Genomic DNA, 109750 nt, shown 5'->3' on the forward strand with positions numbered 1-109750 from the left:
GTCTTCGACTCTTTCCCCTGGCCGCAGCACCCTTCGCTTGCGCATGTGAAGGCTGTCGCTTCTGCCGGAGTGGCGCTTCGCGAAGTCCGGCGAAAGCTGATGAAGTCAGGCGGCTACGGGCTGCGCAGGCTGTACCAGCTTGCAGAGCAGCCTGGCAGGAATGACCTAAAAGACGCGCAAGAGCGTCTTGATGCCGCCGTGATGGGGGCCTACGGGTTCAGCACGAAGAAGCCAGTGCTTGGATCCCTGCTCGCACTGAACCACGAGCTTGCGAAGCGCGAGGCGCAAGGAAGAGCAATCGTCGGTCCCGGACTGCCGCCCGATGTGAAGGATCGCTCCGTCTTCGTGAGCGGCGACTGTCTCCGCGTGGACTGATTCGTCGCGAATCAGCCGTAGACCTTCTCGCGGCAGCGCCCGACGGCGTCCTCCGCGGCGATCACCTTCCCGAACTCGCGCGCGATGCGCCGCGCTTGCTCTTCGTCGTCGGTGGAGACCTCGACGCGCACCACGATGGCGTCCTCTCCGTCTTCCACGCGCGTGAGGCACGCGCGGCTCATCGTCGGCTTCGTCTTCTTCGCCCTCGGATCACCCCTTGCGCGTCGTAGTGCGCTTCGTGATCCGGCGCGTGACTCGGGGCTCCTCCTCGCCGTCGTTCTCGAACTCCTCTTCGAGAAGCTCCTCGTCGGCCTCTTCCTCCGGGCCGAGGTCGTTGTCCTCGAACGTCTCGGTGACTCTGCGGACCAGTCTGGGGGCCATTATTTCCTCCTTGTGCGGGCGGTGCGCCGCGAGTGTCGCGGCGGAGTGGGGGCTTCCTCGAACAGCGACCGCAGTTCGAGCGGGTCGAGCGGCTCCTCGGAAACGGGAACGCGGAGAGAACCGAGCGGTGAGGGGCTGCGTTCGTCCTCCCGCTCGTACTCCTCGACCGTCGTCGTGCGCCTCACCAGCCGAGACATGCGCCCTCCGTTCCGAGCAAGACGCTCGTGCCGATGGGCGCACTCAGGTAGTGCCGCGCCGCAGATCGGCGTGACCCGGTGTCCGCTCGATCCGCTTGCGCAGGCGCGCGGCGTACAGCCGCCGTCGCTCGACCGTCGGAGTGAGCCGGAGGGCCCTCGCGATCTTCGCGGCGATGGCCGTGAGCGTGACGCCGCGTTCCCGGATGCGGACAACGAGCGCCGTCGTGCGGGCGAGCGCCTTCCGGTGCTGTCGGCGCCCGACTCGGATGAAGGCGCGCCACCGGCGCTCGGCGCGCACTGCCTCCGTTAGAGCGACGAGAAGGTCGGGCGGTACGCTACTCAAGGACGGGCTCCCCTTGTTCGCTCCGAGCCTTCGCTGTTCCGGGAAACCGTGTTGCGCCGTGCGCGACCGCCGTTGCGCGGTGGGGGGCGATGCCGCCCGCGCGGCGAAAAGCGCCGCTAACGGTGAACATCGGCGAACACTGGCGAACAGCCGAACTCGGTGAGGCTGCGGGCGTCACTCGCGATCTCCTGACCGCGGTGCGTCGGGCAGGAGACCGAGGCCGCGGGCTGCCTGCTCGGCTCTGTCGAGCGCAGCACGGGCGGCGGCGAGCGCCCCGCGTAGAGCGATGCGCTCGGCCCTGCGCCGCTCCACGGTCGCGCGGCGGCGGCACTCGGCACCGCAGTACCGGGCGCCGCGCCTGATGCGACCCCGAGCGGTTCGAGGAACCGAACGGCCGCAGCGGGCGCACGCGCGCGCGCTCCGACTGGCCCCGCCTTCCGGTCGTGGTGGGGCGCAGATCGCGTGCGGCACGGCCGCGGAGGCGCTCGGAGCGGCACTCCGGGGCGGCATCACGACCGCACCCGCAGCAAGAATGCGTCGAAGTCGGTTTTCCGAACCCGGATGGAACCAGAGATGCGAACGAACGGCAGCTCGCCTTCGGCGGTAAGCCGGTACGCAGTAGCACGGCTGACCGCGAGCATGCCCGCGACCTCGCGCATCGTCAGGAGCGGCTCCACGACAGAGAGTGCGTTCAGGGCCGCACCCCATGCCGCACCCCGCTCCGTCGCCGTGGTGCTACGCGGTGCCGTCCCTTCCGCGTGCGCCGCAGGTGACCGCCGAGGAGTTACGCGAGCTTGCGAGACCGTGCTCTTCGGTGCGACCTGGTCCACCGTGGCGAACTCCGGTTCGGGACCAAGGGGTCGCAGGTTCAAATCCTGTCTCCCCGACATTCTAAGTACCTGACGGCTCAGGGGTTCTTCGTGGACCCCTGGGCCGTCTCCTTAATGTCTCCCAACACTTCCCGGTTCAGCAACTCGATCGCGGCGGACTTCGCCGCGGGCGAGAGGTGCATGTAGCGCATCGTCGTGGTCAGGCTGGTGTGCCCGGCCAGCTCCTTGATCGCGAGCGCCGCCGCGTTCTGCATCGCGAGCCGCGAGCAGAACGTGTGCCGCAGGACGTGTAGAGCGCCGGTCGGCTTGAGGCCCGCTCGCCGCTGCGCCCGCCGCATCCACTTCGCGAGGAGCACCGCCGTGACCTTCTCTCCGAGGAGCACGAGCAGCTCGATGCGGGGATCGATCTGGCGTGCGGCCTCGACGAGGCGTTCGTAGACGGGCGGCTCGTAGAACCCGACCGTCGGGACCGTCGTCTTGAGGAGCTTGAACGTACAGGGGACGGCGCTGAGGACGCCCCATTCCTTCGCCGCCTTGAGCATCGTGCTCAGCGTCACGAGCACGTTGTTCACGGTCTTGGGGCTCAGGTCCTTGAGCGCGGCCTTGAGCTTCGCGACTTCGGAGTCGCGGACCTGATCCAGCGTGCGGGGTCCGAGCCGCTCCTTCAGGTAGTAGTCGTAGACGACCTTCTTCTGCGCGATCGTCGAGGGCTTGAGGCGGTTCGCCTCGCAGTACTCCTCGACGTACCGCGGCCAGAACGCGTCGAGCGTCGGCACGCGGGCGCGCGTCTCCTCCTTCCCCTCGAGCGCGCCGAAGCGAGCGACGTGAGCCGCCCGGTCCTCGGCGAAGCGCTTCGAGTCCGCCTTGCCGGACAGCGGCGACTTCTTGCGCTCCTCGAAGCGCTCGCCGTTCGGCAGGACCGCTTGCGGGTATCCGAGACACTCGCAACGTAGACGTCTTTCCGCTCAACGACGAGATGCTCAAGCTCTCCGTTGAGCTTTCGTTTCGCGACCTGCGGGACCTCGGCATTAAGCCGTTCGATCAGGCTGTGCTCGCCGCGGTTCTGCGTCGAGCGGATGAACTGACCGGTGCCGAGCCGGATGCAACGTTCGCGTTCTGCGAGCGGGACGGAGATCTTCAGCCCTGAGACAAGAACGCGAACCCGCGCCAACCCCTCGCGGCGCTATACGATCGCCGTAGAATCTGGGTGTACCCTGATTTCGACATGTCAGGTAAGGAGCCGCCGCCGGGGTGGCCGCCAGCGTAAGCAACGCATTGCGACGGCGCTCTGTCGCGCGCCGTTGGGGTCGAGGCTCACCGCAATTCGAATCGAAGAGTTCCGGGCACCGGCGCGGTGACGCGCCAAGCAAGGTTACGGTTCTCGCCGTCGTCTTTCTGGAGCACGTCCTCGAAGAAATCCGTGGAGATGCTTCCATATGTCGTGGCGTCTCGACTTGCGAGGTACGCCTTCAGAACCGCAGTCGTGGTCGTTACCGGCATCTGCTTCTGCCCGACGAACTCTTCTACGAGGGTCCAGAATCCCTTCTCCATGTTTCGCCTCCTGAGGACGCATCACCGCTGTCGGTCAGTACAGTGTAATCACCCGGAGTCTGCGCTCTGCTGGAATGTATTCGAGCGCGCACACGGTCCTCGCTCCAGCGAACTCGGCAACGACGTTGAACTTAAGCGTGGTTCCGTCAGCGGACCTGGCGAGGCGGTATATGTAGTTCGCCTCGACTTTAGCGCGGATCTGCCGGGCGAATTCCTGCGGATCGAGTTCGTGTAGGCCTGCCGATTCAAGCGACCCGCGTTTGTGGGTACGTAAGTACTCGAGCTTCGACGGTTCAAGGACTACGTCGAAGCCTCGAAGCGCGAGCGGCGCCGGCGTGAGCGCATTCAGAGAGAAGTGGATATCGAGTTCGCCTTTGAGAACTGGGCGCTCGATCTTGTACGAAAGAAAGGGCCCATACAGCATCGCGGGCACACTTCTCACGGTGAAGCCCAGCGTAGCGAACTCGAACAGAGATAAGTCCACATCCTCGCTGTCATCTCGGTCATCCTCGTGGGCTCGAAGGATGATGCGTCGATGTTTGATGCACTCGCGAACGAGCGTTGTGGCGAGGCATGCCTTGAGCGGGCTCGCGAGCGTGAGGTCGAGGTACCCAAGGTAGAACGACGACTGCTGAAAAGTGGCATGCAGTCGGGCCGTGGTCGTGGGCGTCAGGTGGTTCAAATACACGAAGTACAGGGTGTCGCCGCGGCCGCCGAGGCAGCTAGGGAGCGAGGCCACGCACGAGCGTGACAGCTCCGCCCACTCTGCGAACGATCCGCGAGAGGGTAGCCAGTCGCCGCACAAAACGCTGTGCGTCGAGTCACGATCGAGAAGAGGCAGTATCGTGCGGATGGCCTCTCGGCCGTAGAGTGAAGAGTGGCATTCCGCCGAATCGAAGACGAAGGCGTGCTCGTCGCGATCGATGGACGGCGTGAGCGCGGGGCGAAGTCGCTCGTACTCGATGCCTTTGGATGACAGCGCGGCGCGAAGCCGTTTAAGTAGAAGGTGGATCAGAGCGAATACATGGTCATCGCTTAGTTCGAAGTGCTTCGCGGTGACTTCGAGAAAGACGTTGGACCGAGCTTCGAGCGTGTGAATCGTGTCGAATGCGAACGGCAGTAGCTGGGTCATCGCATTCGCTCCCCGAAGATCGGTCCATCCTCTTCTGACCTGCTGTGACCGCGACTCGCTACGGGCAGTTCTCGCGAGGGCTCTTCCGGGGACATGCGCTGACGCCGTTTCGCCCGGCTCTCACCCCGAGTCCCTCACCGCAGTTCGTAGCCGACAAGCAACTCGGACAGTCGGATGAACCCGCTGACCCAAGTCCAAATCGGGATCGTGCCGTTGGCAACCAGACTGTCAGAAGGCGGACCGTCAGGTAGCCGATACCTATCGCGCGTGTGTGCGTGATTGCGCACCAGGATCTCGCTCATCCCCTTGTACAGCTTCTCCTCGGAAGTCTGGGCCTTCAACAGTGACGAGATCAGGCCGGGGAGCATCGCGATAGCTCCAACGTCTGCTCCCGGAGGCGGATTCTTCGACAAGCTGTCCGACCATCGAGACAGCGTAAGGGCCATCTTCTTGCAGGCATCGCGAACGCGGATGTCGTGTCGATACCGTTCCGTTACGTGCGGCAGCGCGATAAGGTCTTTCAAGTGCTTCTCGAGCGCGGCCGCGCGCGCACGACATTCATCGTTGGCAGCTCCAGGAGCCCAGTCCTTGGCGTCGTGCTTGCGGAGCAGCCTGGTGGCGCCGACGACGGCGGGCGCTTCGGAGAAGAGCGAGATAAGTTCATCCCGCTCCATGGCTTCGAGCATCGCGAGCGCTGGCTGGTGCGACCAGGCGCGGAGCCTCAGGATGCTCCGCGCCAAAGTTAGTCCGATTGCGTACACTCCGCGTTTGTATTCATCGAGGCGCAGCTGCGCCTCAGGGACGCGTGCCCCGTGCGCGTGTGCGCTGCGTATCTCGTACGCGCGGCATGCCCATGCAGTGACCCCTGCCCAGAACTCAGGAGGGAATGCGTCTGCTCCGAGTTCCGACTTGAGGCACGCTACGAGGTGTTCGTTCCTGGGAATCACAAGGGTCTTCGCGAATCGTGGAGGCCGCGCGAGCTGATACAGGATCTCGCGTCTCGTATGGACGTCGAGGCCGTGAGCGCGCCTCCTTGCGCGTGCCCAGCGGATCGTGGTCGCCCAGTCCTGCGAAACAGTCTTCGTCGTGGTGCGTGGAAACGCGAACAGTGACTCGAACCCGGACCACAGCGCTTCGATGTCGTCCTCATCGGACGAGAAGTACGGCGTTTCGAATCGGGCTCGATGGAAGTATCCGAGCGCAGTCATGATCGACTCGCCGGAAGGCTTCGACAGTTCGGGAACTACGTAGTTCAGGAATTCCTCCATCTGGTGCTTCAAGAACCGAAGCGGACGGAGGTAAGGGGTCGGAAAAATGCGCTCCGTTTCGGGATCCGTGAGCGCGCGTGTGAACTTACTGGTTCGTACGAACGTGTAGTCGAAGCCGGTTGCAGCGGGGTCACGCGGCGCACTCCAAGCTTCGAACAGCCAGCGGTCGGCGCCCGGCTCTCCCCGTAGCCACGCTGCGCTTGAGAGGGCCACTACTGCGTCACGGAAATCCCCCAGCGGGGCCGCTGACTTGTCGCGCCGTGAGAGGAGCGAGGCTCGTTCGCCAACCGGACGCCCGCGCTCATCGACGTACATCTGAAGGAACTTGGTGTGGTCGTGGCCGAATATCGAGACCCAGTGTCTGGGTGTGTTCGGCCACAGCACGAACGGATCGAGATCGACCACCTCGTCTCGGTCAACGGAGATGTACGGGAAGACGGCGAAACTTGGATGAGTTCTAGGCGTCTTCACGGCGTCCTCTCATGGCACCAGGTGGCTAGCGCGCGGGAAGCGTAGAAGACGCCCAGCTTCTCCTCAATGTCTCTCAACTTCGGGGGCTACGGCGGGGAGAGCTGGGGCACGGTGGGGCACAGGATCGAACCCGGAACCGGCTGTCTGGACAGGGAAAACGACGAAAAGGCGTGGGTCGTCGCGTGGTTGTCCGAACGGCGCCGGTCGGGTTCAAATCCTGTCTCCCCGACTTTCGAAGCCCCCGGATCTGCAGCGTAACTGGGGGCCCGGGGGCTTCGTCGTTACGGTTCGTGATCGGACCGCGCCACGGGAGCGCCACGCCGCTGACCGCGGAGTCACGATCCGTGCAGCCTTGGACGTGCGTGCGAGGTGGGGCGCCGAGCATCAGCGGGCCGTGACGATGCTGGGCTCGCCGTCCGAGTTCCGCTCGCAAGACGCATCATCTCGGACGAGATGAGTGCGACGCGCGGTCCTCATGCGGATGCGAGCCGTGAACCATGGTTGACTCCAGTGTGAACCATGGTTAACGTGGTGAGGTGCCGGCGATCTTCACCACCCCCGTCTTCGACAGGTGGTTCGAGCGTCTCCGGGACCGGAAGGCGGCCGCACGCATCCAGGCACGCATCGACCGTGCAGAGTCCGGGAACCTGGGCGACTGCAAGCCGGTGGGCGAGGGCGTGTCGGAGATGCGGATCGACTACGGCCCCGGGTATCGCGTGTACTTCCTGCAGCGAGGAAGCGAGGTCGTGATCCTGCTGGTCGGTGGCGGAAAAGCGACGCAGGCGAAGGACATCGAGCGGGCGAAGGAGCTGGCGAAACAGGTGTAGGAGCAACCGATGGCAGGCAAGCTCAAGCTCAAGAAGTGGGACTCGGCAGCGCACCTCAGAACGGAGGCGGACATCGCCCGCTACTGGGATGCCTGCCTCGAGGAGGGCCGCGACGATCCCGGCTTCATCACGACGGCGCTCGGGAACATCGCCCGTGCGCGTGGGATGTCCCAGCTCGCACGGAAGACGGGCCTGTCCCGCGAAGGGCTCTACAAGGCGCTCTCGCCGGGCGGGAACCCCGAGTTCGGCACCGTGATGAAGGTCATCCGGGCGCTCGGCCTCGAGCTCCGGGGCGCGGCGGCGAAGGGGTGATCGAAGGGGCGTCGCCGCGTCAGCGCGAGCCCGGCGAGGTGCTCGTCGAGCGCGGACAGCGGAACCCTGATCTGCAGCCCGACGCGTCGTCACCGAAGCTGGCCGGTTTCACGACGGAAGCGAGCCATGGCGTCCTCCGTCGAGCGCTTCGACGGCGGGTCGGCGTCTCCAGGCTCGCCTCCGCGTGAGGTAACGCGGGCCACGGCCCCGCCTCGCGCGCCTGCCCGCCCTATCCGCCCGCGGGCGAGGGCAGCCTCCCGAGCGCGACGAGGCACGCGACGGCGTGGTAGGTGCTCGGCGGCGTCGTGCCGAGGCCCGGCCGCGGGCCGTAGCCGCCGTTCTCCGCGACGTACAGGCTGGAGACGAACCGCTCCACCTCTCCGCGATTGACGAGATCCAGGCGCCCGAGGTCCGCGAGGGCGGCCAGCACGTGCGCCTCCTCCTCCAGCTCGGGGGGCGAGGTGAACGTGCCCTCGCGGAGCCGCCCGGAGTACCGGGAGCCCTGGAGGTAGGCCGCGACGGCGGCGGACGTCGCTGCGTCGAGGGCGCCCGCGAGCTTCAGCGACCGCACGGCCATGAACGTCGCGACCGGGGACGAGGTCGCGCCGCGCCGGAGCGCGAAGCCGCCGTCGGCGGCCCGGTGCGAGGCCACGAAGGCGGCCGCGCCGGAGCGGTCCACGCGATCGAGCGCGCCGAGGAGCTCGAGCCCGGCGAGCGCGTGGTACGTGGTGCCGAGCGATGCGCCCGCCTCGCCCGCGCGGCCGCGGAAGCCCCCGTCCCGCGCCTTCAGCGACGCGAGGAACTCGACGGCGCGCGGGCGGTCGATCGCGTCGAGCGCGCCGAGGAGCGCGAGCGTGCGCAGCGCATAGAGCGTTGCGACGACGTGCGACTCGCCGGTCCCGGGCGTGGCGGTGAAGCCGCCGTCGCGCGCCTGGCAGGAGCGAAGGTACTCGACCACCTGCGCGCGGAGCTCCGGCGAGACCGCTCCGCCGAGCGCGCGCGTGGCGTACAGGTTGTAGAAGGCGAACGACGGCGACTCCGGGAACCGGTCCCATCGGTCGCGCCGCGCCCACTGCTCGAGGTACCCGAGCGTCTTCGCTCCGTCGGGCGCGCCGCCGGCGGCCGCGCCTCGCGCCGGGTTGCCCAGGCGCGGGGGACCGAGCCGCACCAGCACGCCAAGCAAGCCCGCCCACACCACCGCCACAGCCACCGAGACCATCACGACCCGTCGGGTCATCGGAACCGCCTCCGTGTTTCGAGAGAGACCGTGGAAAGGCGCGGTCGCGGGAGGCACGCGCCCCCCGCGACCGGCTCCCGTCACGCCGCTAGTGCGGCGGCACTCCCCAGGACGACGACTTGCCGGTGTGGCACGTGTTGCACACGCCGATCGCCCGCGCGTCGTTCTGCAGCGCGATGTTCTGCACGTTGTCCTTGGCGAGCGTCGACGGGTTCAGCCCGTGCGGCGAGCCGTGGCAGGACGAGCAGAGCACCTTGTCGAACTTGTGGCCGCTCGAGTTCAGGTACTTGCCGAAGATGCCGAGCTTGAGCGAGTTCGGGTCGGTCGAGGACAGCTCGCCGTACTTGGGTCCATGGCACTGCCCGCAGGTGGGCAGCGTCTGCTCCGACCACGGCTGCGCCATCTGGTTCTGCGCGATCCGCTGGTTCAGGTCCCCGTGGCAGTCCGTGCACCAGATCGGCTGACCGCTCGCGTTGGTCTTCTGCGTGTGCGTGTCGCGGTAGCAGTTCACGTTGTTGCCGGGGTGGCAGTCGTAGCAGTTCTTCGCGATGTTCGCGTCGTACGACGTGAGCACCGCGGAGCTCTGCGCGTGGAACCGGTGCAGCACGTCGGAGAACGAGTGCTGCGAGACGCGCACGTCGGCCTTCGTGAACGTGGCGCCCGCGAGGATCTGGTAGTTCGGGTAGACGCTCGCGAACCCAGGCGCCTGGCTCTCGCCCATCGCGGGATCCCAGTGGCACACCGAGCAGCGGATGGGGCCGCCCACGCCGTCGCCGTCGGGATCGAGCTTGGAGAAGTCGATCCCGGCGTCGCGCGCGTGCAGCATGCCCATGGTCTCGAACGACCCCGCCGGCGTCGCGGGCTTCCCGTACTCGCCCGCGAGCTTCACGTGGCAGTTGCAGCAGCCGCCGAAGGCGACCGGCACCGTCACGTCGTCGCTCGCCATCACGTTGCCGGTCGCGGTCTCCACGACCTTGATCCGTCCGGTGAGGTACGGCGTCCGCTGCGGCCCGCCGAGCGGGTCCGTCATGATGTCCGTCGACGTCCCCGTCACGACGGGATAGGCCGGGATGCCCGCCTTCTCGAAGTAGGTCGTCGCCGCCGTGGTCTTGAGGTCCATGTCGCCGCTCAAGGTCGCGCCCGTGAGCCCCTGGATGCGGCCGTCGGCACGCACCGGCTCGAAGCCCGGGAAGATCTTGGGGGCGTTCTGGATCCAGTTGGCGAAGTACGGGTCCGCCTTCAGGCCCGCGTCGGTGTTCTCGACGACGTCGTAGGTCACCTTGTACTGGCTGCTCGCGCCGAGCAGCACCGGGTCGAGGCTCCCGGTCTGGAAGACCTGGGCGCGGAGCGTGTTGTACGGCGGCAGCAGCATGAAGGTGCTGAAGCTCGGACACGCGCAGTGCATCCCGAGGTCGTTGCTCGCCAGGATCTTGAAGCCCGGCGTGCCGCCCGGGCTCCTCGCGGCCTGCGTCGTCTCGGCCATGCCGCCATCGGTCGCGCCGCCGCAGGCCAGCGCGGCGGCGGAGGCGATGAGGACGGCGAGGGTGCGTCTCGTCATGTGCATCCTCCCAACGTTCGTTCGTGATCGCTGGCGCCGGCGCACCGTGCGCAGACGCCGGCGAGCGCGCACACGTCCCCCGCTCGGTGCGAAGCCCGCGCGCACGACGCGCCCGGGCTCCGAACCGTGCCGCATCGCGGTCGCGTCGCCTGGGAGTCACATGAGCAAGGGGCACGCCATGGGGTGTATGCCCCGTCGTTTCGCGAGGTTCGGGCGCCGGCGCCGGCGACACGCCCGCGCTGTCGCGACAATGGGTCGCAACGCGACGTCGCTAGGAGGAGCGCGCGACGCGGCGCTCACGCATCCAGCGCCAGAGCGTGGACCGCGAGATCGACAGCGCCCGCGAGGTGTCGCCGATGTGCCAGCGGTTCTCCTGCAGCGCGGCGAGCAGCCGCTCGCGGCTGGGCGGATCCCGCCGCCTCGACGCGACGCGCGCCTCGTCCTCCTCCGGCGCGTCGGGCGACACGCGCGGCGCCTCTGCGGCGGGACCGGTGACCTCGGACGGGAGGTCCTCCGGCTGGAGCGTGTGTCCGGTCGCGACCGTGGCGGCGTACTCGAGCGCGTTCTCCAGCTCCCGGACGTTGCCGGGCCAGCGGTACGCCTCGAGCAGGCGCAGCGCCTCCGGCGACAGCCTCAGCTCGCGGCCGGTGCGGGCCGCGGAGCGCGCGAGCAGGTGACGCGCCAGCGGCGCCACGTCCTCGCGGCGCTCGCGGAGCGGTGGAATGTCGAGCGGGAAGACCCGCAGCCGGTAGAGCAGATCTTCGCGGAAGCGCCTCGCCTCGACCTCGCGCCGGAGGTCGCGGTGCGTCGCCGCGATGATCCGGACGTTCACGGTGATCGTGCGGCTGTCACCGACGCGCTCGAACGCCCGCTCCTGGATCACGCGGAGCAGCTTCGCCTGCACGTGCAGGGGGAGGTCGCCGATCTCGTCGAGGAACAGCGTGCCGCCGTCGGCGAGCTCGAAGCGGCCGGTCCGGTCCCTCAGCGCGCCCGTGAACGCGCCGCGCACGTGCCCGAACAGCTCGGACTCGAGGAGCGCGTCCGGGAGCGCGGCGCAGTTGACCGCCACGAACGGCCGCTCGCGCCGGTGCGAGCGGGCGTGGATCTCCTGGGCGACGACGCCCTTGCCCACGCCGCTCTCGCCGCCGACGAGCACGGAGACGTCGGAGTGATCGAGGCTCTCGACCAGGCGGCGCACGCGCTCCATGGCAGGGGACCGCGCGACGAAGCCCGTGGAGCGAGCCGGGCCGACGGGCTCGCCGATCTCCGGATCCGCCGGCCGGAGCACGATGAGGTAGCGGGCCTCTCGATCGCAGGCGCCGCCGAGGTGGCGCAGCGGCGCTGCGGTGACGGACGTCGGCCGCCGTCCACCCTCGCCGTCCGGGAGCCACGCGCGCCAGCCCTCGCGGCGCTCGCTCGCCGCGAGCGCCGCCCGGAACGGCCCCTCCACGCCGAAGAGCTCGCACCCGAGCAGCTCCGTGATGGGGCGGCCGCGGTAGCGGTCGGCAGCCCCCGGCCCGAGGAGCTCGTCGAGCAGCGGAGAGACGTGCCGCATCCGGTACTCGGCGTCGAGCGCCAGGCACACGCGCCCGAGCGACGCGAACGCCGCGGTCACTGCCTGGAAGGCCTCCTCGTGTGGCTGCGCCTGGGGTGCCATGTTCGGGGTACATGATGCCCCGCGCTGGCTAGAAGTGTCTGACCCATAAGGACTATGACACGGTAGTTCGCGCCGTCACGCCCGGCAGAACCCCGCCAGCGGCCGCTGCCCGAGAGCCACCTAGGTACCGGTCGCGTCCTGCCGCCGCGACCGGATGCTCCAGACCTGAAGCGCGAAGCCCACGATGAAGGTGACGAGCCACGCGAGCAGCGTGCGGAGCACCAGCGGAGACTGCGGGCCGTCGGCGAGTGGATGCGCCGCCGGCAGGCGCGTCAGGGTCTCGTTGATGCCCGGCACCAGCAGCAGGAAGAAGCTGAAGGAGAGCCCGAACGCCGCGAGGTACGGCCGCAGCCTTCCCAGGAAGGAGAAGCGCGGCACGAGCAGGCTGCCGAAGGCCGCAAGGAGGGCCAGGATGCCGAGGGCGTGTCCGGGATTGAAGCCGCCCGTGCTGGACAGACCGAACGCCGTGAACACCGAGAGCGCCAGTCCGGCGAGGTAGATCCTGCCGGAGCGCGTCGCCGGCTCGATCGTGCGATGGCGAGCGAAGGCGTAGAGGCCCGCGACGACGGGGGGCAGGCTGATGACGGTGTGGACGACGCCGAGATGCGAGAGGGGATGAGCCATGATAGAACTCCTATCTACTGGTTGGTAGAGCCATTAGGCAAAGAAGCACATGCACATCTAGTGAAATGCGGGGGCGGGGTTGTCTCCTTCCTTGTCGGCTAGCGGGAGGTCAGCCTGCGCATGAGCGGCTGAACGATCGTGACGAACAGCTCCGGGTCGCCGTGGGCGCGCGCCGACAGCATCGCTCCGTGCACCACCGCCATGAAGGTCATCGCCTCTGCCGCGGGGCTCGCCTGCAGGGAAATCACGCCCTCTGCCGCGCCCCTGGCCAGGACGGATGCGAGCCATCCGGCCAGATCCGAGAAGTGACCGCGGACCTCGGTCGCTACCTCGCTCGGGATCGCGGGCAGCTCGGCAGCCAGCATGGCGCAGATGCAGAAGGGGAGACTGCCGTCACGGATGCACGCTGCCCAGAAGCCCGTGTATGCCTGAAGCTGCGCCACCGGGTCGGGGGTCCGCTCTGCCATCATCGCCATGCCCGCGCGCGCGTCCTCGCGGTACTGCACCACGACCGTGTGCACGAGCTCGGCCTTGCTCGGGAAGTGGTGGTGAATGCTGGCCTTGCTGATGTGCACCGCCTCCGAGATGTCGGCGTAGCTGAAGCCGTTGTAGCCGCCGGAGGCGAGCAGCGACCGCGCGCACGCGACGATCTCGGAAGCCTTGGGGGAAAGCTCGGTGTCCATGACCGGGTAATCTACCAACTAGTAGGTTCGTGTCAAGGCCCCTCGCCGCGCTGAGCTCGATCCTTGGTCTTCCCGCGGCGCCCGCGGGTTCACCGCCTCACGAGCCCGCCGCCGCCTTCTCGAGCTCGAGGTTCCCCTCGACGTACTTCGCGTTGAAGCGGAAGGCGTGGATGCGCCAGCGCCCGGCCTCCGCTCGGAGGCCGAGGTCGTAGCTGCCCACGAAGACGCGCGTGTTCCGGCCCGTCGGGTTCGGCAGGTAATGCGAGGCGATCGCGTAACAGTGCACGTCGGCCTCGTCCCCCCGCAGCCGCACCTGGAAGTTGCCGGCCTGGTGATGCACGGCGGCGAGCGGTGCCAGCCCGCGCTCCCAGCCGGCCACGATCTCGGTCGCGGCGACCTCGGCGGGCGGCGCGCCGCCGAGGGAGCTCATGTCGAACTGGACCTTCGGCGTGAAGCAGCCGATCACCGCCGGCCAGTCACGGCGATCCGTCGAGACGAACAGTTCCGTGATCAGGTCCACGATCCGCTGGCGCTCGATCAGTGCTTGCAGCTCGTCCATGGTGGTCCTCCGAGCGATGGGGTGCGCGGCCGCTCCCCCATAGCTGCGCGTCGCACCCGACGCACGCGGAACGCGGACGCCCGCCGGGGCCGCCGTCCCCCGCCGCGAGCAGCGCCCGACCTTGCGCGGCCACGTCGAGCTGCTGCATGGTCTCGAGCGCCTCGAGCCAACCAGGCGAGGGATCACGGATGCCAGCGCAACGAGCCAAGGACCGCGCGAGCACGGACGAGAAGCCGCGCGTCTTCACGATGTCGTTCGGGAGCGTGTACCCGCTCTACGTGCAGAAGGCTGAGAAGAAGGGGCGGACGAAGGAGGAGGTGGACGAGATCATCGCGTGGCTCACCGGCTACAGCGGTGCGAAGCTCCGGCGCGCCATCGACTCCGGGGTGGACCTCGAGACCTTCTTCGCGAAGGCGCCTCGGCTGAACCCGAACGTCGGGCTCATCACGGGCGTCGTGTGCGGGGTTCGCGTCGAGGAGATCGCCGACCCGGTGATGCAGAAGATCCGCTACCTCGACAAGCTCATCGACGAGCTCGCGAGGGGGAAGAAGCTGGAGAGCATCCTCCGCACATGAGCCGCGGCCGGCGGACCCCCGTCATTCCGCCGGGGGGGCCGGTGACCGTCGACGCGCTCGACGCTCGAGGGCTACCGCGCGGCGCTCGACACGCCGCAGGGTCGGCGGACGATGGGCAGGATCCGGTTCGCCGACTGGCTGCGCGAGCGCGAGCCGGCCGGACGGTAGGGGCTCGGCGCCTACCCCCGGCGATAGTGCAGCGTCACGATCCCCGACTTCAGCCGCCGCGTCGCCACGAGCTTCAGGTGCACGGACGGCTGCAAGCCCGGGAACAGGTAGGGACCGTGCCCGGCCACCACCGGGTGCACGACGAAGCGATACTCGTCCACGAGGTCGAGCCGCTGGAGCGCGGCCGAGAGCTGGGGGCTGCCGACCAGGATCCCGCGCGGCGTGGCCTTCTTCAGCGCCTTCACGGCGCGCTTCAGATCGCCTTCGACGAGGTGCGTGTTGCTCCACGGGAAGTCGCGGCGGGTCGTCGAGACCACGTACTTGGGCTTGGCCTCGAGCTTCCTCGCCCAGCTCCGGTCGGCCGGCTTCGCCTTCGGGTCTCGCGCGACCTGCGGCCAGGCGTCCTCCATCAGCTCGTAGGTCACCCGCCCGAAGAGCATCGCGCCCGCTGCGTCCATCCGGCGGGTCCAGTAGCGGAGCATCTCGTCGTCGGGGATCCCCTCGCGGTGGTCGCAACACCCGTCCAGCGTGACGTTGAGCGCGAAGGTCAGGAGGCCCATGGCGTCCTCAGACGTTGCCCCAGCCCGGGATCGCAGCCGCCTGCTTCACCCACGCCGCCAGCTGCGCCTCGTCGAGATCGTCCTCGTGGACGTCGATCCAGCGCCCGTCCTTGCCCGTGCCGCCGGGGGGAACGGGCTGCAGCGACGTTCCCTTGAAGAAGGTCACCTTGATGGCCTTGCTGAACGCGTGGAGCCCGACGAACCAGCCCTGGCCCTCGACGCCGTAGAACGGGGAGTTCCACTTCACCGCCTTCCGCACCCCGGGCACGGTCCGGGTGATGAGCGCGTCGAGGCGCTGCCCGACCTCGCGCTTCCAGCCCGGCAGCGCCGCCAGGTACGCCTGCACGGGCGCGTCGCCGTCGGCCTTCGCGATCTGCGGGTTGCCGCCGGAGAGCAGGACCGGCTTCCGGGCCGCGGAGGCACCCGCTCTCTTGGTCGCGGCCGCTTTGTGCGCGGCCGCTCGTCGCTTGCGCGTGACGGCGGCCTTGCTGCCCGCCGCCCTCCGCTTCCTCGTGACTGCCGCCTTCCTTCCTGCGGCCTTCGCCTTCCGCGTCCTCGATGCCTTCCTCGCGACCGCGCTGCTGTCCATGCGCTCTCCTGGGAGGGTTTCGACGGCGAAGTATCTTCGTTCGAGGAGGCCGCGCGTAGGGGGACCCGCACTCGGGGCGTATCTACGCGCCCATCCGCCCGTACTCCGGCTTCCCGGCGCGCTCGAGGCGGAGGTACGTCGCGCCCTTCGCGGTCGTGACCGACTCGAGCGGCCGGAGCGCCAGCGGCACCGTGCCGCTGCCGAAGAGGCGCTTGCCGGTGCCGAGCACCAGCGGGAAGATGAACAGCCGGTACTCGTCCACGAGGTCGTGCTGCTGGAGCGTCTGGAGCAGCTCGGTGCTGCCCCAGGTGTGGACGGTCCGGCCCGGCTGCGCGCGCAGCTTCCGGAGCTCGGCGACCACGTCGCCCTCGATCAGGCGGGAGTTGTTCCAGGTGACGCGCTCGAGGGTGCGCGACACCACGTACTTCGGGCGCCCATTGAGCGGGGTCGCCACGGGGTTCGCGGGGTCGGTCACCTTCGGCCAGTAGCTCGCGAAGATGTCGTAGGTCTTGCGCCCGAGCAGGAACCCGTCGGCGTCGCCCATGCCCTCGGTGACCAGCCGCCCCCCGAGCTCGTCGTCGTAGGGCGCCTGCCAGCCTCCGTGCACGAAGCCACTCTCGCGGTCCTCGTCCGGACCGCCGGGCGCCTGCATGACGCCGTCCAGGGTCAGGAACGCGTTCACGACGATCCTGGGCATGGCTCGACCTCCATCACCACCACGAACGCTGGCCGGGACGACGTCACCCGCGCCGCGCGGCCTCGATCTTGGCCACGTCGATCTTCGACATCGGCATCATCGCCTCGAACGCGCGCCGCGCTTCCTCACCGCCGGCCTGGAGCGCCTCCATCAGCACCCGCGGCGTGATCTGCCACGACACGCCCCACCGGTCCTTGCACCAGCCGCACGCGCTCTCCTGGCCGCCGTTGCCGACGATCGCGTCCCAGTACCGATCGGTCTCCGCCTGATCCTCGGTCGAGATCTGGAACGAGAACGCCTCGCTCTGCTTGAACGCGGGACCGCCGTTCAGGCCGACGCAGTGCACCCCGGCGACCGTGAACTCGACCACCAGCACGTCGCCCTTCTTGCCGCTCGGAGAGTCGCTCGGCGCGCGGATGATCCGGCCGACCGCGCTGTCCGGGAAGGTCTTGGCGTAGAAGCGGGCCGCGGCCTCGGCGTCCTTGTCGTACCAGAGACAGATCGTGTTCTTCGTCATGTGCGCGTCCTCCGGTTTCGTGGTGTCTGCGGGGTGCCGCTCGATGGACCTGGCGGCGGGGGAGACCTCATCGATCGCGCCCCATGCGGGATGGTTCGGCGCGAGCAGCTTCAATCTGCGACGCGGACGACCACCTTGCCGAAGTTCCTGCCCTCGAGCAGGCCGATGAGCGCCGCCGGCGCGTTCTCCAGCCCGGCGACGAGGTCCTCCCGCAGCTTCACCTTGCCCTCGGCGACCCACGCGCTCATGTCGCGCAGGAACGGCGCGTAGCCGTCCGCGTAGTGGTCGAGGATGATGAAGCCCTGGAGGCGGACGCGCTTGCGCAGCACGAGCGCCATCAGCATCGGCAGGCGGTCCGGGCCGGGCGGCGGCGCCTCGTCGTTGTAGTGCGCGATCCCCCCGCAGACCGGGACGCGCGCGCCCTCGCGCAGGAGCGGCAGCACGGCGTCGAGCACCGCGCCCCCGACGTTCTCGAAGTAGACGTCGATGCCGTCGGGGCACGCCTCGGCGAGCTGCCGTGCCAGGTGCGGGTCGTGGCGGTCGAGGCAGAGGTCGAAGCCGAGCTCCTCGGTGACGTACCGGCGCTTCTCGTCGCCGCCCGCGATGCCGACCACGCGCGCGCCCCGGAGCCGGGCGATCTGGCCCACCACCGCGCCGACCGCGCCGCTGGCGGCGGCCACCACCACGGTCTCGCCGGGCCTCGGCGCGCCGATGTTCAGCAGGCCGTGGTACGCGGTGAAGCCGGGCATGCCGAGCACGCTCAAGGCGTACGAGGGATGGGCGCCGTCGCCGATCGGCGTCAGGCCCTGGCCGTCGGACAGCGCGTAGTCCTGCCAGCCGGCGGCGCCGGCCACCAGCTCGCCCTCGCGGACGCCCGGGTGCCTGGAGGCCACCACGCGGCTCACCGTGCCGCCCACCATCGTGTCCCCGAGCGCCAGCGGGGGGGCGTAGGAGGGGCCCTCGCTCATGCGGCCCCGCATGTAGGGATCGAGCGACAGGTAGACCGTGCGAAGCAGCACCTGCCCGTCGGCGGGCGCCGGCACGGGGACCTGCTCGAGGCGGAAGTCCTGCGCCGTCGGCGCGCCGCGCGGGCGGGCGGCGAGCACGATGCGGCGGTTGACGGCGGGGCTCTGCGGCATGGCGTGTCTCCCGGGGCGGCGTGATGCGAGGTCTGGATGGGGTGCGCTGGCGGTCGAGCCGCTTCGCGGGTACCGGAGGATTGGCCGGATATATGCGAGGAGATCCCCCGGCCCGCTCTACCGTTTCGGGCGGCGCGCACGGTCCTCCAGCTCAGCCCCCCACGCCGAGCTCGATCCCGTAGACGGGGCCGTTCGCCAGGTCGTACTTGCCGCCCGGCACCCGGTGGCGCCCCTCGGAGAACTCGAAGCGGCGGAAGAGCGTGTGCCCGCCGTGGACCGTCACGTGCAGCCACGGCAGGGCGAACCAGCGCACGCCGAGGTCGGCCACCGCGGCGGAGTAGTTCAGCTGCGGGTTGACGACGCCGTAGACGCGCTCGGCGCCGTGGTAGTTGCCGCCGTTGACCAGCAGGGCGCCGCGCACGCCGAGGGCGCGGTGCGGGAGCCAGGTCAGCTCGGCGCTGATCGGCAGGATGGACTTCAGCCAGAGCCGGTCGGTGATCGTCCAGTCGATCGAGGCGACCGGCAGCGGGAGCGGCTCGCCGAACGCGTTCTGGATCGCCACCCCGAGGCCGACCTCGAGCCGGTCGCCGAAGCGGTAGGTCCCGGCGCCGACGACGGTCATCGTGACCGCGTCGAGCGTGGCGGGCCCCTCGAAGTCGTCCGCGTACCCGGGCGACGCCACCAGCACGAGGCCCCAGCGATCGGTCAGCTTCTGCCGCAAGAACGCCGTCACGCCGATCGACTGCGCGCTGTCCAGCGGGTGGGTCAGGCCCCGGTAGTCGAACTGGAGGCGCTGGTACGCGACCGAGAGGTCGAGTCGGGTCCGGCCCTCGTTCGCGACGATCGGGTAGGTGGCGCTCACCTGCTGCGTGGTGACGCGAAGCTCGCCGAGGCGCTCGCCCGTTCCGGCGCGCTCGAGCGCCTGGTAGGGGAAGAACGTGTAGCCGGCCGACGCGGACGGCGCCGGCGGGGCGGAGACGTCCTTGCCCGTCACCTCGCCGAGGACCTCGGCGGCCACGATGGCGGCGGGGCCCGGGTTGGCGGCGTTGATCTGCACGGCCACGGCCGCGTGGCTCGCCGGGTCGTAGCCGATGAACGCGCCGTGCGCGCTGCCGGTCCCCATGTGCCCCAGGACCGTGAGGTGGTTCACCGTGTATCGCTCGAGCCCGAGCCCGTAGGCGTGCGCCACGAAGCCGTGGTCCTCGCCGCGGACGAAGGTCCGCATCTCGGCGGCGGACCTCGCGTCGAGCAGGTCGCCCTCGAACAGCGCCAGCGTGAACGCCAGGAGGTCGCTCGCCGTCGAGTACATGCCGCCGGCGGCGCCGCCGATCGACGGGTGCCACAGCGCCGTCGCCTCCACGGGCTCGCCGCTCGCGAGCACGTACCCGGCGCCGAGGCGCGGCGCCGAGGGCTCGCCGGCGTACCCGGTGTGCCTCAGCCCGAGCGGCTCGAGGATCCGGCTCCGCACCTCGGCATGCCACGGCCGCGCGGTCACCCGCTCGACGATCTCGCCGAGCATCAGGTAGTTCGTGTTGGCGTAGTGGAACCCGGCGCCGGGCTCGGCCACCGGTCCCCGGGCGGCGGCGACGGCGATCAGCTCGCGCGCGCTCCACTCCCGGCGCGCGTCGCGGTCCACCGGGTCGGTGTGGAGGTACTCGGCCATCCCGCTGGTGTGCTGCAGGAGCTGCCGGATGGTGATGCGCGACGCGCCCGGGAGGTCCGGGAAGAAGCGCTCGACCGTGGCATCGAGGGCGAGCTTCCCTTCGCGGGCGAGCTGCAGCACGACGACGGCGACGAAGGTCTTGGTGGTGCTGCCGATGATCCACGGCGCGCTCGGGTCGATCCGGGCGGCGCGCCGCGTGGGGTCGGCGGTGCCCGCGGTGACGAGGAGCGTCCCGCCAGCGCGGGGGCGCAGCGCCAGCACCGCGCCCGGGAACTCGCGGCGGGCGAGGTGTCGCTCGAGGACGCGCGTCGCGCGAGGCTCGAGGGAGCGGCTCGGGTCGGTCGAAGGGCCGCCGCTCGCGCGGGCGGGCCAGCCCAGCGCCGCGGCGGCCGCGAGCGTGAGCATCAGGAGCAGGCGGGCGACGAGGCGGCGGGTCGTTCCCTCCTTCGAGGTCGGTGAGGAGATGGCAGCGGCAGCGGTGGGGATGGGCATCGTGGTCCTCCGGTGGTGGCTTCGGAGGCACCGTACGGATCGGCGCGCGCCGCCTCGCCGCTCCCCATGAACCCGGACGGCGACCCGACCATCGGGACGTCCGACCTTCTTAGCCTGCCAATCTTCCGGGGGTTTTCGCCGCCGACCTCGACAGCCGGAACTCGGTGGGCGTGACGCCCGTATAGCGCTTGAAGAAGCTGTTGAGGGTCGATTTCGAGTTGAACCCCGCCTCGAGCGCGAGCTCGAGGACGCCGCGGTCGCGTCGCGCGGGGTCGTCGAGCGCCGCCATGAGCTCCTCCGCGCGATACGAATTCACGAAGAAGTAGAAGCTCTTGCGCAGGTGCACGTTCAGCACCTGGCTCAGCAGGTGGGGCGTCGCGCCGACGGCGTCGGCGAGCGCCTGGAGCGTGAGCGCGCCGTCGCGGTACGGCTTGCGCTCCGCCATGTGCGCGGTGAGCTTGCTCGCGAGCTCCGCGGCCTCCCGGTCGTCGACGCGGTTGCGCTGGTACTTCGGGAGCGGGCGCGGGCGCGGGGGCGGCTCGGCCGTCCGCGCCGCCTGCGCCTTCTCGAACAGCTCGGGCTGCCAGAGGCTCACGTACCCGGTCGCGAAGACGACCAGGGCGGTCCCGACCTGGACCGCGTGCGAGAGCGCGTCGAGCGACGCCGGCGCGACGCCCACGAGGTCGAGCACCCGGCCGGCGATCACGATGCTCCACACCGCCGCGTGGGCGAGCACCATGCCCATCAGCCAGCGCAGGTCGATCCGCGCGACGTCGCTGAAGTAGCCCTCGATCCTGCGGTCGTACCGGCGCAGCGCGAGCCAGCTCCAGAGGAGGTAGCCGACGGCCTGCACCGTCTGGAGGACCTCGAAGAAGCGCAGCGCGGGCGGACCGTGGCCGGCGAGGTACGCGTGCGCGAGGGCGAGCTTCTCCGGGCCGGGCTTCAGGTAGAAGCCCTGGAGCAGGAAGAGCAGGTTCGCCGCGGCCGGGAGGCCGTGGAAGAGCCAGCGGGCCTCGAACCGCGCGGCCGGCCGGGTCAGCGCGGCGACGTAGAGGTAGAGGAGCGGGCCGAACAGGAAGGGGAGGGGCGCCGTCAGGGCCAGCAGGTGCGGGTGGCTCGTCAGGCCCCAGCGCTGCTCCGGGACGCCGAGGAGCAGCATCAGCGACAGCGCGCCGACGAGCGCCGCGAGCAGCCGGTTGGCGACGCGATCCTCCCGGCGACGCGCGAGCACCGCCGCGAGCCCGACGCCCTGCAGGCCTCCCAGCAGGATGATGCTGTCCAGCAGCTCGCGCACGGCTGCCTCGCCCGGTTCCCGCGATCCGAGAGGCTAGCAGAGCCCGAGGGCGGCTGCCGGGCCTGCCCCAGCGAGGACGCGCTCGCCCGGTCGCGCCCGGCCGTCGAGCTCCATCCGGCGACTCCTCCCTGCCGGACCGCCCCGCGCCTGGCGCCCGCCGGCCCCGGCCTCCTCGCCGACCTCGAGGGTCCGCACTACTTCGCGGCGGCGATGCCCGGGATCGTCCTCCGCACCGAGCCGAAGCGCAGGTAGAGCGCCGGCACCACCAGCATGTTGAGCGCGGTCGAGGTGAACAGGCCGCAGAGGATCACGACCGCCATGGGCGTCTCGATCTCGCTCCCGGGCTGGCCGCCGGCCAGCGCGAGCGGCACGAGGCCGAGGCCGGTCGCGAGCGCGGTCATGAGGATGGGCGAGAGCCGCTCGACCGCGCCCCGGCGGACCGCGGTCTCCGGGTCCGTGACGCCCTCCTGCTCGACCAGGTGCTGCACGTGCGACACGAGCATGAGGCCGTTGCGCGTGGCGATGCCGAACAGCGTGATGAAGCCGATGATGGAGGCGATGGAGAGCACGCCGCCGGACAGCCACACCCCGGCGGCGCCGCCGGCGAGCGCGAGCGGCAGGTTCACCATGACGAGCGCCGCGTCGCGGCCGGACCGCAGGGCGAGGTAGAGCAGGAGGAAGATCCCCGCGATCACGGCGATCCCGAGGAGCACGAGGGTCCGGACCGCCTCCTCGGCGCTCTCGAACTGGCCGCCGTACTCGACGTGGTAGCCGCGGGGCAGCTCCACGCCCGCGTCGATCCCCGCGCGCACGTCGCGGATGACGCTCCCGAGGTCGCGCCCGGCGACGTTGCACATGACCACGACCTTCCGCTGCACGTTCTCGCGGGTCACCATGCTGGGACCGCGGTCCTTGCGGATGTCGGCGAGCGCGTGGAGCGGCACGCGCGCGCCCGCCGGGGTCGCCACCAGCGTCCCGCGGATGGCGTCCAGATCCGCGAGCGCCGACCGGTCGTAGCGCACGACCACGTCGAAGCTCGACTGACCCTCCAGCACCCGGGACACGGTCGTCCCCTGGAACGCGGTCTCGATCGCCTCGGCCACGTCCTGGACCCGGAGGCCGTACCGCGCGATGGCGGCGCGGTCGAACCGGACCGTGAGCAGCGGGATGTCCGGCTGCTGCTCCAGCGACAGGTCCACCACGCCGGGCACCGCCGCCATCACCTTGCGGACGTCCTCCCCGAGGCGGCGGAGCTCGGTCAGGTCGTCGCCGAAGACCTTGACCGCGACGTTGGCGCGGGTGCCCGAGAGCATGTGGTCGATGCGGTGCGAGATGGGCTGGCCGATCGTGACGTTCAGGCCGGGGATCCCGGCGAAGTCGCGGCGGAGCGCCGCGAGGAAGTCGGCCTTCGAGCGGTCCCTCATCCTCAGGCCGACGTCGATCTCGGCGGAGTTCACGTCCTGCGCGTGCTCGTCGAGCTCCGCGCGCCCGGTCCGCCGCGCGGTGGCGACGACCTCGGGGTGCTCCAGCAGCACCTGCTCCACCATCAGCCCGAGCCGGTTCGACTCCTCCAGCGAGGTGCCGGGGAGGGTGACCGCCGACAGCGTGAGTGTCCCCTCGTTGAACTCGGGGAGGAACGTGCGCCCGGCGAGGAGCAGCGCGAGCGCCGCGGCGGCGGCGAGGCCGAGCCCGGCGCCGCCGGCGAGCCTCCAGCGGGGCAGGACGCGCACGAGGAGCGGCTCGTACCGCGCCCTGAGCCAGTGGACGAGCCTCCCCTCGCGGTTCTCCCGGACCGCGCGCGCGGTGGGCAGCGCCGTCAGGCAGAGCGCGGGCGTCACCGTGAGCGCGACCAGCAGCGACGCGGCGAGCGAGACGACGTACGCGAACCCGAGCGGCTGCAGCAGCCGGCCCTCGACGCCGGAGAGGAAGAACAGCGGCAGGAACACCAGCACGATGATGAGCGTCGCGTAGACGATCGAGCCGCGGATCTCGCGGCTCGCCTCGAACACGATGCCCAGGTAGTGCAGGTGACCGCCCTGCTCCCGGCTCTCGCGGAGGCGGCGCACCACGTTCTCCACGTCGATGATGGCGTCGTCCACCAGGGCGCCCACCGCGATGGCCATCCCGCCCAGCGTCATGGTGTTGATGCTGGCGCCGAGCGCGCGCATCGCCAGGATCGCCGTGACCAGCGACAGCGGGATGGCGAGGACGGTGATGCCGGTGGCCCGGGCGCTCGCGAGGAAGAGGAAGACGATGGCGATGACGAGGATCGCCCCGTCGCGGAGCGCGCCGACCACGCTCCCGATGGCGATCTCGATGAAGTCGGCCTGCCGGAAGATGTTCCGGTCGAGCTGCATGCCCTCGGGGAGCGTCCTCTGGATGGCGTCCAGCTCCGCGTCGAGGCGCCGGGTCAGCTCGAGCGTGTTCGCGCCGGGCTGCTTCTGGATGCCGAGGATCACGGCGGGGCGGCCGTCGTGCGAGCCCTCCCCCAGCTTGAGCGCCGGGCCGACGCGGACCTCGCCGAGCTGCCGCACCAGGATCGGCTCGACGCCGCGCACCGCCACCACGGTCTCGCCGAGGTCGGCGGGCGTGCGGACGCGGCCCACGCCGTGGATGAGGAGCTGCTGGCCGCCCTCGAGGTAGAAGCCGGCCGAGGTGTTCTCGTTGGTGGCGCGGAGCGCCCGGACCACCTCGTCGGCCGTGACGCGGTAGGCGGAGAGCCGCTCCGGCCGGAGCACGACCTGGTACTGCTTCGTCTCGCCGCCGGTGGGCACGACCTGCGAGACGCCGGGCACCGCGAGCAGCCGGCGGCGGAGCGTCCAGTCCGCGGTGGTCTTCAGGTCGATGGGCGTGTGCCGGTCGGACGTGAGCGCGATGAAGAGGATCTCGCCCATGATCGACGAGACCGGCGCGAGCACGGGCGCGCCGGCGCCGGGCGGCAGCGCCGACTGCGCGAGCTGCAGCTTCTCGGCCACGACCTGCCGGGCCTGGTAGATGTCGGTGCCCCACTCGAACTCGGCCCACACGATGGCGATGCCGATGCCGGCGGTGGAGCGGACCCGCCGCACGCCGGGCGCGCCGTTCAGCGCGGTCTCGATGGGGAACGCGATCTGGCTCTCGGCCTCCTGCGGGGCCATGCCGTGCGCCTCGGCGATCACGGTCACCGTCGGCGCGGTGAGGTCCGGGAAGACGTCCACCGGCATCCGGACCGCGACGACGGTGCCCCAGGCGAGGAGGATCCCGGCCCCGAGGAGGACCACGAGCCGGTTCTCGAGCGACCAGCGGATGACGGCGTCGATCATCGCGGACCCTAGTGGACGTGGCCGTGCTGCGGGATCGCGCCGAACGCGGCGGCGAGGCGGACCTGGTAGGCGCCGCGCGAGACGACGCGCTCGCCGGGGGCGACGCCGGCGAGGATCTGGACGCGGTCGCGATCCCGGATGCCGGCGCGGACGGGGCGGCGCTCGAACCGCTCGCCCGAGACCTCGACGAAGACGACCTGCTCGCTGCCGTCGTCCACGATCGCGCTGGCGGGGACCGCGACCCCCTTCACCGGCTCGCCGGTGAGCACGTGCACGCGGGCGAACATCCCGACGCGGAGCTCGCGCCCGGGGTTGGGCACCTCGAGGACCAGCGGCGCGGTGCGGCTCTGGGGATCGATGACGCCGCCGAAGCCGACCACGCGGCCGCCGCGGTCCGGCGAGATCTCGAACGGACGGTCGTAGCCCTCCACCTCGAACCAGGCGCCGGAAGGCCTCCCGATGCGGCCGACGTCCGCCTCGGGCACCTGGACCTCGAGCCAGAGCCGGTCGAGGTCGACGACGTGGAACAGCTCGCGCCCCTCCTCGACGAAGGTGCCCGGCGACGCGCCGACCACCGCGAGCGTCCCGCTCACGGTGGAGCGGAGCGAGATGCGGGAGCCGGCGCCGCCCGCGGACGAGCCCTCGAAGCGCGCCTTGCGCGCGTCCGCGGCGGACGCCCGCGCCTCGGCCTCGGCGACGGCGCGGTGCGCCTCCAGGACGCGCCGCTCGGGGACGGCCTCCGCGCCCGCGAGCTCCTCGAGGCGCGCGAGATCCTTGCGGGCGAGCTCCAGGTCGAGGCGTGCCTGCGTGACCGCCAGCTGGAGCGACGCGGGATCGGCGTCGCCGCCGACCTTGGGCCCGAGCTCGGCCAGCACCTCGCCCGCCCGGACCTGCCGGCCGATGAAGGGGAACCCGCCACGCGCCGCGACGACGCGGCCCGAGACCGGCGCCGCGACGCGCGACTCGCCGTCGGGGCGCGCGCGGATCGACCCGTTCGCGAGCACCGAGGGCCGGAGCGCCGCCTCCTGCGCGGGCGCAGTGGCGAAGTCGGTCCGCCACTGCTGCTCCTTCAGGAACGGCACCAGCCCGGCGGGCTCGTCGGCCTCGCCGGCGGCGGCGGCCTCTGCCACCGAGCCGAACACCTGCACCTCGCCCAGGTCGTGCCGGTCCGACAGGGCGGCGGTCTGGATCGTGAGCACGAGGCGCCGCCTCGACGCGTGCGCGGGCTTCACGACCGGGCGGAAGATGCCCACCGGCGACGGGTCCGTCACCTCGAAGCGCTCGTCCGGCGCGCCACCGCCGGTGAGGAGCACCTCGACCCGGCCCGCCTCGAGCGGCTTGAACCGCTCGAGGTCGTTGAGGTGCGCGGCGAACCGGGACTCCTCGCCCCGCACGAGGGCGGGGAACTCGAGGAAGAGCTCGGTTCGCCCGGCGAAGTGGGTGATGGACGCGCCGGGGCGCTCGGCGGCGGCCCCGCGCGCCACGCCGCCGTGAGCGTGGCCGTGATCCTCGGGCGCCTCCGCGCCCTTGCAGGACGCGAGCGCGGCGGCGAGGGTGAGCGCGAGCAGGGAGCGGTTCATCGGGCGAGTCCTCCGGAGGCACGGTCGAGGTCGACGCGGGCGCGACGCGCGGCCGCTTGCAGGTCCACGAGCGCGAGGCTCGCCTCGAGGGTGGCGCGGTAGGCGTCCACGAGCTCGAGGACGCCGGCCTCTCCGCCGCGATAGGCGGCCTCCGCGGTGGCCGCGAGCGCGGACCCGTCCGCGTCGCCGCTCTGCGCGTAGCGGCCGGCCGCGGCCCCGAGCCGCGCCGCCTCGGCGTGGAGCCCGGACACCTCGGCGCGCGCGGCGTCGAGCGCGAGGGAGAGGCGGGACCGCGCGGACCGGGCGCGCGCGTGGCCGCGCAGGCGCGCGTCCTGGTCGCGGGAGAAAAGCGGCAGCGGGACGGTCAGCGCGGCGGCGAACCCCGTGTCGCGCCGGGCCCCGGCGCCGACCGTCTTGAGGCCGCCGCCCAGCTCGACCTCGGGCACGAGCCAGCGGCCGGCCGCGCGCGCCTCGAGCTCGCCCGCCTCCGCCTCCAGCGCGAGCGCCCGCAGGTCGGAGCGCTCCGCGACGCGCTCGAGCAGGGCGGGGAGCGCGGGCAGCTCCGAGGGGGCGAGCTCGCCGCGCAGCGCGAGCGACGCGGGAGCCGGCGCGCCGACCAGCGCGGCGAGCAGGGCTCGCGCCCGGGCGAGCGCGCCCTCCTCGACGTCGAGCCGGGCGAGCAGGGTGAGGCGCTCGCGCTCGACGCGCCGCCGGTCGTACACGGCGACGTCGCCGCTCGCCGCGCGCCGGCCCACCGCGGCCGCGACGGCCTCGAGCCGGGCGGCCGCCTCGCGAACGGCGGCGGCGCGCCTGCCCCGGGCGAGGACATCCACGAACGCCCGCCGGACGTCGGCCTCGACCGCGCTCCGGGTGAGCGCCGCGTCGGCGCGCGCGGCCTCGACGCGCTTCCCGGCCGCGTCGCCGCGGAGCCCTCGCCGGCCGGAGAGGTCGAAGCGCTGCGAGAGGATCGCCACGTCCTGCCGCTCGGTCTTCCCGTCGCCTCCGACCTGCTCGTGCGACCACGAGGCCTCGGGGTTCGGCCAGCGCCGCGCGGCGAGCTCGTCGGCGCGCGCGAGGTCCACCGTGGCGCGGAGCTGCTCGTCGAGCGCGGGGCGGGCGAGGGCCCTGCGCACGGCCTCGGCCTCGTCGAGGGACAGCGGCGCCGGCTCCTCCGCCGAGGCCCACGCCGGCGAGGCGAGCACCAGCAGCGCGGAGAGCCAACACCGAGCGACGGTCGGTCTTTCGTTCAAGCGAGCACCTCGCGGGCGAGCGGCGGTCCCGGGTCAGTGGGGAAGGTGGTCCAGGAGCGATTCCGTCCAGTGGTGGACGTGCGGGGCCAGCAGCCCGGCGGCGAGCAGGCCGGCGACGGCCGCCGCCCAGAGCGCGCGGCGGAGCCTCGGGGCGTCGGGGGGACGCTCGAGCAGCGACTCGACGCGCTCGGCGACGTCGCTGCCGCCGAACGCGAGCGCCGCCCCGGTCGCGGGCGACAGCGCCAGGGCGCGCTCCGCGGCGACGATGGTCTCGGCGACCAGCAGGCGATCACCGCAGGCGCGCGCGGCGACCTCGTCGCAGGCCTGCTCGCTCGCGAGCGCGAGGTCCGCCAGGAGCCGGCGCCGGACGCCCGGGAGGTGCGCGAGCGACACCAGGCGCGCGGCGGCCAGCCAGAGCGCGTCGCGGCGGTCGGCGTGGGCGCGCTCGTGCGCGACGACCACGCGGAGCTGCGGCGGCGTGAGGCGATCGAGGAGCGCGGTGGAGACGAGGACGCGAGGCCTGAACCAGCCGACCGTGAGGGCGAGCGGGGTCGAGGCGTCGATCGCGCCGACGCCGGGCGCGAGCTGGAACGAACGCAGGCGCGCGGCGCGCCGCGCGAGGAGCAGGGGGCGGGCCCCGCGCGCCAGCGCGGCCGCGACGGCGAGCCCGCCCAGCGCGAGGCCGATCGCCCCGGCGGCCGCCGGACCGCTCGCGGGCGGGTGGTGCACGCAGAGGTGGACGTGGCCGACGTGCGCCGGGCAGTGATCGACGGCGAGGCCGAGCGCCGCGCCCAGCGACGGCCAGAGGGTCAGGACGAGCAGCCCCGCGCCGGCCGCGGCGGGGAGCGCCGCCCAGGCGAGCAGCACGCGCGCGCGCACGGCCGGCGGTAGGAGGCGGGCACGGGCGGAGATTCCGGGGCTGAGCAGGGCGGCGGCCACCGCCGCGAGCAGCGCGAACCCCAGGACGACCACGCCCGCCAGGGCGGCCAGCCTGAGCAGGCCGGCGGTCATCGCGAGGCCTTCCTCTTGCGAGCGATGAGCTTCTCGAGCCGATCCAGGTTCGCCGTGTCGGTGCGCGCGGCGAGGTCCACGAACGCCTCGAGGAGGGGCGCGGCCTCGCCCTGGAGCAGCCGCCCGATGACGTCCTGGACGGCGCGTGCGCCGAGCTCTTCCCGGCTGTGGCGCGGCGAGTAGACGTACGCGTGGCTCACCTTCTCGCGCGCGAGCAGCCCCTTGCGGAAGAGGCGCTCCATCGTCGACTGGACGGTGTTCAGCGTGATGCCGCGGGCCGCCCCGATCGCGCGGTACACGGCCTTCACGTCGCATCGGCCGGCGGCCCAGAGGTGGTCCAGGACCGCCGTCTCGAGCTCGCCGAGTCTGGGGAGGGCGGGCACCGGGATCATCCAGGAGCGGACGTTCTCGCACGCCCGAAAACCGGTCGTCAATCGGTGTTCGGCCGACCACCTGCGAGGGGGCCCCGGCGTGGCGGGACCGGCACCGCGCCGGCCCCGCCAACCCGGCGCCGCGCTACGGGTTGCGGGCCGCGGCGCGCTCCACGGCCCCGATCTTGGTGACCGGGACGAAGCCCTGATCCGAGAGCGCCTTGGTCAGGTGCGCGGCGCAGCTCAGGACGGCGCCGCGGTTCCCGGCGGCGTCGCACCGCCCGAGGAGATCGGCGACGGTGCAGCCGTTCGTGAACAGCGTGTTCACGACGCCGGTGTCCTCCCCGCCGACGATCACCGTCGAGCGCAGGTCCGAGCCGAGGCACTGGTCCCCGGCGTCGTCGGCGACGCCGTCGAGGTCGCCGTCGGGGTACCAGCCGACGTCGCGCAGGAGCGGCCGGGTCATGTCGTACGGCAGGTCCACCGACAGCCGCAGGTCGGCGTTGATGGCGGGCTCCATGAGCTGGTTGGGCGAGGTGCTGGTGTCCCAGTGCGACACCGACGAGCCGGGCTGCACCGGGTTCGGCGTGTAGAGGAGCACCTGCCCGTCGCGATCGGCGCCGGCCATCACCGCGAGATCCAGGCCGAGCGTGACGTTGACGGTGCCCTGCGCCAGGGCGGCCTTGAGCGCGTTGCCGTCCGCCAGCGTGACGCGCACCGCCGGGATGACGATCGACGGGTCCGCCCCGCCGAGCCCGGCCGGCGGGCCGCCCGCGACGTTGTCGGCCACGATGACGGCGATCGCGCCGGCGTCCTGCGCGTTCTTCACCTTCACGGTGAAGCCGCAGGTGCCGCGATCGACGAGCGCGATCTTGCCCGTCACCCCCGCCGCGGCGTCGATGGCCGTGCACGCGTCGGTGGTGGAGGGGCCGGTCGCGTTCGAGGCGTCGGTCGCCAGGACCACGTCGCCGGTCGTCCCGGGGGAGCCGATGGGCGGGCCGAACGAGGCCGCGCCGACCTGGTAGTCCGCCGGAGCGGGGGCGTTCACGTGCAGCAGGGGCGTCCCCGCGCTCAGCACGGAGGGCGCGGCGAACGTGACGCGCGGGCCGTTCCAGACCACCTTCCGCGGGTTGACGGCGGACGCCTGCCGCTCGGCGTCGGTCATCTGGTCGCGGAACTTCCCGGTCGTGCCGTCGAAGTAGAACTTCGAGTACACGTCGCCGAAGCCCACGAGGTACGCGCCGGTGCTGACGTTCGCGAAGCTGGAGAAGCCGAGCCCGTGCGCGAACTCGTGCAGCAGCACGGTCACGAGGTTGATCTGGCTGGCGGTGTGCCCGGTGTCGAGGCCGTAGTACCAGCTCGTCCCGGTGAGGCACCCGACCTTGCCGATGTCGCTGTTGAAGCGGGCGCGGAGGTCGTCGGCGCTGGAGTTCGGGTCGCCCGGGGCGAGGTCGGCCGCCGCGAGCTTGTTGGCCAGGGCGACGTGGTACCAGGTGTTCTCGAACCCGGCGCCGGGGAAGTCGCGGAAGACCTGGATCGCGCCGGCCGAGCCGAGCGTGGCGGCGCTGGCGGTGCAGGCGAGCGGCACGAACGACGCCTGGATCCGGATCTCGACCGCGCTGTCGAGCGACGCCGCCCAGATCTCGGCGGCGCGCTGGAAGGCGATGAGGCGCTGCTGGCCCACCGTGGTGCCGGGGTTGCCGCCGACCGGGGTCGCCGGCGTCGGGTCGTTGAAGCCCACGCCGGGCGCGTTGACGTTCACGATCGTGATCTGGGCGGCGGGGAGGGCGGTGCCCGGGAGCGCGACCGCGAGCAGCGTGAGGAGGAGCGAGGATCGGCTGGCGCGCATGGTCACTTCTCCTCCAGCGGCGCGGCGGCCGGCGCTTCCGCCGGGGCGGCCTGGCCTTCCAGGAACGACCGGGCCTCGGCCGGCGTGCCCACGCACTCGGTGCGGACGCCCTCGGGCCCGACGCGGGCCAGCGACACGCTCTGGAAGCGGTCCTGCAGGTCCATGCCCACGGCGCCGTTCGGCAGGGCCACCTGGGTGAGGCCCTCGGACGACTGGCTCACGAGGGGCTCGAGGCCGCGGAGCAGCTCCTCCAGCTCGGCCTGGGTCGGCTGGCGGAGCGCGCGCGTCCGCGGATCGGTGGCGGCCTGGGCCGCCGCCGCGCCGGCTGCGTTCGGGTCCTGCGGTGCTTCCTTCGCGGCGTGCTGGGCCCGGGTCACCCCCGGCGCTCCGAGCAGCGCGGCCACGGCCATGACGAACGGTACGGTAGGGCGCATGTTTCCCCGCTGACTGGTGGTGAAGGTGAGGCGGTGTGGACGCTTCGTAAGAACGCGCGTCGCGCGACCGCAATGGGCAACGGCATCCCCGAAGGGTGGGGCGCGTGCACGCTCCGTGTTCATGCGCAGCGCGTCGTCGGGCGGGTGTCCCCTCCGCAGGGGACGCGCGTCCGTCCTGCTCGCAGCGCTCCGGTGCGGGGCAGGACCGGCGGCCGCATCGTTGCGGCATGGACAGTGCCCTCTGGCGCCCGGAGCTGCCGCCGTGGGAGGTCGTGTTCCGCGCGGCGTTCGTCTACCTGTTCGTCCAGCTCCTCTTCGCCTCGTCGGGCGGAAGGAGTTCGCGCGGTGGGGCGTCTCGGACATCGTGCTCCTGTTCCTCATCACCACCGCGGCGCGGAAGAGCATCGTCGCCGACGACGCGAGCCTCACCACCGCGGTCGTGGCGCTCACCACGCTCATCGGCCTCGACTGGCTGTTCTCGCTGCTCACCTCGCGCAGCCGGCGCGCGGCCGACCTGTTCGAGGGGCGGATCCGCCAGCTCGTCCGCGACGGTGCGCTCCAGCGCGACGTGATGCGGGCGACGCGGGTCTCCGAGGACGAGCTCCTCGCGCACGTGCGGCGGCTCGGGAAGGAGAGCCTCCGGGACGTGAAGGACGCCTTCCTGGAGCGATCGGGCAGCATCACGATCGTGCTCCGGGGAGGGGCGGGCCGCTGACGGGAGGTGCGCGGCCGCCCGGCCCGGCTCTCTCCCCTCGCGGGCAGCGCACTTGCCGGGCGGCCGCCCGGTCGCCAGCGTGCAGGCGCTCTCTCGAAGGAGACCGCATGCGCCGAGGACTGCTCGTCTCGCGAGGGTGGCCGCAGGCCGCGCTCCTCGTGATGGTGGTCGGCTTCGGGATCCTGGGCGTCCTCGCCTGGCGCACCTACACGGCCTCGCCCCCCATCCCCGGGAAGACCGTCGACCCGCGCGGCCGCGTGGTGTTCGACCGCGACGACATCCTCGCGGGCCAGGAGCTGTTCCTCACGCGCGGCCTGATGGACTACGGCTCGGTGCTCGGACACGGCGGCTACCTCGGTCCGGACTTCACCGCCGAGTACCTGCGGCGGTCGGCCCGCTTCGTGGCGGCGCGGAACGGCGAGTCGGAGCGGGAGGGCGGCCCGCGGACGTGGGCCGAGCTGCGCGAGAACCGCTACGACGCGTCCGCGGACGTGCTGGCGTTCACGGAGGGTCAGGCGGCGGCCTTCGAGCACGAGCGCGAGTCCCTGCGCGCGTTCTTCGCCCAGCCGAGCGCGAGGACCGGGCTCTCGCCGGGGCTCGTCTCGAGCCCCGAGGACCTCCGGCAGCTCACGGCGTTCTTCGCGTGGACCGCCTGGGCCGCCTCCACGCAGCGCCCCGGCGCCGACTACTCGTACACGAACAACTGGCCGCCCGAGCCGCTCGTCCTGAACCGCCCCACCGGCTCGATGGTGGTGTGGAGCGTGCTCTCGCTGGTGGCGCTGCTCGGCGGCACGGGGCTCCTCTTCGCCGCCTTCGGCCGCTGGCGGTTCCTCGGCTGGCAGGGGCGCGAGACCCGGACCCTCACGTTCCGCCGGCCCCAGGACGTGCCCCTCACGCCGGGCCAGCGCGTCACCGGGTGGTACTTCCTCGTGATGGCGCTGCTGTTCCTCGCCCAGACGCTGGTCGGCGGCGCGTCCCAGCACTACCGCGCGGAGCTGGAGGGCTTCTTCGGCATCGACCTGGCGGCGCTGCTCCCGTTCAACGTGGTCCGCACCTGGCACCTGCAGCTCGCCATCTTCTGGGTGGCGACGTCGTACCTCGCGGCCGGCATCTTCGTCGCGCCGATGATCGCCGGGCGCGAGCCGCGCGGGCAGCGGGCGCTCGCGTTCGCGCTGCTCGGGGCGCTCGCGGTGGTGGTGGTGGGCAGCCTGGTCGGCGAGCTGGCCGGGATCCACGGCTGGATCCGCGGCTACTGGCTCGGGAACCAGGGGTTCGAGTACCTGGAGCTCGGCCGGCTCTGGCAGGTGCTCCTCATCATCGGGCTGTTCGCCTGGGCGGCCATGCTCTACCGGACGCTGCGGCCGCGCCTCGTCCGCGAGCACCTCGGCAACATGCCGTGGCTCTTCTTCTTCGCCGCGCTGGCGATCCCGGCGTTCTACGCGGTGGGCCTGCTCGCCCACCCGCGCGCCCACTTCACCGTCACCGACTACTGGCGGTTCTGGGTCGTGCACCTGTGGGTCGAGGACTTCCTCGAGCTCTTCACCACCGCGATCGTCGCGTACCTGTTCGTCCTGCTCGGCGTGGTCGCGGAGCAGGCCGCGCTGCGGCTGGTCTACCTCGAGATCATCCTCTACTCGGTGGGCGGCGTGGTGGGGACGATGCACCACGTGTACTTCTCCGGCGAGCCGGCCGAGCACATGGCGCTCGGCGCGTTCTTCTCCGCCGCGGAGGTCATCCCGCTCACGTTCCTCACCGTCGAGGCCTGGAGCTTCCTGTCGCTCGCGAAGGCGCAGCAGCGCGAGGGCGCGGCGCCGTTCCCGCACCGGTGGGCGGTCATGTTCCTCGCGGCGGTGGGGTTCTGGAACTTCGTGGGCGCGGGGATCTTCGGCTTCCTCATCAACCTCCCGATCGTCTCCTACTACCAGGTCGGCACCGCGCTCACCGCGAACCACGGGCACGCCGCCATGATGGGCGTGTACGGCATGCTCGCGGTGGCGCTCGCGCTGTTCGCGATCCGGTACCTGGTCGCGCCGGAGCGCTGGTCCGACCGGCTCGCCAAGGTGAGCTTCTGGTCGCTCAACCTCGGGCTCGGCTGGATGGTGTTCGCGACGCTGTTCCCGGTCGGCGTGCTCCAGCTCTACCGGTCGGTGACGGTCGGGTACTTCGAGGCGCGGCAGCTCGAATACGTCACCGCCCGCCCGCTCACGCTGTTCGAGTGGTGGAGGCTCCCGGGCGACGCCCTCTTCATCGTGGGCGGCGTGCTGCCGCTCGTGGTGCTGTGCTGGAGAGGGATCCGCGCGGCGCCGCGGCCCGCCACCGCGCCCGGCGGGGAGAGCCCGCTGTTCAGCGACGTGGACGGACCCGGCGCGGCGGCCGAGGGCGCCTCCGGGGGCCACGCGGCGCCGCGCAGGCTGTGAGCGGGCCGGGCGCCCGTGCTGCGGGCGGGCGGCCGCAGCGGTCGAGGGCGGTCCACGTGCACACCTTTCGCCTGATGCCGGTCTGGGCGTGGGCGGGGACGTGGGGGCTGGTCGCCGGCTCCGCGCTCGTGGTCGGGGCGGTCGCCGGCTTCTACGCCCGCGTCCCGCAGCGCGTCATCGCGGTCGTCATGGCGTTCGGGGCGGGGGTGCTCATCTCGGCGCTGTCGTTCGACCTCATGGACGAGGCGTACCGCCGCGGCGGCTTCGACTCGACGGCGATCGGGTTCGTGGCCGGGGCGGTGGTGTACACGGCGCTCACGACGGTGCTCTCCCGCCGCGGGGCGAAGCACCGCAAGCGATCCGGACCCGGGAAGCAGCCGTCCGAGTCCGAGCGGTCCGGGAGCGGCCTCGCGATCGCGCTCGGCGCGCTGCTCGACGGGATCCCCGAGTCGATCGTCATCGGCCTCTCCCTGATCGGCGGCGGGGCGGTCAGCTGGGTGGCGGTCATCGCGATCTTCGTGTCGAACGTGCCCGAGGGGCTCTCGAGCGCCGCCGGGATGCGGCACGCCGGCCGGACGCCCGCCTACGTCTTCGGCGTGTGGACGGGGATCGCGGTCGCCTCCGCCATCGCCGCCCTGCTCGGCTTCACCGTGTTCCGGGCCTTCCCGCCGGACGTGATCGCCGCGACCACCGCGACGGCCGCCGGCGCGATCCTCGCGATGCTCGCCGACACCATGATCCCCGAGGCGTTCGAGAACGCGCACGACGTCGCCGGGCTCGTCACCGTGGTCGGGTTCCTGGGCGCGTTCGTGCTCACGAAGCTGGGAGGGTGACGCGACGGCGGCGGCCCCGGGCCCTCGTCACGTCGGGCTCCACCGCCGCGCAGCGTGGCCGCGCACATGCGGTCGATGCGATGGTGATGGGTCGTCAGCGACTTCTCGGCTCAGGGCGGACTGAATCGCTGCTTCTGGATCTGCAGGGCTCGGATCTTCGAGTCCAGCGTCTGTCGAGGAATGCCAAGCCTGGCCGCGGCTCCTGACGGACCTGCAACTCGCCCCCCGGAAGCGACCAGCGCGGACTCGATCATCTCTCGCTCGCGCTCGGCGAGCGTGCCGACGAGAGAGACCGTCGGCCCGCGGTGCGCAGTCGTCTGCCTCTTCAGCCACGACGCGTCCACGACGAACGTCTCCCCGTCACAGAGGATCACGGCCCGCTCGACGACGTTCTGAAGCTCCCGGACGTTGCCGGGCCACTCATAGGCGCGGAACAGCTCCAGCGTCTCCTTGCTGATCCTCGTGATCCTCTTGCCCGATCTCCTGGCGTAGCGCTCGATCAGATACTCGGCGAGCAGGGGGAGGTCGTCCTGGCGTTCGCGTAGCGGAGGCACCTGGAGCGGGAAGACGTTGATTCGATAGAACAGGTCCTGCCGGAACGATCCGGAAGCAACGGCTTCGTTCAGATCGCGATTCGTCGCGGCGAGTACCCTGACGTCCACGGGGACGGGCCGATTGCTGCCGATGCGCTCGATCTCCCGCTCCTGGAGCACTCGCAGCAGCGCGACCTGCGCCTCAACCGTGAGCTCGCCGATCTCGTCGAGGAAGAGGGTGCCACCGTTCGCGGCCTCGAAGCGTCCCAGCCGCCGCTGCACCGCGCCCGTGAAGGCACCCCGCTCGTGCCCGAACAGCTCCGAGGTGACCAGCGATGGTGGAATCGCTCCACAATTGACGCGGATGAAGGCTCGCGCGGCGCGGCGGGACTGCTTGTGAATCGCCCGAGCGATCAGCTCCTTGCCCGTTCCTGTCTCGCCCAGGATCAGCACCGTGGAGTCGGTTCGGGCCACGCGCGCCACCTGCGCCAGTACCCGCCGAAGCCCCTCGGAGCTGCCGACGACCTCCTCGAACATCGACGACCGGTCGATCTCCTCGCGGAGCGCGAAATTCTCGTTCCGCGCACGGTCTTCGGCCTGCTTGCGTTCCTCGATGTCCGTTCCGGTCGCATACCAGCGAAGCACGTGTCCAGCGACATCGCAGACCGGGCGGTAACGGATCAGGAACCAGCGGTATTGCCCGTCCCTCCGCCGGATGCGCTGCTCGTTCTCGAAGGGCACGTCGCCGGTGAGCGCCTTCTGGCGCTCCTCGCGGACGCTCGCGACGTCCTCCGGATGAAAGACCCTGGCGCGAAAGTGCGGCGCCATCACCTCCGCGCGGGTGAGGCCGGTGTAAGCGAGCAGCTCGTGATTCGCGTAGAGCGTGCTCCCCTCCGGATCCAGCACCGCGATGGTATGGGGAATGGCATCGACGATCTCACGCAGCTCCCTCTCGTCCTGCCTGAGCTTCTCGAAGGCCGTCGTGAGCGCCGCCTGCGCGCGTTCCCCCTCGATGGCGACGATGGCCACGTGCACGGCGCCCTCGATCAAGCGGAGATCGTTCTCCGTCGGCCGCCGCGGGGTCGAATAGTACATCGCGAAGGTGCCGAGGACCTCGTTCTCCCTCGAGAGGAGCGGCTCGGACCATGCAGCGCGCAGTCCCTGCTTCAGCGCGAGATCCCGATAGCCCGCCACCTCCCAGAGTGGGTCGCTGGCGATGTCCGGGACGATCACGCGCTGCTTCGTGAACGCGGCCGCACCGCACGACCCCATGCTGGGCCCAATCATCAGCGGGCTGATGGCCTGCGCCCAGCCGGTCGGCACCCTGGGCCCGGCGGCTGGCCACAGCCGGGTCCCGTCGGGATCCATCAGCAGAACGCTCGAGATCACGCCCGGAGCCTGGCCATCGATCGTGGCACACAGCTCCTCGAGAATGGCGGTCAGGCTGGCCCCGCTCGTGATCAGCTTCAGGGTCCGCCGCTCTGCCGCCAGCAGCGCCTCCGCCGCCTTCTCGCGCGCCACACCCGGGCCGCTCTCCATTCGCCCTCCTCGACGGGAGGGTGTCTCCGCTCCCGCACGCCGGTCCTACCCCCCGAAACGGCCCGCGCTGCGCTTGAACGGGTGCCGCAGGCTACCCGACTCTCCTGGGGGCTGCCCGGGGGCAGCGGAGACCACGCTGCCGTGCCGCCGCACGGCAGTGGGCGACCGGACGGCACGCGCACTCAGCGTCATGCGGGCGATCACCGTTCCGAGGCTTCAGAAGCGCCTGCTGATTCCTCGTCATCGATGCTCGTCCGTGCATCGCGTGCGGACTCCAGTCGACCGGCCGCGAATGACGACGGGGGGCCAGATTCGAATGCCTGATCGCCGATGGGCGTCGAATTGGCGCGTGACGTGCTAGCTCGATGCGCGGACGTGAACCCTTGGCGAATCGAGAGGAGCAATTCTATGAGCGACTTCGGCCTACGGAGCAGGACGGTTCTTGGAGGCGCAGGCGCGGCGAAGGTCTCGTGGAGGGCCGGCCTGCGCGGAGTGGTGCTCGCCGCATTCTCGCTCCTGGCCTGGATTGCCCTTCCAGAGGCCGCGCGGGCGAGCGAAGGCGCCCGGCCCACGACGAACGGCGCGGACACGAACAAGCCAGTCGTCGTATTGGTGCACGGCGCATGGGCGGATGGGGGCTCCTGGTCGAAGGTCATCAGCCGGCTCCAGGCGGACGGCTACACGGTGGTCGCGCCCGCCATCCGGATGGCGTCGCTGAGTGATGACATCGCCGCGACGCGAAAGTTCATCACCGATCTCCACGCGCCGGTGCTGCTGGTCGGCCATTCGTACGGCGGCGCGGTGATCACGGGTGCCGCGAGCGGTCTGACGTTCGTGAAGGGGCTGGTCTTCCTGGCAGCCTTCGCGCCTGACACGGGGGAGAGCGTGCTGGCGCTGATCGCGCAGTTCGACAGCCAGTTCGGCCCGTCCCGCGTCGGCCCCGTTCTGCGCCCAGACGGTCCGCTCGACAATCCCCAGACGCTGATCTATCTCGACCGCGCCCAGTTCGGCGACGTGTTCGCGCAGGACGTCGATCGCGAGCGCGCCGCGGTGCTCGCCGCGGCGCAGCGCCCGGCGTCGGCCGCCAGCTTCGGAGAGCCGCTGCAGGTGACACCCGCCTGGCGGCAGATTCGCTCCTGGTACCAGGTCTCGACGCAGGACCGCGTGATCCAGCCCGATGGCGAGCGCTCGCTGGCGCATCGCATCGGCGCCGAGACGATTGAGGTGGACTCCAGCCACGCCTCTCCCGTCGCCCACCCGGAGGTGATCGCCCGGATCATCGAGAAGGCCGCGCAGAACTCGAACTGACCGAGGCGAGGGAGCGCGGCCGGTGCCGGCGCGGACGATATCGAGCGGACGGAGCTGAAGGCGCGCGTGGAGGCGCTGCTCGGCGCGCCGGCGGCCGTGGCTCCGCTGGCGTGAGGCGGCGCGCCGGGCGAGTCCCGAACGGCGGTTGAACCTCGGGTGCGCCGCGCCTACTTGTCACGCGCAGAGCGCGAGGCATGACGAGGCGACGGCATGGCGACGACGGCGCGCCAGATCCTGCGGACCTACGTCGTCCTGACGCTGCTCTCGACGTTCGCGTCCTCCTTCATCTGGGGAATCAACACGCTCTTCCTGCTGGACGCGGGCCTCTCGGTGGCGCAGGCGTTCGCCGCGAACGCGTTCTTCACGGTGGGAGAGGTGCTCTTCGAGGTGCCGACCGGCGTGGTCGCCGACACGATGGGGCGGCGGGTGTCGTACCTGCTCGGCGCAGCCACGCTGTTCTTCGGGACGCTCCTCTACCTCGCGATGTGGCGCGTCCACGGTCCGTTCTGGGGCTGGGCGGGGGCGTCGATCCTGCTCGGGCTCGGGTTCACGTTCTTCTCCGGTGCGACCGAGGCGTGGCTGGTGGACGGCCTGAGCGCCACCCGCTACCAGGGCACGGTGGACGCGGCGCTGGCGCGGGGCAAGATGGCGGAGGGCGCCGGGATGCTCGTCGGCACCATCCTCGGCGGCGTCGTCGCGCAGGCGACGAACCTCGGCGTGCCCTACGCGCTGAGGGCCGCGGCGCTCGCCCTGACCTTCGCCATCGCGCTCGCGTCGATGCACGACGTCGGCTTCACGCCCCGGCGAGGCGCGTCGGTCGTCGCTGAGGTTCGCGGCGTGCTGCGCGCCTCGCTCCACCACGGCCTGGGACACCGGCCCGTGCGCTGGGTCATGCTGGGCGGGCTGCTGGGCGGTGGCGTCCCCATCTTCGGCTTCTACGCCATGCAGCCGTACCTGTTGCAGCTCCGCGGGGAGGGCGGGTCCTACGCCGTCGCGGGGCTCGCCGCCGCGCTGGTGGCGCTGGCGCAGATCTCGGGCGCCTACGTCGTGCCGTGGGCGTCGAGGCGCCTCCGCCGGCGCACGACGATCCTGCTCTTCACGACGGGGGCGAGCGCGGCCTGTCTCGCGGGCATCGGGCTCTTCCCGCGGTTCTGGGTGGTGCTGGCCCTGCTCGCGGGCTGGGCGATCGTCTTCGCGATGGCGATCCCCATCCGGCAAGCGTACCTGAACTCCCTCATCCCGTCCGCCGAGCGCGCGACGGTCCTGTCCTTCGACAACCTGCTGACCTCGGCGGGCGGCGCGATCGCCCAGCCGGCGCTCGGCAAGATCGCGGACGTGTGGAGCTATCCCATCTCCTACGTCGCCGGGGCCGCCGTCGAGCTCGCGGTCGTCCCGTTCCTGGTGCTCGCGCGGCGCGAGCGCGCGCCGTCGGACCGGATCGACGCCCGGGAGGTCACCCCCGCTCCGCGCGCAGGCCCGGCGGCACGAGGAGCTGCTCGGCCAGATCGAACAGCCCCTGCACGCCGAGCGCGAGGAGCGCCGCGGGGACCGCGCCCTCGAGGATGAGCGGCACCGACAGCAGCCGGATGCCGGTGAGGATGGGCTGGCCGTACCCGCCCGCCCCGACGAGCGCGCCGAGCGTCGCGGTGCCGACCGTGATGACCGCGGAGGTCTTCACGCCGGCCAGGATGGCGGGGGTGGCGAGGGGCAGCTCGACGAGCCGGAGGCGGGCGAGCGGGGGGAGCCCGAGGGCCTCGGCCGACTCCCGCAGCTCCGGGGCCAGCCCGGTGAGCCCGGCGTGCGTGTTCCGCACGATCGGCAGGAGCCCGTAGAGGAACAGCGCGGCGATGGCCGGGCGCGCCCCGATCCCGAGGAGCGGGATCATGAAGACGAGGAGCGCGAGCGACGGGACGGTCTGCACCACCCCCACGAGCGCGAGGACGAGCCGGCCGAGCCGCGGCCGGCGCGCGGCCAGGATCCCGAGGGGCACCGCGACCAGGATCGCGCCGGTGAGCGCGACGGCCACCAGCACGAGGTGCTCGAGCGTGCGATCGGCGACGCGGCGCGCGAGCCCGTCCCTGGCGGCGGGCGCCTGCGCGAGCCCGAGCCCTCGCGCCACGAACGCCGCCGCCACCTCGCCGGGGTCGGCGTGCTCCAGCTGCACGCGCGCGTTCATGGCGGTCATCTCTCCCGCGGTGATGGCGCCCGCGAGCCGGCGGATGGCCGCGACGGCCGCAGGGGCGCGCGCGTCGAGATCCAGCCGCTGGAGGATCACCGCGTCGTAGCGCGGGAACGCCCGCCGGTCGTCGTCCAGCACGACCAGGTCGAGCTGGGCGATCTGGGCATCCGTCGAGTACAGGTCCACCACGTCCAGCGCGCCCTCCGCCAGCGCGCGATAGGCGAGGTCGTGGTCGAGCCCGCGGACCGAGGACGCCGAGAGGGCGTAGCGCGACCGGAGCGCGGGCCAGCCGTCGGCCCGGTCCACGAACTCGTTCGTGAAGCCGAACCGGAGCCCGGGATGACGGAGCAGGTCCGAGATGGCCCGGATGCCGAGCCGCTCGGCGGCCGCGCGCCGCATCCCGAGCGCGTACGTGTTCTCGAAGCCGAGCACGGCCGCGACGCCGACCCCGCGCGCCGCCAGCGCGCGCCGGAGGGCGGCGTCGTCGTCGATCCGCTCACCGGCCAGGATCTCCCGGACGAGGGTGCCGGTGTACTCGGGGTAGACGTCGATCTCGCCCTGCGTCAGTGCCTCCCACACCACGCGCGTCCCGCCGAGCGCCCGGCGGTGGACGGCGGCCGTCCCCGAGGACGCGGCGACCCGCGCGACGATCTCGCCGAGGACGTCCGACTCGGTGAACGCCTTCGAGCCGACCTCGACCGCGGGCGCCGCCAGGGCGGCGAGCGCGAGGGCCGCCGCGAGCGTCACCGCGCCTCCGGGAGGACGAGGGTCCGGTGCGCGCCGACGAACCGGGCCACGAAGGGATCGGTGGGGTTGCGGGCGAGATCCTCGAGCGTCCCGGCCTGGACCACCTGGCCGTCCCGCAGCAGCACCAGCCGGTCCGCGAGGAAGGCCGCCTCGGCGAGATCGTGGGTGACCAGGACCACCGTCTTCGACACCGCGCGGAAGGCGGTCCGCAGGTCCTCCTGGAGGCCGGCCCGCGTGATGGGATCGAGCGCGCCGAGCGGCTCGTCGAGGACCAGGAGCTCGGGATCGAGCATCAGCGCCCGGATGAGGCTGACACGCTGCGCCTGCCCGCTCGAGAGGGCGCCCGGGTGGCGCTCCAGCGCGTCGGCCGGGAGGCGGGCCAGCGCAGCGAGCTCCGCGAGCCGCGCCCGCACGCGCTCCGCGGGCCAGCCCAGGTGGCGCGCGACGAGGGCAGTGTTCGCGGCGGCGGTCAGGTGCGGGAAGAGGCCGCCGCCCTGCACGACGTAGCCGATCCCCCTGCGCGCCGCGTGGTCCGCGGGCCCGATCGGCGCGCCGAGGAAGCGGACCTCGCCGTCGTCGGGGCGGAGGAGCCCGAGCGCCATGCGCAGGAGGGTGGACTTGCCGGCGCCGCTCGGTCCGAGGAGCGCCACGGCCTCTCCACGGCTCACGGTGAGCGACACCGGCCCGATGGCCGCCGGCCCGCGGAAGCGCTTCGTGACCTGGTGCAGCTCGAGGACGGGCTGGGCCATTCGCTCGCCCCTACGCGGACGCGGCGCGGGCCGTGCTCCGCAGGAGCCGCACCGTCGCGGCCGCCACCACCGCGACGCCGCCCAGGTGGAAGGCGGCGAGGTGGGCGAGCGCCAGGTTTGCGCCGCAGGTCACCTGCAGGGCCGCGTCCGCGACGAGCGCGCCGGCGAGCGCGCCGCCCGCGAGCGCGCGCCGGGCCGGAACGCCCGGGATGCGCCGGGCCAGGGCCCAGGCGAGGAGGCCCACCGCCGCGGCAGCGCCCAGCTCGATCGCGACGCAGAGCGCCCCTTCGCCCGCGTCGAGCCCGCCCCCCCCGCCAGCCGCGAGCGCGGCGAGCCCCGCCGCGGCCGTGCCGAGCGCCGCGTGGCGCGCGGCGAAGCGGTGGGCCGTCGCGGCCAGGGCGAGGGCGGCCGCAGCGAGCCCGGCCGAGACCACCAGGTCCGTCGGGGCAAGGGACGCGTGCCGCGCGGCGAGGACGAGGAGGCCGCCGACCATCGCGGCGCCCCCCGCGACCGTCCACGGCAGGAGCCGAACGGCGCCGCCGCCCCGGCTGGCCTCCACCCGTGCATGTGCCGGAGCGCCTCCGGCCAGCGCGTCGAACCGGGCGAGCAGGTCGTCGCGCATCCCCACCGGCACCTCGGGCGGAGGGAGCCGCCCGATCGCGAGCCGGGTGGCCTCGAGCTGATCCACGAACGCCCGGCAGCCGTTGCAGCCCGCGAGGTGGGCGTCGATCGCGCGACGCGTCCCGGCATCGAGCCGCCCATCCAGGAGCTCGGACGCCTGCTCGGCGATCTGGCGGCACGTCGGCGTCATGGCTCCCTTCCCAGCCGCGCTGCGAGCGCCTCCCGGATCCGGACCCGCGCCCGGTGCAGGAGCACCCGCTGGTTCGTCACCGTCACGCCGAGAAGATGACAGAATCTCCTCGGTCTCCAGCCCCTCCACGTCGCGGAGCGTCAGGACGGCGCGCTGCGCGTCCGGGAGCTCCCGGATGGCGGCCTCGATGGCCGCGCGGGTCTCGGCGCCCAGGGCCAGCTGCTCGGGGTCGGTCTCGGTCCAGCGGCCCGGCGCGATCGCCCAGCCGCCGCCGGAGGCGAAGCGCTCGGCATCGGCGGAAGGCGAGGCGCCGCCGTCCTCGTCGCCGAGCGCGGAGAACGGGACCGTGCGGCCGTCGCGGTGGAAGCGCGTCCGCGCCTTGTTCACGAGGACCCTGAACAGCCAGGTCCGCACCGACGCCCGGCCCTCGAAGCCGGCGAGGCCGGTCAGGAGAGCGATCCAGGTCTCCTGCACGACCTCCTCTGCCGCGGCCGCATCGCGAAGCAGCGAGCGGGCCACCCGGAGCAGCGAGCCGGCGTGGCGGTCGACGACGGCCGCGAACGCGGCGCGATCACCCTGCCGCATGCGCTCGAGGAGCGCGGCGTCGTCCGCCTCGGGGCGTGGTTGCAGCGGGGAGGGCTGGCCGGGCATCGGGGATCGCGAGGGGCCAGTGTGGTCCGGCGCGCGGCCGGCTGTCGGGCTCAGAAGGGGCGGGGGCGCGCGCGGGCGCGAGGCGGCGCGACGCCGCTCGGGGGGCGACGTCCGGGCGCGCGAGCGCGAAGCCGAAGCGTGGCCGCCCCCCGCCGGCCGTCGTCCCTCGACCCCGAGGAGGCTCACGCGCGCTCCCCAGGCGCCGCCGGAAGCCGGAAGGCCGCGACCCAGCCCTCGTCCAGCCAGGAGGCGAGCGCGGCGAACGCGGCGGCCGCCGGATCCTCTCGGTCGGCGAATGCGGCGCAGATCGCGGAGACCGGGCGGCCTGCGCGCGCGAGCCGGAGGGCCCGCGCCTCGTCGAGCTCCACCACCGCGTGGAACACGTCGAGCCCCGCGCGCCAGACCACCACCGCGGTCGGCGCCGCGACGGCCGCTCCCGCGGCCTCGCCCGCCTCGAGCCGGCGCCACAGCGCGGCCACGTCGTGATCGAGGGCGAGCACCCGGAGCGCCGGCACGAGCACGATGCTGGTGTCGGGGAACGCCGCCGGCCCGAGCGCGGCGAGCGACGCGTGCGCGGCGGCCGTCGCCGGCGCCTCGAAGAACACCTCGGCGCGCGCCCACTCCAGCGCGGCGAGGTCGCCGAGATCGGCGCGCTCCGGCGCAGGGAGCCGGCGCAGGAAGCGGGGGAGGTGGCGGCCGTGCTGACCGAGGTCCGGGCGGTCGGGGGGATGCGCGCGCGCGTACGCGCCGGCGAGCGCGAGGAACCGCGCGTCGCCGAGGAGCGACGCGAGCTTCGGGTAGTCCTCGCGAAGCGAATCCGCGAGGCGCCAGCCGTACATGTCGGCGTAGATGCCGGCGCGCTCGGCCGCGGAAAGCTCGCGCGAGCCCACGAGGAACGCCTCGGCGGCGAGCGGCGGGGAGGGGGCGCGCGTCGCGAGCGCGTGGAACGCCGCCTGGAGCTCGACGAGCCGCGTCACGCCACCCTCCGGCCCGGGGCGAGGAGCTCCTCCTCGACGGCGCGGGCGCGCCGGCTCTCCTCGACGAGCCGCTCGCGTGTTCGGCGTGTGGGCGGGGATCGCGATCGCGTCCGCCGTCGCGGCCCTGCTCGGCTTCACCGTGTTCCGGGCCTTCCCGCCGGGCGTGGTCGCGGGGACGACCGCGACGGCCGCCGGCGCGATCCTCGCGATGCTCGCGGACACCATGATCCCGGAGGCGTTCGAGAACGCGCACGACGTCGCCGGGCTCGTCACGGTGTTCGGCTTCTTGGGCGCGTTCGTGCTCACGAAGCTGGGAGGGTGACCATGCTCCCGACCAGGAGGCACACCGCCGCGCTTGAGTCGCCCGGGCGGGCCGCGATACACGCAAGGTGTGAACCCACCTCCCCTGCGCCCGATGACGGTCCGCCTGCTCGCGTCCGGCTGGGCGCTGGGCGTCCTCGGGATCCTCGCCCTCGCCGCCGGCCATCAGTCGCTCCCGGAGCACATCCCGCTGTACCGGGTGCCGTGGACGGGCGCGGCGCTCCTCGCCCCGAGGTCGATCGTGTCGGTCGGCCGCATCGCGGCCATGGGCCTCGCACAGCTCGGCGCCACGACGGCGACGGCCGCGTCGGCGCGCGGCGCGGAGGGCTGGGAGCGGTTCTGGGGCTGGGCCGCAGTGGCGGCCGGGGCCAAGACGCTGGCGGAGTGCCTCGGGCTGTTCGCTCCGCCGGCCACGGCCGCCGAGCGGGTGGCGTTCGTCGCCGCCGCCGCGCCGGTCGCGCTGTTCCTCCTGGCGGCGGTCCGCTGGTGGCGGCGCGAGGCCCTCCGCGCGCCGCCGCGCCTTCACGGGCGGCCGGCGCTGGGCCTGTCCGTGGCGCTGGTGCTCTGGGCCGCTTCCGCGGTGGCGCCGCGCTTCGTGGGCTGAGAGCACGTGGACCCATCCCCTCCCGGCCGGCGCGGCGGAACGGCCAGGACCCGACCACGCTCACCCGGATCCACCGCGCGCGAGGTGCGGGAGCTGAAGCGCCTCCTCCGCCTCGTCTTCGAGAACGTCGTTCAGCGAAGGACCGCAGCATCCAACCCCGCAGCCCACCCCAGGAGCTCGCCATGAAGGACAAGGTCGCCGTCGTCACCGGCTCGAGCCGCGGCATCGGAGCCGCCATCGCGAAGGCGCTCGCCCGCCAGGGCGCGAAGGTTGCGGTGAACTACGTGGCGAGCCGCGCGAAGGGGCAGAAGGTCGTGGACGAGATCGTCGCCACGGGGGGACGCGCCATCCTGGTTCGCGCCGACGCCACCGTCCGGGCGGAGGCCGAGGCGATGGTCCGCGGCGTGGAGGCGGAGCTCGGCCCCGTGGACATCCTCGTCAACAACGCGTCCATCGGGTTCCCGGTCGTCCCGTTCGCCGGGTACGCCTGGGAGGACTTCGAGCGCAAGGTCAACGGCGAGGCGAAGGCCAGCTTCTTCACCTGCCAGGCGGTGATCCCGGGGATGATCCAGCGGCGGGGCGGCTGCATCGTCAACGTGAGCAGCACGCTGTCGCGGTTCCCGGGGCCCGGCTTCGTCGCGCACTCCAGCGCCAAGTCCGGGCTCGACGGCTTCTCCAAGGCGCTCGCCCTGGAGCTGGGCCCGCACGGCATCCGCGTGAACGTCGTCGCGCCGGGCCTGACCCTCACCGACGCGACGCGCGACCAGCCGGCGCAGTTCCACGAGGCGGTCGCGGCGCACACGCCGCTGCGGCGGCTCGCGGAGCCGGAGGACATCGCCGGCGCCGTCGCCTTCCTCTGCTCCTCCGCAGCGCGCCACGTGACGGGCGTCTACCTGCCGGTGTGCGGCGGCGCGCACATGATCTAGCCGCGGCGACGGGCGCGCAGCGGGGGCCGCGCGGCTCGACCCGCACGGCACGGTGAACCCCCGGAGCGAGCGGCTAGGATCGCTGCGCGATGGGGACGTCCTACCGTCTCGCGTACTGGCTCGGGTTCACGCCTTGGGAACGGCAGCCGCTGCCGCCGGAGCTCGAGGCGCTCGTCGAGGGGCCGGGCGCGCTCCCGCCGGGCAAGGCGCTCGACCTCGGGTGCGGGAGGGGCGCGCACGCCGTCTACCTCGCGAGCCACGGGTGGAAGGTGACCGGGGTGGACCTGGTGACGGGCGCCCTCGAGAAGGCGCGCCGGCGGGCAGCGGAGGCGGGCGTGGACGTGCAGCTCCTCGAGGGCGACGTGACGCGGCTCGGCGCGCTCGGCCTCTCGCCGGGGTACCGCCTGGTGCTCGACGCCGGCTGCTTCCACGGCCTGAGCGACCCGGAGCGCGCGGCCTACGCGCGAGGCGTGACCGCGCTCCGCGCCCCGGACGCGGTGGCGCTGCTCTTCGCGTTCGCGCGGGGGTGGCGCGGGCCGGCGCCCCGGGGCGCGAGCGCCGAGGACGTCGCCTCGGCGTTCGGGCCGTCGTGGCGGCTGGTGCGGTCGGAGCCGGCGCGGGAGTCACGGCTCCCGCGCCCGCTGAAGAACGCGAGGCCGATGTGGCACCTGCTGCGGGCGTCGTGAGGTGAACGGCCTCACGCGGCCGCGCCGCCGTGCATGCGGCCGCAGCCGTGCCGGCGCGGAGCTTCGTGCAGCAGGATGGCGAGCCGCTCGCGCTGCGCGGGGTCGAGCACGCCGTGGACGCGGGCGATCGCCTCCGCGACGCGGGCCCGGAGCGCCGAGGCGCTCGCGAGCCGCGCGTCGATGGCCTCGCGGACGCGCGAGGCGTCGAGCGTGGGGGCGACGATGAGGTCGGCGAGATCTCCGCGGAGCGGGTGCGCGTCGGCGCGGAGCGCCCGGAACGCCTCCGAGAGCGCGTCGAGCTCGGCGCGGACGGCGCGCTCCTGCTCCGGCGTCGCGCCGATGCGGCGCAGGAGCCAGCCGGCGCGCGCGGGGCCCCGGTGACGCCACCGGCGGAAGGCCGCGGCGCGGACGAGGCCGGCGGCGAGGAGGACGGCGAGGGCGCCGAGGGCGCCGGACAGGAACGAGCTCATGGGCGAGGCCTCCGTGAACGTCACCGGCGCATGATCGCGCCCGCCCTTGTACGGCGCGCGTCGTGATCGTGAAGAAGCGTGAAGGTGGCGCTCGCTGCGTGCGCCGCCACGCCGGGACCGCCATCTTGCGGGGCGGGAGGTGTACCGATGCCGAAGCTTCGCTTGCTCATGTCCCTCGAGGCAGCAGCGTTCCTCGCCGCCGCGCTCGTCCACGCCGGCATCCTCGTCGGCGGGTACGAGCACCCGAAGGCCCGCGTCGCGGAGACCGTCATCGCGCTCGTGCTCCTCGCCGGCGTCGGCTGGAGCCTGCTCCGCCCGGACCGGTCCCGGCGCGCCGCGGTGGCGTCGCAGGGCTTCGCGCTCGTGGGGACGCTGGTCGGGCTCTTCACGATCGCGGTCGGCGTCGGTCCGCGCACCGCGCCGGACCTCGCGTTCCACGCGGGCATCCTCGCGGTGCTGACGGCCGGCCTGCTCGCGGCGCTGCGCGCCCGCCCCGCCGTCACGCGGGCGGCGTGAGGCGGGAGCGCCGCGTCAGCCGCCCTCCGCGTCGAGGAACGGCTCGACGGCCGCGGTCATCGCCGGCGACTCGAACACGTCGTAGTGCGTGAGCCCGGGCAGGATCGCGAGCCGCGCCTTCGACACGCCGCTCCGGTCGAGGCCGCCGTCGCGGTGGCCGCCGCCGAGCAGCTGGAAGAACTGGACCACGTGCTCGGGACGGACGGCGTCCGCGTCGGCGTAGACGAGCAGGGTGGGCGCGGCGAGGCGCGCGATCTCGGCCGACCAGTCGTACGGCAGGGTCCCGAGCTCGCCCATCTTGTCGAGGAGGTCCGGGAAGCGCTCGGGCTGCGGCGCGATGGCGGCGTACGTCTGGTAGGCCGGCGACGGCCGCATCGGCCCGGCGAGCGCGCGGCCGAGGTGCTGGAACGCCGCCTTCACCTCGGGGTACCACCCCGCGTCGGCGAACGGCACCGACACCAGCACCAGCCGGCGGACGCGCTCCGGGTGCTGCACCGCGGTCCGGAGCGCGACGCGGCCGCCGAAGGAGTAGCCGAGGAGGTCCGCGCGTGGGATCTCGAGCCGGGCGAGCAGCGCGGCGACGTCGTCGGCGAGCCGCTCGAACCGGAGCGGACGGTCCACGTCGGCGGTGCGGCCGTGGCCCTGGAGGTCCACCGAGATCACCCGCCGGCGCGCGGCGAGCCGCTCGGCGACCGGCGCGTCGAGCGCGGTGTTGTGCAGGCCGCCGTGCAGGACGACGAGCGGCGTCCCGCCGGCGCCACGGATCTCGTAGTAGAGGCGAAGGCCGTCGATGTCGGCGTATCCGGAGGCGTTGATGCGTGTGGGGGTGGTCATGGTCGTCTTCTCCGGGGTCACCGGACGCTGGGGGCCGGCCGCCGCGCAGGCGCAGAGGACCGACGCGATGGCCGGCGGGATCTCATCGCGCTCGCCCCGATCGGAGCGCAAGGCGCGCAGGCATCTGCGCTCACCGCGGCCGCGCAGCCGCCTCGCGCAGCCCGCCGGTCGAGCCGCCGAGCCGCAGCAGCAAAAGGGGCAACTCACCGTCGCGCGGCGTCGCGGGTGGACTTTACAGAAAGTTAAGGCTATACACTCCGCTCCCCGGCCCACTCTGGGCTGGGCGCGAGCGGCGCCACATCGCCGCCCGAGAACGAGAAAGTGTCGTGACATAGATGGCTACCGGTACCGTGAAGTGGTTCAACGATGCGAAGGGCTTCGGCTTCATCACGCAGGACGGCGGCGGCGAGGACGTGTTCTGCCACCACACCGCCATCCAGGCCGAGGGCTTCCGGAGCGTCGCCGAGGGCCAGAAGGTCGAGTTCGACGTCGCCAAGGGCCAAGGGCCTGCAGGCGGCCAACGTCCGCCCGCTCTGATCTGCTGACCTGTTGATCCGCTTCGCAGCGGAGACGGAGCCCGGCCTCACCAGGCCGGGCTTCGCCGTTTCCTGGGCCCACCGCGCCGGCCGCTCGGGCGCGCGCCTACCCAGCAAGGGCCAGTTCCGCGCCGGCGCGCGGCGCACCCCCCTCCTCGAGCCTACAAGAGAGACATGAACGAGAACTTCGGCGAGATGAAGGCGCGGCTCCGCAAGCTCACCGAGCGGCTCACCGGCGAGCCGGACCGCATGCTCGGGAACCTCGAGTTCGCGCGCGCCGTGAGCCAGGCGCAGCGGCTCCTGCGCGACGGGGACCGCACGCGCGAGCCCTCCCAGGCGCTTCGCGCGGCCATCGACAAGGCGGAGCAGCTCGGGCGCTCGGTGCGGGAGGGCTGACCCGGCGTCCGCGCCGACGCGGGTGGGGAGCCGCGACGACCCCGCCCGCACCCGTGGTATGGTTCACCGATGCGCCCGAGACCCCTGCTCGCCGTGCTCGCGCTCGTCGCCGCGACGCCTGTCCGTGCCGAGCCGCCGACGCCCGAGGTCGCGCTCACCTTCGCCTGGCCGGCGGCGCTCGACGCCCGCTTCGAGCTGCACCGCGTGCGCCGTCAGCCCGGGCAGCCGGAGCGCTCCGTCGAGGGCAGGTTCACCGGCCGGTTCGAGGGCCGGGCCGCCGGGAAGGAGCTCCGCCTCGGGTATCGCGACATGGAGGGAGCGGAGGCCGCAGGGCTGGACGGGGCGACGCGCGCCCTGCTCCGCTCCCTCGAGCGGATCACGGCCGTGATCGACGGCGACGGCGGGCTCGTCCGCCTGGAAGGCATGGACCGCGCCGTCGAGCTGATGGGGGGAATGGTCGCCGACCTGCCGGAGAGCACGCGCGGCGAGCTCATGCGGATTGCTCCGGCGGCGATGCAGAAGGACTTCAGCGAGACGTGGTCCATGCTGGTCGCCTTCTGGTCCGGCGGGAGCCTGGAGCCGGGCGCGACGTACGAGCTGAAGGCCGACGCGCCCGTGGCGGTGCTCCCCGGCGAGCGCATCCGGATGGAGACGCGGTACTCGCTGCGCAGGGTGCTCGACTGCCCCGGGGCGAAGGGCCGCCGGTGCGTGGAGCTGTGGTTCCGGAGCGCGCCCGAACCGAAGGACGTCGAACGGATCAGCCGGGCGATGTTCGAGAAGCTGAAGGTCGGTGGGGCCACGGCGGGCATGGGCCCGCCCAGCGTGATCGCCGAGGCGGTGCTGATCACCGAGCCCGACCGGCTCGTCCCGCATCGGCTGGAGGTCACCCGCAGCACGAAGGTCGCGACCCCCGACGGCACGGTCCACGAGCGCGTGGACTCGAGCACCTGGACGTACCGGTACTGAGCGCCTACAGGCGCTCCGACGGCTCACCTCGGCGGCGACCCGCCGCCTCAGGGGTCGGAGGCGCCGGCGACGGGCAGCCGCCACCCGCGGCGCAGCGCCATGAAGCGGAGGCCGAAGCAGAGGAGCGCGCCGGTGGTGGTGGCGACCGAGGACGGGACGCCGAGCCAGCTCCCGACCACCACCATGGTCGCGCCGGCCAGGGCGGCCACGGCGTAGATCTCCGCCCGCAGCACGGTGGGGACCTCCGCCACCAGCAGGTCGCGCACGACGCCGCCCCCGATCCCGGTCAGCGTGCCGAGCAGCGCGGCGGGGAGCGGCCCGAGGTGATACACGAGCGCCTTGTGCGTGCCGGCGACCGCGAACAGCGCCAGGCCGGCGGCGTCGAAGAGCTGCACCGGGTTCCGGAGCCGGTCCACGCTGGCGTGCGCCGCGAGCACGACCACGCCGGCGAGGAGCGAGATCGCGAGGTAGCGCCAGTCGGCCAGGGCGGCCGGCGGGACGGCGCCGATGAGCACGTCGCGGATGATCCCGCCGGAGCTCGCTGCCACCAGGGACAGCACCAGCGCCCCGAAGACGTCGAGCCGGTGCTTCACGGCCGCGGCGGCGCCGCTGAGGGCGAACACGAACGTGCCGCCGAGGTCGAGCGCCACCGGGAGCACGCCGAGATCGACGGTGAACTGCGTGACGGTCACGGCGCGAGCCAGCCCATCGCGGCGGCCACCGCCGCCTCGACGCCCGTGCGCAGCGTCGGGTGGAGCACCGGCGCGAAGCGCGGGTTGTGGTTGGTGGGGAGCTCTCCCATCCGCCCCGCCGCCTGGGCCTTCCGGTAGGTCTCGGGGTCGGTCCCGCCCACGAACCAGAACACGGAGGGCACGTGCCACTGCGCGCCGAAGCAGCCGAAGTCCTCGCTCGCGGAGGTCGGCGCCACCTCCTGCACGCGCTCCGCCGGGAAGCTCAGGCGGAACCGCTCGACCACGCGGCGGGTCGCCTCCGCGTCGTTCCGGACGGCCCCGTACCGGTCGAGCGGCGTGAGCTCGGGCGGCCTCGGCGCGCCGGACGCGGCCGCCTCGGCCTTCACGATGCGCTCGATGGCGGCGAGCACCCGGGCGCGGACGCCCTCGTCGAACGTGCGCACGTTCAGCTTGATGAGCGCCTCGTCGGGGATGACGTTCTCCTTCGTGCCGGCCTGCAGCGCGCCCACGGTGACGACCGCCGCCTCGCTCGCCGCGAGCTCGCGGGAGACGATGGTCTGGAGGCGGAGCACGGTCGCGGCGGCCATCACCACCGGATCGATGCTGGCCTGGGGCATCGACCCGTGCGCGCCGCGCCCGAACAGCCGGATCTGCAGGCTGTCGCCGGCGGAGGTCATGACCCCGGCGCGCCAGCCCAGCACGCCCGCCGCGCCGACCATCACGTGCTGGCCGAGCACGACGTCGGGCCTGGGGAAGCGCGTGAACAGGCCGTCGTCGATCATCGCCTGCGCGCCGGTGGCGATCTCCTCGGCCGGCTGGAACACGGCGAGGAGCGTGCCCCGCCAGGCGTCGCGGGCGCGGCCGAACAGCGCCGCGGCGCCGGCCAGCCACGCCACGTGCATGTCGTGGCCGCAGGCGTGCATCACCGGGACGCTCCGGCCTTCCGCGTCGGTCGCCGTGACGTCGCTCGCGTAGGGCAGGCCGGTCAGCTCCTTCACGGGCAGCGCGTCCATGTCGGCGCGCAGCATCACGGTGGGGCCGTCGCCGTTGCGCAGCAGGCCGACGACGCCGGTCTTCCCAATCCCGGTCGTCACCTCGAAGCCCGCCGCGCGGAGCCGCTCCGCCGCGATGCCCGCGGTCCGGGTCTCCTGCATCGAGAGCTCCGGGTGCGCGTGCACGTCGGTGTAGAGCTTCTCCAGATCCGGGAGCAGTCCGTCGAGCGGGGCGAGCAGCCCGCCATCATCGAGTCCGTCGGCCATGTCGAGCCTCACGCATCCGCCGCGCAGGTGACGCGAGATCGGATGCTAGCGGGCCCCCCGCCGCGCCGACCGGCTCAGGCGAGCCCCCCTGTCCGGCGGAGGGCCGCCGGGTCGCGCGAGGCCGCCGCGCCCGGTCAGCGCGGGCGGGCCCTCGCCGGCCCGGCCAGCTCCCGCGCGACGTCCACGAACGCCCTGAGCGCCGGGGACACCTGCGCGCGGCTGGGGAAGTAGAGGAAGAAGCCGGGCACCGCCGCGGCGTACGGCTCGAGGACGAGGCGGAGGCGCCCGCTGCGCAGGTCGTCCGCGAGCTCCGCCTCGAACATGTAGAGGAGGCCGACCCCGGCCACGGCCAGGGCCCGCATCAGCTCCGGGTCGTTCGTGGTCACGGTCCCCCGGACGGGAACGCGCCAGGACTTCGTCCCGCGCTCGAGCTCCCAGGCGTAGAGCCCGCCGTGCGTGCTCGAGCGGATGCACAGGCAGTCGTGCTGGAGCAGGTCCTGCGGCCGCTCCGGCGTCCCGCGCCGGGCGAGGTACGAGGGCGCGCTCGCCACGACGAAGCGGCCGGGCTCGGTCAGGCGCACCTGGACCATGTCGCGCTCGATCGCCTCGGTGAGGCGGATCCCGGCGTCGAGCCCCTCGGCGACGATGTTCACGAAGCGGTTCTCCACCTGCACCTCCACCTCGACGCGCGGATGCCGCTCGATGAATCGGGGCAGCAGGCGGGCGAGGACGGGCGTCACGGCGGTGCTGGGCACGGTGAGCCGCACGCGGCCGGTGACCTCGCCGGGCCGGACGGACACGGTCTTCAGCGACTCCACGGCCTGATCCACCGCCGCGCCCGCGTTCTCGAGCAGGCGCTGGCCCGCGTCGGTGAGCGCCACGGTGCGCGACGTCCGCGTGAGGAGCGTGACGCCGAGGCGCGCCTCGAGCTGCCGCACCGACTGGCTCAGCGCGGAGGTGGAGACGCCGAGGTCCCGGGCGGCCGCGGCGAAGCTCCGGCGCCGCGCGACCGCGATGAACGAGTTGAGCGCGTTGAGCGGCGTGAAGGCCATGGTGAGCTTCCTCTCCCTTGCCGGATGGCGTGGGGCCGGCCCGATCCTACGCTCCCCCGGGCGGCCGCCGGGGAGGGAGTCGCGGGCGGAACGCGCATGGGGCGTTCGGGAAATCTTCACGGCACGCCGCGGGCGACTCGCGACAGAATGGTGGGCGGGACGTGCCCGCGGCGGGGTCGCCGGGAGCGGGGCGTCCGGCTCGCATGCTCGTCTTCGAGATCATCATCGGGCTGCTCCTCGCCGGCGCGGCCCTCACGGCGCTCTCGCGCCGGATCGGGACCCCGTACCCGGCGCTGGTGGCGCTCGCGGGCGCGGCGATCGCGCTCGTGCCCGGCACGCCGACGCTGGTCCTCGAGCCGGACCTCGCGCTCACGCTCTTCCTCGCGCCGGTGCTCCTCGACGCGGCCTACGACGCTTCCCAGCGCGACCTCCGCGCGAGCTGGCGCACCGTGGCCGGGCTCGCCGTGGGCGCGGTCGCCCTGACGGTCGTGGTCGTCGCCGTCGTCGCCCGCGCGCTCGTGCCGGGCATGCCGTGGGCGGTGGCGGTGGCGCTCGGGGCGATCGTGGCGCCCCCGGACGCGGCGGCCGCGACCGCGGTGCTCGGCCAGCTCCGCCCACCGCACCGCCTCATGGTCATCCTCGAGGGCGAGAGCCTCTTCAACGACGCCAGCGCGCTCCTCGTCTACCGGCTGGCCGTGGGCGCCGCCGTCGCCGGCGCGCTCACGCCGGCGCGGATCCTCCCGCTGCTGCTCGTCACCACCGCCGGGAGCGTGGCGCTCGGGTACGTGCTCTCCCGCGTGATCCCACCGCTCATCGCGCGGATCGAGGACGTCCCCATCGCCGTGGTCGTCCAGTTCTGCGGGACGTTCGCGGTCTGGATCCTCGCCGAGCGGCTCCACCTCTCGGGCATCCTCACCGTCGTCGTGTTCGCCATGGCGAGCGCCCAGCGGGCCGCGGGCCAGATGGCCGCGCGCGTCCGCATCCCGTCGTATGCCGTCTGGGGGTTCGCCGTCTTCGTGCTGAACGTGCTCGCGTTCATCCTGGTCGGCTTCCAGCTGAAGGCCATCCTCGGCCGGATCGACGCGCCCACGCTCCTCCGGTACGCCGGCGTGGCGGGGGCGGTGTGCCTCGCCGCCGTCCTCGCGCGCATCGCCTGGGTGTCCGCCACGGCGGCGGTGAGCCGGCTGCGCTGCCGGCCCACCGAGGACGGCTCGAAGGCGCGGCCGGACGCGGTCGGGCTCTCGCCGCGCGGCGCCGCGGTGGTCGGCTGGTGCGGCATGCGCGGGATCGTGACCCTCGCCGCCGCGCTCGCGCTGCCCACCGGCGCCCGGGGCGCGCCGGCGTTCCCGCACCGCGACCTCGTCGTGTTCACCGCGTTCGCGGTGGTGCTCGGGACGCTCGTCCTCCAGGGGATGACGCTCCGCCCGCTCATGCGCGTGCTCCGCCTCGAGGGAGACGGCTCGGTAGACCGGGAGGTCCGGGTCGCGCGGGTCGAGACGCTGCGCGCCGGCCTGTCGGCGACCGGCGGGGCGGCCGCCGATCCGCTCTCGGACGTGCTGCGCCGGCGGTACGAGGTGATGCTCCGGGGCGCCGAGGCGGAGCTGCGCGGCGGCGGCGCCTCGCAGGGGCCGCCGGCCGGCGGCGACGGCGACGCGCGCACCGGCGGGGCGGCCGTGGCGCGCCGGGCGGTCGAGGCGGAGCGCGGGCGGCTCCTCTCCCTGCGGGCGGAGGGGACCATCGGCGACGCGGCGTTCCAGCGCGTCGAGGAGGAGCTCGACCTCGAGGAGCTGAGCCTGCGGCGGCTGGCGCGCGACGACGCGCCGGAGGCCTCGTGACGGCTCGCGGCCCCATCCTGCTCGTGGAGCGGCTGTGCAAGACGTACGGCGCGGCGCCGGCCGTGGACGGGATCTCCTTCCACGTCGCGCCCGGCGAGATCGTCGGCCTGCTCGGCCCGAACGGCGCGGGCAAGACGACCACCATCAGCATGATCCTCGGCGTGCTCGCGCCGACCGCGGGCGGCATCCGCATCGACGGCATCGACCTGGCGCGCCGCCGCTCCGAGGCGCTCGAGCGCACGAACTTCGCGGCGGTGTACGCGCCGCTCCCCGGGAACCTGACCGTCTCCCAGAACCTCACCGTGTTCGGCCTCCTCTACGGCGTCCGCGACGTCCGCGCCCGCGTCGAGGCGCTGCTCGCGGCGCTGGACCTCGTCGCGTTCCGCGACACGAAGACCGGCGTGCTCTCGTCGGGCGAGCAGTCGCGGGTCACGCTCGCGAAGGCGATGCTGAACGCGCCGCGGCTCCTCCTGCTCGACGAGCCGACCGCCTCGCTCGACCCGGCCGTCGCGCGCGAGCTGCGCGCCCGCATCCGCGGGGTGGCGGCGCGCGAGGGGCAGGGCGTGCTGTGGACCTCGCACAACATGCGCGAGGTCGAGGAGGTCTGCGACCGGGTGCTGTTCCTGTCCCACGGCCGGATCCTGCTGGAGGGCGATCCGCGCAGGCTGCCGGGCGAGCACGGGCGCGCGTCGCTCGAGGACCTGTTCATCACCGTCGCGCGCGAGCCGCTCGCGCTGGAGCAGCCGTGATCGGGCCGCGCGTCCGGCGGGTGTCGGCGGTGGTGCTGCGGCAGGCGTACCTGCTGCGCGGCAGCCCGGCGCGCATCCTGCCGCTCTTCGCCTGGGTGGCGATCGACGTCGTGCTCTGGGGCTTCATCTCCCGCTACCTGAACCTGGTCGCCGCGTCCGGGCTCGACTTCGTCCCGCTGCTCCTCGGCGCCGTCCTGCTCTGGGACTTCTTCTCGCGGGTGATGCACGGCGTGACCATGGCGTTCTTCGAGGACGTGTGGTCGCGGAACTTCCTGAACGTGTTCGCGACGCCCATGACCACCGGCGAGTACGTCTCCGGTCTGGTGGTGTCGGCCGTCCTCACGAGCACGCTCGGGCTCGCCGTCATGCTCGGCCTCGCCACGGCGGCGTTCGGGCTGTCGTTCGCGGCCTACGGGCTCGCCATCCTGCCGGCGCTGCTGATCCTGTTCCTGTTCGGCATCGCCCTCGGCATCCTGGGCTGCGCGATCGTGCTCCGGCTCGGCCCGGCGGCCGAGTGGCTGATCTGGCCCATCCCGGCGGTGCTCTCGCCGTTCGTGGGCGTGTTCTACCCGATCGCCACGCTGCCGCGCTGGATGCAGGCGGTCTCGTGGCTGCTCGCGCCGTCGTACGTGTTCGAGCAGCTCCGCGCGCTCACGGCCGGCCGCCCGGTGTCGTGGGGGGCGCTCGGCGTGGGGGCGCTCCTGGCGGCCGCGGCCATCGTGCTCGCGGCGTGGGCGTTCGTCCGCGTCTACCGCCACGCGGTCCGCACCGGGCTCCTGGCGCGCTACAGCGCCGAGACGGTGAGCTGACCGCGCCGGGCGCCCGTCAGGACCGGCGGCGGGCGCGCGCGGCCGCGTTCACGACGCGGTACCGGACCCACAGCAGGTCGCCCGGGCGGCGCTCCGCCGAGAGAAGCCGCAGGCGCGACCTGGGCCCGGACGCGCCGGCGTCGAACAGGGCGGGCGTGCCGACGCTCCCGTCGGCCACCGGCGCGACGACCAGGCTGAGCTCGTCGATCACGCCCGCGGCGAGGAACGAGCCGTTGATCTTGCCGCCGCCCTCGAGGAGCAGCCGGCGGATGCCGAGGCGCGCGCGGAGCTTGCGGAGGACCGCCGGCAGGTCGATCCGGTCCCGGCCGCCGAACAGGTACGACACGCCGCGGTCGCGCAGGAACGCGAGGTGGCGATCCGGGACGCGCTCGGTGAGGACGGTGACGGCGTGCTCCTCGTCGATGGCGCTCGACTCCCAGCGCAGCTTGCCGGAGGGGTCGAGGGCGATGGCGTACGAGGGCGCGTCCGCCCGGGCGACGAAGTCGGTGCGGGGGATCCGCACCCGGCGCCCGCCCGGCGGCAGCGGCGCCCGGCCGGCGTACGGCTTCATCGAGACGCGGCCGATGATCCACCCGTCGGCCGCGAGCGCCCGGTGGATCCGCTCGTACTCCGCGCTCAGCCGCGCGGACCCCGGCCAGCGGTCGGTGACGATGCGCCCGTCCACCGACGGGCCCATGTGGCAGATGACGTACGGCCTTCCGGACCGGCCGGACGGCCTGGCGCGCTTCGGGGACATCGTCGTGACCTCCGTCTCGCCGCGGGCCCGGCCCCCGGCGGCTCGATCCTACCGCCGCGCGGGAGCCGGCGCCGGCTCACCCCGCCTGGAGCGAGGCCATGTCGATCGAGAAGCGGTACTTCACGTCCGACCGGAGCATCCGCTCGTAGGCCTCGTTCACCTTCTGCATCGGGATCACCTCCACGTCGGCGGTGATGCCGTGCTCGCCGCAGAAGTCGAGCATCTCCTGCGTCTCGGCGATTCCGCCGATGGGCGACCCGGAGATGCTGCGGCGGCCGAGGAGCAGGCCGAACGCCGCCACCGGGAGCGGCTTCTCCGGCGCGCCGACGAGCGTCAGGTTGCCGTCGCGGCGGAGCAGGTTCACGTACGCGTTGAGGTCGTGGTCCGCGGCGACCGCGTCGAGGATGAAGTCGAAGCTGCCGGCGTGCCTGCGCAGCGCGTTCGCGTCGCGCGAGAGCACCACCTCGTGCGCGCCGAGGCGGAGCGCGTCCTCGCGCTTGCCCGGCGAGGTCGTGAACACCACCACGTGCGCGCCGAGCGCGCGCGCGAACTTCACGCCCATGTGGCCGAGCCCGCCGAGCCCGACCACGCCCACCTTCTTGCCGGGCCCGACGCCCCAGTGGCGGAGCGGCGACCAGGTGGTGATGCCGGCGCACAGGAGCGGGGCGGCCGCGGCGAGGTCGAGGCGCTCGGGCACGCGCAGCACGAAGTGCTCGTCCACCACGACGCTCCCCGAGTAGCCGCCGTAGGTCACGCCGCCGAGGTGCCGGTCCGGCGCGCCGTAGGTGAGCGTCTGGCCGGGGCAGAACTGCTCGAGGCCGGCCCGGCACTCGGGGCAGGTCCGGTCCGAGTCCACCATGCACCCGACGCCGACGAGGTCGCCGGCCGCGAAGCGCGTGACCTCGGCGCCGACCCGCGTGACGCGGCCGACGATCTCGTGGCCGGGGACGCACGGGTAGACGGTGGACGCGAGGCTGCTCCACTCGTTGCGGACGGTGTGCAGGTCCGAGTGGCAGATGCCACAGTAGAGGATCTCGATCTGGACGTCGCGCGGGGTGGGGTCGCGGCGCGGGATGGTGGTGGCGGCGAGCGGCGACGTGGGGCTGGTGGCGGCGTAGGCCTTGGCGTGGAACATGGGTCTTCCTCCGGGGCTCGCCGCGGCTCCACCGGGAGCCGGGCGGCGGGGAGGAACCTACGCGCGCGCGCGGCGGCCCGAAACGCGCGGAACGCGCATGGGCCGTTCAGGAAACCTTCACGACGCGCGAGGGGCTCAGGCGGCCGGGTGCGGCGGGTGGCCGGGCCGGTTCGCCACCCGCGCGATCCGGCCGGCCAGCCCGCGCAGCAGCACGTACGGCAGGATCGCGAGCACGATCGCGACGACCACGAGCTGCAGCGGCCGCAGGCCCCTCAGCACCAGCACCTGGTACGCGAGGTCGAGCACCAGCGCCAGCAGGACCACGCGGACGATCGACCTCCAGCCGGAGCGGATCGCCTCGCCCCGGTGCGCGGGATCCGTGAACAGCGACCAGAAGTACGCCGGCCGCCCCTCGCGCGCGTCGCGCACGCCGTCGCGGGCGGCGAGGAGGAGCGCCATCGCAGGCTGCAGGTAGTACCGGAACGCGAGCGGGCCGCCGGGCCGCTCGGCGAGCTCGCGCCACCAGGTGGTGAGCAGGTCGTCCATGGGATCCTCCCGCGCCGCGGCGCGGCGCCCGGCCACCGGTGTCAGTGGTTCCTGCTGCCCGTCGCCTCCTGCAGCTGCTGCAGCACCGCCTTCAGGTCGTACCGGGTCGGCTTCTGGCGCGGCGGGTAGCGGGTGAAGTCGGCGAGCTCCCTGGCGACGACCAGCTGCGACTCGTAGAGCCTGAAGAGCTTGCTGATGAACCAGTCCCAGTAGGTGTTGGACTCCTCGTCGGCGCGCTCGAACGGATCGCGGCGGAGGTTGTAGAGCTTCGGCATCCGCAGCGGCACGAAGGGATCGCTCCAGCACTGCATCCGCTTGGTCCGCTGCTCGGCGTAACTCAGCTTCCAGTCCCCGAAGCGGATGGCGAGGAGGTCGCCGTCGTCGCTGACGTAGAAGAACGCGTCGCGCGGGCTCTCCTTCACCGCGCCGGTGAGGTAGGGGAGGAGGTCGTGGCCGTCGAGGTGGACGCGGAACGTCCGGTCGCCGATCGGGTAGCCCTCGAGGAGCTTCGACTTCACCGCCGGGTCGCCGGCGGCCGCGAGCAGCGTGGGCGTCCAGTCCTGGTGGCAGGCGATGCCGTTCAGGATCGTCCCCGCCGGGAAGTGGCCCGGCCAGCGCACGAAGCACGGCACCCGCCAGCCGCCCTCCCAGTTGGTGTTCTTCTCCGAGCGGAACGGCGTGATGCCCGCGTCCGGCCAGCTGTTGTAGTGCGGCCCGTTGTCGGTCGAGTACTGGACGATGGTGTCGGCCGCGATGCCGAGGTCGTCGAGCTTCCGCAGGACGCGCCCGACGTTCTCGTCGTGGGCGACCATGACGTCGTTGTACTCGCCCTGGCCGCTCTTGCCGCGGTGCTTCTCGGCGCAGTGCGTCCGGAAGTGCATCGCGGTGGTGTTGTACCAGACGAAGAACGGCTTCCCCTCGCGGTGGGCGCGCTCGATGAACTCGAGCGTGCGGTCGGTGATCTCCTCGTCGATCGTCTCCATCCGCCTGCGGGTCAGCGGGCCGGTGTCCTCGATGCGCTGACCGCCCTTGCCGTCGGACCAGGTGTGCAGCACGCCGCGCGGGCCGAACTGCTCCCGGAACGCCGGGTCCTTCGGGTAGTCGGGATCCTCGGGCTCCTCCTCGGCGTTCAGGTGGTAGAGGTTCCCGTAGAACTCGTCGAAGCCGTGGACCGTCGGCAGGAACTCGTCCTTGTCGCCGAGGTGGTTCTTGCCGAACTGCCCGGTCGCGTAGCCGAGCGGCTTCAGCAGCTCGGCGATGGTCGGGTCCTCCGGCCGGATGCCCAGGTCGGCGCCCGGCGTGCCGACCTTGGTGAGGCCGGTGCGGATCGGGTTCTGCCCGGTGATGAAGGCCGCGCGGCCGGCGGTGCAGCTCTGCTGGCCGTAGTAGTCGGTGAACGCCACCCCCTCGTTCGCGATGCGGTCGATGTTCGGCGTCCGGTAGCCCATCTGGCCGCGGTTGTTGAAGCTGAGGTTCCACCACCCGATGTCGTCGCCCCACAGGATCAGGATGTTCGGCTTGCCCCCTGGCATGGTCCACCCCCTGCCACGTTCGCGAGCCGACTCTACGCTCGCGCGATGCGTGCGCGGCGCGGCACGGGATCGTCGCCTCGGCGCGGTAGCGCGCCGGCGGCGGTGCTCATGGGGGCGCGCGCTGCGTCGCGGCGCGGGCGCGTGCGGGCCGCGCTACGCTGCCTGGAGCATCGCGGCCTCCGGGGGAGCACCACATGTCCAGCGAGACCGGTCCTTCGGGCGGGGCGCTGCCGGCGGGGTTGCCGCCGCGGTTCCACCTGCTCGCGAAGCCGAGCGGCTCCGCCTGCAACCTGGACTGCCGGTACTGCTTCTTCCTGTCCAAGGAGGCGCTCTATCCGGACGGGCCGGCGCGCATGTCCGACGCGACGCTGGACGCGTACGTCCGCCAGCTGCTCGAGTCGCACCGCGGGCCGCAGGTCACGGTCGCGTGGCAGGGCGGGGAGCCCGCGCTGCTCGGGCTCGACTTCTACCGGCGCGCGCTCGCCGCGGTGGAGCGCCACCGCCGCCCCGGGCAGGCGGTCGAGTACACGTTCCAGACGAACGGGACGCTGCTCGACGACGCCTGGTGCGACTTCTTCCGGGCGCACGACGTCCTCGTCGGCCTGAGCGTGGACGGCCCGCGCGAGCTGCACGATGCCTACCGCGTGGATCGGAGGGGCCGCGGCACGTTCGATCGCGTGGTGCGCGGCTGGCGGCTGCTGGAGCACCACGGCGTCGAGCGCAACGTGCTCTGCACCGTGAACGCGGCCAACCAGGGCCACGGGAGGATCGTGTACCGCTTCTTCCGCGACGAGCTGGGCGCGCGCTGGGTGCAGTTCATCCCGGTGGTCGAGCGCGCCACGGCCGAGGCGCTGGCGGCGGGCGCGGACGGGTCGGCGGGCCGGCGGCGCCCGCTGTACACGCAGGCCGGGGACCGGGTCACGGATCGCTCCGTGGGCGCCGAGGGCTACGGGCGGTTCCTGGTGGACGTCTTCGAGGAGTGGATCCGCCGCGACGTCGGGCGCGTGTTCGTGCAGCTCTTCGACGTGACGCTCGAGGCCCGCTTCGGGCGGCACCTGCTCTGCCTGCACGCCCCGACCTGCGGCGCCGGCCCGGCCCTGGAGGCGAACGGCGACGTGTACGCCTGCGACCACTTCGTCGAGCCCGCGTACCTGCTCGGCAACCTCCACGCGATCCACCTCGCCGAGCTGGTGGCCTCGCCGCGCCAGCGCAGGTTCGGGCAGGACAAGCGCGACGCGCTGACCGCCGAGTGCCGGCGCTGCCCGGTGCTCGCCGCATGCAACGGCGGCTGTCCCAAGGACCGGTTCGCGCGCTCCGCGGACGGGGAGCCGGGCCACAACTACCTCTGCCCCGGGCTGCGGCGCTTCTTCGAGCACACGCGGCCGGCGATGGACGCCATGGCCGCCCTGCTGCGGCAGGGGCGGGCGCCGGCGGAGATCGTGGCCATGACCGCCGCCGAGGACGCGCTCCGCGGTCCGTATGCGCCGTGCCCCTGCGGCAGCGGGCGCAAGCTCCGCTTCTGCCACGGGGACCGGGCGCCGCCGTCGCCGTTCACCGGGCCGGGCGGTGCTCCGCGGCCGGGCCCGCCGGCGTGACCGCGGGCCCGGGGCGGGCGCCCAGCCGCTCGAGCTCGGCGTCGAGGTCCACGAACCCATGCGCGTGCAGGTGGCGCAGGCGCCGGCCGACGTCCGGGCCGTCGCCCGTGATGCTGCTCGCCCACTCCCAGAACGGCGGCGTGTCGTCGCGCAGCGCCTGGCGCAGGAACGCCGCCACGTCCGCGGAGTAGATCAGCTTGCCGCCGCTGGCGGTGAACAGCATCGCGCGGACGGTGCCCGGGCAGAGCCTCGCGGCCAGGCGGTCGCGCGAGGCCTCCTGCACGTTCAGCAGCGGCACGCGCAGGAGCGGGATGCGCTTCAGGTAGGCGAGCAGCAGCTCCTCCCGCCAGCTCGCGTGCCCCATCACGAGCCGGCCGAGCTCGTGCGCGAGCACGAACTCGATGATGTCGGCGCGATCGTCGAGCGACTTCAGGCCGCGGAACAGGTCGGGCCCGAGCACGATGATCCGCCGCCGGCGGACCAGGCCCATGGCGGTCGCGATCCCCGCGCTCCGCGAGGTGGACGAGAAGAGCTCCGGGACCGGCGCGCCCACCGCGGCGCAGAGCCGCTCGAGCATGGCGTGGATCGCCGGGAGCTGATCCGGCCCCAGCTGCAGCGAGCCCTCGCGGAACTCGGCCCACCGCGCGTGGCGCAGCCAGGCCAGCGCCGGGATCAGGGCCAGCGTCGCCACGCCCGCGACCCGGAGCTCGTTCGCGAGCCTCGAGAGGGCGGGCCGGCCGGTGAGCCAGCCGGGGGCGCGGTAGACGAGCCAGATCGCCGCGGCGCCCACGGCCGCGTTGACGAGCACCGAGAGCCAGAACACCAGCCGCTCGCGCGGGTGGCGCACGCTCTCGGGATCGAGCGCGGGCGGCGATCGCAGAGCGGTCATGGCGTCCCCTGCCGGCGCGCCGTGGCCCCGCCGGCCCTGGGCCGCAGCGTGCGCGCGCGCCGCGGCGGTGCCAACGGGCTTCGGGTCGCACCTCGTCGGCCGAGCGCGCCCTCGCCGCCGCCTGCCGCCGACGAGGGCGGACCGTGCGTCGCGCCGGCACACGGTCCGCCCCGGCGCACGCAGAAGCCGCACGTCGATCGGCGCGCCCCCGCGGGAAGCGCCCGCGGCCGATCCCGGGCGCGATACTGCCTCCGTTCCGTCGCGTTCGTGAGGGGCACGCGCGTCGCACGACGCGCCCTCGCGCCGGGCGACGAGGGGGGCGGTCATGACCAGAGGGTTCGCGATGTCGATGGCGGCGCTGCTGGCCGCCGGGGCGGCGCCGGCGCACGCGGTCGAGGGCGAGCGCGATCTCGCCGAGCCCGTGGCCCGGCGGGAGGTGCGGGCCGAGATCACGCCGTACCTGTGGATCGTCGGCATGGACGCCGACGTGACGGTCGGTGGCACCACGGTGTCGCCGAGCATCGGCTTCTCCGACCTGATGGACGCGGCCGACTTCGGCGGCTCGGTGTTCGGCCAGTTCGAGTACCAGCGCCTGCTCGCGTACCTGCAGCTCGACTACATGAAGCTGAGCACGGGCAACCTCGACCACCCGCCCGCGGCCGGGAAGCTCGACTCCGAGGCCCTCCTCACCGCGTTCGGCGTGGGGTACCAGTTCCCCGGCCTGTGGGGCGGCTCGAACCTCGGCGCCATGATCGGCCTGCGCGTCTCGTACTTCCAGAACGACCTGACGCTCTACGGGATGGGAAGCGCCAGCGGCAGCAAGACCCTGGTGGACCCGCTGCTGATCCTGACGCCGTCGATCCCGATCACCCGCTGGCTGCGGCTCAACCCCACCTTCTCGATCGGCGCCTTCGGCGACTCGGACTGGACCTACGAGCTGCAGCCGCACCTGCAGTTCCAGCTCACCGACCACGTGGCGGCGCGGCTCGGGTACCGCCGCCTCTACATGGACTATCAGGGCGACAAGGGCGAGATCAGCGGCGCGATGCACGGCTTCCTCGTCGGGCTCGGCCTGACGCTGTGACGGCGTGACGTCCGCAACCTCTTGCCCAGCACGAGTGCTACCAGTGGGCGAAGCAGGCCACCGGCGTCGATCCGGTAGCCGGTCGGCGCCGGGCCTGCGCCACGGCGCCGCTGCCCACTCCGAAGCCCCCCAACGAGCGCCCGGTCCGCGCAAGCCCACCGGGCGTACGATCCCGCACGTGATCTCCGGCGGTCCATGGCCGTGGGGAGCGCCTCCGCGCTGACGCGTTCGGTCCCGCGGCGGAGCCGCCGCCGGTCTCGGCCGGGCCCCGGGCGGAGGTGTCCCATGACGTGCGACGAGCTGATGACACGGGACGTGCTCTCCGTGCGGCCCCTGGAACGGGTGGACGCGGTCGCCCGCCGGATGCGGGACGAGAACCTCGGCTTCGCGCCGGTCTGCACCGACGACGGACGGCCCGTGGGCGCCGTCACCGACCGCGACATCGCACTGCGGGTGTGCGCCGAGGACCGCCGCGCCGGCCGGACCCACGTCGAGGAGATCATGACGCGGGAGCTGCTCACCTGCCGCGCCGAGGACGACGTGCGGAGCGCCGAGGAGCGGATGGAGGGGCGCCGCAAGCACCGCATCCTGGTGCTCGATCGCGAGGGGCGCCTCGCCGGCGTGATCAGCCTCGCGGACCTCGCGGCGCGCGAGGACGCGGCGCGCGCCATGCAGACCATCCGCAGGGTCGTCGAGCGCGAGCGGCGGACCTGAGCGCCGGTCTGGCCGCCGGGGGGGGGAAGGATGCACCGCGACGTCATCGAGAAGCCCCGCACCTGGGCGGTCGTCCCGAACGTGCTCGAGTACGAGCGTGCGCGCAGCGAGTTCTCGTGGGCCGCGGCGCGGGCCGAGCTCGACGGGCTGCCCGGCGGGCACGGGCTCAACATCGCCCATGAGGCGGTGGACCGCCACGCAGGGGGCCGCCTGCGCGATCGCGTGGCGCTGCGCTTCCTCGCCGCCGCCGGCGCGCGCACCGAGCTGTCCTACCGCCAGCTGGCCGCCGAGACGGCGCGCTTCGCGAACGCGCTCCGGGCGCTGGGCGTGGGAAGGGGCGACCGCGTCTTCGCGCTCCTGGGGCGCGTCCCGGAGCTCTACGTGGCGGCGCTGGGCACGCTCAAGAACGGCAGCGTCTTCTGCCCGCTGTTCTCGGCGTTCGGCCCCGAGCCGGTCCGGGCCCGGCTCGAGCTGGGGGGCGCGAGGGTGCTCGTCACCACCGAGGAGCTCTACCGGCGCAAGGTGGCCGGGATCCGCGGGGCGCTCTCCTCGCTGGAGCACGTGCTCCTCGCGGGCGACGCGGCGCCGGCGGAGATCCCCGGCGCGCGCGCCCTCGCGCCGCTGCTGGCGGGCGCGGCGCCGCGGTTCGAGATCCCGCCGACCGATCCGGAGGACCTCGCCCTCCTGCACTTCACCAGCGGCACGACCGGCAGGCCGAAGGGCGCCATGCACGTGCACGAGGCGGTCGTCGCCCACCACGCCACCGGGCGCATCGCGCTCGATCTGCACGACGATGACGTGTTCTGGTGCACGGCCGATCCGGGCTGGGTGACCGGGACGTCCTACGGCATCGTCGCGCCGCTCGCCTGCGGCGTGACCAGCGTCGTGGACGAGGCGGAGTTCGACGCCGACCGCTGGTACCGCATCCTGGAGGAGGAGCGCGTCAGCGTCTGGTACACCGCGCCGACCGCGGTGCGGATGCTCATGAAGGCCGGCGCGGAGCTGGCGCGCGGCCGGGACCTGTCGCGGCTGCGCTTCGTCGCGAGCGTGGGCGAGCCGCTCAACCCGGAGGGCGTGGTGTGGGGGCTCGACGCGCTCGGGCTGCCCGTCCACGACAACTGGTGGCAGACCGAGACCGGCGGGATCATGATCGCCAACCTCGCGGCGATGGCGGTACGGCCCGGCTCGATGGGGCGCCCGCTGCCGGGCATCACCGCCGCGGTCGTCGCCCGCGGGCCCGACGGCCGCGTCGTCGAGGTGGCCGAGCCGGGGGTGGAGGGCGAGCTGGCGCTCGCGCCCGGCTGGCCGTCGATGTTCCGCGGCTACCTCGGCGACGAGGCGCGGTACCGCGCCTGCTTCGCGGAGGGCTGGTACCTCACCGGCGACCTGGTGCGCCGCGACGCCGACGGCTACTTCTGGTTCGTCGGCCGGAAGGACGACGTCATCAAGTCCGCCGGGCACCTCATCGGCCCGTTCGAGGTCGAGAGCGCGCTGCTCGAGCACCCCGCCGTCGCCGAGGCGGCCGCGATCGGCAAGCCGGATCCGGTGGCGCTCGAGTTCGTGAAGGCGTTCGTCTCGCTGAAGCCGGGGTACGCGCCGTCGGAGGCGCTCCGGCTCGAGCTCATCGGCTTCGGGCGCAGCCGGCTCGGGCGGGCCGTCGCGCCGAAGGAGCTGGACTTCCTGCCGGCGCTGCCGCGGACCCGCAGCGGGAAGATCATGCGGAGGCTGCTCAAGGCGCGCGAGCTGGGCCTCCCCGAGGGCGACACGTCCACGCTGGAGGGCGGAGCATGACCGACCAGGGCAGCCCGCAGCCGGCCTCGCGCGAGCACGGGCTCGCGCTCCTCCGCGAGATGATTCGCATCCGCCGCTTCGAGGAGCGGTGCGCGGAGCTGTACGGCCAGGGCAAGATCCGGGGCTTCCTGCACCTGTACATCGGCGAGGAGGCCGTCGCGGTGGGCGCGCTCCAGGCGCTCCGCCCGGAGGACGCGATCGTCGCGACCTACCGCGAGCACGGCCACGCGCTGGTGCGGGGCATCCCGGCCACGAAGGTCATGGCCGAGATGTACGGGAAGGCGACCGGCTGCAGCCGGGGCCGCGGCGGGTCGATGCACCTGTTCGACGCCGCCACGCGCTTCTACGGCGGGAACGCGATCGTCGCCTGCGGCCTGCCGCTCGCGGCGGGCGTCGCCCTGGCCGACCGGCTGCGCGGGGAGCGGCGCGTGACGGCGTGCTTCTTCGGCGACGGCGCGCTCGGGGAGGGCGAGTTCCACGAGTCCCTGAACCTGGCGGCGCTGTGGCGCCTGCCGGTGCTGTTCGTGTGCGAGAACAACCTGTACGCGATGGGCACGGCCATCGAGCGTCACCAGGCCCAGCTCGATCTCCCGCTCAAGGCGCGCGGCTACGCTGTCGCGGCCGCCAGCGTCGACGGCATGGACGTCCTCGCCGTCGAGGGAGCGGCGCGCCGCGCCGCGGAGCAGGTCCGGGCGGGCGAGGGGCCGTTCCTGCTGGAGGCGAGGACGTACCGCTTCCGCGCCCACTCCGCCTACGATCCCGAGCTGTACCGGTCGAGGGAGGAGGTGGAGCGCTGGAAGCAGCGGGACCCCATCCCCGCCCTCCAGCGCGCCCTCCGCGAGGCGGGCGTCCTGCGGCCGGAGGACGTCGAGCGGCTCGAGGCCGGGATCGCGCGCGAGATCGACGAGGCGGTCGCCTTCGCGGAGGCCTCGCCGTGGGAGCCGGTGGACGACCTGCTCCGCGACGTCGTGGCGGGGCCGGCGAGCGGAGGGGCGCCATGAGGACCACCTACCGCGAGGCGCTGCGCACGGCCCACCGCGAGGCGCTCCGGCGGGACCCGCGCGTCTTCCTGATGGGCGAGGACGTGGGCAGGTACGGCGGGTCGTACGCGGTCAGCAAGGGGCTGCTCGAGGAGTTCGGCCCGGAGCGGATCCGCGACACGCCGCTCTCCGAGTCCACCTTCGTGGGCGCCGGGGTCGGGGCGGCGCTGGCGGGGATGCGGCCCATCGTCGAGATCATGACGGTGAACTTCAGCCTCCTCGCCCTCGACCAGATCGTGAACAACGGCGCGCTGCTGCGCCACATGTCGGGCGGGCAGGTCTCGGTCCCGCTCGTGATCCGGATGGCCACCGGGGCCGGGCGGCAGGTCGCGGCGCAGCACTCCCACAGCCTGGAGGGCTGGTACGCGCACATCCCGGGCATCAAGGTGCTCGCGCCGGCGACCCTCGAGGACGCGCGCGGGATGCTCTGGTCCGCGCTGCAGGACCCGGACCCGGTCCTGCTGTTCGAGCACGCCACGCTCTACGCGGCCGAGGGGGACCTGGCCGAGGGCGCGGGGGCGGTCGACATCGCGCGGGCCGCGATCCGCCGCCCGGGGCGCGACGTCTCGATCCTCACCTACGGCGGCACGCTGCCCAAGGCGCTCGCCGCGGCGGAGGCGCTCGGGCGCGAGGGGATCGACGCGGAGGTGATCGACCTGCGCGTGCTGCGGCCGCTCGACGGCGGGGCGATCCTCGCCTCGGTCCGCAAGACGCGCCGCGCGGTGATCGTGGACGAGGGGTGGAGGTCGGGGAGCCTCTCGGCGGAGATCTCGGCGCGCATCATGGAGGGCGCGTTCTACGACCTCGACGCCCCGGTGGCGCGCGTCTGCTCCGCCGAGACGCCCATCCCGTACCCCCGCCACCTCGAGGAGGCGGCGCTGCCGCAGCCCGAGGGCATCGCCGCCGCCGCCCGGGAGCTGATCCATGGCTGAGTTCCGGATGCCGTCGCTCGGCGCGGACATGGAGGCGGGCACGCTGGTCGAGTGGAAGGTCAAGCTCGGCGACCGCGTGCAGCGCGGCGACCTCGTGGCGGTGGTGGACACGGACAAGGGGGCCATCGACGTCGAGATATGGGAGGACGGCACGATCGCCTCCCTGCTGGTCGAGCCCGGGACGAAGGTGCCGGTGGGGACCGTGCTCGCGCTCTTGACCGCCCCGGGCGAGCGCGCGGCCCCGGCCGCCCCGCCCGCCGCGGCCACGGCCGCGCCGCCGCCCGAGCGGCCCGCGGCGGCGCCCACCGGTCTCCCGGCGCCCGCGCCGTCCCCGCCTTCCCCGCAGCCGGCGTCCGGGCGCGCGCGCGCCTCGCCCGGGGCGCGCGCGCGGGCACGCGAGCTCGAGGTGGACCTCGCCGCCGTCCGCGGGACCGGGCCGGGCGGCGCGGTGACGCGCGCCGACGTGGACGGGGCGACCCGCGCGCCGGCGAGCGCCATGCGCCAGGCGATCGCCGCCGCGATGTCGCGCTCGAAGCGCGAGATCCCGCACTACTACCTGGCCGCCGATCTGGAGGTCTCGCGCGCGCTCGCCTGGCTCGCCGCCGAGAACGAGCGCCGCCCGGTCGCCGAGCGCCTCCTCCCGCTCGTGCTCCTGCTCCGGGCGGTGGCCCGGGCCGCGCGGGCGGTCCCGGAGGTGAACGGGTACCACGTGGACGGCGCGTTCCGGCCGGCCGGGGCGGTCCACCTCGGCGTCGCGATCTCGCTGCGCCAGGGCGGGCTCGTCGCGCCCGCCCTGCACGACGTCGATCGCAAGCCGCTCGGGGAGCTCATGCGCGAGCTCGGCGATCTCGTCGCCCGCGCGCGCGGCGGCGGGCTGCGGAGCTCCGAGCTGACCGACGCGACGCTCACCGTGACCAGCCTCGGCGACCTGGGCGTCGACCGGGTGTACGGGATCATCTACCCGCCGCAGGTGGCGCTGGTGGGGTTCGGATGCATCCAGGATCGCCCCTGGGCGGTCGAGGGCCGCGTCGAGCTCCGGCCGGTCGTGACCGCGACGCTCGCCGGGGATCACCGGGTGAGCGACGGGATCCGCGGCGCCCGGTTCCTCGCCGCCGTCGACCGCCTGCTGCAGGCGCCGGAGGAGCCATGACCCCGGCGGCGATCCGCGCCGCGGTGCTCTCGATCCTGGGCGGCACGCGCCCGAGGTCGACCTCGCCGCGATCCGACCCGACGCCGACCTGCGGGACGCGCTCGACATCGACTCGATGGACTTCCTCCGGTTCGTCGTCCGCCTGGACGAGCGGCTCGGCGTGAGCGTCCCGGAGAAGGACTACGCGAGGGTGCGCACGCTCGCCTCGTGCATCGCGTACCTCTCCGAGCGCGGCGCGTCGGAGCGCGGTCCCCCGCGACCCGGATGAGCAGGTTCGGCCGTCGGCCCTCCCGGATAAGTCGGGCTCACGCTCGCACCCAGGACGGAGGACTGGATGACCGACCCCTCGGCCCACTCGGCGGCCCTGACCTACGGCTCCTACCTGGCGCTCGACGAGCTCCTCGCGGCGCAGCGGCCGCGCTCCGAGGAGCACGACGAGCTGCTGTTCATCGTGGTGCACCAGGTCTACGAGCTCTGGTTCAAGCAGCTCCTCCACGAGCTGACCTGGCTCCAGGAGCGGCTGCACCGGGGCGAGGGCGGCCACGCGCTCGCCACGCTGAAGCGGGTCCTCACCATCCTGAAGACCGTGGTGGCGCAGGTGGACGTCATCGAGACCATGACGCCGCGCCAGTTCACCGCGTTCCGCAGCCGCCTGGAGGCGGCGAGCGGGTTCCAGTCGGCGCAGTTCCGGGTGCTGGAGGCGACGCTCGGGCGCCGCGACGAGCAGATGCTCGCGCCGTACCCGCCCGACGGCCCGGGGCACGCGCGGATCGCCGCGGCGATGGCGGCGCCGTCGCTGTTCGACTCCCTGCTGCGCTACCTCGCCACCCAGGGGTTCGCGACGCCGGCGGCCCCCGAGCCGCGCCCGGCGGGCTGGCGCCAGCCGTCGGAGGCGGTGCAGCGCGTCCTGCTGGACGTGTACCGCGCCGACGGCGAGCCGGCCCTGGTGTGCGAGCGGTTCGTGGACCTCGACGAGGGCGTCCAGGAGTGGCGCTACCGGCACGTGAAGATGGTCGAGCGGACCATCGGCGACAAGCCGGGCACCGGCGGGTCGGCGGGCGCGCAGTACCTGCGCTCGACCCTGTTCACCCCCGCGTTCCCGGATCTGTGGGCGGTGCGGGGCGCGCTGTGAGCCCGCTCGCGCGCCACTACGCGCGCTTCCGCGTGGCGGAGCGGCTGCTGCTCACCGGCCACTCGCACCAGGCCTGGCCCGACGTGGCGCGGGACGGGCAGCTCGAGGCGTTCGACGACGCGGCGCGCGAGGTGGACGAGAAGTGGGGGCGGGCGCTCGCCAGGGCCGAGCGGGTGCGCGACGGATTCCGGACGCTGCTCGCCGATCCCGGCGGCGAGATCGCGCTCGGCGGGAGCACGCACGAGCTGGTGCTGCGGTTCCTCTCCGCGCTCGACCTGCGGCGGCGCCGGCGGCTGGTCACGACCGACGGCGAGTTCCACACCCTGCGCCGGCAGCTCGCCCGGCTCGGCGAGGACTGGCTCGAGGTGGAGGTGGTCCCGGCGCGGCCGGTGGACACGCTCGCCGAGCGGCTCGCCGCGCGCGCCGGCGACCCGACCGCCGCGGTGCTGGTCTCGGCGGTCCTGTACGAGGACGCCCGGATCGTGCCCGGCCTCGGGGGGCTCGCCGAGGCCTGCGCGGCGCGCGGGGTCGAGCTGCTGGTGGACGCCTACCACGCGCTCGGCGCGATCCCGTTCCCGCTGCCGGCCATGGGGCTCGGGTCCGCCTGGATCGTCGGCGGCGGCTACAAGTACCTGCAGCTCGGGGAGGGGAACTGCTTCCTGCGGCTGCCGCCGCACGCGCGCGCGCTGCGGCCGGCCATCACCGGGTGGTACGCCGAGTTCGACGCCCTGGCGGACGCGGCGCGTCCGGGCCTGGTGCCGTACGGCCGCGGGGCCGCCGCGTTCGCGGGCTCGACGTACGATCCGACCAGCCACTACCGCGCCGCGCGCGTCATGGACTTCTTCGGCGAGCAGGGGCTGACCCCGGAGGCGCTCCGGGCGAGCTACCGCCGGCAGCTCGCGCTGCTCGCCGCGCGCTTCGACGCGCTCGGGCTGGACGAGGCCGTGGTGACGCGGGACCGCGACACCTCGCTCGACCGGCTCGGCGCGTTCCTGGCGCTCGACTCGCCCCACGCGGCGGCGCTGCAGCGCGCCCTCGCAGCCCGGGGCGTGCTCGCCGACAGCCGCGGGCGCCACCTGCGGCTCGGGCCGGCGCCCTACCTCGACGACGCGCAGCTCGAGGCCGCCGTCGCGCGGCTGGGCGAGGCGGCGCGGGAGCTCCGGGCCGGGCCGTGAGATGATGCCCGAACAATCCGTCAACCGGACGTCACGGGCGCGCAACGCCGGGCGCCCCAGCGTATCGCCGCCATGATCCGACCGTCTCCGCAGTGCGCACGCCGCGTCGCCGTGCTCCTCCTCCTCGCGCCGCTCGCGGCCGCCGCGCAGCCGCGCGAGGCGCGCGGGAAGGGCGCCCAGCTCCCCGAGTCCTCGCTGCAGCTCATCCTGAGGAGCCGCGACGCGCTCGGCCTCGACGCCGGCCAGGCCGTCACGCTCGAGCTGAAGCTGAGCGAGCTCCAGCTCCGCGTCCGGGAGCTGGTCGCGGAGCGCGATCGCGACGTGGAGCAGTCGAGGTCGGGACCGCAGAGCGGGGCGCCGGGGCCGGGCGACGGACCGCTCCGGGGTGGCACCGGCGCCGCCCCGCCGCCGGGGGCCATCCAGGTCCGGGACCAGCGCCTGCTCGCGGACTACCAGGCGCTGGACGCGGCGAGCGTCCAGGGCGTCCGGCGGGTGTTCCGGCCGGGGCAGCTCGAGCAGGTGGAGGCGCTGCTGGCCCGCCGCGCCGATGCGCTCGCCGGCCGCGCGTCGCGGCCACCCCCGGAGCCGCCTCGCGACGGGGGTCCGCCGGCCCCGCCGAGAACGAGCGGGGCCGGGGCGCCCTGAGACGCCCCGGCCCCTTGGGAGCAGCGGGGAGGATCGCTCCCCGCCGCCTCGCAGCGGTTGCTACGGCACCGCGTCGATCAGCGTCTGGCGGCCGTTCTCGAACACCGACGGCGCCCAGCCGTTGTCGTACGCGTGCTTGCGCAGCTGGAACTGCTCGAGCGCGTCACCGGACTGGTGGCAGCTCATGCAGGACGCGGTGGACGGCCCGAGGAGCTGGTCGTCGGCCAGGTCGTTCCACGGCGCCACGCCGGCGTCGTAGGTCACCCCGACCACCTGCCGCGGATCCGGCAGCACGTTCGCGGTGGTGCCGCCGGCCGTGTCGACGTGGCAGGCGCCGCAGTCGTTCAGCGCGCGCGGGTACTCCACCTCGACGAAGCGGTGCGGGCGCCACGTCCCGTCGGTGCTGTCGGCGAGCTCGCCCTGCGCCTTGCAGCTGCCGTCGGTGTTCGCCACGTTCGAGTAGTCCTTGCCCGTGGCGGCGGAGCCGTACACCTTGCAGTAGCTGAGCGGCCCGTCCTCCTCGTCCACGCAGCTCACGCACGCGTCACCCGTCGGCCAGTTCGGCAGGACCGCCAGCGCCTCGGCGGACCCGAAGAAGTAGATGCCGTTGGTGCGGTAGTACATGAGGCCGCGGCCGGTCTCGCCGGCCGAGTGGATCGCGTGCACCATCGTGCGGAGGTCGTACGTCTGGCCGGCCAGGCCGTCGTACGCGTTCGCGGCGGTGATGCCGATGTCGAGGCGACGGTTCTGCTCGCTCGACGCCGGGTTGTGGCACATCACGCACAGCTCGATGCTGTCCACGCGGCTGCCGCCGTGCTGGTACAGGGTGCCGAAGTGGCACGCGTTGCACTTGTCCACCGAGACGATCTGACGGCGGATCGTGTCCGGCAGCGCGCCGTCCGCCACCATGAACTCGCGGGTCGGGGTGGTCGCGCGGACCCAGATGACGTTCCCGTTGTCGAACCGGACCTGCGGCTTGCCCTGCAGGGCGACGATGCCGCGGGTGGCCGTGGTGGTCTGGAGCGGCAGCACCGTCGTGGCGACGTGGTTGGCGTCGCAGGTCGTGTTGGTGGTGTTGAGCTGGGTGGAGCCGTTCGGCTGGCCGGGGAGGATGGTGGTGGACGTGCCGGTGAGGCCGTCGTTCACCCAGTCGTCCGCCTGCGCGTAGGAGCGGATGAAGCTCATCGAGTTGCCGCAGCCCGCGGCCGTGTTGGTGCAGCCCTCGGTGGCCAGGTCAGGCGGCGTCCGGAAGAACACCGGGCCGACTGCGTAGTTGTCGTTGCACGGATCCCACGCCGCGCCGCCGTTCTCCGGGTTGGTGGCGGTCCAGGTGACCGTCATGTCCGTGGCGCTCACCGCGACGTCGGTGATCGCGAGCTTGATCGTCGAGGCGAGCACGATCGACTGGTCGGCGCCGTCCCAGATCAGGCCGGCGCGCTCGGTGACCTGGCCGTCGTGGAACATCGAGGCGGTCTGGCCGTCATGGCACGGGGTGCAGGTGTCGAACGGCGTGAACGCGGCGTGGTTGAAGGGCGCGTCGGGGAACGCACCCATGTCGTCGTGGCAGGACACGCACAGGGCGAACGACACCGGGGCGTTCGCGGCGGCGGCGAGCCGCTCACCCTGGTGGCAGGTGGCGCAGTTGTTCATGTTGCCCGGGAAGCCCTTGGAGAAGTCGGTGAAGTTGCCGTTCGACGGCCACACCCAGTGGTACACGCCGTCCGGCATGTTCTTCGAGTTGTGGATGCCGTGGACGATGCCCATGAGGCCGGTGCCGCGGGTCCCGTCGGCGGGCGGGACCTCCACGATCGGCGGCGTCACGTTGTTGTTGGCGGCGACGTAGCCGGTGAGGCGCGTCTCGACGGCGCCGTCGCGGTTGTGGCAGACGACGCACGGGCCGACGCCCTGCGGGTTGGTCACGTCGTGGGCCGCGCCGCGCCAGATGTGGTTGCCGTGGCAGTTCATGCAGGCTTCGTTGCTCACGGAGTCGTGCGCGACCTCGCCGAGGGTCGCGACCACGGTCGCGGTCATCTCGTCCGGGCCCATGGTGCTCAGCATGAAGGTCGTGCCGGGCGCCGGGTCGGCCGCGAAGCGGAGACCGTGATGGTGTAGTTCCCGCTGCCGTTGCTGGCCACGGACCACTGCACGTTCGGATCGCAGGTGGCGGTCGCGGTGGTGCCACACGGGATCTTGGTCCGGCGGCCGGCGCGGATCGCCGGGTCGTAGACCCAGAACGCGTCCTCGTTGTGCGCCCGCAGCGTCGCCGCCTTGTTGGTGAAGTCGATCCGGTTCACGCCGTTCACCTTCACGTTGAAGCGGAAGGTCACCGCGTGCGTGTCGGGGTTGACGCGGATCGTGTACCGATCGTCGGTGGACAGCGTCACCTGGACGGCGTCCGTCGGCGCGAGCGCATGGACGGAGCCGATCGACCCCGCGTGACAGCTGGCGCACGCCTCGGTGGTGGCGAGCGGCGGCTCGCCCGGATCACCCTTGTCGCCCTTGTCGCCCTGGTCCCCCTTGTCTCCCTGCGGCCCCTGCGGGCCCACCGGCCCCTTGTCGCCCTGACAGCCGGCGGACAGCGTCGTCGCGAGTGCGATCGCGACGAGCATCATCAGCTTCCTCATGACTCCCCCTCCCTACGTTGGGTTGCGCTACGGAACCCGCGAACGTCGGAGTGCGATGAGACGCCCCCGAATCCCACCGGTCAATGCGACGGCCGACCACGCCACAATCCGGGATCAATCGAATGGCCCGGTGCGGCAATGGTCGCTGCGCAATCGCGCACGCCGGGAAAGCTCCTGCGCCCGGCGGCCCGCCGCGCACGGGGGCGGCCGGACCGCACGCCGGCCCGGCGCGGCCGGGGCCCCGCCCGTGGGGGCGGGCAGGGCGTCACGCCGTTGACGCCAGGGGCGCGGGCGCGCGCCGCGGCCGCGGCGGCGGGTGTCACCCGGGGTGAGGGCAAACCCGCGCGCGGCGCCGGGAAATCGCGAGCGCCTCCCCTGGCCCGGCGCTTGCTGCCGCGTCCGGACCGCCAACCCCCGGGACGCCATGCTCGCTCGAATGAAGATCGGAACGAAGATCGTCGGCACCTACGCCATCGCGGTCGCCCTCCTGCTCGCGCTGCTGGCGGGCAGCGTCGTGGCGCTCCGCACGCTGGAGGGCATCTCCGCCGGCTTCACCGGCGTGGCCGTGCCGAACCTGAGCTCCGTGGCGACGCTCGAGTCCGAGATGACCGACGTCTCCCGGGCCGTCCACGCGCTCTCCAACGCCCGCTTCGACGCCGACTTCCGCGCCGCGCTCCGCCGGGACGCGGACCGGTCGCTGGAGGCCGTCGCCCGCGCGCGGAGCGAGTACGGCGCGCGCCCCAGGTCGGCGGAGGAGGACGCGCACTGGCGGGCCCTGGGGTCGCCGCTGGACGACTGGGCCGGCGCGGTGACGCGGGTGCTCGAGCTGGAGCGGCGCCGCGACGCGCTGCTCGCGCAAGGGCTGCCGGTGGAGGACCCGCAGGTGGAGCGCGCACAGCACCGGATCCTGGGCGCGCTCCTGCTGCATCGGGACGGCTACGACGCCGCCATGGGGCTCCTCGATGGGCTGAAGGCGAGCCAGGCCGCGCAGGTGGCGGCGGAGGGGGCGCGGGCGAGGCGCGCGGCGGTGGTGTCCGGGGTGGCGCTGGCCGCGGCGATCCTGCTCATCGCCGTCGCCGTGCTGGCCGTCGGGGCGCTGGTGGCGCGCGACGTCACCGCCACCTTCGCCCGGGTGGCCGGGACGCTCGATCAGATCGCGGCCGGGAGGATGCCCGCGCGCATCACCGAGACGCGCGGCGCGGACTTCAACGGCGTCCGCGACAGCCTCAACGCCGTGACCGGGGCGGTGGAGGCGCTCGTCGCCGACGCCAAGGGCCTGGCCGGCGCCGCCGCCGCGGGCCGGCTCTCCGCGCGCGCCGACCTCTCCCGCCATCAGGGCGACTACCGCGCCATCGTGGCCGGCGTGAACGAGACGCTCGACGCGGTGACCGGGCCGGTGGCCATGGCCGCCGACTACGTCGATCGGATCGCCCGGGGCGACATCCCGCCGCGCATCGAGCGGGAGTACCCCGGGGACTTCGCCCCGCTGCGCGACAACCTCAACACCTGCGTGGACGCGGTGAACGCGCTCGTGGCGGACGCGCGCGCCCTGTCCGCCGCCGCCGTCGAGGGCCGGCTCGCGACCCGCGCGGACGCGACGCGCCACCAGGGCGACTTCCGGCGTATCGTGGAGGGCGTCAACGCCACCCTGGACGCGGTGATCGGGCCGCTCGGGGCCGCGGCGGCCTGCGTCGACCGCATCGCGCGCGGCGACCTCCCCGGCGCCATCTCGGAGCGGTGGGCGGGTGACTTCGACGCGCTGAAGGGCAGCCTGAACGGTTGCATCGGCGCGGTGGACGCGCTGGTGGCCGACGCAGGCCTGCTCTCTCGCGCGGCGCTGGACGGCAGGCTGGACGTCCGCGCCGAGGCCGCGCGTCACCAGGGCGTCTACCGCGAGATCGTGGAGGGCACGAACGAGACGCTCTCGGCGGTGGTCGCGCCCATCCGCGACGTGGCCGCGGTGCTGGGCCGCCTCGCGGAGGGCGACCTCTCGGCGCGCGCCGACGCCGCGCGGTACCGCAACGAGTCGCGCGCCATCCTGGAGGGCGTCAACGCCACGCTCGACGCGCTGCTGGCGCCGGTGCACGAGGCGGCGCAGGCACTCGGGCGCCTCGCCGAGCGGGACCTGCGCGTGCGGATGGGCGGCGCGTACCGCGGCGACCACGCGCGGCTGAAGGAGGCGCTCAACGCGACCGCCACCGCGCTGCACGACGCGCTGGCGCAGGTGGCCGAGGCGGCCGACCAGGTGTCGAGCGCCGCGTCCCAGATCGCCTCCTCGTCGCAGGCGGTGGCGAGCGGCGCCTCGGAGCAGGCCGCCTCCCTCGAGCAGACCCGCGCCTCCGTGGACGGGGTCGCGGCGGTGGCGCAGCGGGCCGCGGAGGGCGCGCAGCAGGCGAGCCGGCTGGCCGAGCTGGCGCGCGGCGCGGCCGGCGAGGGCGCCGCGGCGGTGGCCCAGGTGCAGGGCGCGATGGCGAGCATCCGCGCGAGCGCGGAGGGCACCTCGCAGATCATCAAGGACATCAACGAGATCGCGTTCCAGACGAACCTGCTCGCGCTGAACGCCGCCGTCGAGGCGGCGCGCGCGGGCGAGGCCGGCCGCGGCTTCGCGGTGGTCGCCGAGGAGGTCCGCTCCCTGGCGCTGCGCTCCAAGGAGGCGGCCAGCCGGACCGAGGGGCTCATCCGCGAGTCGATGGGCCGCGCGGACGAGGGCGCCGCCGTCGCCACGCAGGCAGCTGCGCGCCTCACCGACATCGTCGGCTCGATCGGCCAGGTGTCCGACCTCGTCCGCCAGATCGCGGACAGCGCCCGCGCGCAGACCGCCGGCGTCACGCAGGTCCACGCCGCGGTCGGCGAGATGGACAAGGTGACCCAGCAGAACGCGGCCAGCGCCGAGGAGTCCTCCTCCGCGGCCAGCGAGCTCTCCGGCCAGGCCGAGGAGCTCGCCGCGATGGTGGGCGCGTTCCGCATCGCCCGCGCCGGGGCGGCGCCCGCCGCGCCGCCGCAGGCCCTCGACCGGCCGGCGGACCGCGACGTCGTCGCGGCCCCGCGCCGGGCGGAGGCCTGAGCGCGGGCCCGAGCAGCCCGGCGCGCCGCAGGACGTCGGCGCGCGCGGGGACTCCACCAACGTCCTGCGAAGAGGTGCCTCCATGAAGAAGCTGCTCGCCGCGCTCGCGGTCGCGATGGTCCTGGTCGGCGATGCCTGGGCGGCGGACGTCCGCGCCACGCCCGAGGACGCCCAGGAGCTGGTGAAGACCGCGGTCGCCTACCTGAAGAAGCACGGCAAGGACCGGGCGTTCCAGGAGTTCCAGAACCGCAACGGGCCGTTCATCTACAAGGATCTCTACCTGTTCGTGTACGACCTCGAGGGCACGTGCGTGGCGCACGGCGCGGATCCGTCGCGCGTGGGCAAGAACTACATGAACGTCGCCGACGAGGACGGGAAGCTCTACACGAAGGAGTACGTGGAGCTCGCGAAGACCAAGGGCTCGGGCTGGACCCGGTTCAAGTTCAGGAACCCCGCCACCGGCAAGGTCGAGCCGAAGAAGGCCTACACCGAGCGCGTGGGCGACGTGCTGGTGGGCTCGGGCGCGTACACCGCCGACTGACCCCGCCCGGCGCCGGGCCCCGCGGCGGGGTCCGGCGCCGACGCGGCGCTCAGGGGCCGCGCGGCGCGCACTCCTCGAGCAGCTCGGCGACGAGCCGCTCCATCCGCGCGTGGTGCGAGCCGGCCCAGTAGACCCGGTCGCAGGAGGGGCACCGGCGGAACGCGTGGTGCCGCGCCCGCACCGCCGGTGGCACGCGCTCCGCGACGGCCTCCGGCGCGGCCGGCTCGAGCGGCGCGTTGCAGCGCAGGCAGCGCCGGAACGGCGCGACGGCGCGCGCCACGTCCAGCCGCCGGACCACCTCGGCGAGCTGGGCCCGCGGCTCGGTGGCGCGGACCCAGTAGCCGTGGGTCACCACGCGGCGCTTCAGCAGGCCCTGGTCGCGGGTGAGCAGGACGCGGCCCTCGGCCGCCGACACGGCCGCGAGCTCCTCGTCGGCCGCGTCCGATCGCCAGCGCGCGTCGAACCCGAGCATCCGCAGGTGGCGCGCGAGCCGGCCCAGGTGGCCGTCGAGCACGAAGCGCACCTCGCGGAGCGGGGCCGGGCGGACGCGCGCCAGCGGCCCGATGTCCAGCGCCTCGAACACCGGGTAGACGCTCACGCGCGCGCCGTCGCGCAGCGGCCACGAGAAGCCGACCGACTCCCCGTCCGCGAGGACGAGGTCCACCTCGGTGTGCGGCACGCCCAGCGACTCGATCGCGTCCTTGACCGCCGGGTGGCCGAGGAACGCGTGCTCGAACGGCACCCCGCGCCGGTGCGGCGGGAGGAAGTCGTTCAGCTCGGCGTAGAAGCGGAAGGTGGCGCGGCCCATGGCCCGTTCCTCCGAGGCTAGGGCCGGGCCGCGGCCGTGTCGCGGGCACGTGCGGGGACGCCCGAGGGCGCTGGCGGAGCGTCCATCCGTCCGGCGCCCGCGGTGCAGCGGACCGGAGCGGTCGTCATCCGGCGACCCACCTCGAAGCGGTGAACGCACCCAGGGGCGGCCTTCACCGCAGCGGCGGCCGTGGTGCACACTGGCCGCATGCGCGAGAGCCTGATCGCCTTCGCGGTGCTCGCGGTCCTGATGTTCGCAGCGCAGGCGGTGCGGGCCCGAGGGCGCCGGCGCCCCGCCGCGCCGGCCCATGTGCCCTGGAAGCCGGGCCAGCGGCTCGTGCTCCGGACCCCGCCGCGGAACGCGTTCCTGTCGTGCGTCACTGCGCTCGTGCCCGCCGCGCTGGTGGCCGCGCTGATGATCCGGTCCTGGGCCGCCGAGCCGCGCCGCGTCGGGCCGCTGGGCATGGCCGGCGGGGCGGCGGTGGTCCTCCTCCTGCTCGCGGTCGCCGCCTTCCAGCTCGCCTCGGCCGCGCGCGCCCACGTGGTGGTCCACGACACCGGCCTCGAGCGCGTCGGGGTGTTCCGCCGCCTGCTGGTCGGGTGGGGCAGCGTGACGAAGCTCTCGTTCAACGGGGCGCAGCGCTGGTTCCACCTGACCACCGAGCACGGCGCGCACGTGTGGCTGCCGCTCGACGTCGCCGGCATGCCCGAGTTCGCTCGGCTCGCGCTGCGCCGCCTCCCGCGGCAGGTGCTGGAGGCGGACCCGGCGGCGCGCGAGGCGCTGCAGGAGCTGGTCGGCACCGGCGGCGCCCGCCGCTCGCGCAGCGCGATGTGACGCCGGCGCTCGCTCGCCCGGCCTGCCCCGGACGCGCGGCCGCGCCCGAGCGGGCGCGGGCCGTCCCGGCGCCGTCGATTCGGGAATCAGCGGCGCCACCGCCGGGCGGGGCTTGAACCCGCGCGCGCGAACGGGCAGCCTGCTCACCTTCGCTTCGCCCGACGCTCGTTCACTCCGGGTGCCACCTCACGGGGCACACCTCCCAGCCCACCGATCGCACCACACCCACGGCGCCCCGCGCCGCGAGGAGATGTCGACCCATGAGCAGCGCCGTCTACGAACGCATCCGCAACGATCCGAAGTTCCACGAGCTGGAGCGCCGCCGCGGCCGCTTCGCCTGGCTCCTGTCCTCCGTCGTCCTGCTCTTCTTCTACGGCTACATCCTGATGGTCGCGTTCGCCCCGACGACGCTGGCCCGGCCCGTCGCGCAGGGCTCCACGCTCACGGTGGGCATCGCCTTCGAGCTGGCGATGTTCGTCGGCTTCTGGGTGCTGGTGGCCGTCTACGTCCGCCGCGCCAACTCCGAGTTCGACCAGCTCACCGCCCGGATCGTGAAGGACGCGGTGCGCGAGGAGGGCGCGGCCGGCGCGGTGAAGAAGGCCGCCGGCGCGCTCCTGCTGCTCGTGCTCCCCGCGCTCGCGTCCGCCGGCGGCGCGCTGGAGGGCCCGGTCGAGAAGCAGCCGCTCAACGTCCACGCCATCGCGATGTTCCTGGTGTTCGTGGCGCTCACCATGGGCATCACCTACTGGGCGGCGAGCCGCACCCGGTCCACCACCGACTTCTACACCGCGGGCGGCGGCATCACCGGCTTCCAGAACGGCCTCGCCATCGCCGGCGACTACATGTCCGCCGCGACGCTGCTCGGCCTCACGGCGATGGTCTACTCGCAGGGCTACGACGGCTACATCTACATGATCGCCTGGTTCGTCGGCTGGCCGGTGATCCTGTTCCTGATGGCGGAGCGGCTGCGCAACCTGGGCCGCTTCACCTTCGCCGACATCACCTCGTACCGGCTCGACCAGACCAAGGTCCGCTCGCTCGCGGCGGTCTCGTCGCTCACGGTGGTGATCTTCTACCTGATCGCGCAGATGGTCGGCGCCGGCCAGCTCATCAAGCTGCTGTTCGGCCTCCCGTACAACTACGCGGTGGTGGCCGTCGGCACGCTGATGATGGTGTACGTGATCTTCGGCGGGATGCTCGCCACCACCTGGGTCCAGATCATCAAGGCCGGCATGCTGCTCACCGGCGGCACGGTGGTGGTGGTGCTGGCGATGAGCCGGTTCGGGTTCTCGTTCCCCACGCTGGTGCGCGAGGCGGTGGCGCAGTTCGCGGAGGTGACCCGGGCGAAGGCGGCGGACGGCACGCTCGGCGCCGGCAAGAACCTGCTCGCCACCGGCGGCTTCCTGAAGGACCCGGTGAACGCGGTGTCGCTCGGCCTGGGGCTCATGTTCGGGACGGCCGGCCTGCCGCACATCCTGATGCGGTTCTTCACGGTCGGGAACGCCAAGGAGGCCCGCAAGTCGGTGCTCTACGCCTCCGCGTTCGTCGGCTACTTCTTCAACGTGATCTTCGTGATGGGGCTCGCCGCCATCCTGATCGTGGGGAAGGATCCCCAGTTCTTCGAGAAGGGGCTGCTCCCGGCCGCGGGCGTCGCCACCAAGATCGTCGGCGGCAACAACATGGTGGCCATGCACCTCGCCCGCGCGGTGGGCGGCGATCTGCTGCTCGGCTTCCTCGCCGCGGTCGCGTTCGCCACCATCCTGGCGGTGGTCTCCGGCCTGGCGCTCGCCGGCGCCTCCGCCATCTCGCACGACCTCTACGCGCGCGTGCTGAAGAAGGGCAAGGCGTCGGAGGCGAGCGAGATGCGGGTGTCGAAGATCGCCACCATCTGCCTGGGCATCGTGGCCATCGCGCTCGGGATCCTGTTCGAGCAGCAGAACGTGGCGTTCATGGTGGGCGTCGCCTTCGGCATCGCCGCGGCCGCGAACTTCCCGGTGCTGATCCTGTCCATGTACTGGCGCGGGCTCACCACCCGCGGCGCCGTGGCGGGCGGCGTGACCGGCCTCGTCTCGGCGGTGACGCTGGTGTTCCTGTCGAAGTCGGTGTGGGTGAACGTCCTCGGGAACGCGGCGCCCATCTTCCCGTGGGACCAGCCGGCCCTCTTCGCCATGCCGGCCGCGTTCCTGGCCGCGTTCACGTTCTCCAAGCTCGACGGGACCGCGCGCGCGAAGGCGGAGATCGAGGCGTTCGAGGACCAGTACGTCCGCGCGCAGACCGGCTTCGGCGCGGCCACCGCGGCGAAGCACTGACGGCGCAGGGCCCGCGTCCCTCCCCGCGCGCCGCGGGGAGGGACCGGCGCCTCACAGCCGGTACCGGAACGCCACCGCGTCCTGCCAGCCGCGGATGGCGCGGAACGCCTCCTTGAGCCGGGTGCGCTCCACCGGCGAGAGCGCCGACAGCGCCACCTCGTCGCCGGGCGGCCTGCCCTCGGCCAGGTGGCGAAGCTGCAGCCGGAGCCGCAGGCCCACCAGGAACCGGTACGCCTCGGCGACGCTCTCGCGCAGCTCCGGGTCCATCCGGCCGGCCCGCTCGGCCGCGGCCAGCCGCTCGAGGGTCCCGCGCTCCGCCACGGCGCTCTCCAGCGCGTAGCAGCGCGCCAGGAACGCCACCGGCGCCAGGCCATGCTTCTTGAGGTCCACGGTGGAGGACGCGCCGCGCAGGCGCAGCAGCAATGCGGGCGGCGGGTGGAACCGGACCGCCTGCTCCGTCATGCCCCGCAGGAACAGCGGCAGCTCCGCCGCGCCCGCGACCACCTCCTGCAGCGGCGCCACGTCGAGCGCGCCGGCCGCGCGCCGGAAGTCGAGGAAGACGGCGGCCTCGAGGAGCGCCTGCGGCCGCGGCTCGGCCAGCCAGGTGCGGAAGCGCTCGCGCCACTCCGTCATCGGCCCGTTCCAGCGCGTCGCCATGTAGCCGCCCGGGCAGGCCGGGAAGCCGGCGGTGCGCAGGTCCGCCACCACGCGGTCCGCGAGCGCCTGGTACCACCCGCGCGCCGGGAGCCCCTCGTCGGCGAAGACCAGCGCGTTGTCCTGGTCGGTGAGGAGCGTCTGCTCCATCCGGCCCTCGGAGCCGAGCGCGAGCCACGCCCACGGCGCGGGCGCGGGCCCCAGCTCCGCCTCGGCCCAGCGCACCGCGGTGCGGAGCAGCGTGTCGTTGAGCCGGGCCACGAGCTGCGCGATGACCATCGGGTCGAGCCGCGCCCCGAGCAGGCCCGCCACCATGTCCGACACCTGCGCCGCGTAGCCGGCGAGGCGCTCGCGCGAGGCGAGCCGCTCCACGCGCCGCAGCAGCGCCATCGGCCCGTGCCCGGAGACCCGCATCAGGTCGGTGGAGGTGACCACCCCGGCGATCTCGCCCGCCCGGACCACCGGCAGGTGGTGGAGGCCCGCGTCGAGGAGCGCGAGCCACGCCTGGTACACGGGCGTCGCGGCCTCGACCGTCCGCAGCGGGCCCGAGGCGGCGCTCGCCGCCGGCGCGCTCCCGGGGAGCCCCTCGGCCACCACCCGGTTGCGCAGGTCGCGATCGGTGAGGATCGCCGGCGGCTCGGTGCGGAGCAGCACCGACGAGATGCGGTGGTCGCGCATGGTCCGCGCGGCCTCGAGCACCGTCGCGCCGCCCTCGATCCAGACCGCCGGGCCGCGCAGCAGGTCGCCGACCGGGAGCGCCAGGTCGGGCTGGAACGCGGCCACCGGCGACTGCTCGAGGCTGGAGCGGAGCCGCTGGCCCAGGCCGGCCGCGAAGTGGCCCGCGAAGGTGCGGTCGGCGAGCAGCCGCTCGAAGACCTCCTGCGGCAGCCGCCACGCCGCGAGGTCCTCCTCGACCACCACGTCGAGCGCCGCCGCGCCGGTGAGGAGCGAGGTGAACCCGAAGGTCTCGCCCTCCTCGAGCACCTGCACGCTCTGCCCGTGGCGCTCGAGGCGCACGGTCCCGCCGAGGACGATGAAGAGGTGCCGGAGCGGCTCGCCGCCGGCGCGCGCGATCCAGGTGCCGGCGGGGAACGCGCACGGCTCGAGGTGCGCGACCGCGTCCGAGAACAGCGGCTCGGGCAGCCGGTCGAACGGCGGGATCGCGCGCAGGGCGGCGGCGGGGTCCACGCCGAGACCTTGGCACGGCCGCCGCCGGGGGACAACGGCCGGGCTGCGGCACGGCCGCGCAGGAGCGGATCGCGGGCGATCACGATGTGACGGTCGCGGTCACGCCGCGCGCCGGGCCGCGCGCCCGGCCGCGCCGGATCTCGCGCGGTTTCCGCGGCAGGCGCGCGCGCGGCGTCCGGCACGCGCGCTGCAATCTCGAGTCGGCGTCGAATCCACGACGAAGCCGCGGGCCGGACGCCCGCACAAGGAGAGAACATGCGCACCCGGATCTTCCTCGCCCTCGCCGCCGCCACGATGCTCGGGGGCTCCGCCCTCGCCGCCGACCTGCCGCCGAACGCGGGCTCGCACGACGACGTGAACTACGGGGAGGCAACGCACGTCACCCTCACCACGAGCGGCACCGCCGGGACGGGCGCGGTCGCCGCAGGCCCGGCCTACGACGACACCCGCTACCCGGCGCAGGCGCCGGCGCGCGAGCGGCCGGCCCGGCCCGAGGCGGCGCGGATGGCCTGCGCCTGCATGCGGTAAACCCGTCCACGACCTGGAGGAAACGACCATGAAGCTCCGCCACTCGATCCCGCTCGCCGCGGCGCTCGCGCTCGGCGCCGGAGCGGCCCGCGCCGCGCAGACCCCCACCAGCACCGACGAGGCCCGCGAGGCGGTGCGCGCCTCGGTCTCTCGCACCGACCTCACCGCCCGGATGCACGGGCACGCGGTCGAGATGATGAAGGGCAGCGATCACCAGACCGCGTGGGACGCGACCCGCTCCGGCGACGACGGCGAGGTGATGGCCGCCCGCGCCGGGAAGCACGCGGAGGAGATGATGAAGGGGCTCGATCACCAGGCGGCGTGGGACGCGACCGACGCGTGGTGGCGCACCGCGGCCCGCTGAGCGGGGCGTGCCGGCCCCCCCGTGTTGAAGCCACGCGCCCGCGCCGCTATGTGCGCAGCGCCGGGAGCTCGCGGCGCGAGGTGATGGGATGGACGAGCACACGGGGCACCGGGGACACGAGGGGCATCCGGCGGGGCGTCCCGCTCCGCCGCCCCGGCGCACGCCCGCCGAGCCCGGGTACCCTCGGCATCCCGAGCTCCCGGGCGCGCCGGAGCGCGAGCGCCCGCCGGCGCACGCGGAGGGGCGGCACGGGGATCACGCGGCCCACGACCGGCACGAGGGACACAGCGTCGGGATGTTCCGGACCCGGTTCTGGGTCGCGCTCGCCCTCACCGTGCCGACGGTCGTCTGGGGTCACATGCTGCCCTCGGCGACCGGCTGGAATGCCCCGGCCTTCCCGGGCTCGCGCTGGATCCCGCCCGTCTTCGGGATCGTGGTCTTCGCGTACGGCGGGACCCCGTTCCTGGCAGGGGCGCTGCGCGAGCTGCGGGCCCGGCTGCCCGGGATGATGACGCTCATCGCGCTCGCGATCGGGGTCGCGTTCGCGTTCAGTGTCGCCGTGACCGCCGGCTATCCGGGGATGCCGCTCTGGGAGGAGCTCTCCACGCTCGTCACGGTCATGCTCCTCGGCCACTGGATCGAGATGCGCTCGATCTCGCAGGCGGGCGGAGCGCTCCGCGAGCTCGCCCGGCTGCTGCCCTCGGCGGCGGTCCGGGTCGTCGACGGCCGCGAGGAGGAGGTCCCGCTCTCGTCGCTGCGCACCGGCGACACCGTCCTGCTCCGCCCCGGCGCGCGGACCCCAGCCGACGGCCGGGTGCGCTCCGGCGAGAGCAGCGTGGACGAGTCGATGATCACCGGCGAGTCGCGGCCGGTGAGGAAGTGCACGGGCGACGCGGTCATCGCGGGGACCGTCAACGGGGCGGGGTCGCTCCGCGTCGAGGTGACCGGGACGGGCGAGCAGACCGCGCTCGCCGGGATCATGCGGCTCGTGGAGGCGGCGCAGACCTCGCGCTCCCGCGCGCAGGCGCTGGCGGACCGGGCGGCGTTCGCGCTGACGCTGATCGCCGTCGCCGCGGCGGTGATCACGGCCGCCGGCTGGGGGCTCGCGGGCGCGCCGGGCGCCTTCGTGGTGGAGCGCGTCGTGACCGTCCTCGTCATCGCGTGCCCGCACGCGCTCGGCCTGGCGATCCCGCTCGTCGTCGCGATCTCGACCACGCTCGGCGCGCGATCCGGGCTGCTCGTGCGGGACCGGCGCGGCCTCGAGGAGGCGCGCCGCCTCACGACGGTGGTGTTCGACAAGACCGGGACGCTGACGCTCGGCGAGCACCGCGTGGTCGGGGTCCGGGCGGACGGGCTCGGCGAGGCGGAGGCGCTGGCCCTGGCGGCCGCGGTCGAGCGCGACTCCGAGCACCCCGTGGCGCGGGCCATCGTGCGCACCGCCCGCGCCCGAGGGCTCGCGATCCCGGAGGCGCAGGGGTTCGAGGCCATCCCCGGGCACGGCGTTCGCGCCCGGGTGGACGGACGCGAGCGGCTCGTCGGCGGGCCGAACCTGCTCCGCCGGCTGGACCTGACGCCCGCCGCCGGGCTCGAGGCGTTCACGCGCGAGGCGGCGGGACGGGGCCAGGCGGTCGTGTTCCTCGTGGACCGCGGCACCGCGGCCGCGGCGTTCGCCGTCGCCGACGCGGCCCGCCCCGAGTCGGCGGACGCGGTGCGGCGCCTCCACGCCATGGGCCTCGAGGTCGAGATGCTCACCGGCGACTCGCGCGCGGTCGCAGAGGCGGTCGCACGCGAGCTCGGGATCGACACCGTCCACGCGGAGGTCCTCCCGGACCGGAAGGCCGAGGTGATCGAGGCGCTCCGGCGGGGCGGCAAGCGGGTCGCCATGGTGGGGGACGGCGTGAACGACGCGCCGGCGCTCGTGACGGCCGACGTGGGCGTCGCGGTCGGCGCCGGGACCGACGTCGCGGTCGAGGCGGGCGACGTGGTGCTGGTGCGGAGCGACCCGAGGGACGTCCCCCGCATCGTCGCGCTCAGCCGGGCGACGTACCGCAAGATGATCCAGAACCTCTGGTGGGCGGCGGGCTACAACGTCGTCGCGATCCCGCTCGCGGCGGGCGTGCTCGCGCCCTGGGGCATCGTGCTCGCGCCGGCGGTCGGCGCGGTGCTCATGTCCGTCAGCACCATCGTGGTCGCCGCGAACGCGCAGCTCCTCCGGCGCGCGGAGCTGTGATGGCCCTGGCCGCCGGGGGCGAGCGACCCTCCGCCCGCCCCTCGACGGGCTCGGGGCGAGCGGAAGCCCGGGATCCGGATGCGCTACGCGGCGCGCTCGCCCACGTCCGCCCCCGGGCGGAAGTCCTCGGTCGCGCCCGGCTCGATGAAGTCCTCGGGGCGGGTGTCCTCGAGCCGCAGGTGCTCGTACTCGGCGAGGACCGCCTTCGCGCGGTCCAGGCTCCGCGCGAAGAACGGCCCGGCGGCCTCGCCGTCGCGGCGCCCGGCGAGGTAGAGCGACGTGAGCCGCGCCAGCGCCTCGGGGACGCGCCGCGCCGGCACCTTGGCGGCGAGCCGGCCGAAGGTGGCGCCGCCCGCGTCCACGTGACCGCCCAGCAGCACGAAGTACTGCGGCACCGCGCGGCCGCCCAGCTTGCGCGCGCTGCCCTGCAGGCCGATGGCGGCGAGGTGGTGCTGGCTGCAGCCGTTCGGGCACCCGGACATGGCGACGGGCAGCGGCGCCGCCGCGGCGCCCGGCACCGCGCGCCGCACCTCGGCCTCGATCAGGCGCGCGAGCGCGCGGGTGCGCGTCACCGCGAGCCGGCACACGTCGGCGCCCGGGCACGCGACCACGTCGGCCGCGGACCCGGCGCCGTCCCGCCCCAGGCCGGCGGCGGCGAGCCGGGCGTGCAGCGCCGGCACGTCCTCCTCGCGGACCCAGCGGAGGAGCACGTGCCCGCCGCTCGTGAAGCGCACCACGCCGTCGCCGTAGGCCTCGGCCAGCGCGGCGAGCGCCTCGAGCTGCGCCGCGGTCGCGTCCCCCTGCGCGAGCGACGCGGCGACGATCGCGTACCCGGCCTGCCGCTGCGGGAGCACGTTGGTGGCGCGGAACGCCGCGAGCGCGCCCGGGGCCGGCTCGGTGACGATCCGGAGCGCCGGCGGCTCGCCGGGCCCTCGGAGCGGGGCGCCGCGGATCCGCGCGGCGAGGTCGGCGACGGCCGGCGCGGGCGGGCGCGCGGCGGCGGGCGGGTCCTCGACGGGCGGGCGCTCCGGATCGAACGGCAGCGCCGGGGCCCCCTCGGCCCGCACCTGCTCCAGCGCCTCCAGGACGAGCGCGCGGAACGGCTCGAAGCCGAGCGCGCGGACCAGGAACTTGAGCCGGTTCCGGTGCCGGTTCACGCGATCGCCGCGGGCGTGGAACACCCGGATCACCGCCTCGCCCAGCGCGAGGACGTCCGCGGCAGGCAGGAAGTCCACGAGGAGCGCGCCGGCGGTGCAGAGCGACGAGGTCCCGCCGGCCACGGTCACCGCGAAGCCCCGGACGCCGTCGCGCAGCCGGGCGCGGAAGCCGAGGTCCTGGATGGCGGTCGCGACGTGGTCGGCGGCGCAGCCCTCGAACGCCACCTTGAACTTGCGCGGCAGCGAGTGGCCGAGCGGGTGGCGCAGGAAGTGGCGGGTGAACGCCTCCGCGTACGGCGTCACGTCGAAGACCTCGTCCGGCGAGACGCCGGCGCGCGGGCAGGCGAGCACGTTGCGCACCGTGTTGCCGCACGCGCCCGAGGTGGTGATGCCGGCCCCGGCCAGGCGCCGCAGGGCGGGCTCGAGATCGGCGGGGCGGACGTAGTTGAGCTGGAAGTTCTGGCGCGTGGTCACGTGCCCGAAGCCGCGAGAGCAGCGGGTGGCGACGTTCGCGATGGCGCGCAGCTGCGCGCCGGTCACGGCGCCCTGCGGCAGCTTGATGCGCAGCATGTGGACGCCGTCCTGGCGCTGCCCGTAGACGCCCCTGGGGACGCGGTAGGCGCGCCAGGCCTCGGCGTCGAGCTCGCCGCGCTCGAAGCGGCCCAGGGTGTCGAGGAAGGCGGAGATCTCGGCGTCGTCCGCGAAGGAGGCGCGCTCGCGCGCGGCGGGCGGGGGCGTGGAGGTCACTGGGGATCCTTTCAGGCCGGCCGCGCGTCGGCGCGGGCGGCGGCTGCGGGGTGGAGAGCGGCGAGCGGAGGGAGAGGGCGGCGACGGCTCCGATGACGAGCGTGCCGGGGAGGTGGGCGCGATCCGGCGGGAGCGCGAGGCAGGCCAGGTCGGCGAGGCGGCCGCGCCAGGTGTGGGCGAGCTCGCCCGACGCGCCCAGGACGAGCGCCGCGGGCGTGTCGGAGGACCAGCCGCGGGCGCGGAGCCGCGCGGCGATGCCGGCGCGCTCGCCCACGCCCATGAGCACCACCAGCGAGAGCGTGCCCGGCGCGAGGCCGTCGAGCACCGGGCCGTAGGAGGCCTCGGCGTGCCCGGCCACCACCGCGAACGCGGCGGACGTCCCGCGGTGGGTCACCGGGATGCCCGCGAGCGCCGGGGCGGCGACGGCGGACGAGACGCCGGGCACCACCTCGAACGGCACGCCCGCCGCGGCGAGCGCCAGCGCCTCCTCGCCGCCGCGGCCGAACACGAACGGATCGCCGCACTTCAGCCGGACCACGCGCTTGCCGGCGCGGGCGGCCCGCACCAGCAGCCGCTCGATGGCGCGCTGCGAGACGCTGGGGCGCCCGGCGCGCTTCCCCACGTGGAAGCGGTGGGCGGAGGGCGCGAGCGCGAGCACCGCGGGATCGACCAGGGCGTCGTACAGGACCACGTCGGCGGTCCGGAGCCGCTCGGCGCCGCGGCGCGTGAGCAGCCCCGCGTCGCCGGGCCCGGCGCCCACCAGCGAGACGAGGCCGGGCGGGGCGGGCGCCTCGGCCGCCTCGCCGTGGAGCGCGTTCAGGGTCCGGAGCAGGTGCCCGCGCCGCGCCGCGAGCGGCACGCGCGCGGCCTTCCAGCCGGGCCGCGCCGCCTCGGCGGCGTCCACCCAGCCGGCCACCTCGGGCGGGAGCAGCGCGTCCAGCGCCTCCCGGAGCAGCCCCGCCAGCGCCGGGGCGCGCCCGCCGGTGGAGATGGCCACCGTGGCGTCCCCGCGCCGGACCACGCCCGCGGTGTAGGCGGTGGCGTGCTCCGGGTCGTCCACCGCGTTCACCAGGATGCGGCGCGCCTCGGCGGCCCGCGCCACGTCGCGGTTCACCTCCGGCGTCGCGGCGGCCACGGCCAGCCAGGCGCCGTCGAGGTCGCCGCCGCGGAACGGTCGCCGGACGAGCTCCGCCGCGAGCCCGGCGACCGCCTCGCGGATCTCCGGGGCGACCACCTTCACGCGGGCGCCGGCCTCGGCGAGCTGTCGGACGCGGAGCGCCGCCATCGCCCCGCCGCCCACCACCACCACCTCGCGGCCGGCGAGCTTCACGAACAGCGGCACGAGCGGCGCGGTCACAGCACCCCCCAGCGGCGGACGTACTCGAGGAAGACGCGGTACTCCCGGTCGGCGAAGCCGAGCGCGCGGAGGCGCCGCTTCGCGTCCTGCGCCTCGACGTCGCTCGACTCGCCCACCAGGCGCCGGCGCCCGGCGTGGACGGTGAACCCAAGCCGGGCGAGCGCGCGGCCCAGCTCGGCGGCGCGGGGCGCCCCGGCGTCCACGGTGATGCGGGTGACGTGGTCGACCATGGCGCGCCTCACCGCACCGCGAGCCAGTAGGCGTCGAAGACGTGGGTGGACAGCCAGTAGCCGAGCGGGACGTTCACGAGCACGCCCACCGCGAACGCCGCGAACGGGCGCCAGCCGAACCGGGTCAGCTCGCGGAAGCGCGTCGTGAAGCCGATGGAGAGGAACGTCCAGGTGAACGCCCAGCCGCGCAGGTTCTTGAGGGGGCCGATCGCCTCCTTCGAGAAGCGCGTGCCGGCCCCGGCGTCCACCGAGGCGAGGATCACGGTCACCACGAGCGACGCCGCCAGGAAGCCGAGGATGAACTTCGGGAAGCGCCGCCAGATCTCGCCGGTCCCGACCTGCTCCGGCGCGCCGGCGCGCTCGCGGTCCCAGCGGGTCACCGACAGGAACGCCACCACCAGCGCCCAAACGCCCACGAACATGTCGCGGCCCACGACCTTCATGAGCGTGAAGGTCTTCACCGCGCGCTCGTCGCCCAGCGCCGAGGCGGCCGCGAACCCGGCCGCGTCCGCGAACTCGGAGGTGCCGATCCAGGCGCCGGCCACGCCGGGCGCGAGCCCGAGCGCGCGGCAGGCGAACGGCAGCGCGAAGATCATCGCCACCGCCCACAGGATGACCATGGAGATGGCGACCGAGACGTGGGACTTCTCCGCCCGGCACGCGCCGCCGATGGCGATGGCGGCGGACACGCCGCAGATGGAGCCGCCCGCGCCGAGCGTGGCCGCGAAGCGCGGATCGAGCCCGAACAGGCGCGTGGCGGCGAGGTGGATGGTGACGAACGTGGTGACCGCGACCAGGGTGGCCTGCGCGATCGCGAGCGGGCCCGCCTCCAGGATGATGGTGAACGGCAGCGTCGCGCCCATCAGCACGATCCCCACCTTCACGTAGAACTCGGTGCGGAGCGCCGACTGGAACCACGCGGGCAGCGTCACCGCGTTCCCGAGCAGCATCCCCACCGCGAGCGCCAGCAGCGGGGTCTCGAGCTGCCACTGCTTCAGCACGGCGTTCGAGCCGAGCGCGGTCACCACGATGGAGAACGCGAACAGGAGCGCGAACCCGGCCGCGTACCGGGCGACGTCCCAGCCGATCACCAGGGACGCGACGGAGAACGCCACCAGGAACGTCCCGAACAGCGCCAGCGGCGCGAGCGGGTTCGCGCCGACCGCGCCGAGGAGCTTGCCGCCGTCGGACCAGGTCGGGAACGAGAGCGCGGTGGCCGAGACGGCGCGCGCGCCGCCCAGGAAGAACGCGGTGGTGACGGCGAGGACCAGCCCGAGCGCGATCAGGATCGCCCAGGTGTCCTCGCGGCGGTGCCAGGGGAGGGCTGCGGTGACGGCCTTCGACATGGAGGTCTCCATCGGGCGCGGTCACGGGCCGCGCCGGGGGTGAGCGGAAACGAGGGGAGAGGGAGGACGCGCTCGCCGGCGCTCAGCCGCGCATTCGCGCGGTGGGCGCCGGCCGGCGACAGGCGCACCGCGCCTGCCGTGCGCGCGCGTCGATCCGGGGAGCGGGGGAGCGCATGGTGACCGCATCTTGGATGACGGACGTGAATCCTGTCAAGCGGACAACGGATGATTGTCCGGTTTGACGGACGGATCGGGTGGAACGGCGCGAGCCCGGCCGTGGAGCCGGGCTCGCGGGAGGGTGCGTACGGGGGGCGGAGCACGCCGCTCGCCCCGAGCCCGTCGAGGGGCGGGCGGAGGTCGCTCGGCTCGAAGGATCAGAGCGACTTCAGGTACTCCACGAGGTCCTGGCGCTGCGCCGGCGTGAGGCCGAGGCCGAGGTGCTGGTCGTAGTGGTCGACGACGTCGCCGAGCGTCGCGAAGCGGCCGTCGTGGTAGTAGCCGCCCTTCGCGTGGGCCCACAGGCCGCGCAGCGGCGTGGTCCGGTAGCGCCCCTCGGGACCGCGGTTCGCCTGGAAGTCGTCGATCCCGAGCTCGGCCGGCGTGTGCAGGTTCCAGCCCGGCTCCGTGAAGATCGGGGGGACGTGGCAGCTCGCGCACTTCGCCGCGCCGGCGAAGAGCGCGCCGCCGCGGGCGGCCGCCGCCGGATCGAAGCCGCCCTCGGGCGGCGTCGGGGCGTCGAGCGAGAGCTGGTAGGCGTGGAGCGCGGGCAGCTTCGGCGTGACGAGGTCGGGCTGGCCCTCGGGCGGGCGCACGTGCCCGAGGCCGTTCCGCGCGGCGATCGGGTACTTCGTCGCGTCGTCGAGGCGCGGGTCGAAGAACGTGCCCTGCCCGTGCATCTCGAGGCTCGCGACGAACGCGTTCCAGTAGGTGACCTGTCCCCAGCCGGTGAACGTGTGGAGGTTCACGCCGGCCAGGCCGAACGCCGGCGGGATGAGGGTGGCCGCGGTCTTGCCGTCCGGCCGGAAGCCCTTCCCGTCGAGGAACACGGTCGCGTCGAACCTGCCCGGCCCCCACGCCCCGAGCACCGAGCGCAGCGCCGGCACGTCCACGCCGAGCAGGTCCGCCACGGGCTGGAGGTTCGGCGACAGGCCCACGATCGCGCCGACGTCCAGGTCGCGGTTGGGCCAGCCGTCGAGCCGGCGGCCCACGCCGGGCGCGAGCGCGTCGTCCACGGTGGAGTGGCAGAGCGCGCAGGTGATGCCGACCGAGCGGAGCGCGCCGTCCTCCACCTTCGCCTTCACGCCCACCACCGCGTCGCGCGCGAGCAGGTCCAGCGTGACGCGCGGGTCCTCCAGGTTCACCTGGCCGGCGCGGAGCGCGTCCACCGTCTCGCGAGGGAGCGCGTCGAGGTCCACCTTCAGGCCGGCGCCGAGCGCCTGGAGCGGGGTGAGCGTCGCGATGGGCTCGTGCAGGCGCAGCACGCCGCTCCAGAACGCCTCGTCGCCGAAGGTGTCGTAGCGGAACACCTGCCGGCCCTCCGCGATGGACGCCTTCGGCCCGCCCCTCGGCGTCGCGAGCGCCGCGGTAGCGAGGGTGAAGACGACGATGGCACCACCGCCCAGCAGCCAGGCGGCCGTTCCTGCGTTCACGCGTCGAGGCATCTCGCTCCTCCGGTTCCGGTCCAGGCATCCGATGCGCGGGCGCTGCGGCGCGTTTCGGCGGGCTTCATCCGGGCCGTTCGACACGGCGCGTGTCGCACGGGGGCGGCGGCGGGTGTCGGAACCCGGGATGACCGCGAACGCACTGCGTGGAGCCGCCGGGGTGGCGCTCGCCCTGGCGCTGGCCGCCGCCGGGCCGGCGCGCGCCGGGGAGGCCGCGAAGGAGGCCGGGGACGAGAGGCCGCGCGACGCGCCCGCCGAGCCTCGCCCGAACCTCGAGCCGACGCCGCCCGACCTCGACTTCGATCTCCTGGGACGGCCCGCGAAGCAGGCCGATCCGCGCGTCCAGCGCCAGCTCGAGCGGCGCCGCCTGATGCTCAGGCTGCACCCCGCGATCGGCCTCGCCACCTGGGCCGCGCTGGCCGCCACCACGGTGGTCGGCCAGCTCGACTTCGACGACCGCTTCCGCGGCGGGGGCGACACCGGGCGCTACCACGCCTGGCATCGCGGGCTCGCCTACGGCACGAGCGCGCTGTTCCTCTCGACCGCGCTCCTCGGCGTGCTCGCCCCGAAGCCGCTCGCGGAGCCGGTCCGGCTCGACACCGCGCTCCTGCACAAGCTCGCCATGGGCGCGGCCACGGCCGGCATGGTCACGCAGATCGTGCTCGGCATCGTGGCGCGGCGGCGGGCGGGCAGCCTCTCCGAGCGCGACCTGGCGGCGGTGCACCAGGGCGTGGGGTACGCGACGCTCGGCGCGATGACGATCGGGGTGACGGTGCTGCTGTTCTGAGCGGCTGCGCCTGCTCCGCGGCGCCGGTCAGCCGCGCTTCTCGATCAGCACCGAGGTCTGCGCGGAGCCGCGGGGCAGGCCGCTGATGGCGCGGAGCTGGCGCACGGCCTCCTCGCCCTTCTCGAGCTTCTTCGCGGCGGCGTCCTTCAGCGCCGGCCACGGCACCGGCGCCTTGGTGCACACCGCGAAGATGCGCGCCGGGCCGGCCTGCCCGTCGAGGACCGCCGTGGTGGGCAGCACGTGCGGCTCGGCCGGGTGGATGAGCTCCTCGGACGCCTTGTCGCCCTTCGGCGGATAGAGCCGCGCGATGTTCCCGCTGGGATCGACGGAGAGGATCCACAGGCAGCAGGGCGAGCTGGGGTGCACCTCGAAGCGGAGGGCCGCGGACGCCGGGACGCGCTCGCCGTCGGCCACCGGCGCCGCGCGCGCGGCGTCCTGCACGAACACCGACAGCTCCACCGTGGGCGCCGGGCGCAGGCGCACCAGGAGGAACAGCGCCACCGCGGCGGCCGCGGCGAGCGGGACGGCGAACCGCAGCCAGCGCAGGCGCGGCGCCGCTCGCGGGCCCGGCGCATCCCACCCCGGCGCGTTCCGCACGGACGCGACCACCGCGTCCACGGTCGCCGGGTACACCTCGCGCGCGAACGCCTCGCCCTGGGCGCGCGCATCTCCGCGAGCCGCTCCTGGCAGGCCGGGCACGCGGTCACGTGCGCCGCGTCCGCGCCGTCGGGCGCGAGCAGCAGGGCTTCCAGCCTCAGGTCGGACGGGCAGGCCGTCATCCCTCACCTCGGGCCAGGAACTGGCGCGCGGACTCGACGAAGCGGTCGAGGCGACGGCTCACGGTGCGCCGGGAGATCCCGAGCGCCCGCGCCAGCTCCTCGTGCTCCATCCCGTCCACGAACACCCCCACCGCGACAGCCTGCGTCACCTCGTCGAACCGCGACAGCACCCGCTGCGCCACCAGTCGCTGCGGCTCGGCCGCCGCCCCCGCCGCCGCGCGCGCCGGGGCGAGCTCCAGGGACTGCTCCCCGTGGCGCCGCGCGTTGCGCAGGAGGTTGAGGCAGTGGTTGGTGGCCACCCGGTAGATCCAGTGGAGCACCGCCTCCGGCTCGGTCGAGGGGGTCCAGTGCCGCAGGAGCTGCACGAACACGTCCTGGGTCGCGTCGCGGGCCAGCTCGCGATCGCGGAGCAGCCGCAGGCAACGTCGGTACACCGCCGGCCCGTAGGTCCGGTAGAGCCGGGCAGCCGCCTGCTCGTCCATCGGCACCGCACGTTCCTAACGACACCCGCGAACCGGCGCGTGGGTCCCGGAGCGGCGGGCCCAACGGGGGTACGCGCACCTCGGGTGCGCGGTGTCCCCGGCGGCGCACGCCGGGTGTCTCGACGGCATGATCGCCGCGCTCGCCGTCTCGATCCTCGCCGCACTCGCCCCATCGGCCTCGCCCGCTGGAGCGGCCCCGCGCACCTTCGCCGTCGGCCCTGCCAGCACGCTGGGGTACCGGCTCGTCCACAAGTTCCACGAGGTGAACGGGCTGTCCCGCGCGGTGGAGGGGAGGGCGCGGGTGCTGCCGGACGGGACGGTGCAGGTGATGATCCGCGCGCCGCTCGACTCCTTCCACTCGGGGAACTCGAACCGCGACGCGCACATGCTCGAGGTCACCGGCGCGGCGCGGCAGCCGTACGTCGTCTTCAAGGGCGTCGGCCACCTCGACGCGCCGGACCGCTACCCGGCGGACCTGCGGATCGCGCTGCGCGGCGAGCTGACGCTCAAGTCGCCGCGGCCGGTGGAGGTGGCGGCCGCCGTGCACTTCGACGCGCCCGATCGCGCCCGCGTCGAGGCGAGCTTCCCGGTGAGCCTGGACGACCACCAGGTCGAGCGGCCGGAGCTGCTGTTCGTGAAGGTGGACGACCGCGTGGACATCGACGCGCGGCTCGAGCTGGAGGGCGAGCCATGAGCGTCACCCGCCGTCAGTTCCTCTGCCGCGCCCTGGCCGGCGGCGCAGGGGCCGCCGCCGCCGCGGCGCTGCCCGCCTGCGCGCCCGACACCTCGCCCGCCCCGCTGGTGGACGTCCCCGCGCCGGTGAACGGGCGGCTCACGCTCGCGCTGTCGCGCTACCCGGCGCTCGCGCGGCCCGGGGGCGCCGTGCGGGCGCGCGCGCCGGGGCTCGCCGACCCGGTGCTCGTGGTCCACGCGGCCGACGGCACGTTCGCGGCCATGTCGAGCACCTGCACGCACCAGGGCTGCCCGGTGGGCTTCGAGGCCGGCGAGGTGGTCTGCCCGTGCCACGCCTCCACCTTCGACCTGCAGGGCCGCGTCACGCGCCCGCCCGCGGTGCAGGGGCTGACGCCGTACGCTGCGTTCCACGACCCGGCGCTCGACGAGGTGGCGGTGGACCTCGTCGCCGGCGATCCGGGGTTCCCGCGCTGGGACGACGGCGCGGTGGCGTTCCCGCTCGCCGACTTCCCGCAGCTCGCGGCCGCGGGAGGCTCGGTGGTCGGGCGCCCGGGCGGCGCGCCCCGGCCGCTCGCGCTCGTCGTGGTGGCGCTCGCGGGCGGGGCGTACGCCGCGCTCGACGCGATCTGCACGCACCTCGGCTGCACCGTCGGCTGGGACGCGGGGCGCGGGCTGGTGATCTGCCCGTGCCACGACTCGCGCTACGCGCTCGACGGCAGCGTGCAGCAGGGCCCGGCCACGCGCGCGCTCGGGACGTACGACGTCACCGCCGATGCCCTGGCGGTGACGGTGCACGTCCCGGCGTGAGCGCGTCTCGTCGGGCCCGGGGGGCTCAGGGGCCCGAGAGCGGCACGACGATGTCCCCGGGGGCGCCGCGCGCGCCCTGGTGGACGTGGGCCGAGGTCGGGCTGGTGAGGCCCGCGGCGATCACGAACCCGCCCACCTCGCCGCCGCCGCCGTCGTCGAGCGCGAGCAGCCCGGCCCCGAGCCCGGCGGAGGTCACCGGCGGGGTCTCCTGCGCGCCGTCCAGCGAGGCGATGCGGATCGGGCCGCCGCGCTCGAGCTGGCCGCGGATCTCGCCGGCCGGGTTCGCGGTGGTGTGCACGTTGTAGTAGAGCCCGCCCGCGTCGAAGGCGGCCCGCTGCTCGGCGGTGAGCGGGTCCGCGTCGTCGCGCACCACCCACAGCCCGGGCCGCCCGAACAGCGGGACGATGACGCCGCCGGAGGCGCCCCGCGCGGCCTGGTGGACGTGCGCGGCGGACTCGGCGGTGAGCTTCCGGGAGATCACGAAGCCGCCCGGCCGGCCGGTCGCGTCGTCCACCACGAGCAGGCCGGCGCCGAAGCCGCCGGAGGTCGTGGCCGGGACCTCCTGCGCGCCGTCGAGCGCGGCGAGGCGCGCGGTGCCGCGGTGGTCGAGCTGGCCGCGGATCTCGCCGCCGGCGTGGGCGGGGGTGTGGACGTTCACGAACAGCGTGCCCGCCTCGAACGCGTCGCGCTGGGCCGCGGTGAGCGGCGCCGCGCCGTCCGGCACCACCCACACCTCGGGGCCGCCGGCCAGCGGGACGATGATCTCGCCCGGCGCGCCGCGCGCCCCGAGGTGCACGTGGGCGGCGTTCGCGGTGGGGACCCCCGAGGTCACCACCAGGCCGCGCATGCGGAGCGTGCCGGGATCGACGGTGAAGGCCGCGGCGCCGAACGCGTTCGTGAGCACCGGCGGCGTCTCCTGCGCGCCGTCCAGCGTGGCGATCCGCAGCGCGCCGCCCAGGTCGAGCTGGCCGCGGAGCTCGCCGCCGGCGTGGGCGGCGGTGTGCGCGTTGTAGAACAGCTCGCCTGCGGTGAACGCGGCCTGCCCGGCGGCGCTCAGCGCCGGCGCGGACTCGGGGACCACCCACAGCGCGGCGGCGCCCGCGTCGCCGCCGCCATCCCCGCCGCCGCCACCTCCCCCGCCGTCGCCGTAGCCGCCGCCCCCTCCGCCGCCTCCGCCTCCGTAACCACCGCCCCCGCAGGCGGCGAGCAGGAGCGAGGCGAGCAGCGCAGCGTGCGACGGCGATCGAAGCAACACGTGTCCCATGGTTCGAGTCCTCCCTGGCGCGAGATCGGCCGCCCGGACTGACACCGATCCTTCGCGCCGGGTGACGCACCGCCTTGGGGCGGCGGGCGCGGACTAGGGGACGTCGAAGGCGCTGCGGAACGCGTCCGGCACGTGGACCACGCGGCGCGCCGCGTAGTCGAAGAAGACGATGCCGGTCTTGGCCCGGGCGATCTCCTTGCCGCTCGCCGCGTCGGACAGCCGGTAGAGGAGGTCGCAGCCGCGCGACCCCAGGTCCGCGACGGCGACGTCCACGCGCAGCGTCATCCCCCAGGCGCCCTCGGCCCGGTAGACCACGGCCGCGTCCACCATCAGGATGCCCGGCCCGCCCACGTCGAGCTCGGTCCAGCCGTGGCGGGCGAACAGCCGGACGCGCGCCTCGTGCACGAGCGAGAGCACCGCGTCGTTGCCGAGGTGCCCGCCGTAGTTCACGTCGCCGATGCGGACCGGCAGCTCGGTGGAGAAGGCGAAGGTGTCGGGCAGCTCGACGTGGACGCGGGGCAGGGGCGGCTCCTCGGGCGCGGGGCGGCGGCGAGGGTATCACCGCGCCCGCGCGCGGCGCACGGACGGGCGCCCGCCGGTCGCGTTGCCGCGACGCGCCGGGGCCGCGCCCCGGGTGGCGCACGCCGCGACCGCGCCGCGCACGAACGCGACCGCCGTGCGCGCCACGGCGGCAGGCGGAGCCCCGCCCTTGAGCTGGCGGATCGCGTCCGCCACGCAGGCGGCCACCAGCCTGGCCACGGCGGGCTCGTCCTGCACGCCCAGCGCGGCGAGCGCGGGCTGCACGAGGGCGTAGACCTGAGCGTGCGTCGCGGCCACGGTGCGGGCCAGCTCGGGTCCAGGCCGGACCGCGCCGCCGCCCAGGGCGGCGCCGACCCGGTGCTTTCCGCCGGCGAACATCTCGAGCTGGACGCGCACGAACGCGCCGAGGCGATCGAGGGGGGCCGCGTGGCGCTCCAGCTCGGCGCGCACCTCGGCGAGCCACGCAGGCAGCTCGGCGTCGACGAGCGCGGCGAGCAGGTGGTCGCGCGAGGGGAAGTACTCGTACACGCTCGGGCGCGCCAGGCCGGCCAGATCCGCCACGGCCCCGAAGGCGAGCGCGTCCGGCCCCCGCTCGAGCAGGATGGCGCGCGCGGCGTCGAGGAGCCGGGCGCGCCGTGCCGCGCGGTGCTCGCGGACGGTGGGCGCGGAGATGCGGGGCATCGACCGCAGCTTGACTTCCCGACGCACGGTTGGCAACGTTGCCGACGCAATGTCGGCAAAACTCCGTCGCCTCCTGCGCGCGCTCGCCGCGCGACGCGGCCGGGCCATCGCGCTCGCCGCGGCGGTCCTGGCCGCCGCGTGCTCCGCGGCGCTGGCCGTGCGCCCGCCGCCCGTGGCGGTGGCCCGGGTCCGGCGCATGGGCCTGCGCGAGACCGTGGTCGCGAGCGGGCGGGTCCTGGCCGCCGCGCGGGCAGAGCTGGGCGTCCCGCTGGCGGGGGTGGTCCGGGCGGTCCACGTCGATCGCGGCGCGCGGGTCCGCGCGGGCGAGGTGCTGCTCGAGCTGGACGACGGCGCGCTCGCCGCCACGCTCGAGGAGCGTCGCGCCGCGCTCGGCGCCGCGGAGGCGCGGGTGGCGCAGCTCGCGACGACCTCGGCGGCCTCGGCGACGGCCGGCCTGGGCGAGGCGGACGCGGCGCTCCGGCGCGCCGAGACCGAGCTGCGGCGCGCCGAGGCGCTCCGCGCGGAGGAGGCGATCGCGCCGGCCGCGCTGGAGGACGCGGCGCTCGCGGCGGATCGCGCCAGGAGCCGCCGCGCCACCGCGCTCGCGGCGCAGCAGGACGTGCGGGGGGCCGAGCTCCGGCTGGCGCGCGCGCGCGCCGCGGAGGCGGCAGCGGCGGTGCGCACCGCCGAGGCCCGGCTGCGGGAGGCGCGGATCCGGGCGCCGGCGGACGGGCTCGTGCTCGAGCGGCGGGCGGAGCCGGGGGACGTGGTCACGGCCGGGCGCGCGCTGCTGGTGATGGCGGCGGACGGGGAGGCGCGGGTTGCGGTGGAGCTGGACGAGCGCCACCTGGCGCGGGCCCGGCCCGGGCAGTCCGCCCGCGTCACCGCCGACGCGTGGCCGGACGTGGTGCTCGGCGGCGTGGTCGCGTCGGTGGGCCCGGGCGTGGACGCGGCGCGGGGGACGAGCGAGGTCCGGCTCCGGGTCCCGGACCCGCCGCGCGGCCTGGTGCCGGACCAGACCGTCTCGGTGGAGATCGAGACCGGCGCGCGCCCGGACGCGCTGGCCATCCCACCGGAGGGCCTGCGCGAGGCGCCGGACGGCTCGACCTGGTGCGCCGTCGTCCGCGGCGGGCGCCTGGAACGCGCGGCGGTGCACGCCGGGCTGCGCGGCGCGCGCGCGGTCGAGGTGACGGGCGGGCTCGTCGAGGGCGAGGCGGTGGCGACCGGGGCCGTGGAGGCGCTGCTCGGCCAGCGGGTGCGCCCGCGCGAGGAGCGCTGATGCGCCTCGACCTGTTCCTCGCGCTCCGCTTCCTGCGGGAGGGCCGCGCCCAGACCGCGCTCATCGTGGGCGGCACCGCGGTCGGCGTGGCGGTGTTCTTCTTCCTGAACGCGCTGGTGGCCGCGGTCGAGCGCGGGATGGTGGCGCAGACCCTGGATGCGCTCCCGCACGTGGTGCTGCGCCCTCGCCCCGAGGCTCCCCGCACGCCGCCCTCGCCGGACGGCGCCGCGGCGGTGAGCCACGTGCAGCGCGCGCCCCAGCGCCTGCGCGCCGTGGACCAGTGGCAGGCGGTGGCGCGCGAGGTCTCGGCGGCGCCGGGCGTGCGGGCGGTGGCGGCGGTCGCGTCGGGTCCGGCCATGGCGTCGAGGGGTGAGGCGAGCCGCTCGGTGAGCCTCATCGGCGTGGACCCGGAGGCCTACCGGCGCGTGCTGGTGGCGCTGCCGGGCCGCGTGGTCGAGGGGGACCTGAGGCTCGGGCCGTCCGAGGTGGTGGTGGGCATCGAGCTGGCGGAGGAGCTGGGCCTCTCCCGCGGCGACACGCTGCGCGTCGCCACCGCCGCCGGCGCGCGCGCGTTCGTCGTGGCAGGCCTGTTCGATCTCGGGACCCGCGACCAGAACCTCCGCTGGGTGCTCACGGCCTACCGGAGCGCGCAGGCGCTGCACGCGCTGCCCGGCGCGAGCGCGCTCGAGGTCCGGCTCGACGACGCGTGGGCGGCGGCGGAGGTCGCCGATCGCCTCCGGCGGCGGACCGGTCTGCGGGTGGAGAGCTGGATGGACCTGAACGGGAGGTTGCTCGCGGCGCTCCGGTCCCAGCGCGGCTCCACCCGCGCCATCCAGGCGTTCGTGGGGCTCGCCGCGGTCGCCGGCATCGCCAGCGTGCTGGTGGTGTCGGTGGTGCAGCGACAGCGCCAGATCGGGATCCTCCGCGCCATGGGGCTCTCGCGAGGCGGCGTCCAGCGGCTGTTCCTGGTGCAGGGGGCGGTCATCGGGCTGCTGGGCGCGGCGGCGGGCGTGGCCATCGGGTCCGTGCTGGCGCTCGTGTTCGAGACCAGCGCCCGCCACCCCGACGGCACGCCGCTCTACCCGGTGCAGCTGTCGCCGGCGCTGTACGCGGCCTCGGCGCTGCTGGCGCTCGGGGCCGGCCTCGCCGCCGCGTTCACGCCCGCCCGGCGCGCCGCGCGGCTCGATCCGGCGGAGGCGATCCGCCGTGACTGAGCCCGGACCCGCGCTCGCCTTGCACGGGGTGAGCCGGGCGTTCGGCGGTTCGGTCGTCACGCCCGTCCTCCACGGCATCGACCTCGCGATCGACGCGGGCGAGCTGACCGCCGTCGTCGGCCCCTCGGGCTCCGGCAAGAGCACGCTCCTCAACGTCATGGGGCTGCTCGACCGGCCCACCACCGGCCGGGTGGAGGTGTTCGGCCGCGACACGGGCGCGCTCGACGAGGACGCGCTCACCGCGCTGCGCGGCGGGACGATCGGCTTCGTGTTCCAGTCGCACCACCTGCTGCCGGCGCTCACCGCGGCCGAGAACGTCGCCGTCCCGCTCGCCATCGCGCACGGGCGGCTCCTGCCCGAGCACGTGGCGCGCGCGGAGGAGCTCCTCGGGACGCTCGGGCTGGCCGGGCACGCCCGCGTGCGTGCGGGCGCGCTCTCCGGCGGGCAGCAGCAGCGCGTCGCGCTGGCGCGCGCGCTCGTCCGGCGGCCGGCGGTGGTGCTCGCCGACGAGCCCACCGGCAACCTCGACTCCGCCGCGGCCGATGCCGCCTTCGAGCGGATGCGCGCCATGAACGAGCAGCTCGGCGTGGCGTTCCTGGTCGTCACGCACGACGCGCGCCTGGCGGGCCGCTGCCGGCGCGTGATCCGCCTGCTGGACGGGCGGGTGGTGGAGGATCTGCGGAGGGGGTGACGGTTGGGCCGGCCCGTGCCCTCACCGCAGCCGCAGGATGCGGACCGCGCCCGCGAGCACCAGCAGCGCCACCGCCGTCCCGATCACCAGGTCCGGCAGCGCCGAGCCGGTCCACGCGACCAGGGCGCCGGCGGCGATGACGCCCAGGTTCGCGAGCACGTCGTTCGTCGAGAAGATCCAGCTCGCCTTCATGTGCGCGCCGCCGTGGCGGTGGCGGGCGACGAGGACGAGGCAGCCCACGTTGGCGGCGAGCGCCAGGGCCGAGACGCCGATCATCGCGGGCGGCTCCGGCGCGCTGCCCGCGAGCAACCGCCGCGCCACGTCGGCGAACACGCCGAGGGCGAGCGCGGCCTGGAGCACGCCGGACACGTGCGCCGCGCGCAGCTGGGCCCGCGCCGCGCGGCCCACCGCCCAGAGGCTCAGGCCGTAGACCAGCGCGTCCGCCAGCATGTCGAGCGAGTCGGCGATGAGGCCGGTGGACTCGGCGAGCCAGCCCACCACGCCCTCGACCAGGAACATGGCGGCGTTGACGGCGAGCAGCAGGCGGAGCGTGCGGGCCTCCGCGCCGGGGTCGGGCGCGGCCACCGCGGCGCCGGGCACCTCGGCTCCGTGCGCGGCCGGCGAGGCGGCCGAGGACGCGGCGGAGGACGCCAAGCGGGCGCCGAGCCCGAGCGGCCGAAGGCGGGCCAGGAGCGGCGCGGGATCGCCGGCGTGGAGCACGGTGAGGGTGCGCGCCTGGAGGTCGAAGCGGAGCTCGTCGATCCCCGCCGCGCCGTCGAGCGCCAGCCGGATCATCCGCTCCTCGGAGGGGCAATCCATCCTCGGCACCGCGAACACGGTGCGCGTCGTCCCGGGCGTCGGCATGTCGCGGCGCAGTATATAGCGCCGCCCATTCGCGTAGAGCCCTGCTGCGGCGCACGCTGGCTGCCTGTGCCGGGTCGAGGCGGGCGACGCCGCGGCGGCGTCGGCGCACGTGTCGAGGCTGGAGCGGCTCCCGGCCCCGCCGGCGCTGGCGGGCGTGCTGCGGGCGCTGCTGGCGCGCCGCGCGCGGCTGGAGCGCGAGCCGCTCGACGACGCGCTCGTCGCGGCGTGGACGGAGGCCGGGCGTCCGGACCTCGCCTCGAGCCCGCTCCTGCCCGCGGACTGGGGAGCGCGGCTCCTGTCCGGCGCGGTCGCCCCCGAGGTGCGCGCCCGGATGGACGCGGGGGAGCGGCTGCTGTTCCCCTACGGCCGCCCGGCCGACTCCGCCAGCGACGGAGGGGGAAGGATCTGGACGACGCGCTCGCGGCGGCCGCCGCCGCGGGGTCGAATCCGCTCTCGGTCAACCTCGCCATCCTGTCGGCGCTGGGCCGGCACGAGGGCGCGCCCGGTGCGCCCGAGGTGGCGATGCGGCGGGCGGCGGCGCGCGTCGGCCCGGCCGTCGCCGCGGCGGATCCGGGATCCCGGGACCGGGGTGATGGCGCTCGCGGCCGACCAGGCCGGGCCGGCGATGCCGCTCCTGCGCCTCCGCGAGCGCGCGGGCGCCACGGCCGATCCGGCCCTCCGCGGGCGCGCCGGCGAGCTGCTCCTCGCGGTGGGCGGCCGCCTGGGCTCCTCCGGCGCGTCCATCGACCGGATGCTCGGGCTGGTGCTGGCGGACGAGGGCGCGCGCCTGACGGGCGACGAGCGCCGGCGCGCGGCGGTGCGCGAGCAGGGGGAGCGCGTGCGGCGCGAGGACGACGCGCTCCGGGAGGCGCTGCGCCGGCTCGGCACCTGGCCGTTCGCCGCCACGCTCCCGCGGGAGCCGGATCGCGAGCTGGAGCGGCTCGGCCGGCTCCTGCGCTAGCCGCCCGGACGGCCCGGTCAGGCGGGCAGCGACGCGAGCGCGCGGTCGAGGTCGCCGATCAGGTCCCCGGGGTCCTCGATGCCGATGGACAGGCGGATCACCGAGTCGGTGATGCCCGCCCGCTGCCGCGCCTCCGGCGTCATCGACGCGTGCGTCATCGACGCCGGGTGCGCCACCAGGCTCTCGACGCCCCCCAGCGACTCGGCCAGCGTGAACCAGCGCAGCGTGCGCAGCACGTGATCCACGCGGGCTGGGCGGCCGTCGCGGAGCTCGAAGCTGAGCATCGCGCCGAAGCCGCGCTGCTGCGCGCGCGCCAGCGCGTGCTGCGGGTGCGAGGCGAGGCCGGGGTAGTGGACCCGCGCGACCTCCCGGTGCCCTGCCAGGAACTCCGCCACGCGCTGCGCGCCGGCCTCGTGCGCCTTCACGCGGAGCGCCAGCGTCTTCAGCCCGCGCAGCACCAGGAACGCGTCGTGCGGGCTCTGCGAGGTGCCGAGCAGGTTGTTCATCGACTGGATGCGCTGCAGGAGCGCGGTGCGGCCGCGCGGCGCGACCACGGCGCCGCCGACCACGTCGCTGTGGCCGTTCAGGTACTTGGTGGTGGAGTGCACCACGAGATCCGCGCCGTGCTCGAACGGGCGCTGGAGCGCGGGGGAGAGGAAGGTGTTGTCCACCACCACGAGCGCGCCGCGCCGGTGCGCGAGCTCGGCCACCGCGCGGATGTCGGTGAGGCGGAGCAGCGGGTTCGAGGGCGTCTCGATCCAGACCATCCCGGTGTTCGGGCGCAGCGCGCGCTCGACCGCGTCCAGGTCGGCGAGATCCAGGTAGGTGACCTCCAGCCCGTAGGCCTGCCGCGCGTGCTCGAGCGTCCGGAACGTGCCGCCGTAGCAGTCCACGGTGCAGAGCAGGTGGCTGCCGTGCGGCAGCAGGTTGAGCGCCACCAGCACCGCGGCCATGCCGGTGGTGGTGCAGGTCGCGCCGGCGCCGCCCTCCAGCGTGGCGATCGCCTCCTCCAGCGCGGCGCGCGTCGGGTTGCCGCTGCGCGTGTAGTCGTAGCCCGCGTTGGTGCACACGTCGCGGAACGCGAACGTGGACGACTGGTAGATGGGCGGCATCACCGCGCCGTAGGCGGGGTCGGGCTGCACGCCCGCGTGGACGCACTGCGTGGCCAGCCCGGCGCCGGGGACGAGCGGCGCGCGCTCCGCCCAGCCGGCCCGCGCCGGGGTGCCGGGCGGCACGATGGTGAAGTGGTAGGCCGGGTTCCCGGGCACGTTGGAGTCGAGGTGGACGTCGTCGGACATGGCGGCTCCTGGGGCCGGGCGGCGGGCGCGGCCGGGCCGACGTTCCTACCAGAAGCGTCGTCCGTTTCATAGGACGGTCGTCCGTTAATCATGGATTGGGCGTCGAAATACCCGTTTGGTAGGACACGGCGTCGTCCGTTATGACGGATATATGTCTAACTTGGCCCGCCCTGGCGCTCCGCCGCCGCGACCGCGGCCCGGGCCCGCGCGAGCATCAGCGCGTACGCCGCGCCGAGCGCCGCGAGGCAGGCGAGCCCGAGCGCCACGTAGCGGCCGGAGAGCGCCGACGCGCTCCAGCCGTGCACCTGCATGAGCGTGCTCGCGTCGGAGAGGCCGACGCCCTCGATCTCGCCGAGCGGGAGCTCCCCGGGATCGCGCCAGGCGCGCACCCAGCCGTGGAGCGCGTCCACCAGGGCGGCCGCGCCGATGACGAGGAAGCCCCAGCGGAGCGAGCCGCGGCCGAGCGGACCCTCGGGATCCGCCCAGATCGTCGCGACGAGGGCCGCGCCGATCACCATGCAGCCCGCGTCGCCGCCGAACGTGATCAGCGCCCGCGCGGTCGCCCCCGGCAGCAGGGTGCAGACGAGCTGCACGGCGAGCCCGGCCGCGCCGGCGGCGAGCAGCGCCCGGCGCCCGGAGCGCCAGCCGCGCCACGCGAGCGCGGCGAGCGCCGCGGCCACCCCGATCACGACGACCGGGAGCCGCCCCGCCGAGATCGGCGTCCGCCACGGGCCGGGGAAGGCGCCGTGGCCGCACAGCCAGGCGGCCGCGGCGTGGCCGAGCTCGTGGATCCACATGGACAGGAACGTGCGGAGCAGCGCGTGCCCGGGGCCGGACGCGACCATCGCGAGCGCGAGGAGCAGCGCCGCGGGCGCCGCCACCGCACGGATCCACAGCTCGCGGCGCGCGCCGTCCAGCTCGCCGGACCAGCGCGCCGGGGCCGGCATCCCGAGCGCGACCCCCGCCGCGCCGAGGCCCGGCAGCGGCTCCTCCGGTCCCGGGGGCGCAGGGGGCGCCGTCGCCCGCGGCCGGGCCTTCGCGTAGATGACGCCGCAGCGCGGGCACTCCGGTCCGGTCGCGCGCGGCGCGCCGCAGCGCGGGCAGGAGGGGGCAGGGGCGTGGGCCATCGCGGTCACTCTACCGGAGCGCGGGGCACCGTGGCGGCCGGTCCTCCCCCGCTCGCGGTGCGACGCGGCGCGCGTCCCCAACGAGCGCCCGTCCTCGCCGCGACGGCGCGGCGTACGATCCCTGCATGCTCGTGGGCGAGATCATGACGCGCCGGGCCGAGGCGATCGCGCCGGGCGAGACGCTGGAGGCCGCCGCGCGGCGGATGAAGGCGAACGGCGTGGGCGCGCTGGTCGTGTGCGAGGGGGACCGGCCCGTCGGGATCCTCACCGATCGCGACATCGTGGTGCGGTGCGTGGCGGAGGGCGGGAACCCGGCGCGGGCGGACGTGCGGAGCGCGATGACGCCGCAGGTCGTCGAGTGCGGCGAGGACGACGCGCTCGAGGACGCGGTCCGGCGGATGGCGGAGCGCGCGGTGCGGCGGCTGGTGGTGCTGGATGCGTCGGGCCGGCTGGCCGGCGTGCTGAGCGTGGACGACGTGGCGCGCGCGCCGGCGCTGGCCGGCGCCGTGGTCGAGCACCTCCAGGCGCCGGAGCGGCCGCTGCGGCAGGGCCCGTGGCCGTGGTGGGAGACGCCGGGCCGCTGACGCGGCGGCGAGTCCCCGGATCACAGCTCGGCGGGCGCGGGCGCCTCGGCCTTGGGCGACGGCAGCTCGACCAGGGTGGCCTGGGTGAGCAGCAGCACGCTCGCGATCGAGACGGCGTTCTCGAGCGCCACGCGGACCACCTTGGTCGGATCCACGATGCCCGCCTCGACGAGGTCCACCCAGGTGCCGTGCGCCGCGTCGAAGCCGAAGTTGCCGGTCCCGGCGCGCATCCGCTCCACCACCACCGCCCCCTCCACGTCGGAGTTCTGGGCGATCTGGCGGGTGGGGATGGCGAGCGCGTGCACCAGCACCTCGAGCCCGGTCCGCTCGTCGC

Annotated in this window: 106 protein-coding genes and 2 pseudogenes (2 of these 108 only partly in view); 47 read left to right on the top strand and 61 right to left on the bottom strand. The window is 74.2% G+C overall.

From position 1 onward, the window contains the following. Positions 1–375 carry the end of a DNA methyltransferase gene (locus ACOQFB_RS04135; RefSeq protein WP_421608720.1) on the top strand. The gene continues 2526 nt to the left of window position 1, outside the view, so the window shows 375 of its 2901 coding nt (coding positions 2527–2901); its start codon lies beyond the left edge, outside the window; the stop codon is at positions 373–375. 11 nt (positions 376–386) lie between these two features. Here the strand turns inward: ACOQFB_RS04135 and ACOQFB_RS04140 are convergent, their stop codons facing one another. From ACOQFB_RS04140 to ACOQFB_RS04160, 5 genes are all read right to left on the bottom strand, one after another. Continuing rightward, positions 387–533 carry a hypothetical protein gene (locus tag ACOQFB_RS04140; protein ID WP_421608721.1) on the bottom strand — a complete coding sequence of 49 codons (147 nt, stop codon included), beginning with the start codon at positions 531–533 and terminating at the stop codon, positions 387–389. 52 nt (positions 534–585) lie between these two features. Further along, the gene (locus ACOQFB_RS04145) at positions 586–756 is read right to left on the bottom strand and encodes a hypothetical protein (protein WP_421608722.1); all 171 of its coding nucleotides are present in this window, start codon (positions 754–756) and stop codon (positions 586–588) included. A gap of 240 nt (positions 757–996) precedes the next feature. Next, on the bottom strand, positions 997–1251 hold the full coding sequence (locus ACOQFB_RS04150) for a hypothetical protein (protein ID WP_421608723.1): 255 nt from the start codon (positions 1249–1251) through the stop codon (positions 997–999). A gap of 554 nt (positions 1252–1805) precedes the next feature. Continuing rightward, a complete protein-coding gene (locus ACOQFB_RS04155) occupies positions 1806–1973 on the bottom strand; it encodes a helix-turn-helix domain-containing protein (protein ID WP_421608724.1) in 168 nt (55 codons plus the stop codon). A gap of 230 nt (positions 1974–2203) precedes the next feature. Beyond that, positions 2204–2902 (bottom strand): tyrosine-type recombinase/integrase, encoded by a 699-nt coding sequence (locus ACOQFB_RS04160; RefSeq protein ID WP_421608725.1) that lies wholly within the window; start codon positions 2900–2902, stop codon positions 2204–2206. A 200-nt stretch (positions 2903–3102) separates the two neighbouring features. Between ACOQFB_RS04160 and ACOQFB_RS04165 the strand changes: the two genes are divergently transcribed. Then, complete coding sequence (locus ACOQFB_RS04165; RefSeq protein ID WP_421608726.1) at positions 3103–3273, top strand: hypothetical protein; 171 nt, start codon at positions 3103–3105, stop codon at positions 3271–3273. A 167-nt stretch (positions 3274–3440) separates the two neighbouring features. Here the strand turns inward: ACOQFB_RS04165 and ACOQFB_RS04170 are convergent, their stop codons facing one another. From ACOQFB_RS04170 to ACOQFB_RS04180, 3 genes are all read right to left on the bottom strand, one after another. Continuing rightward, on the bottom strand, positions 3441–3677 hold the full coding sequence (locus ACOQFB_RS04170; RefSeq protein ID WP_421608727.1) for a hypothetical protein: 237 nt from the start codon (positions 3675–3677) through the stop codon (positions 3441–3443). A 34-nt stretch (positions 3678–3711) separates the two neighbouring features. Next, positions 3712–4809 (bottom strand): hypothetical protein, encoded by a 1098-nt coding sequence (locus ACOQFB_RS04175; protein WP_494492465.1) that lies wholly within the window; start codon positions 4807–4809, stop codon positions 3712–3714. Between the two features lie 134 nt (positions 4810–4943). Continuing rightward, positions 4944–6548, bottom strand: a complete 1605-nt coding sequence (locus ACOQFB_RS04180; protein ID WP_421608729.1) for a hypothetical protein — start codon at positions 6546–6548, stop codon at positions 4944–4946. 536 nt (positions 6549–7084) lie between these two features. Here ACOQFB_RS04180 and ACOQFB_RS04185 point away from each other — a divergent pair. Then, a complete protein-coding gene (locus ACOQFB_RS04185) occupies positions 7085–7375 on the top strand; it encodes a type II toxin-antitoxin system RelE/ParE family toxin (RefSeq protein WP_421608730.1) in 291 nt (96 codons plus the stop codon). 9 nt (positions 7376–7384) lie between these two features. After that, the gene (locus ACOQFB_RS04190) at positions 7385–7687 is read left to right on the top strand and encodes an addiction module antidote protein (RefSeq protein ID WP_421608731.1); all 303 of its coding nucleotides are present in this window, start codon (positions 7385–7387) and stop codon (positions 7685–7687) included. Positions 7688–7916: 229 nt separating this feature from the next. Here the strand turns inward: ACOQFB_RS04190 and ACOQFB_RS04195 are convergent, their stop codons facing one another. From ACOQFB_RS04195 to ACOQFB_RS04220, 6 genes are all read right to left on the bottom strand, one after another. After that, the gene (locus ACOQFB_RS04195) at positions 7917–8924 is read right to left on the bottom strand and encodes a prenyltransferase/squalene oxidase repeat-containing protein (protein WP_421608732.1); all 1008 of its coding nucleotides are present in this window, start codon (positions 8922–8924) and stop codon (positions 7917–7919) included. An 88-nt stretch (positions 8925–9012) separates the two neighbouring features. Continuing rightward, a complete protein-coding gene (locus tag ACOQFB_RS04200) occupies positions 9013–10482 on the bottom strand; it encodes a hypothetical protein (RefSeq protein WP_421608733.1) in 1470 nt (489 codons plus the stop codon). A gap of 271 nt (positions 10483–10753) precedes the next feature. After that, entirely contained in the window at positions 10754–12139 is a 1386-nt protein-coding gene (locus tag ACOQFB_RS04205; RefSeq protein WP_421608734.1) for a sigma-54 interaction domain-containing protein, read from the bottom strand. Positions 12140–12259: 120 nt separating this feature from the next. Further along, entirely contained in the window at positions 12260–12763 is a 504-nt protein-coding gene (locus ACOQFB_RS04210; protein WP_059435870.1) for a hypothetical protein, read from the bottom strand. A gap of 98 nt (positions 12764–12861) precedes the next feature. Beyond that, positions 12862–13446 carry a TetR/AcrR family transcriptional regulator gene (locus tag ACOQFB_RS04215; protein WP_059435869.1) on the bottom strand — a complete coding sequence of 195 codons (585 nt, stop codon included), beginning with the start codon at positions 13444–13446 and terminating at the stop codon, positions 12862–12864. A 97-nt stretch (positions 13447–13543) separates the two neighbouring features. Further along, positions 13544–14005 carry a nuclear transport factor 2 family protein gene (locus ACOQFB_RS04220; RefSeq protein ID WP_059435868.1) on the bottom strand — a complete coding sequence of 154 codons (462 nt, stop codon included), beginning with the start codon at positions 14003–14005 and terminating at the stop codon, positions 13544–13546. A gap of 188 nt (positions 14006–14193) precedes the next feature. Between ACOQFB_RS04220 and ACOQFB_RS04225 the strand changes: the two genes are divergently transcribed. Further along, the gene (locus tag ACOQFB_RS04225) at positions 14194–14580 is read left to right on the top strand and encodes a DUF2200 domain-containing protein (RefSeq protein ID WP_421608735.1); all 387 of its coding nucleotides are present in this window, start codon (positions 14194–14196) and stop codon (positions 14578–14580) included. Positions 14581–14759: 179 nt separating this feature from the next. Here the strand turns inward: ACOQFB_RS04225 and ACOQFB_RS04230 are convergent, their stop codons facing one another. The 14 genes from ACOQFB_RS04230 to ACOQFB_RS04295 all read right to left on the bottom strand — a co-directional run bounded on the left by ACOQFB_RS04230 (position 14760) and on the right by ACOQFB_RS04295 (position 31472). Continuing rightward, entirely contained in the window at positions 14760–15308 is a 549-nt protein-coding gene (locus tag ACOQFB_RS04230; RefSeq protein WP_421608736.1) for a dihydrofolate reductase family protein, read from the bottom strand. Positions 15309–15315: 7 nt separating this feature from the next. Further along, positions 15316–15897 carry a DUF1801 domain-containing protein gene (locus ACOQFB_RS04235; protein WP_421608737.1) on the bottom strand — a complete coding sequence of 194 codons (582 nt, stop codon included), beginning with the start codon at positions 15895–15897 and terminating at the stop codon, positions 15316–15318. A gap of 82 nt (positions 15898–15979) precedes the next feature. Next, a complete protein-coding gene (locus tag ACOQFB_RS04240) occupies positions 15980–16594 on the bottom strand; it encodes a dihydrofolate reductase family protein (RefSeq protein WP_421608738.1) in 615 nt (204 codons plus the stop codon). 43 nt (positions 16595–16637) lie between these two features. After that, positions 16638–17111 (bottom strand): VOC family protein, encoded by a 474-nt coding sequence (locus ACOQFB_RS04245; protein ID WP_059435863.1) that lies wholly within the window; start codon positions 17109–17111, stop codon positions 16638–16640. A gap of 110 nt (positions 17112–17221) precedes the next feature. After that, a complete protein-coding gene (curA, locus tag ACOQFB_RS04250) occupies positions 17222–18250 on the bottom strand; it encodes an NADPH-dependent curcumin/dihydrocurcumin reductase (RefSeq protein WP_421608739.1) in 1029 nt (342 codons plus the stop codon). Between the two features lie 151 nt (positions 18251–18401). After that, positions 18402–20405 carry a DUF6268 family outer membrane beta-barrel protein gene (locus ACOQFB_RS04255; protein ID WP_421608740.1) on the bottom strand — a complete coding sequence of 668 codons (2004 nt, stop codon included), beginning with the start codon at positions 20403–20405 and terminating at the stop codon, positions 18402–18404. A gap of 109 nt (positions 20406–20514) precedes the next feature. Then, complete coding sequence (locus ACOQFB_RS04260) at positions 20515–21699, bottom strand: helix-turn-helix transcriptional regulator (RefSeq protein WP_421608741.1); 1185 nt, start codon at positions 21697–21699, stop codon at positions 20515–20517. 194 nt (positions 21700–21893) lie between these two features. After that, positions 21894–25001, bottom strand: coding sequence for an efflux RND transporter permease subunit (locus ACOQFB_RS04265; protein ID WP_421608742.1), 3108 nt, complete (start codon positions 24999–25001; stop codon positions 21894–21896). A gap of 8 nt (positions 25002–25009) precedes the next feature. Beyond that, positions 25010–26581, bottom strand: a complete 1572-nt coding sequence (locus tag ACOQFB_RS04270; protein WP_421608743.1) for an efflux RND transporter periplasmic adaptor subunit — start codon at positions 26579–26581, stop codon at positions 25010–25012. After that, positions 26578–27783, bottom strand: a complete 1206-nt coding sequence (locus ACOQFB_RS04275; protein WP_494492467.1) for a TolC family protein — start codon at positions 27781–27783, stop codon at positions 26578–26580. Before ACOQFB_RS04275 ends, ACOQFB_RS04270 begins: the two co-directional genes overlap by 4 nt. 81 nt (positions 27784–27864) lie before the next feature. After that, complete coding sequence (locus ACOQFB_RS04280; protein ID WP_421608745.1) at positions 27865–28842, bottom strand: M56 family metallopeptidase; 978 nt, start codon at positions 28840–28842, stop codon at positions 27865–27867. Next, positions 28839–29234, bottom strand: coding sequence for a BlaI/MecI/CopY family transcriptional regulator (locus tag ACOQFB_RS04285; RefSeq protein WP_421608746.1), 396 nt, complete (start codon positions 29232–29234; stop codon positions 28839–28841). Before ACOQFB_RS04285 ends, ACOQFB_RS04280 begins: the two co-directional genes overlap by 4 nt. Positions 29235–29358: 124 nt before the next feature. Further along, the gene (locus ACOQFB_RS04290; protein ID WP_421608747.1) at positions 29359–31062 is read right to left on the bottom strand and encodes a PA domain-containing protein; all 1704 of its coding nucleotides are present in this window, start codon (positions 31060–31062) and stop codon (positions 29359–29361) included. 2 nt (positions 31063–31064) lie between these two features. Then, complete coding sequence (locus tag ACOQFB_RS04295) at positions 31065–31472, bottom strand: post-PEP-CTERM-1 domain-containing protein (protein ID WP_237757779.1); 408 nt, start codon at positions 31470–31472, stop codon at positions 31065–31067. 388 nt (positions 31473–31860) lie between these two features. On the opposite strand from ACOQFB_RS04295, the gene ACOQFB_RS04300 reads away from it, so the two are divergent. The 3 genes from ACOQFB_RS04300 to ACOQFB_RS04310 all read left to right on the top strand — a co-directional run bounded on the left by ACOQFB_RS04300 (position 31861) and on the right by ACOQFB_RS04310 (position 35461). Beyond that, entirely contained in the window at positions 31861–32211 is a 351-nt protein-coding gene (locus tag ACOQFB_RS04300) for a YetF domain-containing protein (protein WP_494492468.1), read from the top strand. 107 nt (positions 32212–32318) lie between these two features. Next, the gene (locus ACOQFB_RS04305) at positions 32319–34628 is read left to right on the top strand and encodes a nitric-oxide reductase large subunit (protein WP_421608749.1); all 2310 of its coding nucleotides are present in this window, start codon (positions 32319–32321) and stop codon (positions 34626–34628) included. Between the two features lie 74 nt (positions 34629–34702). After that, positions 34703–35461, top strand: coding sequence for a ZIP family metal transporter (locus ACOQFB_RS04310; RefSeq protein WP_059435855.1), 759 nt, complete (start codon positions 34703–34705; stop codon positions 35459–35461). A gap of 110 nt (positions 35462–35571) precedes the next feature. Here ACOQFB_RS04310 and ACOQFB_RS04315 read toward each other — a convergent pair whose 3' ends face one another. After that, a complete protein-coding gene (locus tag ACOQFB_RS04315) occupies positions 35572–37533 on the bottom strand; it encodes a sigma-54-dependent Fis family transcriptional regulator (protein ID WP_421608750.1) in 1962 nt (653 codons plus the stop codon). 408 nt (positions 37534–37941) lie between these two features. On the opposite strand from ACOQFB_RS04315, the gene ACOQFB_RS04320 reads away from it, so the two are divergent. Then, positions 37942–38841 carry an alpha/beta fold hydrolase gene (locus tag ACOQFB_RS04320; RefSeq protein ID WP_421608751.1) on the top strand — a complete coding sequence of 300 codons (900 nt, stop codon included), beginning with the start codon at positions 37942–37944 and terminating at the stop codon, positions 38839–38841. A 210-nt stretch (positions 38842–39051) separates the two neighbouring features. Then, on the top strand, positions 39052–40407 hold the full coding sequence (locus ACOQFB_RS04325; RefSeq protein ID WP_421608752.1) for an MFS transporter: 1356 nt from the start codon (positions 39052–39054) through the stop codon (positions 40405–40407). Here the strand turns inward: ACOQFB_RS04325 and ACOQFB_RS04330 are convergent. The 4 genes from ACOQFB_RS04330 to ACOQFB_RS04345 form a co-directional block, all read right to left on the bottom strand. Beyond that, entirely contained in the window at positions 40295–41767 is a 1473-nt protein-coding gene (locus ACOQFB_RS04330; RefSeq protein WP_421608753.1) for a glycine betaine ABC transporter substrate-binding protein, read from the bottom strand. The two genes, ACOQFB_RS04325 and ACOQFB_RS04330, sit on opposite strands and share 113 nt — an antisense overlap. Continuing rightward, positions 41764–42516, bottom strand: coding sequence for an ATP-binding cassette domain-containing protein (locus ACOQFB_RS04335; protein WP_059435852.1), 753 nt, complete (start codon positions 42514–42516; stop codon positions 41764–41766). Before ACOQFB_RS04335 ends, ACOQFB_RS04330 begins: the two co-directional genes overlap by 4 nt. Before the next feature lie 10 nt (positions 42517–42526). Continuing rightward, a complete protein-coding gene (locus ACOQFB_RS04340) occupies positions 42527–43978 on the bottom strand; it encodes a sigma-70 family RNA polymerase sigma factor (RefSeq protein WP_494492469.1) in 1452 nt (483 codons plus the stop codon). A 182-nt stretch (positions 43979–44160) separates the two neighbouring features. Next, positions 44161–44955, bottom strand: coding sequence for an HvfC/BufC family peptide modification chaperone (locus ACOQFB_RS04345; RefSeq protein ID WP_421608755.1), 795 nt, complete (start codon positions 44953–44955; stop codon positions 44161–44163). 76 nt (positions 44956–45031) lie between these two features. On the opposite strand from ACOQFB_RS04345, the gene ACOQFB_RS04350 reads away from it, so the two are divergent. The 4 genes from ACOQFB_RS04350 (at position 45032) to ACOQFB_RS04365 (ending at position 47492) form a co-directional block, all read left to right on the top strand. After that, entirely contained in the window at positions 45032–45277 is a 246-nt protein-coding gene (locus ACOQFB_RS04350) for a hypothetical protein (protein ID WP_421608756.1), read from the top strand. 93 nt (positions 45278–45370) lie between these two features. Further along, positions 45371–45880, top strand: a complete 510-nt coding sequence (locus ACOQFB_RS04355) for a hypothetical protein (protein ID WP_421608757.1) — start codon at positions 45371–45373, stop codon at positions 45878–45880. A 182-nt stretch (positions 45881–46062) separates the two neighbouring features. Beyond that, the gene (locus ACOQFB_RS04360; RefSeq protein ID WP_421608758.1) at positions 46063–46806 is read left to right on the top strand and encodes an SDR family NAD(P)-dependent oxidoreductase; all 744 of its coding nucleotides are present in this window, start codon (positions 46063–46065) and stop codon (positions 46804–46806) included. Between the two features lie 89 nt (positions 46807–46895). Beyond that, a complete protein-coding gene (locus ACOQFB_RS04365) occupies positions 46896–47492 on the top strand; it encodes an SAM-dependent methyltransferase (protein ID WP_059435844.1) in 597 nt (198 codons plus the stop codon). An 11-nt stretch (positions 47493–47503) separates the two neighbouring features. Here ACOQFB_RS04365 and ACOQFB_RS04370 read toward each other — a convergent pair whose 3' ends face one another. Further along, positions 47504–47986 carry a Spy/CpxP family protein refolding chaperone gene (locus ACOQFB_RS04370; protein ID WP_421608759.1) on the bottom strand — a complete coding sequence of 161 codons (483 nt, stop codon included), beginning with the start codon at positions 47984–47986 and terminating at the stop codon, positions 47504–47506. Positions 47987–48109: 123 nt separating this feature from the next. Here ACOQFB_RS04370 and ACOQFB_RS04375 point away from each other — a divergent pair, with 123 nt between their 5' ends. Beyond that, complete coding sequence (locus ACOQFB_RS04375; RefSeq protein WP_421608760.1) at positions 48110–48478, top strand: hypothetical protein; 369 nt, start codon at positions 48110–48112, stop codon at positions 48476–48478. A 15-nt stretch (positions 48479–48493) separates the two neighbouring features. Here ACOQFB_RS04375 and ACOQFB_RS04380 read toward each other — a convergent pair whose 3' ends face one another. Then, complete coding sequence (locus ACOQFB_RS04380) at positions 48494–49312, bottom strand: alpha/beta fold hydrolase (protein ID WP_421608761.1); 819 nt, start codon at positions 49310–49312, stop codon at positions 48494–48496. Positions 49313–49647: 335 nt separating this feature from the next. Between ACOQFB_RS04380 and ACOQFB_RS04385 the strand changes: the two are divergent. From ACOQFB_RS04385 to ACOQFB_RS04395, 3 genes and pseudogenes are all read left to right on the top strand, one after another. After that, positions 49648–49849 (top strand): annotated as a pseudogene (locus ACOQFB_RS04385) (cold-shock protein). 173 nt (positions 49850–50022) lie between these two features. After that, positions 50023–50244, top strand: coding sequence for a hypothetical protein (locus ACOQFB_RS04390; RefSeq protein ID WP_059435842.1), 222 nt, complete (start codon positions 50023–50025; stop codon positions 50242–50244). A 69-nt stretch (positions 50245–50313) separates the two neighbouring features. Then, positions 50314–51210 carry a hypothetical protein gene (locus ACOQFB_RS04395; protein ID WP_059435841.1) on the top strand — a complete coding sequence of 299 codons (897 nt, stop codon included), beginning with the start codon at positions 50314–50316 and terminating at the stop codon, positions 51208–51210. Between the two features lie 47 nt (positions 51211–51257). Here ACOQFB_RS04395 and ACOQFB_RS04400 read toward each other — a convergent pair whose 3' ends face one another. From ACOQFB_RS04400 to ACOQFB_RS04410, 3 genes are all read right to left on the bottom strand, one after another. Next, positions 51258–51902: a trimeric intracellular cation channel family protein gene (locus tag ACOQFB_RS04400; protein WP_059435840.1), complete on the bottom strand. Its 645-nt coding sequence runs from the start codon at positions 51900–51902 to the stop codon at positions 51258–51260. Next, entirely contained in the window at positions 51899–53161 is a 1263-nt protein-coding gene (locus ACOQFB_RS04405; RefSeq protein WP_059435839.1) for a M20 family metallopeptidase, read from the bottom strand. Before ACOQFB_RS04405 ends, ACOQFB_RS04400 begins: the two co-directional genes overlap by 4 nt. Before the next feature lie 134 nt (positions 53162–53295). Continuing rightward, positions 53296–54213, bottom strand: a complete 918-nt coding sequence (locus ACOQFB_RS04410; RefSeq protein WP_059435838.1) for a LysR family transcriptional regulator — start codon at positions 54211–54213, stop codon at positions 53296–53298. 203 nt (positions 54214–54416) lie between these two features. Here ACOQFB_RS04410 and ACOQFB_RS04415 point away from each other — a divergent pair, with 203 nt between their 5' ends. The 3 genes from ACOQFB_RS04415 to ACOQFB_RS04425 are packed head-to-tail and all read left to right on the top strand — an operon-like array spanning position 54417 to position 57606. Further along, entirely contained in the window at positions 54417–56048 is a 1632-nt protein-coding gene (locus tag ACOQFB_RS04415; RefSeq protein WP_421608762.1) for a cation:proton antiporter, read from the top strand. Further along, positions 56045–56797: an ABC transporter ATP-binding protein gene (locus tag ACOQFB_RS04420; RefSeq protein ID WP_059435836.1), complete on the top strand. Its 753-nt coding sequence runs from the start codon at positions 56045–56047 to the stop codon at positions 56795–56797. The genes ACOQFB_RS04415 and ACOQFB_RS04420 overlap by 4 nt, the downstream gene beginning before the upstream one ends. Continuing rightward, positions 56794–57606, top strand: coding sequence for an ABC transporter permease (locus tag ACOQFB_RS04425; RefSeq protein WP_059435835.1), 813 nt, complete (start codon positions 56794–56796; stop codon positions 57604–57606). The genes ACOQFB_RS04420 and ACOQFB_RS04425 overlap by 4 nt, the downstream gene beginning before the upstream one ends. Positions 57607–57622: 16 nt before the next feature. Here ACOQFB_RS04425 and ACOQFB_RS04430 read toward each other — a convergent pair whose 3' ends face one another. The 4 genes from ACOQFB_RS04430 to ACOQFB_RS04445 form a co-directional block, all read right to left on the bottom strand. Further along, positions 57623–58363 carry a RibD family protein gene (locus tag ACOQFB_RS04430; protein WP_421608763.1) on the bottom strand — a complete coding sequence of 247 codons (741 nt, stop codon included), beginning with the start codon at positions 58361–58363 and terminating at the stop codon, positions 57623–57625. A gap of 76 nt (positions 58364–58439) precedes the next feature. After that, positions 58440–59498: an NAD(P)-dependent alcohol dehydrogenase gene (locus ACOQFB_RS04435; protein ID WP_059435833.1), complete on the bottom strand. Its 1059-nt coding sequence runs from the start codon at positions 59496–59498 to the stop codon at positions 58440–58442. A 135-nt stretch (positions 59499–59633) separates the two neighbouring features. Then, positions 59634–60044 (bottom strand): hypothetical protein, encoded by a 411-nt coding sequence (locus tag ACOQFB_RS04440; protein ID WP_421608764.1) that lies wholly within the window; start codon positions 60042–60044, stop codon positions 59634–59636. Positions 60045–60085: 41 nt separating this feature from the next. Next, a complete protein-coding gene (locus ACOQFB_RS04445) occupies positions 60086–61576 on the bottom strand; it encodes an arylsulfatase (protein ID WP_421608765.1) in 1491 nt (496 codons plus the stop codon). A 194-nt stretch (positions 61577–61770) separates the two neighbouring features. Here ACOQFB_RS04445 and ACOQFB_RS04450 point away from each other — a divergent pair, with 194 nt between their 5' ends. After that, the gene (locus ACOQFB_RS04450) at positions 61771–63171 is read left to right on the top strand and encodes an anaerobic sulfatase maturase (RefSeq protein WP_421608766.1); all 1401 of its coding nucleotides are present in this window, start codon (positions 61771–61773) and stop codon (positions 63169–63171) included. On the opposite strand, the gene ACOQFB_RS04455 is transcribed toward ACOQFB_RS04450, so the two are convergent. Continuing rightward, positions 63128–64060, bottom strand: coding sequence for a M48 family metalloprotease (locus ACOQFB_RS04455; protein WP_059435829.1), 933 nt, complete (start codon positions 64058–64060; stop codon positions 63128–63130). The genes ACOQFB_RS04450 and ACOQFB_RS04455 overlap by 44 nt on opposite strands. A gap of 325 nt (positions 64061–64385) precedes the next feature. Here ACOQFB_RS04455 and ACOQFB_RS04460 point away from each other — a divergent pair, with 325 nt between their 5' ends. The 10 genes from ACOQFB_RS04460 to ACOQFB_RS04505 all read left to right on the top strand — a co-directional run bounded on the left by ACOQFB_RS04460 (position 64386) and on the right by ACOQFB_RS04505 (position 73723). Next, the gene (locus ACOQFB_RS04460) at positions 64386–65144 is read left to right on the top strand and encodes a hypothetical protein (protein ID WP_421608767.1); all 759 of its coding nucleotides are present in this window, start codon (positions 64386–64388) and stop codon (positions 65142–65144) included. A gap of 285 nt (positions 65145–65429) precedes the next feature. Continuing rightward, positions 65430–65858, top strand: a complete 429-nt coding sequence (locus ACOQFB_RS04465) for a CBS domain-containing protein (protein WP_059435827.1) — start codon at positions 65430–65432, stop codon at positions 65856–65858. Between the two features lie 30 nt (positions 65859–65888). Continuing rightward, positions 65889–67649, top strand: a complete 1761-nt coding sequence (gene acsA / locus ACOQFB_RS04470) for an acetate--CoA ligase (protein WP_421608768.1) — start codon at positions 65889–65891, stop codon at positions 67647–67649. After that, positions 67646–68650, top strand: coding sequence for a pyruvate dehydrogenase (acetyl-transferring) E1 component subunit alpha (gene pdhA, locus ACOQFB_RS04475; protein WP_059435825.1), 1005 nt, complete (start codon positions 67646–67648; stop codon positions 68648–68650). Before acsA ends, pdhA begins: the two co-directional genes overlap by 4 nt. Beyond that, complete coding sequence (locus ACOQFB_RS04480; RefSeq protein ID WP_421608769.1) at positions 68647–69621, top strand: alpha-ketoacid dehydrogenase subunit beta; 975 nt, start codon at positions 68647–68649, stop codon at positions 69619–69621. Before pdhA ends, ACOQFB_RS04480 begins: the two co-directional genes overlap by 4 nt. Further along, positions 69614–70771: a dihydrolipoamide acetyltransferase family protein gene (locus ACOQFB_RS04485; protein WP_421608770.1), complete on the top strand. Its 1158-nt coding sequence runs from the start codon at positions 69614–69616 to the stop codon at positions 70769–70771. Before ACOQFB_RS04480 ends, ACOQFB_RS04485 begins: the two co-directional genes overlap by 8 nt. A 115-nt stretch (positions 70772–70886) precedes the next feature. Beyond that, positions 70887–71039 (top strand): acyl carrier protein, encoded by a 153-nt coding sequence (locus ACOQFB_RS04490; protein WP_494492470.1) that lies wholly within the window; start codon positions 70887–70889, stop codon positions 71037–71039. 66 nt (positions 71040–71105) lie between these two features. Then, positions 71106–71903 carry a tryptophan 2,3-dioxygenase gene (locus ACOQFB_RS04495; RefSeq protein ID WP_421608772.1) on the top strand — a complete coding sequence of 266 codons (798 nt, stop codon included), beginning with the start codon at positions 71106–71108 and terminating at the stop codon, positions 71901–71903. Beyond that, a complete protein-coding gene (locus tag ACOQFB_RS04500) occupies positions 71900–73078 on the top strand; it encodes a kynureninase (protein ID WP_421608773.1) in 1179 nt (392 codons plus the stop codon). Before ACOQFB_RS04495 ends, ACOQFB_RS04500 begins: the two co-directional genes overlap by 4 nt. Before the next feature lie 111 nt (positions 73079–73189). Continuing rightward, positions 73190–73723, top strand: coding sequence for a hypothetical protein (locus tag ACOQFB_RS04505; RefSeq protein ID WP_421608774.1), 534 nt, complete (start codon positions 73190–73192; stop codon positions 73721–73723). Between the two features lie 60 nt (positions 73724–73783). Here the strand turns inward: ACOQFB_RS04505 and ACOQFB_RS04510 are convergent, their stop codons facing one another. Together ACOQFB_RS04510 and ACOQFB_RS04515 are read right to left on the bottom strand one after the other, a co-directional pair. Continuing rightward, a complete protein-coding gene (locus ACOQFB_RS04510; protein WP_494492471.1) occupies positions 73784–75781 on the bottom strand; it encodes a multiheme c-type cytochrome in 1998 nt (665 codons plus the stop codon). Next, on the bottom strand, positions 75775–76347 hold the full coding sequence (locus ACOQFB_RS04515; RefSeq protein ID WP_494492472.1) for a hypothetical protein: 573 nt from the start codon (positions 76345–76347) through the stop codon (positions 75775–75777). Before ACOQFB_RS04515 ends, ACOQFB_RS04510 begins: the two co-directional genes overlap by 7 nt. Positions 76348–76783: 436 nt before the next feature. On the opposite strand from ACOQFB_RS04515, the gene ACOQFB_RS04520 reads away from it, so the two are divergent. Both ACOQFB_RS04520 and ACOQFB_RS04525 read left to right on the top strand, forming a co-directional pair. Next, positions 76784–79411 carry a methyl-accepting chemotaxis protein gene (locus ACOQFB_RS04520; protein ID WP_421608776.1) on the top strand — a complete coding sequence of 876 codons (2628 nt, stop codon included), beginning with the start codon at positions 76784–76786 and terminating at the stop codon, positions 79409–79411. A gap of 82 nt (positions 79412–79493) precedes the next feature. Next, on the top strand, positions 79494–79952 hold the full coding sequence (locus tag ACOQFB_RS04525) for a cache domain-containing protein (RefSeq protein ID WP_059437077.1): 459 nt from the start codon (positions 79494–79496) through the stop codon (positions 79950–79952). A gap of 49 nt (positions 79953–80001) precedes the next feature. Here the strand turns inward: ACOQFB_RS04525 and ACOQFB_RS04530 are convergent, their stop codons facing one another. Next, positions 80002–80760 carry a Mut7-C RNAse domain-containing protein gene (locus tag ACOQFB_RS04530; RefSeq protein WP_421608777.1) on the bottom strand — a complete coding sequence of 253 codons (759 nt, stop codon included), beginning with the start codon at positions 80758–80760 and terminating at the stop codon, positions 80002–80004. Between the two features lie 207 nt (positions 80761–80967). Between ACOQFB_RS04530 and ACOQFB_RS04535 the strand changes: the two genes are divergently transcribed. Beyond that, a complete protein-coding gene (locus ACOQFB_RS04535; protein WP_421608778.1) occupies positions 80968–81594 on the top strand; it encodes a PH domain-containing protein in 627 nt (208 codons plus the stop codon). Between the two features lie 260 nt (positions 81595–81854). After that, positions 81855–83903, top strand: coding sequence for a cation/acetate symporter ActP (gene actP, locus ACOQFB_RS04540; RefSeq protein ID WP_421608779.1), 2049 nt, complete (start codon positions 81855–81857; stop codon positions 83901–83903). Between the two features lie 51 nt (positions 83904–83954). On the opposite strand, the gene ACOQFB_RS04545 is transcribed toward actP, so the two are convergent. Beyond that, entirely contained in the window at positions 83955–85745 is a 1791-nt protein-coding gene (locus ACOQFB_RS04545) for a DUF294 nucleotidyltransferase-like domain-containing protein (RefSeq protein ID WP_421608780.1), read from the bottom strand. 255 nt (positions 85746–86000) lie between these two features. On the opposite strand from ACOQFB_RS04545, the gene ACOQFB_RS04550 reads away from it, so the two are divergent. The 3 genes from ACOQFB_RS04550 (at position 86001) to ACOQFB_RS04560 (ending at position 88867) form a co-directional block, all read left to right on the top strand. Beyond that, on the top strand, positions 86001–86273 hold the full coding sequence (locus tag ACOQFB_RS04550; protein WP_421608781.1) for a hypothetical protein: 273 nt from the start codon (positions 86001–86003) through the stop codon (positions 86271–86273). 28 nt (positions 86274–86301) lie between these two features. Then, complete coding sequence (locus ACOQFB_RS04555) at positions 86302–86637, top strand: hypothetical protein (RefSeq protein WP_421608782.1); 336 nt, start codon at positions 86302–86304, stop codon at positions 86635–86637. Positions 86638–86932: 295 nt separating this feature from the next. After that, positions 86933–88867 (top strand): heavy metal translocating P-type ATPase, encoded by a 1935-nt coding sequence (locus ACOQFB_RS04560; protein ID WP_421608783.1) that lies wholly within the window; start codon positions 86933–86935, stop codon positions 88865–88867. An 83-nt stretch (positions 88868–88950) separates the two neighbouring features. On the opposite strand, the gene ACOQFB_RS04565 is transcribed toward ACOQFB_RS04560, so the two are convergent. The 5 genes and pseudogenes from ACOQFB_RS04565 to ACOQFB_RS04585 form a co-directional block, all read right to left on the bottom strand. Continuing rightward, complete coding sequence (locus tag ACOQFB_RS04565) at positions 88951–90771, bottom strand: nitrite/sulfite reductase (RefSeq protein ID WP_421608784.1); 1821 nt, start codon at positions 90769–90771, stop codon at positions 88951–88953. 127 nt (positions 90772–90898) lie between these two features. Further along, positions 90899–92056: pseudogene (cobA, locus tag ACOQFB_RS04570) on the bottom strand (uroporphyrinogen-III C-methyltransferase); the annotation flags it as partial. A gap of 68 nt (positions 92057–92124) precedes the next feature. Then, entirely contained in the window at positions 92125–92358 is a 234-nt protein-coding gene (locus ACOQFB_RS04575) for a hypothetical protein (protein WP_059437086.1), read from the bottom strand. 8 nt (positions 92359–92366) lie between these two features. Beyond that, positions 92367–93704, bottom strand: a complete 1338-nt coding sequence (locus ACOQFB_RS04580) for a YeiH family protein (RefSeq protein WP_421608786.1) — start codon at positions 93702–93704, stop codon at positions 92367–92369. Between the two features lie 374 nt (positions 93705–94078). Then, positions 94079–95353, bottom strand: a complete 1275-nt coding sequence (locus ACOQFB_RS04585; protein WP_494492474.1) for a c-type cytochrome — start codon at positions 95351–95353, stop codon at positions 94079–94081. 139 nt (positions 95354–95492) lie between these two features. Between ACOQFB_RS04585 and ACOQFB_RS04590 the strand changes: the two genes are divergently transcribed. Beyond that, positions 95493–96152: a hypothetical protein gene (locus ACOQFB_RS04590; protein ID WP_059437088.1), complete on the top strand. Its 660-nt coding sequence runs from the start codon at positions 95493–95495 to the stop codon at positions 96150–96152. Positions 96153–96179: 27 nt separating this feature from the next. On the opposite strand, the gene ACOQFB_RS04595 is transcribed toward ACOQFB_RS04590, so the two are convergent. Continuing rightward, positions 96180–96785: a DUF4384 domain-containing protein gene (locus ACOQFB_RS04595; protein ID WP_494492475.1), complete on the bottom strand. Its 606-nt coding sequence runs from the start codon at positions 96783–96785 to the stop codon at positions 96180–96182. 142 nt (positions 96786–96927) lie between these two features. Beyond that, the gene (locus ACOQFB_RS04600; protein ID WP_059437090.1) at positions 96928–97413 is read right to left on the bottom strand and encodes an RNA polymerase sigma factor; all 486 of its coding nucleotides are present in this window, start codon (positions 97411–97413) and stop codon (positions 96928–96930) included. A gap of 127 nt (positions 97414–97540) precedes the next feature. On the opposite strand from ACOQFB_RS04600, the gene ACOQFB_RS04605 reads away from it, so the two are divergent. Then, positions 97541–98107: a YceI family protein gene (locus ACOQFB_RS04605; RefSeq protein ID WP_059437091.1), complete on the top strand. Its 567-nt coding sequence runs from the start codon at positions 97541–97543 to the stop codon at positions 98105–98107. Continuing rightward, positions 98104–98913: a Rieske 2Fe-2S domain-containing protein gene (locus ACOQFB_RS04610; protein WP_421608789.1), complete on the top strand. Its 810-nt coding sequence runs from the start codon at positions 98104–98106 to the stop codon at positions 98911–98913. Before ACOQFB_RS04605 ends, ACOQFB_RS04610 begins: the two co-directional genes overlap by 4 nt. Before the next feature lie 25 nt (positions 98914–98938). Here the strand turns inward: ACOQFB_RS04610 and ACOQFB_RS04615 are convergent, their stop codons facing one another. The 3 genes from ACOQFB_RS04615 to ACOQFB_RS04625 all read right to left on the bottom strand — a co-directional run bounded on the left by ACOQFB_RS04615 (position 98939) and on the right by ACOQFB_RS04625 (position 101398). Beyond that, positions 98939–100177: a CHRD domain-containing protein gene (locus tag ACOQFB_RS04615; RefSeq protein WP_421608790.1), complete on the bottom strand. Its 1239-nt coding sequence runs from the start codon at positions 100175–100177 to the stop codon at positions 98939–98941. 93 nt (positions 100178–100270) lie between these two features. Continuing rightward, a complete protein-coding gene (locus ACOQFB_RS04620; protein ID WP_202813224.1) occupies positions 100271–100627 on the bottom strand; it encodes an acyl-CoA thioesterase in 357 nt (118 codons plus the stop codon). A 108-nt stretch (positions 100628–100735) separates the two neighbouring features. After that, a complete protein-coding gene (locus ACOQFB_RS04625; protein ID WP_421608791.1) occupies positions 100736–101398 on the bottom strand; it encodes a TetR/AcrR family transcriptional regulator in 663 nt (220 codons plus the stop codon). A gap of 49 nt (positions 101399–101447) precedes the next feature. On the opposite strand from ACOQFB_RS04625, the gene ACOQFB_RS04630 reads away from it, so the two are divergent. Genes ACOQFB_RS04630 through ACOQFB_RS04640 form a run of 3 tightly spaced genes read left to right on the top strand, consistent with a single transcriptional unit; the run spans position 101448 to position 104582 of the window. Then, the gene (locus tag ACOQFB_RS04630; RefSeq protein WP_421608792.1) at positions 101448–102677 is read left to right on the top strand and encodes an efflux RND transporter periplasmic adaptor subunit; all 1230 of its coding nucleotides are present in this window, start codon (positions 101448–101450) and stop codon (positions 102675–102677) included. After that, the gene (locus ACOQFB_RS04635) at positions 102677–103891 is read left to right on the top strand and encodes an ABC transporter permease (RefSeq protein WP_421608793.1); all 1215 of its coding nucleotides are present in this window, start codon (positions 102677–102679) and stop codon (positions 103889–103891) included. Before ACOQFB_RS04630 ends, ACOQFB_RS04635 begins: the two co-directional genes overlap by 1 nt. Beyond that, a complete protein-coding gene (locus tag ACOQFB_RS04640) occupies positions 103884–104582 on the top strand; it encodes an ABC transporter ATP-binding protein (protein ID WP_059438564.1) in 699 nt (232 codons plus the stop codon). Before ACOQFB_RS04635 ends, ACOQFB_RS04640 begins: the two co-directional genes overlap by 8 nt. A gap of 21 nt (positions 104583–104603) precedes the next feature. Here the strand turns inward: ACOQFB_RS04640 and ACOQFB_RS04645 are convergent, their stop codons facing one another. Next, positions 104604–105446 carry a cation efflux transmembrane domain-containing protein gene (locus tag ACOQFB_RS04645; RefSeq protein WP_059438565.1) on the bottom strand — a complete coding sequence of 281 codons (843 nt, stop codon included), beginning with the start codon at positions 105444–105446 and terminating at the stop codon, positions 104604–104606. A 109-nt stretch (positions 105447–105555) separates the two neighbouring features. On the opposite strand from ACOQFB_RS04645, the gene ACOQFB_RS04650 reads away from it, so the two are divergent. After that, complete coding sequence (locus ACOQFB_RS04650) at positions 105556–106407, top strand: hypothetical protein (protein WP_494492476.1); 852 nt, start codon at positions 105556–105558, stop codon at positions 106405–106407. A gap of 17 nt (positions 106408–106424) precedes the next feature. On the opposite strand, the gene ACOQFB_RS04655 is transcribed toward ACOQFB_RS04650, so the two are convergent. After that, a complete protein-coding gene (locus tag ACOQFB_RS04655) occupies positions 106425–107705 on the bottom strand; it encodes a trans-sulfuration enzyme family protein (protein ID WP_421608794.1) in 1281 nt (426 codons plus the stop codon). 155 nt (positions 107706–107860) lie between these two features. After that, a complete protein-coding gene (locus tag ACOQFB_RS04660; RefSeq protein WP_421608795.1) occupies positions 107861–108832 on the bottom strand; it encodes a hypothetical protein in 972 nt (323 codons plus the stop codon). A gap of 125 nt (positions 108833–108957) precedes the next feature. On the opposite strand from ACOQFB_RS04660, the gene ACOQFB_RS04665 reads away from it, so the two are divergent. Continuing rightward, positions 108958–109416: a CBS domain-containing protein gene (locus ACOQFB_RS04665; RefSeq protein ID WP_494492477.1), complete on the top strand. Its 459-nt coding sequence runs from the start codon at positions 108958–108960 to the stop codon at positions 109414–109416. A gap of 20 nt (positions 109417–109436) precedes the next feature. Here the strand turns inward: ACOQFB_RS04665 and groL are convergent, their stop codons facing one another. After that, positions 109437–109750, bottom strand: the 3' end of a protein-coding gene (gene groL, locus ACOQFB_RS04670) for a chaperonin GroEL (protein WP_421608797.1). Its footprint extends 1300 nt past the window's final position; the window shows 314 of its 1614 coding nt (coding positions 1301–1614); its start codon lies beyond the right edge, outside the window — the gene reads right to left on this strand; its stop codon occupies positions 109437–109439.

Source organism: Anaeromyxobacter sp. Red801 (assembly GCF_049201065.2).
Taxonomy (GTDB): Bacteria; Myxococcota; Myxococcia; order Myxococcales; family Anaeromyxobacteraceae; genus Anaeromyxobacter.

Bases quoted from the DNA above. Each gene is read 5' to 3' on its own strand.
- ACOQFB_RS04520 (WP_421608776.1), top strand. From the start codon at position 76,784: ATGAAGATCGGAACGAAGATCGTCGGCACCTACGCCATCGCGGTCGCC.
- ACOQFB_RS04310 (WP_059435855.1), top strand. From the start codon at position 34,703: ATGCCGGTCTGGGCGTGGGCGGGGACGTGGGGGCTGGTCGCCGGCTCC.
- ACOQFB_RS04455 (WP_059435829.1), bottom strand. From the start codon at position 64,060: ATGACCGCTCTGCGATCGCCGCCCGCGCTCGATCCCGAGAGCGTGCGC.
- ACOQFB_RS04205 (WP_421608734.1), bottom strand. From the start codon at position 12,139: ATGGCACCCCAGGCGCAGCCACACGAGGAGGCCTTCCAGGCAGTGACC.
- ACOQFB_RS04465 (WP_059435827.1), top strand. From the start codon at position 65,430: ATGACGTGCGACGAGCTGATGACACGGGACGTGCTCTCCGTGCGGCCC.
- ACOQFB_RS04485 (WP_421608770.1), top strand. From the start codon at position 69,614: ATGGCTGAGTTCCGGATGCCGTCGCTCGGCGCGGACATGGAGGCGGGC.
- ACOQFB_RS04480 (WP_421608769.1), top strand. From the start codon at position 68,647: ATGAGGACCACCTACCGCGAGGCGCTGCGCACGGCCCACCGCGAGGCG.
- ACOQFB_RS04395 (WP_059435841.1), top strand. From the start codon at position 50,314: ATGCGCCCGAGACCCCTGCTCGCCGTGCTCGCGCTCGTCGCCGCGACG.
- ACOQFB_RS04445 (WP_421608765.1), bottom strand. From the start codon at position 61,576: ATGCCAGGGGGCAAGCCGAACATCCTGATCCTGTGGGGCGACGACATC.
- ACOQFB_RS04435 (WP_059435833.1), bottom strand. From the start codon at position 59,498: ATGTTCCACGCCAAGGCCTACGCCGCCACCAGCCCCACGTCGCCGCTC.
- ACOQFB_RS04305 (WP_421608749.1), top strand. From the start codon at position 32,319: ATGCGCCGAGGACTGCTCGTCTCGCGAGGGTGGCCGCAGGCCGCGCTC.
- ACOQFB_RS04145 (WP_421608722.1), bottom strand. From the start codon at position 756: ATGGCCCCCAGACTGGTCCGCAGAGTCACCGAGACGTTCGAGGACAAC.
- ACOQFB_RS04285 (WP_421608746.1), bottom strand. From the start codon at position 29,234: ATGATCCCGGTGCCCGCCCTCCCCAGACTCGGCGAGCTCGAGACGGCG.
- ACOQFB_RS04605 (WP_059437091.1), top strand. From the start codon at position 97,541: ATGATCGCCGCGCTCGCCGTCTCGATCCTCGCCGCACTCGCCCCATCG.
- ACOQFB_RS04405 (WP_059435839.1), bottom strand. From the start codon at position 53,161: ATGGCCGACGGACTCGATGATGGCGGGCTGCTCGCCCCGCTCGACGGA.
- ACOQFB_RS04195 (WP_421608732.1), bottom strand. From the start codon at position 8,924: ATGACCCGACGGGTCGTGATGGTCTCGGTGGCTGTGGCGGTGGTGTGG.
- pdhA (WP_059435825.1), top strand. From the start codon at position 67,646: ATGACCGACCAGGGCAGCCCGCAGCCGGCCTCGCGCGAGCACGGGCTC.
- ACOQFB_RS04555 (WP_421608782.1), top strand. From the start codon at position 86,302: ATGAAGCTCCGCCACTCGATCCCGCTCGCCGCGGCGCTCGCGCTCGGC.
- ACOQFB_RS04295 (WP_237757779.1), bottom strand. From the start codon at position 31,472: ATGGCCGTGGCCGCGCTGCTCGGAGCGCCGGGGGTGACCCGGGCCCAG.
- ACOQFB_RS04245 (WP_059435863.1), bottom strand. From the start codon at position 17,111: ATGACGAAGAACACGATCTGTCTCTGGTACGACAAGGACGCCGAGGCC.
- ACOQFB_RS04530 (WP_421608777.1), bottom strand. From the start codon at position 80,760: ATGGGCCGCGCCACCTTCCGCTTCTACGCCGAGCTGAACGACTTCCTC.
- ACOQFB_RS04600 (WP_059437090.1), bottom strand. From the start codon at position 97,413: ATGGACGAGCAGGCGGCTGCCCGGCTCTACCGGACCTACGGGCCGGCG.
- ACOQFB_RS04380 (WP_421608761.1), bottom strand. From the start codon at position 49,312: ATGACCACCCCCACACGCATCAACGCCTCCGGATACGCCGACATCGAC.
- ACOQFB_RS04625 (WP_421608791.1), bottom strand. From the start codon at position 101,398: ATGCCCCGCATCTCCGCGCCCACCGTCCGCGAGCACCGCGCGGCACGG.
- ACOQFB_RS04230 (WP_421608736.1), bottom strand. From the start codon at position 15,308: ATGGGCCTCCTGACCTTCGCGCTCAACGTCACGCTGGACGGGTGTTGC.
- ACOQFB_RS04665 (WP_494492477.1), top strand. From the start codon at position 108,958: ATGCTCGTGGGCGAGATCATGACGCGCCGGGCCGAGGCGATCGCGCCG.
- ACOQFB_RS04325 (WP_421608752.1), top strand. From the start codon at position 39,052: ATGGCGACGACGGCGCGCCAGATCCTGCGGACCTACGTCGTCCTGACG.
- ACOQFB_RS04170 (WP_421608727.1), bottom strand. From the start codon at position 3,677: ATGGAGAAGGGATTCTGGACCCTCGTAGAAGAGTTCGTCGGGCAGAAG.
- ACOQFB_RS04280 (WP_421608745.1), bottom strand. From the start codon at position 28,842: ATGACCGCCGGCCTGCTCAGGCTGGCCGCCCTGGCGGGCGTGGTCGTC.
- actP (WP_421608779.1), top strand. From the start codon at position 81,855: ATGAGCAGCGCCGTCTACGAACGCATCCGCAACGATCCGAAGTTCCAC.
- ACOQFB_RS04525 (WP_059437077.1), top strand. From the start codon at position 79,494: ATGAAGAAGCTGCTCGCCGCGCTCGCGGTCGCGATGGTCCTGGTCGGC.
- ACOQFB_RS04440 (WP_421608764.1), bottom strand. From the start codon at position 60,044: ATGGACGACCTGCTCACCACCTGGTGGCGCGAGCTCGCCGAGCGGCCC.
- ACOQFB_RS04265 (WP_421608742.1), bottom strand. From the start codon at position 25,001: ATGATCGACGCCGTCATCCGCTGGTCGCTCGAGAACCGGCTCGTGGTC.
- ACOQFB_RS04550 (WP_421608781.1), top strand. From the start codon at position 86,001: ATGCGCACCCGGATCTTCCTCGCCCTCGCCGCCGCCACGATGCTCGGG.
- ACOQFB_RS04360 (WP_421608758.1), top strand. From the start codon at position 46,063: ATGAAGGACAAGGTCGCCGTCGTCACCGGCTCGAGCCGCGGCATCGGA.
- ACOQFB_RS04430 (WP_421608763.1), bottom strand. From the start codon at position 58,363: ATGTCCCCGAAGCGCGCCAGGCCGTCCGGCCGGTCCGGAAGGCCGTAC.
- ACOQFB_RS04290 (WP_421608747.1), bottom strand. From the start codon at position 31,062: ATGCGCGCCAGCCGATCCTCGCTCCTCCTCACGCTGCTCGCGGTCGCG.
- ACOQFB_RS04215 (WP_059435869.1), bottom strand. From the start codon at position 13,446: ATGGACACCGAGCTTTCCCCCAAGGCTTCCGAGATCGTCGCGTGCGCG.
- ACOQFB_RS04510 (WP_494492471.1), bottom strand. From the start codon at position 75,781: ATGCTGAGCACCATGGGCCCGGACGAGATGACCGCGACCGTGGTCGCG.
- ACOQFB_RS04660 (WP_421608795.1), bottom strand. From the start codon at position 108,832: ATGGCCCACGCCCCTGCCCCCTCCTGCCCGCGCTGCGGCGCGCCGCGC.
- ACOQFB_RS04580 (WP_421608786.1), bottom strand. From the start codon at position 93,704: ATGTCGAAGGCCGTCACCGCAGCCCTCCCCTGGCACCGCCGCGAGGAC.
- ACOQFB_RS04590 (WP_059437088.1), top strand. From the start codon at position 95,493: ATGACCGCGAACGCACTGCGTGGAGCCGCCGGGGTGGCGCTCGCCCTG.
- ACOQFB_RS04645 (WP_059438565.1), bottom strand. From the start codon at position 105,446: ATGCCGACGCCCGGGACGACGCGCACCGTGTTCGCGGTGCCGAGGATG.
- ACOQFB_RS04450 (WP_421608766.1), top strand. From the start codon at position 61,771: ATGTCCAGCGAGACCGGTCCTTCGGGCGGGGCGCTGCCGGCGGGGTTG.
- ACOQFB_RS04175 (WP_494492465.1), bottom strand. From the start codon at position 4,809: ATGACCCAGCTACTGCCGTTCGCATTCGACACGATTCACACGCTCGAA.
- ACOQFB_RS04315 (WP_421608750.1), bottom strand. From the start codon at position 37,533: ATGGAGAGCGGCCCGGGTGTGGCGCGCGAGAAGGCGGCGGAGGCGCTG.
- ACOQFB_RS04415 (WP_421608762.1), top strand. From the start codon at position 54,417: ATGCTCGTCTTCGAGATCATCATCGGGCTGCTCCTCGCCGGCGCGGCC.
- acsA (WP_421608768.1), top strand. From the start codon at position 65,889: ATGCACCGCGACGTCATCGAGAAGCCCCGCACCTGGGCGGTCGTCCCG.
- ACOQFB_RS04210 (WP_059435870.1), bottom strand. From the start codon at position 12,763: ATGGCTCATCCCCTCTCGCATCTCGGCGTCGTCCACACCGTCATCAGC.
- ACOQFB_RS04535 (WP_421608778.1), top strand. From the start codon at position 80,968: ATGCGCGAGAGCCTGATCGCCTTCGCGGTGCTCGCGGTCCTGATGTTC.
- ACOQFB_RS04560 (WP_421608783.1), top strand. From the start codon at position 86,933: ATGTTCCGGACCCGGTTCTGGGTCGCGCTCGCCCTCACCGTGCCGACG.
- ACOQFB_RS04630 (WP_421608792.1), top strand. From the start codon at position 101,448: ATGTCGGCAAAACTCCGTCGCCTCCTGCGCGCGCTCGCCGCGCGACGC.
- curA (WP_421608739.1), bottom strand. From the start codon at position 18,250: ATGCCGCAGAGCCCCGCCGTCAACCGCCGCATCGTGCTCGCCGCCCGC.
- ACOQFB_RS04460 (WP_421608767.1), top strand. From the start codon at position 64,386: ATGACCAGAGGGTTCGCGATGTCGATGGCGGCGCTGCTGGCCGCCGGG.
- ACOQFB_RS04255 (WP_421608740.1), bottom strand. From the start codon at position 20,405: ATGCCCATCCCCACCGCTGCCGCTGCCATCTCCTCACCGACCTCGAAG.
- ACOQFB_RS04375 (WP_421608760.1), top strand. From the start codon at position 48,110: ATGCCGAAGCTTCGCTTGCTCATGTCCCTCGAGGCAGCAGCGTTCCTC.
- ACOQFB_RS04220 (WP_059435868.1), bottom strand. From the start codon at position 14,005: ATGGACGAGCTGCAAGCACTGATCGAGCGCCAGCGGATCGTGGACCTG.
- ACOQFB_RS04355 (WP_421608757.1), top strand. From the start codon at position 45,371: ATGACGGTCCGCCTGCTCGCGTCCGGCTGGGCGCTGGGCGTCCTCGGG.
- ACOQFB_RS04575 (WP_059437086.1), bottom strand. From the start codon at position 92,358: ATGGTCGACCACGTCACCCGCATCACCGTGGACGCCGGGGCGCCCCGC.
- ACOQFB_RS04655 (WP_421608794.1), bottom strand. From the start codon at position 107,705: ATGTCCGACGACGTCCACCTCGACTCCAACGTGCCCGGGAACCCGGCC.
- ACOQFB_RS04335 (WP_059435852.1), bottom strand. From the start codon at position 42,516: ATGGCCCAGCCCGTCCTCGAGCTGCACCAGGTCACGAAGCGCTTCCGC.
- ACOQFB_RS04225 (WP_421608735.1), top strand. From the start codon at position 14,194: ATGCCAGCGCAACGAGCCAAGGACCGCGCGAGCACGGACGAGAAGCCG.
- ACOQFB_RS04240 (WP_421608738.1), bottom strand. From the start codon at position 16,594: ATGCCCAGGATCGTCGTGAACGCGTTCCTGACCCTGGACGGCGTCATG.
- ACOQFB_RS04515 (WP_494492472.1), bottom strand. From the start codon at position 76,347: ATGAGGAAGCTGATGATGCTCGTCGCGATCGCACTCGCGACGACGCTG.
- ACOQFB_RS04390 (WP_059435842.1), top strand. From the start codon at position 50,023: ATGAACGAGAACTTCGGCGAGATGAAGGCGCGGCTCCGCAAGCTCACC.
- ACOQFB_RS04365 (WP_059435844.1), top strand. From the start codon at position 46,896: ATGGGGACGTCCTACCGTCTCGCGTACTGGCTCGGGTTCACGCCTTGG.
- ACOQFB_RS04165 (WP_421608726.1), top strand. From the start codon at position 3,103: ATGCTCAAGCTCTCCGTTGAGCTTTCGTTTCGCGACCTGCGGGACCTC.
- ACOQFB_RS04190 (WP_421608731.1), top strand. From the start codon at position 7,385: ATGGCAGGCAAGCTCAAGCTCAAGAAGTGGGACTCGGCAGCGCACCTC.
- ACOQFB_RS04270 (WP_421608743.1), bottom strand. From the start codon at position 26,581: ATGAACCGCTCCCTGCTCGCGCTCACCCTCGCCGCCGCGCTCGCGTCC.
- ACOQFB_RS04610 (WP_421608789.1), top strand. From the start codon at position 98,104: ATGAGCGTCACCCGCCGTCAGTTCCTCTGCCGCGCCCTGGCCGGCGGC.
- ACOQFB_RS04410 (WP_059435838.1), bottom strand. From the start codon at position 54,213: ATGGCCTTCACGCCGCTCAACGCGCTCAACTCGTTCATCGCGGTCGCG.
- ACOQFB_RS04320 (WP_421608751.1), top strand. From the start codon at position 37,942: ATGAGCGACTTCGGCCTACGGAGCAGGACGGTTCTTGGAGGCGCAGGC.
- ACOQFB_RS04200 (WP_421608733.1), bottom strand. From the start codon at position 10,482: ATGACGAGACGCACCCTCGCCGTCCTCATCGCCTCCGCCGCCGCGCTG.
- ACOQFB_RS04490 (WP_494492470.1), top strand. From the start codon at position 70,887: ATGGACTTCCTCCGGTTCGTCGTCCGCCTGGACGAGCGGCTCGGCGTG.
- ACOQFB_RS04340 (WP_494492469.1), bottom strand. From the start codon at position 43,978: ATGCCCGGCCAGCCCTCCCCGCTGCAACCACGCCCCGAGGCGGACGAC.
- ACOQFB_RS04615 (WP_421608790.1), bottom strand. From the start codon at position 100,177: ATGGGACACGTGTTGCTTCGATCGCCGTCGCACGCTGCGCTGCTCGCC.
- ACOQFB_RS04495 (WP_421608772.1), top strand. From the start codon at position 71,106: ATGACCGACCCCTCGGCCCACTCGGCGGCCCTGACCTACGGCTCCTAC.
- ACOQFB_RS04635 (WP_421608793.1), top strand. From the start codon at position 102,677: ATGCGCCTCGACCTGTTCCTCGCGCTCCGCTTCCTGCGGGAGGGCCGC.
- ACOQFB_RS04235 (WP_421608737.1), bottom strand. From the start codon at position 15,897: ATGGACAGCAGCGCGGTCGCGAGGAAGGCATCGAGGACGCGGAAGGCG.